The 92,758-nt window shown below is 52.1% G+C and carries 90 protein-coding genes, 2 tRNA genes and 1 other RNA gene (1 of these 93 only partly in view); 49 read left to right on the top strand and 44 right to left on the bottom strand.

Going from position 1 to position 92,758, the window contains the following annotated elements; genetic code table 11:
* The 5 genes from ftsH to ACLD4F_RS14715 form a co-directional block, all read left to right on the top strand.
* Positions 1-1,604 carry the 3' portion of an ATP-dependent zinc metalloprotease FtsH gene (gene ftsH, locus ACLD4F_RS14695; protein WP_001107481.1) on the top strand. The gene continues 331 nt to the left of window position 1, outside the view, so the window shows 1,604 of its 1,935 coding nt (coding positions 332-1,935); its start codon lies beyond the left edge, outside the window; it ends in the stop codon at positions 1,602-1,604.
* 104 nt (positions 1,605-1,708) lie between these two features.
* Complete coding sequence (gene folP / locus ACLD4F_RS14700; protein ID WP_000764710.1) at positions 1,709-2,557, top strand: dihydropteroate synthase; 849 nt, start codon at positions 1,709-1,711, stop codon at positions 2,555-2,557.
* The gene (gene glmM, locus ACLD4F_RS14705; protein WP_000071169.1) at positions 2,550-3,887 is read left to right on the top strand and encodes a phosphoglucosamine mutase; all 1,338 of its coding nucleotides are present in this window, start codon (positions 2,550-2,552) and stop codon (positions 3,885-3,887) included. Before folP ends, glmM begins: the two co-directional genes overlap by 8 nt.
* A gap of 222 nt (positions 3,888-4,109) precedes the next feature.
* Positions 4,110-4,442: a preprotein translocase subunit SecG gene (gene secG / locus ACLD4F_RS14710; protein ID WP_000272680.1), complete on the top strand. Its 333-nt coding sequence runs from the start codon at positions 4,110-4,112 to the stop codon at positions 4,440-4,442.
* A gap of 13 nt (positions 4,443-4,455) precedes the next feature.
* A tRNA-Leu gene (locus ACLD4F_RS14715) sits at positions 4,456-4,542 on the top strand.
* A gap of 196 nt (positions 4,543-4,738) precedes the next feature.
* Here the strand turns inward: ACLD4F_RS14715 and argG are convergent.
* Entirely contained in the window at positions 4,739-6,082 is a 1,344-nt protein-coding gene (gene argG, locus ACLD4F_RS14720) for an argininosuccinate synthase (RefSeq protein WP_000207653.1), read from the bottom strand.
* 343 nt (positions 6,083-6,425) lie between these two features.
* Between argG and ACLD4F_RS14725 the strand changes: the two genes are divergently transcribed.
* From ACLD4F_RS14725 to mtr, 12 genes are all read left to right on the top strand, one after another.
* A tRNA-Met gene (locus ACLD4F_RS14725) sits at positions 6,426-6,502 on the top strand.
* 207 nt (positions 6,503-6,709) lie between these two features.
* Entirely contained in the window at positions 6,710-7,162 is a 453-nt protein-coding gene (gene rimP / locus ACLD4F_RS14730; RefSeq protein WP_000105461.1) for a ribosome maturation factor RimP, read from the top strand.
* A gap of 27 nt (positions 7,163-7,189) precedes the next feature.
* Positions 7,190-8,692 (top strand): transcription termination factor NusA, encoded by a 1,503-nt coding sequence (gene nusA, locus ACLD4F_RS14735; protein WP_001031038.1) that lies wholly within the window; start codon positions 7,190-7,192, stop codon positions 8,690-8,692.
* A gap of 24 nt (positions 8,693-8,716) precedes the next feature.
* Complete coding sequence (gene infB / locus ACLD4F_RS14740) at positions 8,717-11,395, top strand: translation initiation factor IF-2 (protein ID WP_000133064.1); 2,679 nt, start codon at positions 8,717-8,719, stop codon at positions 11,393-11,395.
* Between the two features lie 220 nt (positions 11,396-11,615).
* Positions 11,616-12,017: a 30S ribosome-binding factor RbfA gene (gene rbfA, locus ACLD4F_RS14745; RefSeq protein ID WP_001040208.1), complete on the top strand. Its 402-nt coding sequence runs from the start codon at positions 11,616-11,618 to the stop codon at positions 12,015-12,017.
* The gene (truB, locus tag ACLD4F_RS14750) at positions 12,017-12,961 is read left to right on the top strand and encodes a tRNA pseudouridine(55) synthase TruB (protein WP_000089676.1); all 945 of its coding nucleotides are present in this window, start codon (positions 12,017-12,019) and stop codon (positions 12,959-12,961) included. Before rbfA ends, truB begins: the two co-directional genes overlap by 1 nt.
* A 150-nt stretch (positions 12,962-13,111) precedes the next feature.
* Positions 13,112-13,381 carry a 30S ribosomal protein S15 gene (rpsO, locus tag ACLD4F_RS14755; RefSeq protein WP_000059465.1) on the top strand — a complete coding sequence of 90 codons (270 nt, stop codon included), beginning with the start codon at positions 13,112-13,114 and terminating at the stop codon, positions 13,379-13,381.
* Between the two features lie 241 nt (positions 13,382-13,622).
* On the top strand, positions 13,623-15,758 hold the full coding sequence (gene pnp, locus ACLD4F_RS14760) for a polyribonucleotide nucleotidyltransferase (RefSeq protein WP_001670767.1): 2,136 nt from the start codon (positions 13,623-13,625) through the stop codon (positions 15,756-15,758).
* Between the two features lie 109 nt (positions 15,759-15,867).
* Positions 15,868-16,752 (top strand): lipoprotein NlpI, encoded by an 885-nt coding sequence (nlpI, locus tag ACLD4F_RS14765; protein ID WP_000802069.1) that lies wholly within the window; start codon positions 15,868-15,870, stop codon positions 16,750-16,752.
* A gap of 105 nt (positions 16,753-16,857) precedes the next feature.
* On the top strand, positions 16,858-16,938 hold the full coding sequence (yrbN, locus tag ACLD4F_RS14770; protein ID WP_010723222.1) for a protein YrbN: 81 nt from the start codon (positions 16,858-16,860) through the stop codon (positions 16,936-16,938).
* The gene (deaD, locus tag ACLD4F_RS14775) at positions 16,931-18,820 is read left to right on the top strand and encodes an ATP-dependent RNA helicase DeaD (protein WP_000807248.1); all 1,890 of its coding nucleotides are present in this window, start codon (positions 16,931-16,933) and stop codon (positions 18,818-18,820) included. The genes yrbN and deaD overlap by 8 nt, the downstream gene beginning before the upstream one ends.
* Before the next feature lie 153 nt (positions 18,821-18,973).
* Complete coding sequence (gene mtr, locus ACLD4F_RS14780) at positions 18,974-20,218, top strand: tryptophan permease (protein ID WP_017441476.1); 1,245 nt, start codon at positions 18,974-18,976, stop codon at positions 20,216-20,218.
* Between the two features lie 90 nt (positions 20,219-20,308).
* Here the strand turns inward: mtr and ACLD4F_RS14785 are convergent, their stop codons facing one another.
* The 3 genes from ACLD4F_RS14785 to ACLD4F_RS14795 all read right to left on the bottom strand — a co-directional run bounded on the left by ACLD4F_RS14785 (position 20,309) and on the right by ACLD4F_RS14795 (position 23,376).
* Positions 20,309-21,316 (bottom strand): luciferase-like monooxygenase, encoded by a 1,008-nt coding sequence (locus ACLD4F_RS14785; protein WP_079943886.1) that lies wholly within the window; start codon positions 21,314-21,316, stop codon positions 20,309-20,311.
* 177 nt (positions 21,317-21,493) lie between these two features.
* Positions 21,494-22,390, bottom strand: coding sequence for a U32 family peptidase (locus ACLD4F_RS14790; protein ID WP_014343907.1), 897 nt, complete (start codon positions 22,388-22,390; stop codon positions 21,494-21,496).
* The gene (locus ACLD4F_RS14795) at positions 22,381-23,376 is read right to left on the bottom strand and encodes a peptidase U32 family protein (protein ID WP_000421309.1); all 996 of its coding nucleotides are present in this window, start codon (positions 23,374-23,376) and stop codon (positions 22,381-22,383) included. Before ACLD4F_RS14795 ends, ACLD4F_RS14790 begins: the two co-directional genes overlap by 10 nt.
* Positions 23,377-23,592: 216 nt before the next feature.
* Between ACLD4F_RS14795 and ACLD4F_RS14800 the strand changes: the two genes are divergently transcribed.
* Positions 23,593-24,117, top strand: coding sequence for an SCP2 domain-containing protein (locus tag ACLD4F_RS14800; RefSeq protein WP_000884721.1), 525 nt, complete (start codon positions 23,593-23,595; stop codon positions 24,115-24,117).
* On the top strand, positions 24,111-24,614 hold the full coding sequence (locus ACLD4F_RS14805; protein WP_000908562.1) for a GNAT family N-acetyltransferase: 504 nt from the start codon (positions 24,111-24,113) through the stop codon (positions 24,612-24,614). The genes ACLD4F_RS14800 and ACLD4F_RS14805 overlap by 7 nt, the downstream gene beginning before the upstream one ends.
* Here ACLD4F_RS14805 and ACLD4F_RS14810 read toward each other — a convergent pair.
* Entirely contained in the window at positions 24,601-24,918 is a 318-nt protein-coding gene (locus tag ACLD4F_RS14810) for a GIY-YIG nuclease family protein (RefSeq protein WP_000928379.1), read from the bottom strand. The genes ACLD4F_RS14805 and ACLD4F_RS14810 overlap by 14 nt on opposite strands.
* A 37-nt stretch (positions 24,919-24,955) precedes the next feature.
* On the opposite strand from ACLD4F_RS14810, the gene ACLD4F_RS14815 reads away from it, so the two are divergent.
* Positions 24,956-25,399 (top strand): YhbP family protein, encoded by a 444-nt coding sequence (locus tag ACLD4F_RS14815; RefSeq protein ID WP_000380404.1) that lies wholly within the window; start codon positions 24,956-24,958, stop codon positions 25,397-25,399.
* On the opposite strand, the gene yhbO is transcribed toward ACLD4F_RS14815, so the two are convergent.
* Positions 25,379-25,897, bottom strand: coding sequence for a protein/nucleic acid deglycase (yhbO, locus tag ACLD4F_RS14820; protein WP_000037599.1), 519 nt, complete (start codon positions 25,895-25,897; stop codon positions 25,379-25,381). The two genes, ACLD4F_RS14815 and yhbO, sit on opposite strands and share 21 nt — an antisense overlap.
* 130 nt (positions 25,898-26,027) lie before the next feature.
* Between yhbO and ACLD4F_RS14825 the strand changes: the two genes are divergently transcribed.
* The gene (locus ACLD4F_RS14825) at positions 26,028-26,663 is read left to right on the top strand and encodes an NAD(P)H-binding protein (protein ID WP_001517952.1); all 636 of its coding nucleotides are present in this window, start codon (positions 26,028-26,030) and stop codon (positions 26,661-26,663) included.
* A gap of 66 nt (positions 26,664-26,729) precedes the next feature.
* On the opposite strand, the gene dolP is transcribed toward ACLD4F_RS14825, so the two are convergent.
* From dolP to ACLD4F_RS14845, 4 genes are read right to left on the bottom strand one after another with little or no spacing between them, the layout of a single operon-like run.
* Positions 26,730-27,305 carry a division/outer membrane stress-associated lipid-binding lipoprotein gene (gene dolP, locus ACLD4F_RS14830; protein WP_000643280.1) on the bottom strand — a complete coding sequence of 192 codons (576 nt, stop codon included), beginning with the start codon at positions 27,303-27,305 and terminating at the stop codon, positions 26,730-26,732.
* Positions 27,306-27,314: 9 nt separating this feature from the next.
* The gene (gene diaA, locus ACLD4F_RS14835) at positions 27,315-27,905 is read right to left on the bottom strand and encodes a DnaA initiator-associating protein DiaA (protein ID WP_000893481.1); all 591 of its coding nucleotides are present in this window, start codon (positions 27,903-27,905) and stop codon (positions 27,315-27,317) included.
* Positions 27,906-27,926: 21 nt separating this feature from the next.
* The gene (locus ACLD4F_RS14840; RefSeq protein WP_000057285.1) at positions 27,927-28,322 is read right to left on the bottom strand and encodes a YraN family protein; all 396 of its coding nucleotides are present in this window, start codon (positions 28,320-28,322) and stop codon (positions 27,927-27,929) included.
* A complete protein-coding gene (locus ACLD4F_RS14845; protein ID WP_411010908.1) occupies positions 28,280-30,322 on the bottom strand; it encodes a penicillin-binding protein activator in 2,043 nt (680 codons plus the stop codon). The genes ACLD4F_RS14840 and ACLD4F_RS14845 overlap by 43 nt, the downstream gene beginning before the upstream one ends.
* A gap of 63 nt (positions 30,323-30,385) precedes the next feature.
* On the opposite strand from ACLD4F_RS14845, the gene rsmI reads away from it, so the two are divergent.
* Positions 30,386-31,249, top strand: coding sequence for a 16S rRNA (cytidine(1402)-2'-O)-methyltransferase (rsmI, locus tag ACLD4F_RS14850; protein ID WP_076727239.1), 864 nt, complete (start codon positions 30,386-30,388; stop codon positions 31,247-31,249).
* A 157-nt stretch (positions 31,250-31,406) separates the two neighbouring features.
* Here the strand turns inward: rsmI and ACLD4F_RS14855 are convergent, their stop codons facing one another.
* The 8 genes from ACLD4F_RS14855 to garD form a co-directional block, all read right to left on the bottom strand.
* A complete protein-coding gene (locus ACLD4F_RS14855; RefSeq protein ID WP_001083899.1) occupies positions 31,407-32,180 on the bottom strand; it encodes a DeoR/GlpR family DNA-binding transcription regulator in 774 nt (257 codons plus the stop codon).
* Positions 32,181-32,290: 110 nt separating this feature from the next.
* Positions 32,291-33,334, bottom strand: coding sequence for a galactitol-1-phosphate 5-dehydrogenase (gatD, locus tag ACLD4F_RS14860; RefSeq protein ID WP_000844173.1), 1,044 nt, complete (start codon positions 33,332-33,334; stop codon positions 32,291-32,293).
* Positions 33,335-33,377: 43 nt separating this feature from the next.
* Positions 33,378-34,751: a galactitol-specific PTS transporter subunit IIC gene (locus tag ACLD4F_RS14865; RefSeq protein ID WP_000490601.1), complete on the bottom strand. Its 1,374-nt coding sequence runs from the start codon at positions 34,749-34,751 to the stop codon at positions 33,378-33,380.
* A gap of 3 nt (positions 34,752-34,754) precedes the next feature.
* A complete protein-coding gene (gene gatB, locus ACLD4F_RS14870; protein WP_000824293.1) occupies positions 34,755-35,039 on the bottom strand; it encodes a PTS galactitol transporter subunit IIB in 285 nt (94 codons plus the stop codon).
* A 30-nt stretch (positions 35,040-35,069) separates the two neighbouring features.
* Positions 35,070-35,534, bottom strand: coding sequence for a PTS galactitol transporter subunit IIA (gene gatA / locus ACLD4F_RS14875; RefSeq protein WP_411010909.1), 465 nt, complete (start codon positions 35,532-35,534; stop codon positions 35,070-35,072).
* 14 nt (positions 35,535-35,548) lie between these two features.
* A complete protein-coding gene (gene gatZ, locus ACLD4F_RS14880) occupies positions 35,549-36,820 on the bottom strand; it encodes a tagatose-bisphosphate aldolase subunit GatZ (RefSeq protein ID WP_108638407.1) in 1,272 nt (423 codons plus the stop codon).
* Between the two features lie 119 nt (positions 36,821-36,939).
* Complete coding sequence (locus tag ACLD4F_RS14885; protein ID WP_000469979.1) at positions 36,940-37,794, bottom strand: tagatose bisphosphate family class II aldolase; 855 nt, start codon at positions 37,792-37,794, stop codon at positions 36,940-36,942.
* A gap of 257 nt (positions 37,795-38,051) precedes the next feature.
* Positions 38,052-39,623 carry a galactarate dehydratase gene (garD, locus tag ACLD4F_RS14890; protein WP_001273722.1) on the bottom strand — a complete coding sequence of 524 codons (1,572 nt, stop codon included), beginning with the start codon at positions 39,621-39,623 and terminating at the stop codon, positions 38,052-38,054.
* A 529-nt stretch (positions 39,624-40,152) separates the two neighbouring features.
* Here garD and garL point away from each other — a divergent pair.
* The 12 genes from garL to ACLD4F_RS14950 all read left to right on the top strand — a co-directional run bounded on the left by garL (position 40,153) and on the right by ACLD4F_RS14950 (position 55,713).
* Positions 40,153-40,923, top strand: coding sequence for a 2-dehydro-3-deoxyglucarate aldolase (gene garL, locus ACLD4F_RS14895; RefSeq protein WP_411010910.1), 771 nt, complete (start codon positions 40,153-40,155; stop codon positions 40,921-40,923).
* A 25-nt stretch (positions 40,924-40,948) separates the two neighbouring features.
* A complete protein-coding gene (garR, locus tag ACLD4F_RS14900) occupies positions 40,949-41,839 on the top strand; it encodes a 2-hydroxy-3-oxopropionate reductase (RefSeq protein ID WP_000178106.1) in 891 nt (296 codons plus the stop codon).
* A gap of 97 nt (positions 41,840-41,936) precedes the next feature.
* Entirely contained in the window at positions 41,937-43,082 is a 1,146-nt protein-coding gene (garK, locus tag ACLD4F_RS14905) for a glycerate 2-kinase (RefSeq protein WP_080095217.1), read from the top strand.
* A 32-nt stretch (positions 43,083-43,114) separates the two neighbouring features.
* Positions 43,115-43,489: RNase P RNA component class A (rnpB, locus tag ACLD4F_RS14910), an RNA gene on the top strand.
* An 827-nt stretch (positions 43,490-44,316) separates the two neighbouring features.
* Positions 44,317-45,255 carry a transcriptional regulator TdcA gene (gene tdcA, locus ACLD4F_RS14915; protein ID WP_001094907.1) on the top strand — a complete coding sequence of 313 codons (939 nt, stop codon included), beginning with the start codon at positions 44,317-44,319 and terminating at the stop codon, positions 45,253-45,255.
* Between the two features lie 97 nt (positions 45,256-45,352).
* Positions 45,353-46,342, top strand: a complete 990-nt coding sequence (gene tdcB, locus ACLD4F_RS14920) for a bifunctional threonine ammonia-lyase/L-serine ammonia-lyase TdcB (RefSeq protein ID WP_000548368.1) — start codon at positions 45,353-45,355, stop codon at positions 46,340-46,342.
* 20 nt (positions 46,343-46,362) lie between these two features.
* On the top strand, positions 46,363-47,694 hold the full coding sequence (tdcC, locus tag ACLD4F_RS14925) for a threonine/serine transporter TdcC (RefSeq protein ID WP_080095219.1): 1,332 nt from the start codon (positions 46,363-46,365) through the stop codon (positions 47,692-47,694).
* 66 nt (positions 47,695-47,760) lie between these two features.
* Positions 47,761-48,969: a propionate kinase gene (gene tdcD, locus ACLD4F_RS14930; RefSeq protein WP_079943890.1), complete on the top strand. Its 1,209-nt coding sequence runs from the start codon at positions 47,761-47,763 to the stop codon at positions 48,967-48,969.
* Positions 48,970-49,002: 33 nt separating this feature from the next.
* Positions 49,003-51,297 (top strand): formate C-acetyltransferase, encoded by a 2,295-nt coding sequence (gene pflB, locus ACLD4F_RS14935; RefSeq protein WP_023138715.1) that lies wholly within the window; start codon positions 49,003-49,005, stop codon positions 51,295-51,297.
* A gap of 69 nt (positions 51,298-51,366) precedes the next feature.
* Positions 51,367-52,731: an L-serine ammonia-lyase gene (gene tdcG, locus ACLD4F_RS14940; RefSeq protein WP_000622071.1), complete on the top strand. Its 1,365-nt coding sequence runs from the start codon at positions 51,367-51,369 to the stop codon at positions 52,729-52,731.
* Between the two features lie 314 nt (positions 52,732-53,045).
* Positions 53,046-54,377 (top strand): amino acid permease, encoded by a 1,332-nt coding sequence (locus ACLD4F_RS14945; RefSeq protein WP_079943891.1) that lies wholly within the window; start codon positions 53,046-53,048, stop codon positions 54,375-54,377.
* Positions 54,378-54,402: 25 nt separating this feature from the next.
* Complete coding sequence (locus ACLD4F_RS14950) at positions 54,403-55,713, top strand: serine dehydratase subunit alpha family protein (RefSeq protein WP_000463070.1); 1,311 nt, start codon at positions 54,403-54,405, stop codon at positions 55,711-55,713.
* A 112-nt stretch (positions 55,714-55,825) separates the two neighbouring features.
* On the opposite strand, the gene ACLD4F_RS14955 is transcribed toward ACLD4F_RS14950, so the two are convergent.
* Positions 55,826-55,990, bottom strand: a complete 165-nt coding sequence (locus ACLD4F_RS14955; protein ID WP_000039326.1) for a hypothetical protein — start codon at positions 55,988-55,990, stop codon at positions 55,826-55,828.
* Positions 55,991-56,013: 23 nt separating this feature from the next.
* The gene (locus ACLD4F_RS14960; protein ID WP_411010911.1) at positions 56,014-56,715 is read right to left on the bottom strand and encodes a pirin family protein; all 702 of its coding nucleotides are present in this window, start codon (positions 56,713-56,715) and stop codon (positions 56,014-56,016) included.
* A 104-nt stretch (positions 56,716-56,819) separates the two neighbouring features.
* Between ACLD4F_RS14960 and yhaJ the strand changes: the two genes are divergently transcribed.
* Positions 56,820-57,716 (top strand): DNA-binding transcriptional regulator YhaJ, encoded by an 897-nt coding sequence (yhaJ, locus tag ACLD4F_RS14965; RefSeq protein ID WP_001041026.1) that lies wholly within the window; start codon positions 56,820-56,822, stop codon positions 57,714-57,716.
* Positions 57,717-57,754: 38 nt separating this feature from the next.
* Here yhaJ and ACLD4F_RS14970 read toward each other — a convergent pair whose 3' ends face one another.
* From ACLD4F_RS14970 to ACLD4F_RS15035, 14 genes are all read right to left on the bottom strand, one after another.
* Positions 57,755-58,120: a DUF805 domain-containing protein gene (locus tag ACLD4F_RS14970; RefSeq protein WP_000384139.1), complete on the bottom strand. Its 366-nt coding sequence runs from the start codon at positions 58,118-58,120 to the stop codon at positions 57,755-57,757.
* A gap of 123 nt (positions 58,121-58,243) precedes the next feature.
* A complete protein-coding gene (locus tag ACLD4F_RS14975; RefSeq protein ID WP_063809368.1) occupies positions 58,244-59,230 on the bottom strand; it encodes a glutathione S-transferase family protein in 987 nt (328 codons plus the stop codon).
* A gap of 67 nt (positions 59,231-59,297) precedes the next feature.
* Positions 59,298-59,690 carry a DoxX family protein gene (locus ACLD4F_RS14980; protein ID WP_001592732.1) on the bottom strand — a complete coding sequence of 131 codons (393 nt, stop codon included), beginning with the start codon at positions 59,688-59,690 and terminating at the stop codon, positions 59,298-59,300.
* Between the two features lie 247 nt (positions 59,691-59,937).
* A complete protein-coding gene (locus tag ACLD4F_RS14985) occupies positions 59,938-60,237 on the bottom strand; it encodes a YqjK-like family protein (protein WP_079943892.1) in 300 nt (99 codons plus the stop codon).
* Entirely contained in the window at positions 60,234-60,632 is a 399-nt protein-coding gene (locus ACLD4F_RS14990; protein WP_000785626.1) for a phage holin family protein, read from the bottom strand. Before ACLD4F_RS14990 ends, ACLD4F_RS14985 begins: the two co-directional genes overlap by 4 nt.
* A gap of 2 nt (positions 60,633-60,634) precedes the next feature.
* The gene (locus tag ACLD4F_RS14995) at positions 60,635-60,940 is read right to left on the bottom strand and encodes a YqjD family protein (RefSeq protein ID WP_000031219.1); all 306 of its coding nucleotides are present in this window, start codon (positions 60,938-60,940) and stop codon (positions 60,635-60,637) included.
* 41 nt (positions 60,941-60,981) lie between these two features.
* Complete coding sequence (locus ACLD4F_RS15000) at positions 60,982-61,350, bottom strand: DUF1090 domain-containing protein (RefSeq protein WP_000877297.1); 369 nt, start codon at positions 61,348-61,350, stop codon at positions 60,982-60,984.
* A 144-nt stretch (positions 61,351-61,494) separates the two neighbouring features.
* Entirely contained in the window at positions 61,495-61,878 is a 384-nt protein-coding gene (gene mzrA / locus ACLD4F_RS15005) for an EnvZ/OmpR regulon moderator MzrA (RefSeq protein ID WP_000917516.1), read from the bottom strand.
* A 3-nt stretch (positions 61,879-61,881) separates the two neighbouring features.
* A complete protein-coding gene (gene yqjA, locus ACLD4F_RS15010; RefSeq protein ID WP_000422141.1) occupies positions 61,882-62,544 on the bottom strand; it encodes a DedA family general envelope maintenance protein YqjA in 663 nt (220 codons plus the stop codon).
* 449 nt (positions 62,545-62,993) lie between these two features.
* On the bottom strand, positions 62,994-64,238 hold the full coding sequence (gene sstT / locus ACLD4F_RS15015; RefSeq protein WP_000235363.1) for a serine/threonine transporter SstT: 1,245 nt from the start codon (positions 64,236-64,238) through the stop codon (positions 62,994-62,996).
* Positions 64,239-64,492: 254 nt separating this feature from the next.
* Positions 64,493-65,461 carry a TerC family protein gene (locus ACLD4F_RS15020; RefSeq protein ID WP_001098833.1) on the bottom strand — a complete coding sequence of 323 codons (969 nt, stop codon included), beginning with the start codon at positions 65,459-65,461 and terminating at the stop codon, positions 64,493-64,495.
* A gap of 269 nt (positions 65,462-65,730) precedes the next feature.
* The gene (locus ACLD4F_RS15025) at positions 65,731-66,729 is read right to left on the bottom strand and encodes a Gfo/Idh/MocA family protein (protein WP_000617678.1); all 999 of its coding nucleotides are present in this window, start codon (positions 66,727-66,729) and stop codon (positions 65,731-65,733) included.
* An 88-nt stretch (positions 66,730-66,817) separates the two neighbouring features.
* Entirely contained in the window at positions 66,818-67,510 is a 693-nt protein-coding gene (locus ACLD4F_RS15030; protein ID WP_000951045.1) for a vancomycin high temperature exclusion protein, read from the bottom strand.
* A 151-nt stretch (positions 67,511-67,661) separates the two neighbouring features.
* Positions 67,662-68,159: a M48 family metallopeptidase gene (locus ACLD4F_RS15035; protein ID WP_023226132.1), complete on the bottom strand. Its 498-nt coding sequence runs from the start codon at positions 68,157-68,159 to the stop codon at positions 67,662-67,664.
* A gap of 85 nt (positions 68,160-68,244) precedes the next feature.
* Between ACLD4F_RS15035 and rlmG the strand changes: the two genes are divergently transcribed.
* Complete coding sequence (rlmG, locus tag ACLD4F_RS15040) at positions 68,245-69,381, top strand: 23S rRNA (guanine(1835)-N(2))-methyltransferase RlmG (RefSeq protein WP_000019989.1); 1,137 nt, start codon at positions 68,245-68,247, stop codon at positions 69,379-69,381.
* A gap of 80 nt (positions 69,382-69,461) precedes the next feature.
* On the opposite strand, the gene ACLD4F_RS15045 is transcribed toward rlmG, so the two are convergent.
* Positions 69,462-71,480, bottom strand: coding sequence for an NADPH-dependent 2,4-dienoyl-CoA reductase (locus ACLD4F_RS15045; protein ID WP_000121522.1), 2,019 nt, complete (start codon positions 71,478-71,480; stop codon positions 69,462-69,464).
* 170 nt (positions 71,481-71,650) lie between these two features.
* Entirely contained in the window at positions 71,651-73,030 is a 1,380-nt protein-coding gene (gene ygjG / locus ACLD4F_RS15050) for a putrescine aminotransferase (RefSeq protein ID WP_001520281.1), read from the bottom strand.
* A 429-nt stretch (positions 73,031-73,459) separates the two neighbouring features.
* Between ygjG and ACLD4F_RS15055 the strand changes: the two genes are divergently transcribed.
* Entirely contained in the window at positions 73,460-74,980 is a 1,521-nt protein-coding gene (locus ACLD4F_RS15055) for a PAS domain-containing methyl-accepting chemotaxis protein (RefSeq protein WP_001582503.1), read from the top strand.
* A 386-nt stretch (positions 74,981-75,366) separates the two neighbouring features.
* Positions 75,367-76,932 carry a methyl-accepting chemotaxis protein gene (locus tag ACLD4F_RS15060; RefSeq protein ID WP_079981385.1) on the top strand — a complete coding sequence of 522 codons (1,566 nt, stop codon included), beginning with the start codon at positions 75,367-75,369 and terminating at the stop codon, positions 76,930-76,932.
* Here ACLD4F_RS15060 and ACLD4F_RS15065 read toward each other — a convergent pair.
* Positions 76,929-77,576 (bottom strand): PadR family transcriptional regulator, encoded by a 648-nt coding sequence (locus ACLD4F_RS15065; protein ID WP_000983434.1) that lies wholly within the window; start codon positions 77,574-77,576, stop codon positions 76,929-76,931. The two genes, ACLD4F_RS15060 and ACLD4F_RS15065, sit on opposite strands and share 4 nt — an antisense overlap.
* Before the next feature lie 231 nt (positions 77,577-77,807).
* Here ACLD4F_RS15065 and ACLD4F_RS15070 point away from each other — a divergent pair, with 231 nt between their 5' ends.
* On the top strand, positions 77,808-78,575 hold the full coding sequence (locus tag ACLD4F_RS15070) for a siderophore-interacting protein (protein WP_079943894.1): 768 nt from the start codon (positions 77,808-77,810) through the stop codon (positions 78,573-78,575).
* A gap of 335 nt (positions 78,576-78,910) precedes the next feature.
* On the opposite strand, the gene ACLD4F_RS15075 is transcribed toward ACLD4F_RS15070, so the two are convergent.
* From ACLD4F_RS15075 to ACLD4F_RS15085, 3 genes are read right to left on the bottom strand one after another with little or no spacing between them, the layout of a single operon-like run.
* Positions 78,911-80,884: an AAA family ATPase gene (locus tag ACLD4F_RS15075; RefSeq protein WP_058342601.1), complete on the bottom strand. Its 1,974-nt coding sequence runs from the start codon at positions 80,882-80,884 to the stop codon at positions 78,911-78,913.
* Between the two features lie 9 nt (positions 80,885-80,893).
* The gene (locus ACLD4F_RS15080) at positions 80,894-81,922 is read right to left on the bottom strand and encodes a tyrosine-type recombinase/integrase (protein WP_001524901.1); all 1,029 of its coding nucleotides are present in this window, start codon (positions 81,920-81,922) and stop codon (positions 80,894-80,896) included.
* Complete coding sequence (locus tag ACLD4F_RS15085) at positions 81,922-82,494, bottom strand: phage repressor protein CI (RefSeq protein WP_043986448.1); 573 nt, start codon at positions 82,492-82,494, stop codon at positions 81,922-81,924. The genes ACLD4F_RS15080 and ACLD4F_RS15085 overlap by 1 nt, the downstream gene beginning before the upstream one ends.
* Before the next feature lie 130 nt (positions 82,495-82,624).
* On the opposite strand from ACLD4F_RS15085, the gene ACLD4F_RS15090 reads away from it, so the two are divergent.
* The 6 genes from ACLD4F_RS15090 (at position 82,625) to ACLD4F_RS15115 (ending at position 84,371) form a co-directional block, all read left to right on the top strand.
* Complete coding sequence (locus ACLD4F_RS15090) at positions 82,625-82,888, top strand: hypothetical protein (RefSeq protein WP_001630878.1); 264 nt, start codon at positions 82,625-82,627, stop codon at positions 82,886-82,888.
* Between the two features lie 30 nt (positions 82,889-82,918).
* Positions 82,919-83,428 carry a phage regulatory CII family protein gene (locus ACLD4F_RS15095; protein WP_058342600.1) on the top strand — a complete coding sequence of 170 codons (510 nt, stop codon included), beginning with the start codon at positions 82,919-82,921 and terminating at the stop codon, positions 83,426-83,428.
* Positions 83,429-83,435: 7 nt separating this feature from the next.
* Positions 83,436-83,663: a phage filamentation protein Fil family protein gene (locus ACLD4F_RS15100; protein WP_023172506.1), complete on the top strand. Its 228-nt coding sequence runs from the start codon at positions 83,436-83,438 to the stop codon at positions 83,661-83,663.
* Positions 83,650-83,850: a hypothetical protein gene (locus tag ACLD4F_RS15105; protein WP_000085639.1), complete on the top strand. Its 201-nt coding sequence runs from the start codon at positions 83,650-83,652 to the stop codon at positions 83,848-83,850. The genes ACLD4F_RS15100 and ACLD4F_RS15105 overlap by 14 nt, the downstream gene beginning before the upstream one ends.
* Positions 83,851-83,919: 69 nt before the next feature.
* On the top strand, positions 83,920-84,147 hold the full coding sequence (locus ACLD4F_RS15110) for a DUF2732 domain-containing protein (protein WP_058671291.1): 228 nt from the start codon (positions 83,920-83,922) through the stop codon (positions 84,145-84,147).
* Complete coding sequence (locus tag ACLD4F_RS15115; RefSeq protein WP_023172502.1) at positions 84,147-84,371, top strand: TraR/DksA family transcriptional regulator; 225 nt, start codon at positions 84,147-84,149, stop codon at positions 84,369-84,371. The genes ACLD4F_RS15110 and ACLD4F_RS15115 overlap by 1 nt, the downstream gene beginning before the upstream one ends.
* 21 nt (positions 84,372-84,392) lie before the next feature.
* Here ACLD4F_RS15115 and ACLD4F_RS15120 read toward each other — a convergent pair whose 3' ends face one another.
* Positions 84,393-84,986, bottom strand: a complete 594-nt coding sequence (locus tag ACLD4F_RS15120) for a hypothetical protein (protein ID WP_157971876.1) — start codon at positions 84,984-84,986, stop codon at positions 84,393-84,395.
* 121 nt (positions 84,987-85,107) lie between these two features.
* Between ACLD4F_RS15120 and ACLD4F_RS15125 the strand changes: the two genes are divergently transcribed.
* From ACLD4F_RS15125 to ACLD4F_RS15140, 4 genes are all read left to right on the top strand, one after another.
* Complete coding sequence (locus tag ACLD4F_RS15125; protein ID WP_259468634.1) at positions 85,108-87,231, top strand: replication endonuclease; 2,124 nt, start codon at positions 85,108-85,110, stop codon at positions 87,229-87,231.
* A 117-nt stretch (positions 87,232-87,348) separates the two neighbouring features.
* On the top strand, positions 87,349-87,789 hold the full coding sequence (locus ACLD4F_RS15130; RefSeq protein WP_023172496.1) for a DinI-like family protein: 441 nt from the start codon (positions 87,349-87,351) through the stop codon (positions 87,787-87,789).
* Positions 87,790-87,871: 82 nt separating this feature from the next.
* Positions 87,872-88,603 carry a hypothetical protein gene (locus ACLD4F_RS15135; RefSeq protein ID WP_079961387.1) on the top strand — a complete coding sequence of 244 codons (732 nt, stop codon included), beginning with the start codon at positions 87,872-87,874 and terminating at the stop codon, positions 88,601-88,603.
* A gap of 107 nt (positions 88,604-88,710) precedes the next feature.
* Positions 88,711-89,373 carry a hypothetical protein gene (locus tag ACLD4F_RS15140; protein ID WP_223156195.1) on the top strand — a complete coding sequence of 221 codons (663 nt, stop codon included), beginning with the start codon at positions 88,711-88,713 and terminating at the stop codon, positions 89,371-89,373.
* A gap of 359 nt (positions 89,374-89,732) precedes the next feature.
* Here the strand turns inward: ACLD4F_RS15140 and ACLD4F_RS15145 are convergent, their stop codons facing one another.
* The 3 genes from ACLD4F_RS15145 to ACLD4F_RS15155 form a co-directional block, all read right to left on the bottom strand.
* Positions 89,733-90,737 (bottom strand): hypothetical protein, encoded by a 1,005-nt coding sequence (locus tag ACLD4F_RS15145; RefSeq protein ID WP_058342599.1) that lies wholly within the window; start codon positions 90,735-90,737, stop codon positions 89,733-89,735.
* Positions 90,738-90,814: 77 nt separating this feature from the next.
* Entirely contained in the window at positions 90,815-91,861 is a 1,047-nt protein-coding gene (locus ACLD4F_RS15150; RefSeq protein ID WP_000517958.1) for a phage portal protein, read from the bottom strand.
* On the bottom strand, positions 91,861-92,758 hold an 898-nt coding region (locus tag ACLD4F_RS15155; protein ID WP_411010912.1), incomplete at its 5' end, for a terminase large subunit domain-containing protein. The genes ACLD4F_RS15150 and ACLD4F_RS15155, both read right to left, overlap by 1 nt.

Consider the following 92,758-nt stretch of genomic DNA (forward strand, 5'->3'; position numbering starts at 1 on the left):
TGCTGATCGGCGTCTGGATCTTCTTCATGCGTCAGATGCAGGGCGGCGGTGGCAAAGGCGCCATGTCGTTCGGTAAGAGCAAGGCGCGTATGCTGACGGAAGATCAGATCAAAACCACGTTTGCTGACGTTGCGGGTTGTGACGAAGCAAAAGAAGAAGTGGCGGAACTGGTTGAATACCTGCGTGAACCGAGCCGTTTCCAGAAGCTGGGCGGTAAAATTCCGAAAGGCGTCCTGATGGTCGGCCCGCCGGGTACCGGTAAAACCCTGCTGGCAAAAGCCATTGCGGGTGAAGCGAAGGTGCCATTCTTTACGATTTCCGGTTCTGACTTTGTGGAAATGTTCGTCGGTGTCGGCGCGTCTCGTGTGCGTGACATGTTCGAACAGGCCAAGAAAGCGGCGCCGTGCATTATCTTCATCGATGAAATCGACGCCGTCGGTCGCCAGCGTGGCGCAGGTCTTGGCGGCGGTCACGATGAACGTGAGCAGACGTTGAACCAGATGCTGGTTGAGATGGACGGCTTCGAAGGTAACGAAGGTATCATCGTTATCGCCGCAACTAACCGTCCGGACGTCCTTGACCCGGCGCTGCTGCGTCCTGGTCGTTTCGACCGTCAGGTGGTGGTAGGCCTGCCGGACGTTCGCGGTCGTGAGCAGATTCTGAAGGTGCATATGCGTCGCGTACCGTTAGCGACGGATATTGATGCGGCGATCATTGCGCGCGGTACGCCGGGCTTCTCCGGTGCTGACCTCGCGAACCTGGTGAACGAAGCGGCGCTGTTTGCGGCTCGTGGTAACAAGCGCGTTGTGTCGATGGTTGAGTTCGAGAAAGCGAAAGACAAAATCATGATGGGCGCCGAACGTCGCTCCATGGTGATGACGGAAGCGCAGAAAGAGTCGACCGCGTACCACGAAGCGGGCCACGCGATTATCGGTCGCCTGGTGCCGGAACACGATCCGGTGCACAAAGTGACGATTATCCCGCGCGGTCGTGCGCTGGGCGTGACCTTCTTCCTGCCTGAAGGCGACGCGATCAGCGCCAGCCGTCAGAAGCTGGAAAGCCAAATCAGCACGCTGTACGGTGGCCGTCTGGCGGAAGAGATTATCTACGGCGTTGAGCATGTTTCTACCGGCGCGTCGAACGACATTAAAGTCGCGACTAACCTGGCGCGTAACATGGTCACCCAGTGGGGCTTCTCGGAGAAACTTGGTCCGTTGCTGTACGCGGAAGAAGAGGGCGAAGTGTTCCTCGGCCGTAGCGTCGCAAAAGCGAAACATATGTCTGATGAAACTGCGCGTATCATCGACCAGGAAGTGAAAGCGCTGATTGAACGTAACTACAATCGCGCTCGTCAGATCCTGACTGACAATATGGATATTCTGCACGCGATGAAAGATGCGCTGATGAAATATGAAACCATCGATGCGCCGCAGATTGATGACCTGATGGCGCGTCGTGAAGTGCGTCCGCCTGCGGGCTGGGAAGATCCAAACGGCACCAATAACTCTGACAGCAATGGTACGCCTCAGGCGCCGCGTCCGGTTGATGAACCACGCACGCCGAACCCGGGCAACACGATGTCAGAGCAGCTGGGCGACAAATAAGCATTTGTTGTACAACATTATGTTTAGCGCTCACCGAAACCCTGGGGCTTGCCCCGGGGTTTTTCTTTTTTTAACTCACCATAAATAAAACAGGGATTTTGACCATGAAACTCTTCGCTCAGGGCGCCACGCTCGATCTCACTCATCCGCATGTTATGGGTATCCTGAACGTAACGCCGGATTCGTTCTCCGACGGCGGCGCGCATAACACGCTGATTGAGGCGGTGAAACATGCGAATTTAATGGTGAATGCCGGGGCGACAATTATTGATGTGGGGGGGGAATCAACGCGACCAGGCGCGGCGGAAGTGAGCGTGGAAGAAGAGCTGGATCGCGTTATTCCGGTACTGGAAGCAATCGCGCAACGTTTTGAAGTGTGGATTTCTGTGGATACCTCTAAACCCGAGGTGATCCGTGAAGCGGCAAGGGCGGGCGCGCATATTATCAATGATGTCCGTTCGCTCTCCGAGCCCGGCGCGTTGGAAGCGGCAGCGGAAACCGGCTTGCCGGTCAGTCTTATGCACATGCAGGGCAACCCCAAAACCATGCAGGAGGCGCCGAAATATGACGATGTCTTTGCCGAGGTGAATCGCTACTTTATTGAGCAAATAGCACGTTGTGAGAAGGCCGGCATCGCAAAAGAGAAATTGTTGCTCGACCCCGGATTCGGTTTCGGTAAAAATCTCTCTCACAATTATACCTTACTGGCGCGACTGGGTGAGTTTCATCATTTTAACCTGCCGCTGCTGGTGGGCATGTCACGTAAAACGATGGTTGGTCAGTTACTTAACGTGGGACCATCAGACCGTCTGAACGGCAGCCTTGCGTGCGCGGTAATTGCCGCGATGCAGGGCGCGCAGATCATTCGCGTCCATGACGTCAAAGAAACCGTAGAGGCGATGCGGGTGGTGGAAGCCACTCTGTCTGCAAAGGAAAACAAACGCTATGAGTAATCGTAAATATTTCGGTACCGATGGGATTCGCGGACGTGTAGGCAATGCCCCCATTACACCTGATTTCGTGCTTAAACTGGGTTGGGCTGCCGGAAAAGTGCTGGCGCGTCATGGCTCGCGTAAAATCATTATCGGTAAAGATACGCGTATTTCCGGCTATATGCTGGAGTCCGCGCTGGAGGCGGGCCTTGCCGCTGCGGGGCTGTCGGCCTCGTTTACCGGGCCTATGCCAACGCCAGCCGTCGCCTATCTGACGCGGACTTTCCGCGCGGAGGCGGGTATCGTTATCTCGGCTTCGCATAACCCGTTCTATGATAACGGCATTAAATTCTTCTCTATCGACGGTACGAAACTGCCTGACGATGTGGAAGAAGCCATCGAAGCCGAAATGGAAAAAGAGATCACCTGCGTAGACTCCGCCGAGCTGGGGAAAGCGAGCCGCATCGTCGATGCCGCCGGACGCTATATTGAGTTCTGTAAAGGCACCTTCCCGAACGAACTGAGCCTCAATGGCCTGAAAGTGGTTGTGGATTGCGCCAACGGCGCTACCTACCATATCGCGCCGAATGTGCTGCGCGAGCTGGGCGCGACCGTTATCGCCATCGGCTGTGAGCCAAACGGCGTCAACATTAACGAAGAAGTGGGCGCGACCGACGTGCGCGCGTTGCAGGCGCGCGTGTTGGCGGAGAAGGCGGACCTCGGCATCGCGCTTGACGGCGACGGCGACCGGGTCATCATGGTTGACCATGAAGGCAATAAAGTCGATGGCGATCAGATTATGTATATCATCGCGCGCGAAGGGCTGCGCCAGGGGCAACTGCGCGGCGGCGCGGTGGGGACGCTGATGAGCAATATGGGGCTGGAGCTGGCGCTCAAGCAGCTTGGCATTCCGTTTGCCCGGGCGAAAGTGGGCGACCGCTACGTGCTGGAAAAATTGCAGGAAAAAGGCTGGCGCATCGGCGCGGAAAACTCTGGTCACGTTATTCTGCTGGATAAAACGACCACTGGCGACGGTATTGTAGCGGGGCTACAAGTTCTGGCGGCGATGGTGCGTAATCATATGAGTCTGCACGATCTGTGTAGCGGTATGAAAATGTTCCCGCAGATTCTGGTTAACGTGCGTTACACCGCCGGTAGCGGCGATCCGCTGGAAAATGAAGCGGTGAAAGCGGTAACGGCGGACGTAGAAGCCACACTCGGCAATCGTGGGCGGGTACTGCTACGTAAATCCGGTACCGAACCGCTGATTCGCGTGATGGTGGAAGGCGAGGATGAAGCGCAGGTTACGGCATTCGCTCATCGTATCGCGGATGCGGTAAAAGCCGTTTAAGCGTTTAAGTGACTAAAAAGGCGGCGGTTGCCGCCTTACTGCCCGCAAAAAACAACGCTTTTGCTGTTTTTTTCCGCAGTTGATACAATGCGCTTAAATTGCCCTTGCGAAGGTCATTCGCTTTGGTTAGTATTCACACCCGCTTCAGTGGGAAACAGTAAAAATCCCGCTTTATTGGTAGAAGCATTGGTACGCGGCAACTCCGCAAGGAACAGGTTGATTATGTACGAAGCTCTTTTAGTTGTTTTCCTTATTGTGGCAATTGGCCTTGTAGGTCTGATCATGCTGCAGCAAGGTAAAGGCGCTGATATGGGAGCCTCCTTCGGAGCAGGCGCTTCCGCTACGCTATTTGGTTCAAGTGGTTCTGGTAACTTCATGACCCGAATGACGGCGGTATTGGCGACGCTGTTCTTCATCATCAGTCTGGTGTTGGGTAATATCAATAGCAATAAAACCAATAAAGGAAGCGAGTGGGAAAATCTGAGCGCGCCGGCGAAGACCGAGCAGACTCAACCTGCTGCACCGGCCCAGCCGACCAGCGATATCCCGCGCTAATAGCAGTATCCGTGCCGAGGTGGTGGAATTGGTAGACACGCTACCTTGAGGTGGTAGTGCCCAATAGGGCTTACGGGTTCAAGTCCCGTCCTCGGTACCAATATTCCAGAAAAGAGACGCTGAAAAGCGTCTTTTTTTTGTTTGTTATTTGTGGTTGTCTGTAGGTCGGATAAGACGTTTACGCCGCCATCCGACATTATTACAACCCATGATGGCGCTACGTTTATCAGGCCAACAGACACCTTATATTCCGCGCATAAAAAAGGCCGCTTTCGCGGCCTTAAAATGATAAATGTTTACTTCGCTTTGTTTTCCAGATTCTCAACCTGCGGCAGACCGGTCGCGGAAGAGGCGGTTAACAGACCCGCTTTCGCGTAGCCGAACAGTTTCTCGCGGGTATCGGTAATGTCCAGATTACGCATGGTCAATTGACCGATACGATCGTCCGGTGAGAACACGGACTCGCCTTTCTCCATGGTCAGACGCTCAGCCTTATAGGTCAGGTTGTCAGACACCGTGTTCAGGATGGAGTAGTCGTTGCCGCGACGCAACTCGAGTGTGACCTCACCGGTAATCTGGCTGGCGACCCAACGTTGCAGGCCGTCACGCAGCATCAGCGCCTGAGAGTCGAACCAGCGGCCCTGATACAGCAGTTTACCCAGCTGACGACCATGTGAATGATACTGTTCAATGGTGTCTTCGTTGTGAATACCGGTCAACAGACGCTCGTAAGCGATGTGCAGCAGCGCCATTCCGGGGGCTTCATAAATACCGCGGCTTTTTGCTTCAATGATGCGGTTTTCAATTTGGTCGCTCATGCCCAGGCCGTGACGGCCACCGATGCGGTTCGCTTCCAGCATCATCTCAACATCATCGCTGAAGGTTTTACCGTTCAGGGCAACAGGGTGACCCTGCTCGAAGCGGACGGTCACAACTTCTGCCGGGATCTTCACGCTTTCGTCCCAGAACTTCACGCCCATAATCGGGTTGACGATCTTGACGCTGGAGTTAAGAAACTCCAGATCTTTCGCTTCATGCGTGGCGCCGAGCATGTTGGAGTCGGTGGAGTAGGCTTTTTCGACTGACATCTTATAGTCGAAACCGCAGGCAATCATAAATTCAGACATCTCATGGCGACCACCCAGCTCATCGATAAAGTCGGTATCCAGCCACGGTTTGTAAATCTGCAGCTCGGCGTTGGTCAGCAAGCCGTAACGATAGAAACGTTCAATATCGTTGCCTTTATAGGTGCTGCCGTCGCCCCAGATATTCACGCCGTCTTCTTTCATCGCGGCGACCAGCATCGTGCCGGTCACGGCACGGCCCAGCGGCGTGGTATTGAAATAGGTCAGTCCGCCAGTCGTATTATGAAAAGCGCCGCACTGAATCGCTGCGATCCCTTCTGCAACCAACTGCTTGCGGCAATCAATCAGGCGAGCATTCTCTGCGCCATACTCCATTGCGCGACGAGGAATGGCGTCATAGTCATCCTCATCCGGTTGTCCCAGATTCGCAGTATAGGCATATGGGACAGCTCCTTTTTGTCGCATCCACAGCAGCGCGGCGCTGGTGTCCAGACCGCCGGAAAAAGCGATACCAATACGTTGACCTGCTGGAAGATGCTTAAGAATCGTCGTCATAGAATAGAACCCTGCTTGATTGACTGATAATGAGATCGGTTTCTGCGTTAGTGCATTTTTATGCAAAATAAATGAGTTTTCATTTAATCATCTTTTAGCAGAGACAGGAAGCGTTTAGTGAAGGTTTACTGAAATAACGTTGTGAAATGCGTGTATAAGCCGGAGAGATGGGATGAGTATAACGAAGAGTGATATTCATTCATCTGCATATTGGGAATAGGGTTGACATAACTCATGCCTGGTCACTATACTGTGCGCAGATTTTACGTCCCGTCCTCGGTACCAAATCCCAGCAGTATTTGCATTTTTTACCCAAAACGAGTAGAATTTGCCACGTTTCAGGCGCGGGGTGGAGCAGCCTGGTAGCTCGTCGGGCTCATAACCCGAAGGTCGTCGGTTCAAATCCGGCCCCCGCAACCACTTTCCCTTAGAGTTCTTTTTCAAATATACTGTGAAGATTATGTCCTTCGTAGCTGGATTTGAAAAAAATTCTTTCGGAAGGTACACCAGACCGCCGTTGCGGTTATAGGGTTCAGTTATCTAAAGCCCCGATTTATCGGGGTTTTTTGTTATCTGACTACAGAATAACTGGGCTTTAGGCCCTTTTTTTATGTCTTGGGGGTGGGCTTGTCCACATTAGAGCAAAAATTAACAGAGATGATTACAGCGCCAGTTGAAGCCTTAGGCTACGAGCTGGTCGGCATCGAATTTATTCGCGGTCGCACATCCACACTGCGCATCTATATTGATAGTGAAGATGGCATCAATGTTGATGATTGTGCTGATGTGAGCCACCAGGTAAGCGCGGTGCTGGACGTTGAAGATCCTATCTCCGTGGCTTACAACCTTGAAGTCTCGTCACCGGGTCTCGACCGTCCTATGTTCACTGCCGATCATTATGCGCGTTTCCAGGGTGAAGAAGTCGCGCTGGTTCTTCGCATGGCGGTACAGAACCGTCGCAAGTGGCAGGGCATTATCAAAGCGGTGGACGGTGAAATGATTACCGTCACAGTCGAAGGCAAAGATGAAGTGTTCGCGCTGAGTAATATCCAGAAGGCGAACCTGGTTCCCCACTTTTAACAGTCTGGATGAGGTGAAAAGCCCGCGATGAACAAAGAAATTTTGGCTGTTGTTGAAGCCGTCTCCAACGAAAAAGCGCTGCCACGCGAAAAAATTTTTGAAGCGCTGGAAAGTGCGCTGGCGACAGCAACAAAGAAAAAATATGAGCAGGAGATCGATGTTCGTGTAGAAATCGATCGTAAAAGCGGTGATTTTGATACTTTCCGCCGTTGGTTGATCGTTGAAGAAGTGACCATGCCGACGAAGGAAATTACGCTGGAAGCGGCGCGTTTTGAAGACGAAAGCCTGAATGTCGGCGACTATGTTGAAGATCAGATTGAATCTGTCACCTTTGACCGTATCACCACGCAGACTGCGAAACAGGTTATCGTTCAGAAAGTGCGTGAAGCCGAACGGGCGATGGTTGTCGATCAGTTCCGCGACCAGGAAGGCGAAATCGTCACTGGCGTGGTGAAGAAAGTGAACCGCGACAATATCTCTCTGGAAATTAAATCCGAAGGGATGGCCGGTAACGCTGAAGCGGTGATTCTGCGTGAAGATATGCTGCCGCGCGAAAACTTCCGCCCTGGCGACCGTATTCGCGGCGTGCTGTATGCTGTTCGCCCGGAAGCGCGTGGCGCGCAGCTGTTCGTCACCCGTTCCAAGCCGGAAATGCTGATCGAACTGTTCCGCATCGAAGTGCCGGAAATCGGCGAGGAAGTGATTGAAATTAAAGCGGCGGCTCGCGATCCGGGCTCTCGTGCGAAAATCGCAGTGAAAACCAACGATAAACGTATCGATCCGGTCGGCGCTTGCGTGGGGATGCGCGGCGCGCGCGTTCAGGCGGTCTCTACCGAACTGGGCGGTGAGCGTATTGATATCGTGCTGTGGGATGATAACCCGGCGCAGTTCGTCATTAATGCGATGGCGCCGGCAGACGTCGCGTCTATCGTGGTGGACGAAGATAAACATACCATGGATATCGCCGTTGAAGCCGGTAATCTGGCGCAGGCGATCGGACGTAATGGTCAGAACGTCCGCCTGGCTTCGCAATTGAGCGGCTGGGAACTCAACGTAATGACCGTTGATGACTTGCAGGCTAAACATCAGGCTGAAGCACATGCCGCTATCGAGATCTTTACTAAATATCTTGATATTGATGAAGAGTTCGCGACCGTTCTGGTAGAAGAAGGTTTCTCCACGCTCGAAGAACTGGCCTATGTGCCAATGAAAGAACTGCTGGAAATTGACGGCCTTGATGAGCCGACCGTTGAAGCACTGCGCGAGCGTGCTAAAAACGCACTGGCCACTCTGGCGCAGGACCAGGAAGCAAGCCTCGGTGATAACAAACCGGCTGACGATCTGCTGAATCTGGAAGGATTAGATCGCGATATGGCTTTCAAACTGGCGGCTCGTGGTGTTTGTACGCTGGAAGATCTCGCCGACCAGGGCATTGATGATCTGGCTGATATCGAAGGGTTGACCGACGAAAAAGCCGGTGAGCTGATTATGGCTGCCCGTAATATTTGCTGGTTCGGCGACGAAGCGTAATAAACTGTAGCAGGAAGGAACAGCATGACAGATGTAACCCTAAAAGCGCTGGCCGCAGAGAGACAGGTTTCCGTGGATCGCCTGGTACAGCAGTTTGCTGATGCAGGTATCCGGAAATCTGCTGACGACTCTGTGTCCGCACAAGAAAAACAGACTTTACTGGCGCACCTGAACCGCGAAGCGGTTTCTGGTCCCGATAAACTGACGCTGCAGCGTAAGACGCGCAGCACCCTGAACATTCCAGGTACCGGTGGAAAAAGTAAATCGGTACAAATCGAAGTCCGCAAGAAGCGCACCTTTGTGAAACGCGATCCGCAAGAGGCTGAACGCCTGGCCGCGGAAGAGCAGGCGCAGCGTGAAGCGGAAGAGCAAGCCCGTCGTGAGGCAGAAGAACAGGCCAAACGCGAGGCGCAACAAAAAGCTGAACGCGAGGCCGCAGAACAAGCTAAGCGTGAAGCCGCTGAAAAAGCGAAACGTGAAGCTGCGGAAAAAGACAAAGTGAGCAATCAACAGACTGACGATATGACCAAAACCGCCCAGGCCGAAAAAGCCCGCCGTGAGAATGAAGCTGCAGAGCTGAAGCGTAAAGCGGAAGAAGAAGCACGTCGCAAACTCGAAGAAGAAGCGCGTCGTGTAGCAGAAGAAGCTCGCCGCATGGCGGAAGAAAACAAATGGACCGCAACGCCTGAGCCAGTAGAAGACACCAGTGACTATCATGTCACCACTTCTCAGCACGCTCGCCAGGCCGAAGACGAAAACGATCGTGAAGTAGAAGGCGGTCGTGGTCGTGGCCGTAATGCAAAAGCGGCGCGTCCGGCGAAAAAAGGCAAACATGCCGAATCCAAAGCCGATCGCGAAGAAGCGCGTGCTGCGGTTCGCGGCGGTAAAGGCGGCAAGCGTAAAGGATCTTCTTTACAGCAAGGCTTCCAGAAGCCCGCTCAGGCCGTTAACCGCGACGTGGTGATCGGTGAAACCATCACCGTTGGCGAACTGGCGAACAAGATGGCGGTGAAAGGTTCTCAGGTCATCAAAGCGATGATGAAGCTGGGCGCCATGGCCACCATCAACCAGGTCATCGACCAGGAAACCGCACAGCTGGTTGCCGAAGAGATGGGCCACAAAGTTATCCTGCGTCGTGAAAACGAACTGGAAGAAGCGGTAATGAGCGACCGTGATACCGGCGCTGCGGCTGAACCGCGCGCCCCGGTTGTGACCATCATGGGTCACGTTGACCACGGTAAAACCTCTCTGCTGGACTACATTCGTTCCACGAAAGTGGCCTCTGGAGAAGCGGGCGGCATTACCCAGCACATCGGTGCGTACCACGTTGAAACTGACAACGGGATGATCACCTTCCTGGACACCCCGGGTCACGCCGCGTTTACCTCGATGCGTGCTCGTGGTGCGCAGGCAACGGATATCGTGGTTCTGGTGGTAGCGGCAGACGATGGCGTGATGCCGCAGACTATCGAAGCTATCCAGCACGCGAAAGCGGCAGGTGTGCCGGTCGTGGTTGCGGTGAACAAAATCGATAAGCCGGAAGCCGATCCGGATCGCGTTAAGAACGAACTGTCCCAGTACGGCATTCTGCCGGAAGAGTGGGGTGGTGAAAGCCAGTTCGTTCACGTGTCTGCGAAAGCGGGTACCGGTATTGACGAACTGCTTGATGCTATCCTGCTGCAGGCCGAAGTTCTGGAACTGAAAGCGGTACGCAAAGGTATGGCGAGCGGCGCGGTGATCGAATCCTTCCTGGATAAAGGTCGTGGTCCGGTGGCTACCGTTCTGGTACGCGAAGGTACGCTGCATAAGGGCGATATCGTGCTGTGTGGCTTCGAATACGGCCGCGTGCGTGCGATGCGTAACGAACTGGGTCAGGAAGTGCTGGAAGCGGGTCCGTCCATTCCGGTGGAAATCCTCGGCCTGTCCGGCGTTCCGGCTGCGGGTGACGAAGTGACCGTCGTTCGCGACGAGAAGAAAGCGCGTGAAGTTGCTCTGTATCGTCAGGGTAAATTCCGTGAAGTTAAACTGGCGCGTCAGCAGAAATCTAAACTCGAGAACATGTTCGCCAACATGACCGAAGGCGAAGTTCACGAAGTGAACATCGTGCTGAAGGCCGACGTACAGGGTTCTGTGGAAGCGATCTCCGACTCCTTGCTGAAACTGTCTACCGACGAAGTGAAAGTGAAGATCATCGGTTCTGGCGTAGGTGGTATCACCGAAACCGACGCGACCCTGGCTGCGGCGTCCAACGCCATTCTGGTTGGCTTCAACGTTCGTGCCGATGCCTCTGCGCGTAAAGTGATCGAATCTGAAAGCCTGGATCTGCGTTACTACTCCGTCATCTATAACCTGATCGACGAAGTGAAAGCGGCGATGAGCGGTATGCTGTCTCCGGAACTGAAACAGCAGATCATCGGTCTGGCTGAAGTGCGCGATGTGTTCAAATCGCCGAAATTCGGCGCGATCGCGGGCTGTATGGTTACCGAAGGTACGATTAAACGCCATAACCCAATCCGCGTTCTGCGTGACAACGTGGTTATCTATGAAGGCGAGCTGGAATCCCTGCGCCGCTTCAAAGATGACGTTAACGAAGTCCGTAACGGCATGGAATGTGGTATCGGCGTGAAGAACTACAACGACGTTCGCGTTGGCGATATGATTGAAGTATTCGAGATTATCGAGATCCAACGTACCATCGCTTAATCTTCGTCGTCTTTTGGGCCGCAACGGCGTTGGCTGCGCTCGCTCACCCCGGTCACATAGTTATCTATGCTCCCGGGGATTTACGAGCTTGCCGCCTTGTTGCAATCCAAAATCCTTAGAAGATGATTAGGCGTAGGCCGGGTAAGCGAAGCGCCACCCGGCAAGAAATTTAAAAAGGGGCTTATGGCCCCTTTTTTGTCTTTATTCTGGAGAATTTATTATGGCGAAAGAATTTGGTCGCCCTCAGCGCGTAGCGCAAGAGATGCAGAAAGAGATCGCGCTCATCCTGCAACGCGAAATCAAAGATCCACGTGTAGGTATGATGACCACCGTATCGGGTGTTGAAATGTCCCGCGATCTGGCATACGCCAAAGTATTCGTGACGTTCCTCAACGATCAGGACGAAGCGGCTGTGAAAAACGGCATTAAGGCCCTGCAGGAAGCGTCTGGTTTCATCCGCAGCTTGCTGGGTAAAGCGATGCGTCTGCGCATCGTACCGGAACTGACCTTCTTCTACGACAACTCGCTGGTGGAAGGGATGCGTATGTCCAACCTGGTGACTAACGTGGTGAAACATGACGAAGAACGTCGTGTGAACCCGGACGACAGCAAGGAGGACTGATGAGTCGTCCTCGTCGTCGTGGCCGCGACATTCACGGCGTTCTGCTGCTGGATAAGCCGCAGGGTATGTCCAGCAATGACGTGCTGCAGAAAGTTAAGCGCATCTACAATGCCAACCGCGCCGGGCATACCGGCGCGCTGGACCCGCTGGCGACCGGCATGTTGCCGATTTGCCTCGGCGAAGCGACAAAATTTTCGCAGTACCTGCTGGATTCTGACAAACGCTATCGTGTTATTGCCCGTCTGGGGCAGCGCACGGATACCTCTGACGCCGATGGTCAAATCGTGCAGGAGCGTCCGGTGACTTTCAGCGCTGAGCAGCTTGCGAGCGCGCTGGAGACCTTTCGTGGGGATATCGAACAGATTCCCTCGATGTATTCGGCGCTGAAGTATCAGGGCAAGAAGCTGTACGAATATGCCCGCCAGGGTATCGAAGTGCCGCGCGAAGCCCGCCCGATTACCGTCTATGAGCTGCTGTTTATTCGCCATGAAGGTAACGAGCTGGAGCTGGAAGTTCACTGCTCCAAAGGCACCTATATTCGTACCATTATTGATGATTTAGGTGAGAAACTGGGCTGTGGCGCGCACGTAACGTACCTGCGTCGTCTGACGGTCAGCAAGTATCCGGTGGATCGTATGGTGACGCTGGAGCACTTGCGCGAGCTGGTAGCACAGGCGGAACAGCAGGGCGTTCCGGCGGCGCAGTTGCTCGATCCATTATTGATGCCAATGGACAGTCCAGCTTCGGACTATCCTGTTGTTAATCTGCCGTTAACATCTTCGGTATACTTCAAAAATGGCAACCCGGTTCGTACCTCGGGCGCGCCGTTGAAGGGACTGGTTCGTGTGACGGAAGGTGAAGACGATAAATTTATCGGTATGGGCGAAATTGACGACGAAGGCCGTGTCGCGCCTCGTCGGCTGGTAGTAGAGTACCCAGCGTAATGTCGCTTCGTCTTGCGATAAGAGAGCGCTGCGAGTAGAATACCGCCGCTTAACGTCGCGTAAATTATTTAACAGTTTACGCGGCGTACACTGGGATCGCTGAATTAGAGATCGGCGTCCTCTCATTCTTAAATACTTTGGAGTTTTAAAATGTCTCTAAGTACTGAAGCTACAGCTAAAATCGTTTCTGAGTTCGGTCGTGACGCAAACGACACCGGTTCTACCGATGTTCAGGTTGCTCTGTTGACTGCACAGATTAACCACCTGCAGGGTCACTTTGCAGAGCATAAAAAAGATCACCACAGCCGTCGTGGTCTGCTGCGTATGGTTTCTCAGCGTCGTAAACTGCTCGACTACCTGAAACGTAAAGATGTTGCACGCTACACCGCGCTGATTGAGCGTCTGGGTCTGCGTCGCTAATTCTTTCGAGTTTCAGAAAGAGGGGGCCTTCATGGCCCCTTTTTTCCAGCAGATGGCAGCAATTCGCTGGAAACTAATGTATTGTTGCTATGAATGATCTTCCGTTGCAGAGGTTCGCGCGGCTAATGAGAGGCTTTACCCATATCAGGGTTAGGGTTGTCATTAGTCGCGAGGATGCGCAGAAGATCGGGTATTAACGACGGCGCGTATTATGCCGTCAAAAATTGGAAAGGATATTATTTTGCTTAATCCGATCGTTCGTAAATTCCAGTACGGTCAGCATACCGTTACGCTGGAAACTGGCATGATGGCGCGTCAGGCCACTGCCGCTGTTATGGTAAGCATGGATGACACCGCCGTATTCGTTACCGTTGTCGGCCAGAAAAAAGCCAAGCCAGGCCAGGACTTCTTCCCACTGACCGTTAACTATCAGGAGCGTACCTACGCTGCTGGTCGTATCCCGGGCAGCTTCTTCCGTCGTGAAGGCCGTCCAAGCGAAGGCGAAACCCTGATCGCGCGTCTGATTGACCGCCCGGTTCGTCCGCTGTTCCCGGAAGGCTTCGTTAACGAAGTGCAGGTTATTGCGACCGTCGTTTCCGTTAACCCGCAGGTTAACCCGGACATCGTTGCCATGATCGGCGCATCCGCTGCGCTGTCGCTGTCCGGCATTCCGTTCAACGGCCCAATCGGCGCAGCGCGCGTAGGTTACATCAATGACCAGTACGTGCTGAACCCAACCCAGGACGAGCTGAAAGAAAGCAAGCTGGACCTGGTGGTTGCCGGTACCGAAGCGGCTGTGCTGATGGTGGAATCCGAAGCTGAACTGCTGAGTGAAGACACTATGCTGGGCGCGGTGGTATTCGGTCACGAGCAGCAGCAGGTTGTTATCCAGGCGATCAACGATCTGGTGAAAGAAGCCGGTAAACCGCGTTGGGACTGGCAGCCGGAAGCCGTCAACGACGCGTTGAACGCGCGTGTTGCTGCGCTTGCTGAATCTCGTCTGAGCGACGCGTACCGCATTACCGATAAACAAGAGCGCTATGCTCAGGTTGACGTAATCAAATCCGAAACCATCGAGCAGCTTATTGCAGAAGATGAAACTCTGGATGCTAACGAGCTGGGCGAAATCCTGCACGCTATCGAGAAAAACGTGGTGCGTAGCCGCGTACTGGCAGGCGAGCCGCGTATTGATGGCCGTGAAAAAGACATGATCCGTGGTCTGGACGTGCGCACTGGCGTACTGCCGCGTACTCACGGTTCCGCTCTGTTTACCCGTGGTGAAACGCAGGCGCTGGTTACCGCAACTCTGGGTACTGCCCGTGACGCGCAGGTGCTTGATGAACTGATGGGCGAGCGTACTGACAGCTTCCTGTTCCACTACAACTTCCCTCCGTACTCCGTAGGCGAAACCGGCATGGTCGGTTCTCCGAAGCGTCGTGAAATTGGTCACGGTCGTCTGGCGAAGCGCGGCGTGCTGGCAGTGATGCCGGACATGGATAAATTCCCGTACACCGTTCGCGTGGTGTCTGAAATCACCGAATCCAACGGTTCTTCTTCTATGGCTTCCGTGTGCGGCGCTTCTCTGGCGCTGATGGACGCTGGCGTGCCAATTAAAGCCGCCGTAGCAGGTATCGCTATGGGTCTGGTGAAAGAAGGCGACAACTACGTTGTACTGTCTGACATTCTGGGCGACGAAGATCACCTGGGCGATATGGACTTCAAAGTGGCGGGTTCCCGCGACGGTATCTCTGCGCTGCAGATGGATATCAAAATTGAAGGTATCACCAAAGAGATCATGCAGGTTGCGTTGAACCAGGCTAAAGGTGCGCGTCTGCACATCCTGGGCGTGATGGAACAGGCGATCAACGCGCCGCGCGGCGATATCTCTGAATTCGCGCCGCGTATCCATACCATCAAGATCAGCACGGACAAGATCAAAGACGTGATCGGTAAAGGCGGTTCTGTGATCCGCGCGCTGACTGAAGAGACCGGCACCACCATCGAAATCGAAGATGACGGTACTGTGAAGATCGCGGCGACCGACGGTGAAAAAGCGAAATACGCTATCCGTCGTATCGAAGAGATTACTGCGGAGATCGAAGTCGGCCGTATCTACAATGGTAAAGTGACCCGTATCGTTGACTTTGGCGCGTTTGTTGCCATCGGCGGCGGTAAAGAAGGTCTGGTTCACATCTCTCAAATCGCGGATAAGCGTGTAGAGAAAGTGACCGATTATCTGCAGATGGGTCAGGAAGTCCCGGTTAAGGTTCTGGAAGTTGACCGCCAGGGCCGTGTACGTCTGAGCATTAAAGAAGCAACCGAGCAGTCTCAACCTGCGGCTGCGCCGGAAGCTCCGGCGAGCGAACAGGCCGAGTAAGGTAGCCTTTTGCCCTCCGCAGTGCGGAGGGCTTTAGACCTGGCTGGACGCCTTGTTGAGCCACCGGGGAACAGGACGTTCATTCAATCGTTGTCTTCGGGAGTGGGAAATGAAGCCTTTTTTGCGCTGGTGTTTCGTTGCGACAGCACTTACGCTTGCAGGATGCAGTAATTCCGCCTGGCGTAAAAGTGAAGTCCTCGCAGTACCATTGCAACCGACTTTACAGCAGGAAGTGATTCTGGCGCGTATGGAACAGATTCTTGCCAGTCGGGCTTTAACCGATGACGAACGCGCACAGCTTTTATATGAGCGCGGAGTGTTGTATGATAGTCTTGGTTTGAGGGCATTAGCGCGAAATGATTTTTCACAAGCGCTGGCAATCAGACCGGATATGCCTGAAGTATTCAATTACTTAGGCATTTATTTAACGCAGGCAGGCAATTTTGATGCTGCCTATGAAGCGTTTGATTCTGTACTAGAGCTTGATCCAACTTACAACTACGCGCACTTAAATCGCGGTATCGCATTGTATTACGGCGGCCGTGATAAGTTAGCGCAAGATGATCTGCTGGCGTTTTATCAAGACGATCCCAATGATCCTTACCGCAGCCTGTGGCTGTATCTTGTTGAGCAGAAGCTTAATGAGAAGCAGGCGAAAGAAGCGTTAAAAGCACGCTTCGAAAAATCGGATAAAGAGCAATGGGGATGGAACATTGTCGAGTTCTACCTGGGCGACATTAGCGAAGCAACGCTGATGGAAAGGCTCAAGGCGGACGCAACGGATAACACCTCGCTCGCTGAGCATCTCAGTGAAACCAACTTCTATTTAGGTAAGTATTACCTAAGTCTGGGGGATTTGGACAGCGCCACGGCTCTGTTCAAACTGGCGGTGGCCAACAACGTTCATAACTTTGTTGAGCACCGATACGCATTGTTGGAATTATCGCTCCTGGGCCAGGACCAAGATGACCTGGCAGAATCGGACCAGCAATAGCTGACGAACATATCAGCCCGTAATCTTTTTGATTGCCATCACCTTCGCGGGTGAGGGCGTTGTTGTTCGTTAATACACCTACTTTGAGCCGGTTCACACTTTTCAATGAAAATTGCAGATCAATTTCATGATGAGTTATGTAGACTGGCCGCCATTAATTTTGAGGCACACGTACTACATGGCTGAATTCGAAACCACTTTTGCAGATCTGGGGCTGAAGGCTCCTATCCTTGAAGCCCTTACCGATCTGGGTTACGAAAAACCATCTCCAATCCAGGCAGAGTGCATTCCGCATCTGCTGGGCGGTCGCGACGTGCTGGGCATGGCCCAGACCGGTAGCGGCAAAACCGCAGCGTTCTCTTTACCGCTGCTCAACAATCTTGATCCTGAGCTGAAGGCACCTCAGATTCTGGTGCTGGCGCCAACCCGCGAACTGGCGGTACAGGTGGCCGAAGCCATGACGGATTTCTCTAAACACATGCGCGGCGTAAACGTGGTTGCCCTGTACGGCGGTCAGCGTTATGACGTGCAGTTACGCGCCCTGCGTCAGGGGCCGCAGATCGTTGTCGGTACGCCGGGACGTCTGCTTGATCACTTAAAACGCGGCACCCTCGACCTCTCTAAACTGAGTGGTCTGGTGCTGGATGAAGCCGACGAAATGCTGCGTATGGGCTTCATCGAAGACGTTGAAACTATTATGGCGCAGATCCCGGAAGGTCATCAGACCGCTCTGTTCTCCGCCACTATGCCGGAAGCGATTCGTCGCATTACCCGCCGCTTTATGAAAGAGCCGCAGGAAGTGCGCATTCAGTCCAGCGTGACTACCCGTCCTGACATCAGCCAGAGCTACTGGACTGTCTGGGGTATGCGTAAAAACGAAGCGCTGGTGCGTTTCCTGGAAGCGGAAGACTTTGATGCGGCGATTATCTTCGTACGTACCAAAAACGCGACCCTGGAAGTAGCAGAAGCGCTGGAACGTAGCGGCTACAACAGCGCCGCGTTGAATGGCGATATGAACCAGGCGCTGCGTGAGCAGACTCTGGAACGCCTGAAAGATGGTCGTCTGGACATCCTGATCGCCACCGACGTTGCGGCACGTGGTCTGGACGTTGAACGTATCAGCCTGGTGGTGAACTACGATATCCCGATGGACTCCGAGTCCTACGTTCACCGTATCGGTCGTACCGGCCGTGCGGGTCGCGCCGGTCGCGCGCTGCTGTTCGTTGAGAACCGCGAGCGTCGTCTGCTGCGCAACATCGAACGCACCATGAAGCTGACCATTCCGGAAGTGGAACTGCCGAACGCAGAACTGCTGGGTAAACGCCGTCTGGAAAAATTCGCCGCGAAAGTTCAGCAGCAACTGGAAAGCAGCGATCTGGATCAGTACCGTGCGCTGCTGGCGAAAATCCAGCCGTCTGCTGAAGGCGAAGAGCTGGATCTCGAAACGCTGGCTGCCGCACTGCTGAAAATGGCGCAGGGCGAGCGTCCGCTGATTCTGCCGCCGGATGCGCCGATGCGTCCTAAGCGTGAATTCCGTGACCGTGATGACCGTGGTCCGCGCGATCGTAACGACCGTGGCCCGCGTGGCGACCGTGAAGAACGTCCGCGTCGTGAACGTCGTGACGTTGGCGATATGCAGTTATACCGCATTGAAGTGGGCCGTGATGACGGCGTTGAAGTTCGTCATATCGTGGGCGCTATCGCTAACGAAGGCGACATCAGCAGCCGTTACATTGGTAACATTAAGCTGTTCGCGTCTCACTCCACCATCGAGCTGCCGAAAGGTATGCCGGGCGAAGTGCTCCAGCACTTCACGCGTACCCGCATTCTGAACAAGCCGATGAATATGCAGCTGTTGGGTGATGCGGTTCCGCACGCGGGCGGCGAACGTCGCGGCGGTGGTCGTAGCTTCAGTGGCGAACGTCGTGAAGGTGGTCGTAATTTCAGCGGCGAACGTCGTGAAGGTGGTCGTGGTGATGGTCGTCGCTTCAGCGGCGAGCGTCGTGAAAGCCGTGGTCCGCGTCGTGATGACTCTACCGGTCGCCGTCGTTTCGGCGGTGATGCGTAACTCACGCTGACCTGCGCATTCACAGCGTAAAGTAAAATATACAGCCCCGATCGTCACAATCGGGGCTTTTTTTATTTCTTTTGTACTCATGTACTGGTACAGTGCAACGTATTGAGAGATAGTCACATTATAAATGACTGGAGAGAGAGCTGAATGGCAACACTTACCACTACCCAAACGTCACCTTCGCTGCTTGGCGGCGTGGTGATTATCGGCGGCACCATCATTGGCGCGGGGATGTTCTCCCTGCCGGTGGTCATGTCCGGGGCGTGGTTCTTCTGGTCGATGGCGGCGCTGGTCTTTACCTGGTTTTGTATGCTGCACTCCGGGCTGATGATCCTCGAAGCCAACCTTAACTACCGCATTGGTTCGAGTTTCGACACCATCACCAAAGATCTGTTGGGGAAAGGCTGGAACGTGGTAAATGGCATCTCTATTGCCTTTGTGCTCTACATCCTGACTTACGCCTATATCTCGGCGAGCGGCTCAATTCTGCATCATACCTTTGCTGAGATGTCGCTGAACGTTCCGGCGCGAGCGGCAGGTTTTGCCTTTGCGCTGCTGGTGGCGTTTGTCGTGTGGCTGAGTACGAAGGCGGTCAGCCGGATGACGGCGATTGTGCTGGGCGCGAAAGTGATTACTTTCTTCCTGACCTTCGGCAGCCTGTTGGGGCACGTTCAGCCTGCCACGTTGTTTAACGTGGCTGAAAGCCACGCGTCATATACGCCGTACCTGCTGATGACGCTGCCATTTTGTCTGGCGTCGTTTGGTTATCACGGTAACGTACCGAGCCTGATGAAATATTACGGCAAAGATCCGCGTACCATCGTCAAATGCCTGATTTATGGGACGTTACTGGCGCTGGCGCTCTATTCCGTCTGGCTGCTGGGGACGATGGGCAACATCCCGCGTCCGGAATTTATCGGCATTGCGCAGAAAGGCGGCAATATTGATGTGCTGGTACAGGCGTTGAGCGGCGTGCTGAACAGCCGCAGCCTGGATCTGCTGCTGGTGGTGTTCTCTAACTTTGCGGTCGCCAGTTCCTTCCTCGGCGTGACGCTGGGGCTGTTTGACTATCTGGCGGATCTGTTTGGTTTTGATGACTCGGCAATGGGGCGTTTTAAAACGGCGCTGCTGACGTTTGTGCCGCCAATTGTCGGTGGCCTGCTGTGGCCGAACGGTTTTCTGTACGCCATTGGCTATGCAGGTTTAGCTGCAACTATCTGGGCGGCCATTGTGCCTGCGCTGTTGGCGCGTAAATCTCGCGAACGTTTCGGCAGCCCGAAATTCCGCGTCTGGGGCGGCACGCCGATGATTGTACTGATTCTGGTCTTCGGTGTCGGCAACGCGGTTATCCATATTCTGTCGAGCTTTAATTTGCTGCCGGTGTACCAGTAACGTTATTGTGCCGGATGGCGGTTGCACCTTATCCGGCCTACTTGATGCTGTAGGCCCGGTAAGCGAAGCGCCACCGGGCAAAACAACGCGCTACCCCAACAATTCCTGCTTCACATCCATCGCCAAATCAAACGAATGCAGCCGCGCCTGATGATCGAAAATCTGCCCGTTGACCATAATTTCATCCGCCTGGGTTTCACGCAAGATAGCTTCCAGCCCGTGTCGCACTTTCGCCTTATCACCGACCAGCGACATGCTCAGCGCCTGCTGCACGCCATACTGCTCGGATGGCGACCAGAAGGTCTCCATATTCTCAACCGGCGGCGGCAGTTGGCCGGTTTCCCCACGGCGTAGCTTCACAAAAGCCTGCTGCATGGAGGTAAACAGGAATTCCGCGTCGCGGTTGCTGTCGGCGGCGATAATATTGATACACACCATCGCGTACGGTTTTTCCAGCCGCGCTGAAGGTTTGAACTGGGTACGGTACAGATGCAGCGCCTGGAACAACATATCCGGTGCGAAATGCGAAGCAAAGGCGAACGGCAGGCCAAGCTGGGCCGCCAGTTGCGCGCTATACAGGCTGGAGCCCAGCAGCCAGACCGGGATCTTCTCGCCGTAGCCGGGCACCGGGCGCACATGCGGATTAGGGTCGCGAGCGTCGAACCAGTCCACCAGCTCTGCGACATCGCGTGGAAAGTTATCGATATCGCCGCTCATATGGCGACGCAGCGCGCGCATCGTCGGCTGATCGCTACCCGGCGCGCGTCCCAACCCTAAGTCGATACGTCCTGGGTAGAGCGTATTCAGCGTGCCGAACTGCTCGGCAATCACCAACGGTGAATGGTTAGGCAGCATCACGCCGCCGGAGCCAAGATGTAATGTTGTGGTATTGGCCGCCAGATAACCAATCAATACCGAGGTCGCCGCGCTGGCGATACCGGTCATGTTGTGATGTTCCGCCAGCCAGTAGCGGTGATAGCCGCGCTTTTCAGCCAGCCGTGCGAGATCAAGCGAGTGCGTGAAGGCTTCTTTTGCCGAAGATCCTTCAGGGATCGGCGCCAGATCCAGCACCGAGAACGGAATAGTTTTGTCAGTCATAACGGCTCACTTTGTTACCGGTTAATCTTTTAATACTGCATTAAAGATTAGCGAATGTTGTTAACAAAGTGAGCTTTATGAGACTGACGGCAAAAACAATGCCCGATGGCGCTGCGCTTATCGGGCCTACGGGATCGCTATTTGTAGGCCGGATAAGGTATTGATGCCGCCATCCGGCTAGGCCTGCAGCTCCAGCCCGGCCAGCCGCTTCCAGTAGCCGTTACAGTCGCTATGCGCGGCAAGCGGTAATGGTGCGCCGCCGTTTTCGTTAGCGCGAAAGGCATCAAGCATGGCAAATGTCTCCGTCCCCAACGGCGACAGCCGCACGATATCGACCAATCCCTGCATCGACGTCAGTTCGTTGCCAAGGTTATAGACATAGCCGCTCATGGTCTGAATACCGTTAAGCACAAACACCTGCTGATTCTCTTGCGAGAGCACGTCACGACCGTTTGGATACTTGATACAGCAGGTTTCGCACTCATCTTTCGGGCGGTCTTCCGAACGGGCGGTAAAGCAGCGAGCGGAGTAGGCCAGCGGCAGATGGCCGTAGCTCAACACTTCCACTTCAAACTGATTGCGAATGCCCAGTTCGTCGCACTGATTAAGCAAATTCACCAGCCAGTCGCGGGACAGCTCCACCGGCATACACCAGCGTACCATGCCTTCTTTCAGCAATCGGCGCAGCGTGACCGCGTTGTAGCAATTCAGCGCATGGCCGGCGACAAACGGCAGTTTGCGCTCGGCGCACAGATTCACCACGCCAAGATCGCTGGCTTCCAGCAGAAAATCGCCGTTGTCCACATAGCGTTTCAGCTCGCTTAATTCAGATGACGCCTGTACCAGCGCCAGGGTGGAGAGCACCACCTGCTTACCGCTGGCGGCGAGGGATTTCGCCATTTCCAGCCAGTCGCCGACTTTGGTCGCGCGACGCTTGCTGCACACCGCTTCGCCCAGATAAATGACGTCAGCGCTGCTTTTTGCGGCCTGCTGATAAAAATCTTCCAGCGTCTCTTTCGGCCAGTAATAAAGCACCGGTCCTAAGGAATATTTCATAGCTCCTCTCACTGCCATTTACGGTGATATGCGCCAAGCGTGGTTTGAGTGCCTTCGGACATCGCGCCGAGCGTCTCCATCCAGTCGCGCTGTGGAACGAAGTTTTGCGGGGCGGCTTTGCAGCGATCTATCGCCTGGCGCCACACTTTCGCCACCTGGCTGACATAGGCCGGGCTGCGCTGGCGGCCTTCGATCTTCACCGAAGCGATGTTCGCCGCCATGAGCTCCGGCAGCAGTTCCAGCGTGTTCAGGCTGGTTGGCTCCTCCAGCGCGTGATAGCGCTCGCCGTCCACTAAATAGCGGCCTTTGCACAGCGTTGGGTAGCCCGCGTTTTCGCCATCCTGGTAACGGTCAATCAGGACATCATTCAGGCGCGATTCCAGCCCCTGCGGCGTTTGCTGCCAACGGACAAAGCGGGCGGGAGAGCAGGCGCCGACGGTATTGGGCGACTCCCCCGTCAGGTAGGAAGAAAGATAGCAGCGACCTTCCGCCATAATGCACAGGCTGCCAAACGCGAATACCTCCAGCGGCACCGGCGTGACGCGGGCCAGTTGTTTTACCTGGTGAATCGACAGTACACGCGGCAGTACTACACGGTGGACATCAAAGTTGCGGTGATAAAAGCGAATCGCCTCTTCGTTGGTTGCCGAGGCCTGAACGGAAACATGGCGCTCAATATGCGGGTAACGCTCTGCGGCATATTCCAGCATAGCGAGGTCGGCGAGAATCAACGCGTCGGCGCCAAGCTGCGCCGCCATATCCACGGCGCGCTGCCAGCGGGCATAGCCGTCCGGATGCGCAAAAGTATTAATGGCGATGTGTAATTTGCGGCGATGCTGGTGAACAAAACTCACCGCTTCCTGCAATTTTTTTTCGGTAAAGTTAAGGCCGGCAAAATGACGGGCATTGGTATCGTCTTTTAACCCGATATAAACGGCGTCAGCGCCGTTTTCGATGGCCGCCTTCAGCGCCGGGAGATTTCCGGCAGGGCAGAGCAGCTCCATAATTTATCCTGAGGGTTACGTCTGAGACGCAAAATTGTTAACGAACAGGGATTTTAGTTAACCTTGCTGCGACAATTTTTGATTTAAGGCAGTTAAAGGCGTATTGGTAACACCAATAATGGGGTAGAAAATCAGACCCAATTGTTGATTTACGCCGCCATGTGATTTATTGGATATGGCAAAATAACAGGACTATTGAAACAGGGAGTAAAGCTCGTGTTAGATAAACTGCGTTCACGCTTAGTCCATGCTGGCCCGTCTCTGATGAGTGTACCGGTTAAACTGACGCCCTTTGCGCTAAAGCGCCAGGTTCTGGAACAGGTTCTGAGCTGGCAGTTTCGTCAGGCGCTGGCCGATGGAGAGCTGGAATTCCTCGAAGGTCGTTGGTTAAGCATTCATGTTCGTGACATCGACTTAAAATGGTATACCACGGTTGAAAATGAAAAGCTGATCGTTAGCCAGCAGGCGGATGCTGACGTCAGTTTTAGCGCCGACGCCAGCGATCTACTAATGATAGCTGCCCGTAAACAGGACCCGGATACGCTCTTTTTCCAGCGTCGACTGGTCATTGAAGGCGATACTGAGTTAGGGTTGTATGTGAAGAATCTGATGGACGCCATCGAACTGGAGCAGATGCCGAAAGCGTTACGCGTTATGCTGCTGCAACTGGCGGATTTTGTTGAGGCGGGAATGAAAAACTCGCCGGAAACCAAACAGACCTCGGTAGGTGAACCATGCTAATTCGAGTAGAAATTCCCATTGATGCGCCTGGTATTGATGCGCTGTTACGCCGTTCATTCGAAAGCGATGCGGAAGCGAAGCTGGTTCACGATTTGCGTGAAGATGGTTTTCTGACGCTCGGACTGGTGGCCACGGATGATGAAGGTCAGGTGGTGGGCTATGTCGCCTTTAGCCCGGTTGATGTGCAGGGCGAAGATTTACAGTGGGTCGGCATGGCGCCGCTGGCGGTCGATGAAAAGTATCGCGGGCAAGGGCTGGCGCGCCAGTTAGTGTATGAAGGGCTGGATTCGCTCAACGAGTTCGGCTACGCGGCGGTCGTGACGCTGGGCGACCCGGCGTTATATAGCCGCTTCGGTTTTGAACTGGCCGCGCATTACGATCTTCACTGCCGTTGGCCCGGTACGGAAAGCGCTTTCCAGGTACACCGTTTGGCTGAGGATGCGCTGGAAGGCGTGACGGGGCTGGTGGAGTATCACGACCACTTCAATCGTTTTTAAGCACCGGCGTTTGCAGGCTGGACAGCAGCGCCTCAAACGCTTCGCGTTCCGTCACAAGGCGCTCCTTCTGGCGCTTTGTGAGCTGTTTGATGCGATACTCTATGCGCAGGGCCAGCGAGCGATCGCCGACCTGCGCCGCAAACGCCAGCGTTAACTCGCCTTTTCCCCGTAATGCTTTTGCGCCTTTTCCCGTTTGATGCTGCCTGTAACGACGCGCCACATCGGTGGTTATTCCGGTGTAAAGCGCATTGTCTGCAGTACGAATCAGATACAGATACCAGGGTGTCATTGTCGCCATCAGCATGATAATTTTCAGGTTCCCAGTATAAGCGAGAATAAAGATGGACACACTTACCGCTATTGGCCGTTGGCTGGCGAAACAACACGTGGTGACCTGGTGCGTACACCATGAGGGAGAGCTGTGGTGCGCCAATGCGTTTTATTTGTTTGATGCGCAAAACGTCGCGCTGTATCTGTTAACGGATGATAAAACCCGCCATGCGCAAATGTCCGGCGCGTGCGCGCCAGTTGCGGGAACGGTCAATGGTCAGCCGAAAACGGTGGCGCGCATTCGCGGCGTACAGTTTAAAGGGGAAATTCGCCGTCTGGAGGGGCAGGAGAGCGACGCCGCGCGTAAAGCTTACCTTCGTCGCTTCCCGGTCGCCAGGGTGCTGCCAGCGCCGGTATGGGAAATCCGGCTGGATGAAATTAAATTCACCGACAACACGCTGGGGTTTGGTAAAAAACTGCACTGGTTACGCGACTCACGCGCCCAGCAGGCGTAGCGCCTCGCGGTTAAATGCCGGCAGGTCGTCAGGCGTGCGGCTGGTCACCAGCTGATCTTTATCGACGACGACTTCCTGATCGTAAAATTCCGCGCCCGCATTCTTCACATCGATAATAATCGGTTTCACCGCCGTGAGTTTGCGGCCACGAATGACATCGGCGCTGATCAACAACTGTGGGCCGTGGCAAATGGCAAAAACCGGTTTACCGCTGTTAACGAAATCGCGGGTAAAATCCACGAAACGGCTGTCGCCGCGTAGGTAGTCCGGCGAATGGCCTCCCGGCAATAGCAAGGCGTCGAACTCGTCGGGACGAACGTCATCAATAGCCTTATCAATGGTGACGCTGGCCTCGCCTTTTTTTCCTTTCACCGTTTTACCCGCCTCTTTTTCGATGGTGATGACCTCATGGCCGGCCTGACGGAATTCTGCTGCCGGCGAGGTAAATTCTGAATCTTCAAATTCATCGGTAATCAAAACGGCAATTTTCTTACTCATGCGTTTCCTCCGCAGTGGTGGCGTCGGGTAAGGCAAATTTTCCACAATGATGGATACTTACCTCGTAGACTATTAAGCCTGGTCGATAGGGCCGAGAGTGCAAGGTGGACAAATCTGTAAAGGAGCGAGGATGAGTCAGGTACTGATTACCGGCGCGACCGGACTGGTCGGCGGACATCTGCTGAGAATGTTAATCAACACGCCGCAGGTGAGCGCTATCGCCGCGCCGACGCGTCGTCCGCTGACGGATATTGTCGGCGTTTATAACCCTCACGATCCGCAGCTTACCGACGCGTTAGCTCAGGTGACCGACCCGGTGGATATTGTTTTTTGCTGCCTGGGCACGACCCGGCGTGAAGCGGGAAGTAAAGCGGCGTTTATTCATGCGGATTATACGCTGGTGGTTGATACCGCGCTGACCGGGCGTCGACTGGGCGCGCAGCACATGTTGGTGGTCAGCGCAATGGGAGCAAACGCGCACTCTCCGTTTTTCTACAATCGGGTGAAAGGAGAAATGGAGGAGGCGTTAATCGCGCAAAATTGGCCTCGTTTGACGATTGCCCGGCCTTCTATGCTGCTCGGCGACAGAACAACGCGGCGGGTGAATGAAACGCTTTTCGCTCCGCTATTTCGGCTGTTGCCAGGAAACTGGAAATCGATTGATGCGCGGGATGTGGCGCGGGCCATGCTGGCGGAAGCGCTGGCGCCAGCACAAGAAGGCGTGACGATTCTGACCTCATCGCAACTGCGGGAAAAAGCGGGGTAGCGAAGCCGGATGATTTACCGGATGGCGACGCGGTTTACACATTCTTATCGCCACCCGGCACACCGGTTACTTAATATACGTAAAGGCGGTGGTCACGCGTTTCACGCCGCTCACCCGGCTGGCGATGTCCGCTGCCGCTTTACCTTCACGTTCAGTCACCAGGCCCAGCAGGAACACTTCGCCATTTTCGGTGGTGACTTTCACGTTTGACGATTTTACCTGATCGCTGGTCAGTAGCTGTGAGCGAACTTTCGTGGTGATCCAGGTATCGTTAGAGGCGGTCCCCAGGCCGATAGGCTGACCCTGGCGAATCTCGTTATAGACCTCGGTGGTGCCTTCAACGCCCATCGCTATCTGTTTAGCGCGTGCGGAGAGTTCGCTGTTTGGCGACTGGCCCACTAACAAAACTTTGCCCTGATAAGCCGTGACATTGATGCGCGTCTCTTTTTTGATTTGCTCATCTTTCGACAGCGCGCTGCTGACACGCAGTTCCAGCGTTCCGTCATCCACCTGGGTGCCCACGCTACGCGGGTCGGTTGCGGCTTTGGTGCCGACGGCTGCCGTACCCACTACCGCGGCGGCGACGCAACCTTGCAATAGCAACGCAGAAATAAGGACTGCGAGCGGCGAAAATGCCTTCATGTGTACTCCTTAATCATCCTGGTGAGGAAAAAGCGTGTTATCGATCAAATCGCACAGGCAGTTTACCGTCAGCATATGCATTTCCTGAATGCGCGCGCTGTGGTGTGAAGGGATACGAATTTCAACATCCTGCGGCCCTAATAGTCCGGCCAGCTCGCCCCCGTCATACCCGGTTAGCGCCACAATGGTCATGTCACGTGTGACGGCTGCTTCAACGGCTTTTACGATATCGCGACTATTACCACGCGTAGAGATCGCCAATAAAACATCGCCTGCATGTCCCAGCGCCCGGACTTGTTTTGCATAAACTTCATCGTGCAAGCGATCGTTAGCGATCGCAGTTAAGACCACATTATCGGTATTTAGTGCAATGGCGGGTAAACTGGGTCGCTCCGTTTCAAAGCGGTTAATCATGCTGGCAGCAAAATGCTGTGCGTTGGCCGCGGACGTCCCGTTTCCACAACAGAGGATTTTGTTGCCGTTAAGCAGGGAATGAACCAGCGTCATGGCGGCGCGGGAAATGGCATCCGGAAGCGCTTCCGCCGCAGCAATTTGAGTTTGAATGCTTTCTGTAAAGCAAACTTTGATTCTTTCGAGCACGCTAATCCTTAAAATCTTCAATTATGAGTGGTCGTTAAACGCATCCCGAAACCACTCAATCTCATTTCCGGTGAAGGCTAACACATCGAACCGACAATCCACAGTATCAAAACTCCCATTCTGGCGGGCGAGCCACAAGCGGGCAGTATGTAATAATTTGTGTTGCTTGCTGCGGGTCACACTAGCCGCCGCGCCGCCATAAAGCCCGGAGCGCCGATAGCGGACCTCAACAAAAACCGTCGTTTTTCCGTCGCGCATGATCAGATCGATTTCGCCGCCGCGCTCGCGCACGTTGGCGGCGATAAACCGCAGTCCTTTGCTTTCCAGCCAGCGACGCGCGGCAGCTTCCCACGCGTCGCCAGCCTGTTTACGCGTTAGCTGGCGGGAACAATCTCCCCTTGCTGGTATTTGAGCCATGATAACTTCCTGTTAATCACACAATCCGGGCTGGCGGTTAATGCGCCAGTATTGCCATTGATCTCAAACCCCTGCACCTGACGCATCTGCGAAAAGTGGTTCGCCAGCGTCCAGGCATCCACGCCCATGGCGTACATCCGCGCCAGAGAATAGTCGTTATGTACAGCGCTCAGCGCCTGCTGCATCAACGGCATATTGCCGCCTGCCAGCATAGGAATTTCACTGTATTGTAAACCCTCCATTTCCAGACGGAAGTCGGGGCCGGAGGTGCCTTGCGCGCTGCGGGAGCTGGCATACAGCGTCGCGCCGCTCTGGGTGCCGTTACGCATGGCGATCATCGGTTTGATAAAGCCAATCTCTTCCGGCGTAGCCAGAATATAGACCGCGTCTACGCGTCCGCCGCCGGTGATTTGCGCGTCGGTCGGCGGCGCAGGGATGGTCAGACCGCCAATGGTGACGCCAGGCTGCGCAGGCACGCTGGCGGCGACCGGACTGCCCGTCAACGCGATACCCGCGCCGCCGTTCACGCCCATTTTCAGCTCGGCTACGGAGCCGAATTTTTGCTGTAACACGATGCCGCCGCCCAGTTTTTGCCACTCCTGGGTGAAGGCGCTCGCCACGCGATCGCCAAGCGTGCTGCGTGGGATCAACAGCAGCGGCGACTGCTTGCCCTGGTTATAAATATGATGCGCCGCGTCACGGGCTTCATCTTCTGGAGAGAGCGCGAAATAGCAGATATTAGGGAAGCTACGTACCGTTTCCGGCTGGTTGAGCGCCAGCACGTTGAGCGGCGTGTTGCTTTTCATCAGCGCTTCCACATTGTTTTTCAACAGCGGCCCGACCACGATACTGGCGCCGTCTTGCTGAACCTGAGCAAGCACCTGATCCAACGGCTGGGAAGAGGTATCGTAGATTTTTAATTCAGCGGAGGGATCCGCCGGCGCGCTTGTTGTAGCAGGGGGAGTTTGTGGCGCGCTGACTGGCGTAGTGGACTGGGATGGAGCGTCATCAGTCAGATCGCTCACCGAGGCCTGCGACGGACTGGCGACGCCGTCGGTCATTTGTGGTTGCGTCTCCTCCACGCCAGGTTCTACCGGCGCGTCAGGCGCGGCGGCAGGCTGCATTTCCACCGCCTGGGTGCCGAGGTTTTTCGCGGCTTCGAAACCTTGCTGGATGGTACGGCCAAACACGGCAGCCTGACCGTTCAGCGGCAGCAGCAGAGCGATTTTGCTGGTGGAGGCTGGTTTAAAACGTTGTACATTGACGAGCTGCGTCGGCAGCATTTTTGCCCCCGGATTTTGCGGGTAGCGTTTTTGCCAGTCGGCGATCCCGGCTTTCAGCATGTCCGGATCGTTGCGGTTGTCAAACCAGACGCGTTGCAGATCCAGCCATCCCTGAAGCACATTTTCATCGGCGTTGATAACCAGCGTCCTGGCCTGATCTTGCGTCATGGCGGAGAGCGCCTGCCAGGTAGCGTCGATATTTTTTTGTTTATCTTTCGCCGCCAGTAGCGGTTCCTGGGCGATTAACGCCCGCAACAGGGTAAGCGACGGGCGTCCCTGGCTGGCAATGATCTGCGCCTGCCAGTAACGTGCTTGCTGATGTGGCGCAAAGTCGGCGGGTTTTAGTTTATCCAGCAAGGCCTGCGCGCCTGCGACATCTTTTTGCGCCAGTTTGATTTCTACCGCTAATAAAGACTGTTCGCGACGCTGGGTATCGTTCAGATTTTGCGGGAGTTGGTTGAACAGGTCGACGGCCTGCTGGCTTTTTCCTTCTTTCAGCAGTGCATGAATGGCGAGTAATTGCCAGTTGGTCTTGCTATCATCTGCGCTTTGCTGCATCTGATGCAGGTAAAAGGCGGAGTCAGCTTGCGCTGAACCCTGCATATAGGCTGCGCTTTGATCTGGCGCCTGGGTGCCGCACCCGGCGAAAAGTAGCGCAGCCAGGACGACAGGCAGCGCGCGTGCGGCGTTCAAACGAGAAAATGTTGAGGGTACCATACTGTATCCAGTGATATTTTTTTACGCAATGCTCAATATTAAATCGGCAATACGGACGACACAATGAAACAAAACGAATCGGCGGATAATTCTCAGGGCCAACTCTTTATTGTACCTACTCCTATCGGGAATTTGGCTGATATTACTCAACGCGCGCTGGAAGTTTTACAAGCCGTTGATTTAATTGCCGCTGAAGACACTCGTCATACCGGTTTATTACTGCAACATTTTGGGATTAATGCCCGGTTGTTTGCGCTGCACGACCATAACGAACAGCAAAAAGCGGAAACGCTGGTCGCGAAGCTAAAAGAAGGGCAGAACATTGCGCTGGTTTCCGACGCCGGTACGCCGCTAATTAATGACCCCGGCTATCACCTGGTACGTACCTGCCGTGAAGCGGGGATTCGCGTGGTGCCGCTACCGGGGCCGTGTGCGGCGATTGCCGCCCTGAGCGCCGCTGGCCTGCCATCCGACCGTTTCTGCTATGAAGGCTTTTTACCGGCGAAATCCAAAGGTCGCCGTGATGCGCTGAAGGCGGTTGAAGCGGAGCCGCGAACGCTGATTTTTTATGAGTCCACCCATCGTCTGCTGGATAGCCTGGAAGATATGGTGGACGTGTGGGGCGAATCCCGCTACGTGGTGCTGGCGCGTGAGCTGACCAAAACTTGGGAAACCATTCACGGCGCGCCGGTCGGCGAGCTGCTGGCGTGGGTCAAAGAAGATGAAAACCGCCGCAAAGGCGAAATGGTGCTGATTGTCGAAGGCCATAAAGCGCAAGAAGACGACCTGCCCGCCGACGCGCTGCGCACGCTGGCGCTGCTACAGGCAGAACTGCCGCTGAAAAAAGCGGCGGCGCTGGCAGCAGAAATTCACGGCGTGAAGAAAAATGCGCTGTATAAGTACGCGCTGGAGCAGCAGGAAGAGTAAAAGCGAGCGCCCGGGAACCGCCTTTTATCGCCATCGCGTTAATACTCAATCAGGTGATTGATGTGGGTAAATTGATGGGGGCATTGGGCGGTGATAGCGGGCCGGGCCTTTCCTTCGGGCTTACTCTCGCGATCAGCAACGCATAACCGACTCCTTTTTAGACGATCATTAGTTCCACGCCTGTTTTCGCTAATGCCGCTTTATCCTGTTTGCTGATAGTGTCATCGGTTATCACACAGTCGATCTTGTCCATCGGCAATACCTGGTTAAAGCCGCGACGGTTAAATTTGGTCGCGTCCAGTACCGCGATAACTTTGTGTGCCGCCGCCGCCATGACGCCGCTAATGGAATAACCTTCGTTAAACGTGGTAATACCGTTTGTCGCATCAATACCATCCGCCCCGACAAACATGACATCGGCGCTGATGCCGTGTAGCGATCGTTCCGCAATCGTGCCGTGCATTGAGTGGGTTTTATGCCGTACCGTACCGCCGCAAACCACCAGCGTGAGATCTTTATTTTCTGATAGCGTAAAAGCGGCAGGCAAGCTGTTAGTGATCACCGTAATATTGCTTTTTCGCGCGAGCGCTTCCGCAATCAGTAATGTTGTGCTCCCGCTATCCAGAATGATGGTCATTCCTTCTTCAACCATTGCCGCAGCCGCCTGGGCAATCCGCTTTTTCGGATCGCTGGCGAGTTGATACCGATCTTCCAGAATGACTTCCTGATTGTCGCCTTCCGCCAGATGACTTCCCGGTTTTGCCGCGCCGCCATGAAAACGGGTGACAAGGCCTTTCTCTTCCAGCAGACGCAGGTCAGCACGGATAGTCACTTCAGAAATACCAAAGGTATTTGAAAGGTCCATCACCAGCACGCTGCCTTGCGTATTAATCAGGTCGACAATTTTATTTCTTCGCTCAAATGAGTTCATATTGATTTGCCTGATAATTAACTGTAACTAGTTTAAACGAAGGATTGCGAAAGGTGAACGCTAAATTTCGAAAGGAAATGTGAGCCAGCGCAGGTTGCTGGCTCGTACCATCAGGAAAGTTGAAGTAAGATTTTGCCCTGCATGGGCGCGCCATTAAGCGCTTTGACTGCTTCTGCAAAGCTTTCCGCATCGCCGCGATGGGCAATGAGAGGGGCCAGTTGAAGACGTTTTTCAGCCAACAGGCGCGCTGCGGTTTCCCATTCCTCTCCTGGCCATGGCGCGGAGTAGTTCATCCAACTGCCGAGGAGCGTGAGCTCTTTACGCAAAATTAACCCGAATGTACGCGTTGTCAGGGTGAGATCGTGATGTAACGTCCCCACCAGCGCCAGTTGCGCGCGCGGCCCGGCGATATCGATAGCCAGCGAGACGGTCTGGGGAGTTCCTGCCGTTTCGAGAACCAGTTGATCAAACTGAATGTCGGACAACGCGGTCTGGATGTCGTCGGCGGTCATTTCCCGGCTATTACAGGTATGCGTTGCGCCGAGCGCTTTCGCCAGTTCCAGTTTCTGCGGATTGATATCAATCGCCGTTACGCTTCGCGCGCCCAGTTCCCGCGCGCACTGTAAGGCCAGCAGGCCAATTGTCCCCGCACCGACGATAATTACGTTTTTCCCCTCGCAGCCCTGCGCCAGATGAAAGGCGTGTAATCCCACGGTAATCGGTTCGATAAACGCGCCATCTTCAATCGGCATATCAGACGGCAAGCGGAAAAGATTGGCCCGTTTGACCACCACATATTCCGCATTACCGCCTTCGCTGCGCGATCCTACAAACTGATACTGTTTGCATAAAGAAAAGTAACCGCGTTCGCATTGCGGACAGTGAAAGCAGGGAAGAAGCGGGACACAAGCGACGGCATCGCCAGGCTGCATATCCGTTACGCCTGTGCCGTAGGATTCAACGTAGCCGCTGAATTCATGGCCTAACGTAATAGGATAATAATGGGCGCCCTGCGCGAAAATACGCGGGATATCCGACCCGCAAAGCCCTGAGCTAACGACTTTGACCAACACATCGTCCTCGGCTTGCAGTTGTGGTAAGGGACGTTCTTCAACGCGCACGTCTCCCTCAGCGTGAATAACCACTGATTTCATAACATTCTCCAGGAAGGTGAGGGGAGCGATTGCTCCCCTAAAATTAAGAGGCGATTTGACTTTGCTGTAGCGCCGTGGCTTTCTCAGCCGCGACAAACTGTCGGGCGCGACGCCAGGTCAGCAGTACGCCGGCCAGATAGATAATGGCAATGACGGCGAAGCCGACGATATTCTGCCAGGTAAAAAGTTGAATCAGCAGCCAGGTGATGGGAGAACCGCCCTGATCCAGCGAGGCGACTTGTCCGCCAGCTTTTAGCGCTCCGGCATTGGCAGCCAGTTGGGTATGCAGGCCAATCGTCTGGGTGGCTATCCACAGGGTGATACCCATAATAATGACACCTGAAATCAGCGTGCGGAACAGGTTGCCCTGGTGTACCGCAACCGCCATCGCAATAAAGAAACCGATGGTGGCGAGGTCGCCGAACGGCAGCACCTGGTTCCCCGGTACTAAGACGGCAATCAGGATGGTCAGCGGAATGAATATCAGGCTCGCGGAGACAACAGAGGTATGACCGAGCAGTAGCGCTGGATCAAGGCCTATCAGGAACTCCTGCCCGCCAAATTTGGCCTGTAGACGTTTACGCGCATGTTTGGCGATAGGCGTTAGGCCATCCATAATAGGTTTAATGACGCGTGGCATAAGCAGCATCACCGCTGCGGTTTTGACCGCCAGTTGCAGAACGGCTTTGGCGTCGTAGCCTGCCAGTACACCAATCACCAGCCCCATCACGAAGCCGACAGTCACCGGTTCGCCAAACGGTCCGAAGCGTTTCTGGACATCGTCTGCGCTAAAGTGAATACGATTGAGACCCGGAATTTTTTCGATAATGGTATCAACGAGCACCGCCACGGGGCCCAGGTACGCGGATGAGCCGTGTGGGATAGCAATCCCCTCAAGGCCAAAATAGTCGCGGGTATCTTTGGCAAACCAGTCCCCCAGTTTGTAGACAAAGGCGGCATGAACCACAACGCCCAGAATCCCCAGCCAGTATGAACCGGTCGCCAGATGCAGCATGGCGCCCGTGAAGGTCATGTGCCAGATATTCCAGATATCGACATTCACCACGCGGGTCATGCGGGTCACCAGCATCAGGACGTTAACCCCGATGGCGACAGGGATCGCGACCAGCGCGATTTGTGACGCCCAGGTCATGGGCGATGAACCTGGCCAGCCGACGTCAATAACGTGGAGATTGATTTGGAAATGTTCCGCCATGGCTTTCGCCGCGGGGCCGATAGAATCCAGCATCAGGCCGATGACCAGACCAATACCCACGAAGCCGATACCAATATGCAAACCCGATTTAAAACAATCCCCAAGCTTCATTCCCAGCAGTTTAGAGAACACGATGATCACCAGAGGCAACATCACCGTTGGGCCTAAGTCGAGGATATAACGCATTATTTCGCTAAACATACGTTACCCCATGAGAATGGACAGAATTTTTTGCTGTAATGCTTCAATACCCACGCCGGAAACAAAAGGCATACCGTGAACGACGGGAATATCGCCAAAGGCGCGATCGACCCTGGCAGTGGTACAGATAAGATCGGCGCCGTCCATATAGGTTTCGATTTCGGTGACCCGGCATTGCACTAAGTCGAGCTCAATATGGTTGGCATCACATAGCTCTTTAATTTCTTCCGCAGCCATCGTTGAGGTTGCAACCGCACCGCCACAGGCCACAATTACTTTACGTTTCATAGGGTATTCCTCATTATTATCAATTTATTATCAAACCTGGACGCACTGCTCAGGCTCAAGGATGGTTTCCTGAAAGCGTATCGCCAGTTCGGCATCCGGCGCGCTTAACAGGGCATCGAGGGTGCTCGGGTTCTGTAGCTCACTAAACAGGCGGCGCAGAAGTTTTAGCTGTGCCGCCGGGTTTTCAACGATTAAGGCGATGATTAACGAAACGGCAATCTCTTCGTCATCATCCGCCTGTTGAAACATGACCGGCTTATCTGGACGAATCAGATAGATAGCGGGTGATTTCGCATGAACCGCCTCGCAATGAGGGATAGCGACGGCGTGACGCTCCAGCGCAATGCCGGTAGGAAAAGACGCTTCACGTTCCACCAGCGCCTGCGGATAACTATCATGTACCACGCCTTTCGCCAGCATCTCTTTGCCAATGTGCGCCAGCGCCTGTTGGCTCGAGTCGAATGTGATTTCGGTTCGGACAAATAGTTGGCTCATAAATTCTCCATTATTCAGGCGACATCCGGCGTGCAACCGAAGCGATAAGCGCGCAGAACATCCTGAATTTTGTCAATAATCAGGTTATGCGGCGTGGGGGTGAGCACGCCCTCAGACAGGCGTTCAAACTGTACGGGCATAAACTGGCTAATTAATCCCAGCGGCAATGTGACGTTGTTCAGATTGGCGATTAACTTTTCTACGCTTTGACGAATACGCGGGTGCGGCCAGTAATAGCGAATACGGTCAGACAAACTAAAGTGGATATCGACCATCGCCTGGCTCCAGGTTGGACGGTAGTATTTTTTCCAGTAGCCCGGTTCGTTTAGCATAACTTCATCAATGACCTCCAGTACCCGACTACGTTGTTCCGGGGAGATCAGTTCGTTTTCCATTTGCGCAAGTGCGAAAATGGCTTCGCGCAGAGCGAAAGTGAGCGCCGGGCCGACCTTCAGAATGGCGTAATGATCGCGTACCAGCGCACGGTAGGCCTGTCGCGTCTGATAATCAGTCGAATGCGCTTCATAGACCATCGGCGTTTCTTTTATCCAGTCGGAGAGCGCCTGTGCCGCCTGCGGCTGATAATGAATAATCTGGGTATGATCAAATTCAACGCCCGGTTGCACCACAATGGCGATCACGCGTGACAGTGCTTCTTCCAGACCTGATTCACGAAACGCGATTTGGTGAGTTTCCAGCGTACGGGCAGCATCGGCTTCGCGGGTGACATGAACGCTGCCGATGGTACTGGCTTCACCGCCAGGAACGGGCACTTCCGTGCCGATGACATAAGTCAGATGGTATTTTTGTTCTTCGTTTGCGGTCTCTTCTGCTGCTTTACAAAGCACGGCGGCACGGCGTGCAACGACCATCGGATCCAACGGTGTCGGGTCATCTGCGCAGGACATCGACGCGTCCAGGTGAATTTTGCTAAAACCAGCGGCGACATACGCTTTTATTAACTCAACCGACTTTTCCATTGCCGCCGCTGCCGGTTCGTTCTGCCAGCAGTTAGGCCCTAAATGATCGCCACCAAGAATCAACCGCTCACGTGGAAAACCCACTTCCTGGGCGATGCCATAGACAAAATCACGAAAGTCAGCCGGTTTCATGCCGGTATAACCGCCAAACTGATTAACCTGGTTAGAGGTCGCTTCGATCAGAACTTTGTTCCCGCTATTCAGATCAAAACGTAATGCAGATTCAATCACCAGCGGGTGTGCTGAACATACGGAACAGATCCCTATCTGTTCCCCTGCTTTGTGACGAGAAATTATTTCTTTCACTTCTGGCTCCGATATCTTTTGTTTATCTTCATAATATTTTTGGTTTGAAGGCAAAGGATAATAATGGCTTTCGTGATCCAGCTATGAAAACGCCCTTTGCCGTGCTAAATCCGGGGGCTTTAGAGCTTCCCTTCACAACCGCAGTCGGCAATCACTTTACGTACAACCTCTTTCATGGCCGCTTTCGCCGGGATCATGTAATGGCGGGGATCGCTGGCCTCTGCGTGTTGCGTTAAATAGTTTTTAAGCGCGCCAGAAAAGGCGATTTTAAGCTCGGTCGCGACGTTAACTTTGCAGATGCCCAGCGAAATAGCGCGGGTAATATCGCGGGTCGGCAGGCCAGAGGCGCCGTGAAGGACTAAGGGAACATCAACCCGCTGACGAATTTCCGTCAGTCGTTCAAAATCAAGTTTTGGTTCAGCGGTGTAGAGGCCGTGAGCGGTGCCGATAGCAATGGCTAACGAGTCGATACCCGTTTTTTCTACAAATTCCCGGGCCTGTTCCGGATGGGTATAAAGCGCATCTTTACCGTCAACGATAAGATCGTCTTCCTGCCCGCCGAGACGCCCAAGTTCAGCTTCAACGCTGACATCGTAGCGATGACAGTAATCAACCACGCTTTTCACCAGCGCAATATTGTCGGCAAAGGGGAAATGCGACCCGTCGATCATGACCGAGCGTACCCCGGCGGCGACTTTCATTTTGATGTCGGCCAGTTTTTCATGATGATCGAGATGTACCGCGAGAGGATGGTTCCAGCTTTTCGCCAGTTCTGCGGCGATAGCCACGATATTACCGACGCCTGCGTAGCTAAAGGTGCCTGGCGTACCGGCGACAATCAGCGGAGAGCGCAATTCTGCGGCGGTTTCCACCACCACTTGCAATGTCTCCAGGTTGTGGATGTTAAACGCCGGCACAGCATAACCTTCCTGCTGCGCCTTCTTTAGCATTGTTCTGCCTGAAATGATAAACATCCTTCCTCCGAAATCTTTCGTTTGTTTTCTTTGAAAGAATTTATAGGCTTTCGGAATGTTTTTTTGTGATTTTGATCTGATAAATGAAAGTTTCGAAATAAAATGGAAGCTATCGAAAGTCAGGCGTAAAAAAAGCATGTCGGGCAGACATACTTCAGGCTACAGACTAAGGGCGAAAAAATACCGGGTAGCGCTGGCGCTTACCCGGTCTACAGATTATGCGGTTATACCCTGCTCGGAGAAGGGTACTGACTGGATCAGGTCACTGGCGCCGGGTTAAATATCGCCAGTTGGTTATGTAGGCCCCACTGGTCCGAGAAAGTCTTTTTCCGGCCGCTGGCGACATCGAGAATAAAGTGAAACAGCTTCCAGCCCACATCTTCGATTGTCTCTTCACCCGTGGCGATGGTGCCTGCATTGATATCCATTAAGTCATACCAGCGGTTCGCCAGCTCGGTACGCGTCGCCATTTTAATTACCGGCACCGCCATCAGCCCGTAAGGCGTGCCGCGTCCGGTGGTAAAGACCTGTACGGTAATGCCGGAAGCGACCTGCTGCGTGCCGCAGACGAAATCGCTGGCGGGCGTCGCGGCGTAAATCAGGCCGCGTTTGGTGGGGCGCTGGCCCGGCGACAATACTTCGACAATGGCGCTCTTACCCGATTTAGCGATAGAGCCCAACGCTTTTTCCACGACGTTCGCCAGGCCGCCTTTTTTGTTGCCAGGGGACGGGTTAGCGCTGCGATCGGTTTTCCCCATATCAAGATAGTTATCGTACCAGGCCATTTCATCCAGCAGGCGTTTACCCACGGCTTCGTTGATGGCGCGCGGCGTCAGAAGATGAATGGCATCGCGCACTTCGGTGACCTCCGAGAACATGACGGTCGCGCCGCAGCGTACCAACAGATCGGAAGCATAACCCACCGCCGGGTTTGCCGTGACGCCGGAAAACGCATCGCTGCCGCCACACTGCATCCCGACGACCAGCTCGGAGGCCGGGCAGGTTTCGCGCTGGCGCTGGTTCAGTTTCGTCAGATGGCGTTCGGCGACCCGCAAAATATCGTCGACCATTGATTTAAAGCCGACATGCTGCTCGTCCTGTAAACGCACAATACTGGCGCTTTCAACGGCGATAGCGGGGACATCCTCGGTGCCTTCCAGCAGTCGTTCCGGCTGCAGTTTTTCGCAACCGAGGCCAATCACCATCACTTCGCCGCCAAAATTGGGGTTGAGCGCGATATTATGAATCGTGCGAATCGGCACGACCGCCGCCGGCGCGTTGATTGCCACGCCGCAGCCGTACAGATGGTTTAGCCCTACAACGCCATCGACATTCGGGTATTTGGGCAGGAGATCGCGCTCAATCACTTTCACCACATAATCGACCACGCCCGCCACACAGTGCACGCTGGTGGTAATGCCAAGCAGATTTTTGGTGCCGACGCTGCCATCGGCGTTACGATAGCCCTCAAACGTGTAGCCTTCCAGCGGCGGCAGCGGTTCCGGTACTTTGGTCGCCAGCGGTAGCGTATTCAGCGGCGGCGCTTTTGGCAGTTCAACCAGCGACTCGTCGATCCAGCTTCCGCGCGGGATGTCGCGTACCGCATAACCGATGACTTCGCCATAACGGATGATTTCGCCGTGAGCGGGGATATCCGTCAGAGCGACTTTATGGCCTTGCGGAATATGTTCAGTCAGTTCCAGGCCATCCGGAAAACGTGTTCCGGCTTTAAGACCGTGGTCATTAACAATAATTGCGACATTATCGGTTTCATGTACTTTTATATAAAACGCCGATGGCGATTCCTGGCGAATTTCGATATTGGCCATTGTTCAACATTCTCCAGCCTGGATGATAGAAATAGGATTATCTATTTTGGTTATGGTTAAATCGTTAAATCTCAATATAAGAAATAAAGTTCATGCATAATGAAATAAGAATGACAGGAGTATAAATATAAGAATGTGATCCAGATCACCGCAAATTATGAAACTTTTTATGTAGGCCGGGTAAAGCGTAAATGTGTGCATTAGCGCCCAGTATCATGGGCGTATGCTCAAAAATAAGCGTTAAATAATCCCTTTTTAATGAGCGTTTGCACAATGATTATCCGCCATAGGCTGTTTATACTGAATGGCGAATTCAGTGTATCTGACGAGTTATTTGAAAATACCATGATAATAATAAAAGACGATAAAGATATCAGAACGGTATATTGTGCTACAGGATGTGTACTACATTAGAAATAGAATGCGGAGACCCATTCTGATTTCAGATAAGCATTTTATTGTCGTTGCTATAAGTTATGGTGGCGGCATCACATGTAGAGAATTAAAGAAATAAGCGAAGGTATAAGCGATGAATAACGCTATTTTCCCGAATAAGTTTAAAGCGGCGCTAGCGGCGCAACAGGTGCAGATTGGCTGCTGGTCTGCACTGGCAAGCCCAATCACCACCGAAGTTCTCGGTCTGGCGGGATTTGACTGGCTGGTGCTGGATGGCGAACATGCGCCGAATGATGTGACCACCTTAATTCCGCAGTTAATGGCATTGAAAGGCAGCGCCAGCGCGCCTGTGGTACGTGTGCCAACCAATGAACCGGTCATTATCAAACGGATGCTGGATATTGGGTTTTATAATTTCCTGATCCCCTTTGTTGAAACGCAAGAGGAAGCGGCTCGCGCCGTCGCCTCGACGCGTTACCCGCCGGAAGGCATTCGCGGCGTCTCCGTTTCTCACCGCGCGAATATGTTCGGCACGGTGCCTGATTACTTTGCGCAGTCGAACAAAAACATCACCATTATTGTTCAAATCGAAAGCCAGTTGGGTGTCGACAATGTTGATGCCATCGCCGCAACGGAAGGCGTTGATGGCATTTTTGTTGGCCCAAGCGATCTGGCCGCCGCGCTGGGTCATCTCGGCAATGCTTCTCACCCTGACGTGCAGCAGACGATTCAACATATTTTCGCCCGCGCTAAAGCGCACGGTAAACCGTGCGGCATTCTGGCGCCGGTAGAGGCGGATGCCCACCGTTATCTGGAATGGGGCGCGACCTTTGTCGCCGTTGGCAGCGATTTAGGCGCATTCCGCGCCAGTACGCAGAAACTTGCCGACACCTTTAAAAAATAATCCTGGTATGGAAAGAGAGAACGCTATGACGATGAAAGTTGGCTTTATTGGCTTAGGCATCATGGGTAAGCCCATGAGCAAAAACTTACTGAAAGCAGGGTATTCGCTGGTGGTGTCCGATCGTAATCCTGAAGCGATTGCCGACGTCATTGCCGCAGGCGCGGAAACGGCCTCTACGGCGAAGGCGATCGCTGAACAGTGTGACGTCATCATCACGATGCTGCCTAACTCTCCGCATGTGAAAGAGGTTGCGCTGGGCGAGAACGGTATCATCGAAGGCGCGAAGCCGGGAACCGTATTGATTGATATGAGTTCTATCGCGCCGCTGGCAAGCCGTGAAATCAGCGATGCGCTGAAGGCGAAGGGCGTTGAGATGTTGGATGCGCCGGTCAGCGGCGGCGAGCCGAAGGCGATTGATGGCACGCTGTCGGTGATGGTGGGGGGCGATAAAGCCATTTTCGACAAGTACTACGACCTGATGAAAGCGATGGCGGGTTCCGTGGTGCATACCGGCGATATCGGCGCAGGCAACGTCACAAAACTGGCTAACCAGGTGATCGTGGCGTTGAATATCGCCGCCATGTCTGAAGCGCTGACGCTGGCGACTAAAGCGGGCGTCAACCCGGATCTGGTCTATCAGGCGATTCGCGGCGGTCTGGCTGGCAGCACGGTACTGGATGCGAAAGCGCCGATGGTCATGGACAGAAACTTTAAGCCAGGTTTCCGTATCGATCTGCACATTAAAGATCTGGCGAATGCGTTGGATACCTCCCACGGCGTTGGCGCGCAGCTCCCGCTGACCGCCGCCGTTATGGAAATGATGCAGGCGTTACGCGCGGATGGACACGGTAATGACGACCATAGCGCGCTGGCGTGCTACTACGAAAAACTGGCGAAAGTGGAAGTCACTCGCTAACGACGTTGTGCCCGGATGGCGTGTAGCGATCCGGGCCTGAATTTCAGGCTGGATAAGTGAAACGCCATCCGGCGTTGTGCAGTAACAGGCTACCACTATGAAAATCGTAATTGCCCCCGACTCCTATAAAGAAAGCCTTTCTGCCGCCGAGGTAGCGCAGGCGATAGAAAAAGGATTTCGGGAAATTTTCCCCGATGCGCAATATGTCTCTGTTCCGGTTGCCGATGGCGGCGAAGGAACGGTCGAAGCCATGATTGCCGCGACGCAGGGCGTTGAACGCACCGCATGGGTGACCGGGCCGTTGGGTGAAAAAGTGAAAGCCTGCTGGGGAATGTCCGGGGATGGTAAAACCGCGTTTATTGAAATGGCGGCGGCCAGCGGACTGGCGCTGGTTCCACCAGAAAAACGCAACCCTTTGATTACTACCTCGCGGGGAACGGGGGAGCTGATATTGCAGGCGCTGGAAAGCGGCGCAAGCAATATCATTATCGGCATTGGCGGCAGCGCGACAAATGACGGCGGCGCAGGGATGATGCAGGCGTTAGGCGCAAAACTGCGCGATGCAAACGGCGCGGATATCGGTTACGGTGGCGGAAGCCTTCATTGTCTATGCGACATTGATATTTCAGAGCTCGATCCCCGTTTAAAACTCTGCGCTATTCGTGTCGCTTGCGATGTCTCTAATCCTCTGATCGGCGACAACGGCGCATCACGAATTTTTGGGCCGCAGAAAGGCGCGACCGAAGAGAACATTGTTGAGCTGGACAGAAATCTTGCTCACTATGCCGACATCATAAAAAAATCGCTGAATGTCGACGTAAAGGCGGCGCCCGGCGCAGGCGCGGCAGGCGGTATGGGGGCGGCGTTAATGGCTTTTCTCGGTGCGGAATTACGCAGCGGGATCGAAATTGTCACGGCGGCACTGAACCTGGAGGAGCATATCCACGACTGTACGCTGGTGGTGACGGGAGAAGGGCGGATTGATAGCCAAAGTATTCGCGGTAAAGTGCCGATTGGCGTCGCGAATGTGGCGAAAAAATATCATAAGCCAGTGATTGGCATTGCCGGCAGCCTGACGCACGATGTAGGGATAGTGCATCACTATGGCATCGACGCTGTCTTTAGCGTACTCACGCGCATCGTGACGCTGGAGGAGGCTTTTCGGGGCGCTTTTGACAATATTTATCGGGCATCCAGAAATGTTGCTGCCGCTCTGGCGATAGGAATGCGCAGCGCAGGGTGACAAAGTCGCGCGAACCCTCTATACTGCGCGCCGAAGCTGACCAGACAGTCGCCGCTTCGTCGTCGTCCTTTCGGGGAGACGGGCGGAGGGGAGGAAAGTCCGGGCTCCATAGGGCAGGGTGCCAGGTAACGCCTGGGGGGGAAACCCACGACCAGTGCAACAGAGAGCAAACCGCCGATGGCCCACGCAAGTGGGATCAGGTAAGGGTGAAAGGGTGCGGTAAGAGCGCACCGCGCGGCTGGTAACAGTCCGTGGCACGGTAAACTCCACCCGGAGCAAGGCCAAATAGGGGTTCATAAGGTACGGCCCGTACTGAACCCGGGTAGGCTGCTTGAGCCAGTGAGCGATTGCTGGCCTAGATGAATGACTGTCCACGACAGAACCCGGCTTATCGGTCAGTTTCACTTCTTCATAAAACCCGCTTCGGCGGGTTTTTGCTTTTACAGGGCGACAGGATGAATGACTGTCCACGACACTATACCCAAAAGAAAGCGGCTTATCGGTCAGTTTCACCTCTTCATAAAACCCGTCAGTGTAAGCTGGCGGGGTTTTGCTTATCAGGCCGGTGAAGGGTATAGAGGTTGCAGAAGACGCCAGCGTCACCATCCGGCAATTAATTGACAGCCGTGGTGACATAATATTATTCGTTTTTGTGATGAGAAACACAAAACGCTATGGATTGCGCTCTTTTTAGTTGAAGTGAAAAGCAATCGATTTCTTTCACAAAATTACATCCTGAAAAACAGCAAGAAAGCGGTGTAAATTATTTGTTGTAAATGAAAATTAAATGTATGAAATATTTTGGTTAAAATTTTATTAAATGTTTCTTTACAAACAAATAAGGTAAAAAAATGTGACGCGTAACGGTTTTTAAGCGCATTTACCTTCGGTTTATACTTAAATTTGAGAAATTACGCTTTAAATTTAACGCTGGAATTGCCGATAAAATGTCCCGTAATTGATTGAAATATCGTCTTCATAGGATGTAGAAAATAGGAGGTAAAATAGACTGGTTATCGCCATAATATATCGTTATCCCGACCCTATTTTTTGATTGAAATCAGACTAAGTTGCTGCTTTGTTTTTGTAACTTATTGAATTAATAGGTTTTATTTATTTAATAAAGACCATGTAAAAATTGCGGTAAGTTAATTTGTGAGTGGTCGCACATAACCTTTAAGATTTAATTTGCTACACTTCCTGCCGTTCACAATGTTATTTCAGAGCGGTAGATATGAATACTCTTGTTCTCCCTAAAACACAGCATTTGGTGGTCTTTCAGGAAGTCATTAGAAGTGGTTCTATCGGTTCTGCCGCAAAATCGTTAGGGTTAACCCAGCCCGCCGTCAGTAAAATCATTAGCGATGTTGAGGCCTATTTTGGCGTTGAGCTAATTGTACGTAAAAATACCGGCGTTACGTTGACCGAAGCGGGACAGGTACTGCTTTCCTGGTCTGAATCTATCACCCGCGAAATGAAAAACATGATCAACGAGATGAACAGTATGACGTGCAATACCGTTGTCGACGTCTCGTTTGGCTTTCCTTCGCTGATTGGCTTTACCTTCATGTCCGATATGATTCATAAGTTCAAAGAGGTCTTTCCAAAAGCGCAGGTATCCATGTACGAAGCCCAGCTCTCTTCATTTCTGCCGGCCCTGCGCGACGGGCGGCTGGACTTTGCTATCGGTACGCTCAGTAATGAAATGCAGCTACAGGATCTGCATGTCGAGCCGCTGTTTGAATCAGAGTTTGTCCTGGTAGCCAGCAAGTCCCGAACATGCACCGGCACCATCACACTGGAATCGTTAAAAGACGAACAGTGGGTGTTGCCGCAAACGAATATGGGCTACTACAGCGAATTACTCACCACTCTACAACGAAATGGTATCAGCATCGAAAACATTGTTAAAACAGATTCCGTTGTCACAATATATAATCTTGTTCTCAATGCTGATTTCTTAACTGTTATTCCCTGCGATATGACCACGCCTTTTGGCTCCAATCAATTTATCACGATACCCATAAAAGACACGTTACCCGTCGCACGTTATGCGGCGGTATGGTCTAAAAATTATCGTATCAAAAAAGCCGCTTCAGTATTAGTAGAATTGGCTAAACAATATTCATCATATAATGGATGCAGACGCAGGCAGTTAATAGAAATTGAATGATATGGAATAAACATATTTAGCGAAATTGACGTCACCTGTTTCTTTTGAACAGTGGGCAACGGTAACTTATTTTTAATACCCAGGTTAAGAGGTTATAATGCACATTACATACGATCTCCCGGTTGCAATTGAAGATATCCTCGAAGCGAAAAAAAGACTGGCGGGGAAGATATATAAAACGGGAATGCCTCGCTCTAACTATTTTAGTGAACGTTGCAAAGGCGAAATATTTCTCAAGTTTGAAAATATGCAGCGTACGGGTTCATTTAAAATTCGTGGCGCTTTTAACAAACTTAGCTCGTTAACGGAGGCGGAAAAACGTAAAGGCGTCGTGGCCTGTTCCGCAGGTAATCATGCACAGGGCGTTTCTCTTTCTTGCGCAATGCTGGGTATTGACGGCAAAGTCGTGATGCCGAAGGGCGCGCCAAAGTCAAAAGTGGCGGCCACCTGTGATTATTCTGCGGAAGTGGTGCTCCACGGTGACAACTTCAATGACACCATTGCTAAGGTGAGTGAAATTGTCGAAACCGAAGGCCGCATTTTTATTCCGCCTTACGACGATCCAAAAGTCATTGCCGGGCAGGGCACTATTGGTCTGGAAATTATGGAAGATCTGTACGATGTCGATAATGTCATCGTGCCTATTGGCGGCGGTGGTTTAATTGCAGGTATTGCCATTGCGATTAAATCGATTAACCCGACCATTAAAGTTATCGGCGTACAGGCCGAAAATGTTCACGGTATGGCGGCGTCTTATTACGCTGGAGAAATAACCACGCACCGAACGACCGGCACCCTGGCGGATGGTTGTGATGTCTCCCGCCCGGGTAATTTAACCTATGAAATTGTTCGTGAATTAGTCGATGACATTGTTCTGGTTAGCGAAGATGAAATTCGTAACAGCATGATCGCTTTAATTCAGCGCAATAAGGTTATTACTGAAGGCGCTGGCGCACTGGCCTGCGCCGCACTATTAAGCGGGAAATTAGATAGCCATATTCAGAACAGAAAAACGGTCAGTATTATTTCTGGCGGCAATATCGATCTTTCTCGTGTATCACAAATTACGGGTTTAGTTGACGCTTAATCTTTTCGTGAGGATAGGATATGAGTACTACTGATAGCATTGTATCCAGCCAGGCAAAACAGTCGTCATGGCGTAAATCGGACACGACGTGGACGCTGGGTTTATTTGGTACCGCCATTGGCGCCGGGGTGCTGTTTTTCCCTATCCGCGCCGGGTTTGGCGGGCTTATCCCCATTCTGCTGATGCTGGTTTTAGCTTACCCCATTGCGTTCTATTGTCACCGGGCGCTGGCGCGTCTGTGTTTATCCGGATCTAATCCGTCCGGCAATATTACGGAAACGGTCGAAGAGCACTTTGGTAAAACGGGCGGGGTAGTTATCACGTTCCTTTACTTCTTTGCGATTTGTCCGCTGCTGTGGATTTATGGCGTCACCATTACTAACACGTTCATGACGTTTTGGGAAAACCAGTTGCAGATGCCAGCGTTGAATCGCGGTTTCGTGGCGCTGTTCTTGCTGCTGCTGATGGCCTTTGTGATCTGGTTTGGTAAGGATCTGATGGTTAAGGTGATGAGTTACCTGGTATGGCCGTTTATCGCCAGTCTGGTGCTAATTTCATTATCGCTGATTCCTTACTGGAACTCGGCGGTTATCGATCAGGTTGATCTCAGTAATATCGCGCTGACCGGGCACGATGGCATACTGGTTACGGTGTGGCTGGGCATCTCTATCATGGTGTTCTCCTTTAACTTTTCGCCTATCGTCTCTTCCTTCGTGGTGTCTAAGCGTGAAGAGTATGAGAAAGAGTTTGGCCGCGAATTTACCGAGCGTAAATGTTCACAGATCATCTCGCGCGCCAGTATGCTGATGGTCGCCGTGGTGATGTTCTTCGCCTTTAGCTGCCTGTTTACGCTCTCTCCACAGAACATGGCGGATGCGAAAGCGCAGAACATTCCGGTACTTTCCTACCTGGCCAACCATTTCGCCTCTTTGTCGGGGACAAAATCCACTTTTGCAACGGTGCTGGAGTATGGCGCATCTATCATCGCGCTGGTTGCTATTTTCAAATCTTTCTTCGGCCACTACCTGGGGACGCTGGAAGGGCTGAACGGCCTGGTGCTGAAATTTGGTTATCAAGGCGATAAAACCAAAGTCTCTATGGGCAAGCTTAATACCATCAGCATGATCTTCATTATGGGGTCTACCTGGGTCGTAGCTTACGCAAACCCGAACATTCTGGACCTGATTGAAGCGATGGGCGCGCCGATTATCGCCTCGCTGTTATGCCTGCTGCCGATGTACGCCATTCGTAAAGCGCCGTCGCTGGCGAAATACCGTGGTCGTCTGGATAACGTGTTCGTCACCCTGATTGGTCTGCTGACCATCCTGAATATTGTCTACAAATTGTTTTAATCCTCACGTTTAGCCTGCGTTCCGCCCCAGGGCGCGGACGCAGGCTGACATCGACGGAGTCACTACATGAATGAATTTCCGGTCGTTCTGGTCATTAATTGCGGCTCATCTTCTATCAAATTCTCTGTACTGGATGTCGCTACCTGTGATGTTTTAATGGCGGGAATAGCAGATGGGATGAATACTGAAAACGCCTTTTTATCTATTAATGGCGATAAGCCGATACACCTCGCGCACTCTAATTATGAGAACGCGTTAAAAGCCATTGCCTTTGAGCTGGAAAAACGTGATTTAACGGATAGCGTGGCATTAATTGGCCACCGTATCGCGCACGGTGGAGAGCTATTTACGCAGTCCGTCATTATTACCGATGAGATTATCGATAATATTCGTCGGGTATCGCCTTTAGCGCCGCTGCATAATTACGCTAATTTAAGCGGCATTGACGCGGCGCGGCACCTTTTCCCGGCCGTGCGTCAGGTGGCGGTATTTGATACCAGTTTCCACCAGACGCTGGCGCCGGAAGCCTATTTATACGGATTGCCGTGGGAGTATTTTTCCAGCCTGGGTGTGCGTCGCTACGGCTTTCACGGTACGTCGCATCGCTATGTTTCGCGGCGTGCGTATGAACTGCTTGACCTCGATGAAAAAAATTCGGGTTTGATTGTCGCGCATCTGGGCAATGGGGCGTCTATCTGCGCGGTACGCAATGGTCAGAGCGTGGATACCTCAATGGGGATGACGCCGCTTGAGGGGCTGATGATGGGCACTCGCAGCGGCGATGTTGATTTCGGCGCGATGGCGTGGATAGCCAAAGAAACCGGGCAGACGTTGAGCGATCTGGAGCGAGTGGTGAATAAAGAGTCCGGTTTGCTCGGCATCTCCGGGTTGTCATCCGACCTTAGAGTCCTGGAAAAAGCCTGGCACGAAGGACATGAGCGCGCCCGGTTAGCGATAAAAACATTTGTCCACCGTATCGCCCGTCATATTGCCGGACACGCGGCATCGTTACATCGGCTGGATGGCATTATTTTTACCGGCGGTATTGGTGAAAATTCAGTATTAATTCGCCAGTTGGTGATTGAACATTTGGGCGTACTGGGGCTTACGTTAGACGTTGAAATGAATAAGCAGCTGAATTCTCACGGCGAGCGCATTATTTCCGCTAACCCTTCTCAGGTTATTTGCGCTGTTATTCCCACGAATGAAGAGAAAATGATTGCCCTTGATGCCATTCATTTAGGCAACGTGAAAGCACCAGTGGAATTTGCATAACTTAACGGCTGTTCTGTAGAGAGATTATTTTTCATGAAGGTAAATATCGATACCAGCGATATGCTGTATGCCGAAGCATGGCGTGATTTTAAAGGTACGGACTGGAAAGAAGAAATTAATGTCCGTGATTTTATTCAGCATAACTATACGCCCTATGAGGGGGATGAATCTTTTCTCGCCGACGCGACGCCAGCGACCACGGCGTTGTGGGAAAAGGTGATGGCGGGAATACGTATCGAGAACGCGACCCATGCGCCGGTGGATTTCGATACCAACATCGCGACGACGATTACCGCGCACGATGCGGGATATATTGAAAAAGAGCTGGAAAAAATCGTCGGTTTACAAACGGATAAGCCGCTTAAACGCGCTTTGCATCCGTTTGGCGGCGTTAACATGATCAAAAGTTCATTCCACGCCTATGGCCGCGAAATGGACGCCGATTTTGAATATACCTTTACCGACCTGCGGAAAACCCATAATCAGGGCGTATTCGATGTTTACTCGCCGGATATGCTGCGCTGCCGTAAATCCGGCGTATTAACCGGTTTGCCGGATGGTTATGGTCGCGGGCGCATTATTGGCGATTATCGTCGCGTCGCGCTGTATGGCATCCGTTATCTGGTGCGCGAACGCGAGCTGCAATTCGCCGATCTGCAGTCGAATCTGGAGCAGGGACAGAATCTTGAGGCGACGATTCGCCTGCGTGAGGAGTTGGCGGAGCATCGTCGCGCGCTGCTGCAAATGCAGGAGATGGCGGCGAAATACGGCTACGATATCTCCCGCCCGGCGCGGAACGCGCAGGAAGCGGTACAGTGGCTCTACTTCGCTTATCTGGCGGCGGTAAAATCGCAAAATGGCGGTGCAATGTCGCTGGGAAGAACCGCCTCGTTCCTTGATATCTACATTGAGCGCGATTTCAACGCGGGCCTTCTGACAGAGCAGCAGGCGCAGGAGCTGATCGACCATTTCATCATGAAGATCCGCATGGTGCGCTTCCTGCGCACGCCGGAATTTGATTCGCTCTTTTCCGGCGATCCGATCTGGGCCACCGAAGTTATTGGCGGGATGGGGCTCGATGGCCGCACGCTGGTGACGAAGAACTCCTTCCGTTATCTGCATACCCTGCACACGATGGGGCCAGCGCCGGAGCCGAACCTGACCATACTGTGGTCTGAAGCGTTGCCGGTGGCATTCAAAAAATATGCTGCGCAGGTCTCCATCGTGACCTCATCTTTGCAGTATGAAAACGACGATTTAATGCGTACCGACTTTAACAGCGACGATTATGCTATCGCTTGTTGCGTCAGCCCGATGGTCATCGGTAAGCAGATGCAGTTCTTCGGCGCGCGCGCCAACCTTGCCAAAACGTTGCTGTACGCTATCAATGGCGGCGTTGACGAGAAACTGAAAATCCAGGTTGGGCCGAAAACCGCGCCGTTAACGGATGAGGTGCTGGATTACGACACGGTAATGGAGAGCCTCGACCATTTTATGGACTGGCTGGCGGTGCAGTACATTAGCGCGCTGAACATCATTCACTACATGCACGATAAGTACAGCTATGAAGCTTCGCTGATGGCGCTGCACGACCGTGATGTGTATCGGACGATGGCGTGCGGCATCGCCGGACTGTCGGTGGCGGCGGATTCCCTGTCCGCCATCAGGTACGCTCAGGTGAAGCCGATCCGCGACGAAAACGGCCTTGCCATCGACTTTGCTATTGAAGGCGAGTATCCGCAGTACGGCAACAACGATGAGCGCGTGGACAGCATCGCCTGCGACCTGGTGAAACGCTTTATGCAAAAAATTAGCGTGTTGCCGACGTATCGCAATGCGGTGCCGACGCAGTCCATTTTGACCATCACCTCGAACGTCGTGTACGGGCAGAAGACCGGCAATACGCCGGATGGACGCCGCGCCGGAACGCCATTCGCGCCGGGGGCGAACCCGATGCATGGTCGTGACCGCAAAGGGGCGGTAGCCTCGCTGACGTCGGTGGCGAAACTGCCGTTTACCTACGCCAAAGACGGTATTTCATACACCTTCTCGATTGTGCCTGCGGCACTCGGGAAAGAAGATGCGGTGCGGAAAACCAATCTTGTCGGCCTGCTGGACGGCTATTTCCATCATGAAGCACAGGTAGAAGGCGGGCAGCATCTGAACGTCAATGTCATGAACCGTGAAATGTTGCTGGATGCGATTGAACATCCGGAAAACTACCCGAACCTGACGATCCGCGTTTCCGGCTATGCCGTGCGCTTCAATGCGCTGACTCGTGAGCAGCAACAGGACGTTATTTCGCGCACCTTTACTCAGGCGATGTAACGTGAACGGGGCGATCGTGTGGATCGCCCCGCGACGGATCTTCACTGAACGGTAATCTTAGGGGGAGATATGATTAGCGCATTTGATATTTTTAAGATTGGCATTGGACCTTCAAGCTCCCATACCGTTGGGCCAATGAATGCAGGAAAATGTTTTATCGATCGGCTGATCGACAGCGGCGACCTGCCGCGAACGACGCGCATCACGGTTGATCTTTACGGATCGCTATCGCTGACGGGCAAAGGCCACGCGACCGATACCGCCATCATTATGGGTCTTGCGGGCAATACGCCGCAGGATGTCAATATTGATAGCATTCCGGCGTTTATCCAGGAGGTTGCCCGCAGCAGCCGTTTATCGGTGGCGGGTGGTGCGCATGTGGTGGATTTTCCCGTCGCCGACAGTATTCTCTTTCACGCTGAAACCCTGGCGCGCCATGAAAACGGTATGCGAATTACCGCCTGGCACGGGCAAACGCCGCTTTTACACAAAACGTATTACTCTATTGGCGGCGGCTTTATTGTCGAAGAGGAACGCTTTGGTCAGTCGCACGACGTAGAAAAATCGGTGCCGTATGATTTTCATTCCGCCAGCGAACTGCTGACGCTGTGTGAAAGACAGGGGCTCTCGGTTTCCGGCCTGATGATGCAAAATGAACTGGCGTTGCGGAGCAAAGAGCAGATTGACGCTGGCTTTGCCCGCATCTGGCAGGTGATGGCGACCGGAATTGAACGTGGCATGAATACTGAGGGCGTGCTGCCGGGGCCGCTGAACGTTCCACGCCGCGCGGTAGCGTTACGGCGTCTGCTGGTCTCCAGCGATAATCTCTCCCGCGATCCGATGAACGTCATCGACTGGATTAACATGTTCGCCCTGGCCGTGAGCGAAGAGAACGCGGCGGGCGGGCGAGTGGTCACCGCGCCGACCAACGGCGCGTGCGGCATTATTCCCGCGGTGCTGGCCTATTACGACAAATTCCGTCGTCCGGTCAATGCCAACTCTATCGCCCGCTATCTGCTGTCGGCGGGGGCGATTGGCATGCTGTACAAGATGAACGCCTCGATATCCGGCGCGGAAGTGGGGTGTCAGGGCGAGGTTGGCGTCGCGTGTTCGATGGCGGCGGCGGGGCTGACAGAACTGCTGGGCGGCAGCCCGGCGCAGGTCTGTATTGCGGCGGAAATTGCGATGGAGCATAACCTTGGCCTCACCTGTGACCCGGTGGCGGGTCAGGTGCAAATCCCTTGTATTGAACGTAATGCGATTAACGCCGTTAAAGCGGTAAATGCGGCGCGAATGGCGCTACGCCGTACCTCTGAGCCGCGGGTTTCGCTCGATAAAGTGATCGAAACCATGTACGAAACGGGTAAAGACATGAACGACAAATATCGCGAGACGTCGCGCGGCGGTCTGGCGATTAAAGTCGTTTGTGGATAGGCCCGACAGGCGCAGAGTGAGCAGGCTATGGGATAACGCAGAAGACAGAAGCTGAGAAAAGGGCGCACCAACGTGCGCCCTTTTTTGTTGTGATACGCGTCAAATAGAGAAAATAACAATATTAAATAAATAGTAAATAGAAAATAATTCTTAACCCACAAGAAATGCAGGCGTTTTATTGGTAAGTTTTTCTCTTATCGTGCGCGTATGATTTTCTTATTACAAGAAAGTACCTGCACCTCACGTTCTGCATATCGCCTTGCTGCGGCACGAAAAATAAAAAAACCTCTACCTACACATTGAGCGAGAATTTTATGGAATCGGCTAGTAATACCAGCGTAATCCTCGACGCATCAGCCCCGGCGCGTCGGGCAGGGATGACAGAAAGCGAATGGCGTGAAGCCATCAAATTTGATAGTACCGACACCGGCTGGGTCATTATGAGTATCGGGATGGCGATCGGCGCAGGGATCGTTTTTCTTCCTGTCCAGGTTGGCCTGATGGGACTTTGGGTCTTTTTACTCTCTTCTATTATTGGTTATCCGGCCATGTACCTGTTCCAGCGGCTGTTTATTAATACGCTGGCGGAATCCCCGGAATGTAAAGACTACCCCAGCGTGATCAGCGGCTATCTGGGCAAAAACTGGGGTATTTTATTAGGCGCGCTGTACTTTGTAATGCTCGTCATCTGGATGTTCGTCTATTCTACGGCGATTACTAACGACAGCGCCTCTTATCTGCATACTTTCGGCGTAACGGAAGGATTACTTTCCGATAGTCCATTTTATGGTCTGGTGCTGATCTGCATCCTGGTCGCGATTTCCTCACGCGGTGAAAAATTACTGTTCAAAATCTCCACCGGCATGGTGCTGACCAAGCTACTGGTAGTGGCGGCGCTGGGCGCCTCTATGGTGGGTATGTGGCATCTGTATAACATTGGCGCGCTGCCGCCGATGGCCCTGCTGATTAAAAACGCCATTATTACCCTGCCATTTACGCTGACCTCGATTTTATTTATCCAGACGTTAAGCCCAATGGTGATCTCTTACCGTTCACGCGAAAAATCTATTGAGGTCGCACGCCATAAAGCGCTGCGTGCCATGAATATCGCGTTTGGCATCCTGTTCGTTACCGTATTTTTCTATGCGGTTTCCTTCACCCTGGCGATGGGGCATGACGAAGCGGTGAAAGCCTATGAGCAGAATATTTCCGCCCTGGCGATCGCCGCGCAATTTATTAGCGGCGATGGCGCTGGCTGGGTCAAAGTGGTTAGCGTAATTCTGAACATCTTTGCCGTCATGACCGCCTTCTTTGGCGTTTATTTAGGATTCCGCGAAGCGACGCAAGGCATTGTGATGAATATCCTGCGCCGCAAAATGCCCGCCGAGAAGATTAAGGAAAATCTGGTACAGCGCGGCATTATGATTTTCGCTATTTTGCTGGCCTGGAGCGCCATTGTGCTCAATGCGCCGGTACTGAGCTTCACCTCTATTTGTAGCCCTATCTTCGGTATGGTGGGCTGTTTAATTCCGGCATGGTTGGTCTACAAGGTTCCCGCATTGCACAAATATAAAGGCGCTTCGTTGTACCTGATTATTATTACCGGTCTGCTGCTATGCGTTTCTCCGTTCCTGGCATTCTCTTGATATACCTGAGATTAAGGTTGTTGTTATGTTTGAATCTAAAATAAATCCATTGTGGCAAAGTTTTATCCTGGCCGTACAGGAAGAAGTAAAACCGGCGCTGGGGTGTACTGAGCCAATTTCACTGGCGCTGGCGGCAGCGGCGGCGGCGGCTGAACTTGACGGCACAGTTGAACGCATTGACGCGTGGGTTTCGCCTAATCTGATGAAAAATGGTATGGGCGTTACCGTTCCAGGAACGGGAATGGTAGGGCTACCGATCGCCGCGGCGCTTGGCGCGTTGGGCGGTGATGCGAAAGCCGGGTTGGAGGTGCTAAAAGACGCTTCCGCTAAAGCCGTTGCCGATGCAAAAGCGATGCTGGCCGCCGGACATGTCGCAGTGATGTTGCAGGAGCCATGTAACGATATCCTGTTTTCACGGGCGAAAGTGTATAGCGGCGATAGCTGGGCATGTGTCACGATCGTCGGCGATCATACAAATATTGTGCGGATAGAAACCGACAAGGGCGTGGTATTTACCCAAGCCGATAATGCGCAGGAAGAAGAAAAAACCTCGCCACTGGGAGTGCTGTCTCATACCTCGCTGGAAGAGATCCTGGCGTTTGTGAATGCGGTGCCCTTTGACGCTATTCGCTTTATTCTCGATGCGGCCAGGCTAAACGGCGCGTTGTCGCAGGAGGGACTGCGTGGTTCCTGGGGGCTGCATATTGGTTCGACGCTGGCCAAACAGTGCGATCGCGGTCTGCTGGCGAAAGATCTCTCCACGGCGATTTTGATCCGTACCAGCGCGGCGTCAGACGCCAGAATGGGCGGCGCCACGTTGCCCGCGATGAGCAACTCCGGCTCCGGCAACCAGGGGATTACCGCCACGGTGCCAGTCATGGTGGTTGCTGAACATGTCGGCGCCGATGACGAACGCCTGGCGCGCGCGCTAATGTTATCGCATTTGAGCGCTATCTATATTCACCATCAGCTTCCGCGTTTGTCGGCGCTGTGCGCGGCAACTACGGCGGCGATGGGCGCGGCAGCGGGTATGGCGTGGCTGATAGATGGTCGTTACGACACTATCGCAATGGCTATCAGCAGTATGATTGGTGATGTCAGCGGGATGATTTGCGATGGCGCGTCGAATAGCTGCGCGATGAAAGTCTCTACCAGCGCGTCGGCGGCGTGGAAAGCCGTACTGATGGCGTTGGATGATACGGCGGTGACCGGAAACGAAGGGATTGTGGCGCACAATGTCGAACAATCTATTGCGAATTTGTGTTCGCTGGCGTGTCGCTCAATGCAGCAGACAGACAAGCAGATCATCGAGATTATGGCCAGTAAAGCGCATTAATAATAACGCCCCGGCATGTCGTCGGGGCAGCGTGCTGCCCGATGGCGCTGCGCTTATCGGGTCTATCTGTTATCAGCCGGATCGGGCGCTTGCGCCGCCATCCGGCATGATTTCAGGCTGCGGCCTCTTCTTCTGCCAGCCGGGCTTCGGCGTCCGCCACGATGGCTTCCAGTTCGGTTAGCATCTCTTCATAGCCCAGCGGCACAGTGGCGCTCATCGCCTCCTGTACGGCAGGTTTTACCACGGGCTGACGTTTCTTCGCCGATTTTTTGCTCATCTTGTGACTCCTTTTCTGGCTGACTACACCGGTAAATCTACCAGTAATGCGCGCAGCGGCGTATCGGCAACCAGCGTAATGTTAGGTTCATCACGAATAAATGCGCCATCTCCGCAGGTTAACGCCTCGCGTTCTTCGTTGTGCGTCAGCGCGTGGAACGTACCGTGAATCGACTGCAAATAGGCGCGCGGCTCGTGAAGCTGGAAATTAAGCGATTCGCCTTTCTCCAGCGTAATATGATGTACCCAGACCTGTTGGCGCAGTTGTAAGCTGTTTTGCTCACCGTCGGGCGAGGCAAGAAGCTGTTGTTGCGCCGCCAGGAGTGGGATTTTTTGTACCAGCGTGTTTTCCCGTTCAGGACAGGCGTCAAGCCACAGTTGCATTCGGGTTAACGGCTTAACTTTGCTGAGATTATGTTCGCTGTAGCTAATGCCCGGCTGCGCGGCGAGCAGTAACGCTTCGCCCGCTTTAGCCTGTACATGGTTGCCGTCGCTGTCGCGGTATTCCGCTTCGCCGTCCAGAATCAGGTTTAAAATATCCACCTTTGGATAAGTTCGAGGCTGAAAAGAGGCGCCCGGCGCCAGCACTTCCTGGTTCAGTACGCGCAACGACGCGTAGCCCAGCAGTGTAGGGTCGAAATAGTGTCCAAAGGAGAAGGTATAGCGGGCCTGTAGCCATCCGTAGTCTGCTTGTCCACATTGTTTGGCGGTTCGGGTCGTAATCATCGTTATTAACCTCTCTTTACTTCCTTTTATGTTAAGGGGCTGGACGCTGCATTGTTAGCCAGATATTCTGCCCGGTATGTTCAAATTTCCTGAATGAGAACGTTATGGCTAAAGAGAGAGCGCTGACGCTTGAAGCATTGCGTGTGATGGACGCCATTGACCGCCGGGGCAGTTTTGCCGCAGCGGCTGATGAGTTGGGGCGGGTGCCCTCCGCGCTGAGTTACACCATGCAGAAGCTGGAAGAAGAGTTGGACGTTGTACTGTTCGATCGCTCCGGCCATCGTACAAAATTCACCAACGTCGGACGTATGCTGCTGGAACGCGGGCGGGTATTGCTGGAAGCGGCAGACAAGTTAACGACGGATGCTGAAGCGTTGGCCCGCGGTTGGGAAACGCATCTGACGCTGGTCACTGAAGCTCTGGTACCAACGCCTGCTTTTTTTCCGCTGATCGACCGGCTGGCCGCTAAAGCCAATACGCAGCTTTCATTGATTACCGAAGTACTGGCTGGCGCATGGGAGCGGCTTGAGCAGGGACGGGCGGATATCGTTATCGCTCCGGATATGCATTTTCGATCGTCGTCGGAAATTAATTCCCGTAAGTTGTATACGTTAATGAATGTGTATGTCGCTGCGCCTGACCACCCTATTCATCAGGAGCCGGAGCCGCTTTCGGAAGTGACGCGGGTTAAATACCGCGGCGTAGCGGTAGCGGATACCGCGCGCGAGCGGCCGGTATTAACGGTGCAACTGCTGGATAAGCAGCCACGTCTGACGGTAAGCACGATTGAAGATAAACGTCAGGCGCTGCTGGCCGGGCTTGGCGTCGCGACCATGCCATATTCGATGGTGGAACAGGATATTGCCGAAGGGCGGCTACGCGTGGTCAGCCCGGAATCGACCAGCGAAATCGATATTATTATGGCCTGGCGGCGCGACAGTATGGGGGAGGCAAAAGCCTGGTGCCTGCGGGAAATACCTAAGCTATTCGCCGGAAAATAAATAGCGCGCGGCGCTTTAAAAGCGGCGCCGCGCCGCCATCAGGAAAAACGTTTCGGATCGGGGCCGAAGCGGTTGTCGCCCGGCGTACCATTCTGGCAGTTGAACGCGATGATGATAAGCCAGCCGATAATGGGGATAAGTAGCAACAGTAGCCACCATGCGGAGCGGTCAGTGTCATGCAGACGACGGAACTGCACGGCCCACCACGGTAAAAAGATCAGAACGCCGTAAATGGTGGTCAGAACGCCTTCACCCCCGGCGCGTTGCCAGCCAAGCATGGCGTCCAGCAGGCCCAACACAAAGGTAAAGATGATATTGACCAGAATAAACATCCAGTACTCTTTGCGTCGCGCGCGGCCGCCAAATCCCAGATAATTTTTTAAAACCTTTAAATACCAATCCATTTTCGCCTCAATAATGGTTCAATCACTTGTTTTTAAAGTAATCAAACTAAGAATAGCCGCGAATGAAATGTTGGTAAATATTTGTGGTATTTATTAATAAGGCGTCCCGGAGGACGCCTGAAATTAGCCAAAGCGCACGTCGCGCCCGTGAGGTTCGAGCAGATCCTGCCACGGTCCGATGGAAATGATACCCGTGGGGTTAATCGTTTTATGGCTACGGAAATAGTGGTGACGAATATGGTCAAGATTAACGGTTTCAGCAATGCCCGGTATTTGATAGATATCGCGCAGGAAACCGTACAGATTCAGGTAGTCGCTGATTCGGTATTTGTCGCATTTGAAATGAGTCACGTAAACCGGATCAAAGCGTACCAGGGTCGTCCATAAGCGGATATCCGCCTCGGTCAACTGGTCGCCCGTCAGATAGCGGTGCTGTCCGAGAATCTGCTCCAGGCGCGCCAGCGCAGTAAACACCTTTTCTACCGCTTCATCATACGCTTGCTGGCTGGTGGCGAAGCCTGCTTTATAAACGCCGTTATTAACGTTGTCATAAATCCAGCCGTTTAACTCGTCAATTTTGCTTTGCAGCGCGGGGGGATAGTAATCCCCGGCTTTAGCGCCCAGCCCATCGAAGGCGGAGTTAAACATACGAATGATTTCGGCGGACTCGTTGCTGACGATAGTATGATTTTTTTTATCCCATAAGACCGGTACGGTGACGCGGCCGCTGTAGTGTGGATCGGCGTGCAGATACAACTGGTAGAGAAATTCATGCTGATAGAGGGTATCGCCGGTGGCCGCCGGAAAAGTATCATCAAACGTCCAGCCGTTTTCCAGCATCAATGGACTCACGACGGAAACCGGAATAAACGGCTCCAGACCTTTCAGTTTACGGAAAATGAGCGTGCGATGCGCCCAGGGGCAGGCAAGGGAAACGTACAGATGGTAACGATCTTTTTCTGCGGCGAATCCGCCTTCGCCGGAAGGTCCGGGCGCGCCGTCAGCGGTAAGCCAGTTGCGGAAAGCCGACGCTGAACGCTGAAATTTCCCCCCGGAAGATTTGGTGTCATACCAGGTGTCGTGCCAGACGCCATCGATCAGTTGTCCCATGTCTCTCTCCTTCAGATGACAAAAGCGAGGCGCTATTCCCTCGCTTTTTTAATTGAGTATAGATTGCTTACCACTTTTTATTCAGCAGACGGTCAAGGCTGAACGCGCCAGGCCCGGTTAACGCCAGTAATAAGAATCCGCCGGCAATGGTCAGGTTTTTCATAAACATCAGCGAGTTTACACCTTCTGCAAAATTGCTATGGAAGATCAATGCCGTCAGCAACGTAAAACCAGCGGTAAAAAGCGCAGTGGTGCGGGTGAGGAACCCCAGCAGAATCGCCAGACCGCCGCCGAACTCAAGCAGTATGGTGAGCGGCAGCAGGAATCCTGGTACGCCCATCGCTTCCATATACTGTTGTGTGCCCGCATAGCCGCTAATTTTTCCCCATCCTGCGGTAATAAACAGAACTGGCATTAAAATACGCGCTATCAGTACACCAACATCTTCTAATTTTTTCATTTTATTCTCCAGGAGGCCGATTCGGCGGCTGCTGCTATTTTCATGAGCAATGACGCGGTTTAGCGCGTCATTGTTATCGCTGGAGAGAATCATAAACGTGGCGTACAGGAATTGTTAGCAAGGAAAATTGCCAAATTTTTTCAAAAAATTTGAGTGATTGATAAAGAGACGATATGCATAAAAGTATCGCGCCACCAGGTGTAATCGGGCGATAACCTGATGGCGCGATGCTATAAAAGAAAAGATATTAACCGCGGAGCTGTTGTTGACGGAGGGTAGTTTTTACCAGGCGCCAGGCGCTCCAGATACCCAGGCCGCGTTTCGCCCAGCGTACCAACATATTAGGATGGCGGATGGTCCAGATGGCTATTACGCTGCTACCGACCAGCGCCCAGGAGCGCAGGCTTAACACCGTATTCCAGCCGCGATCGTACGCGCCGGTGGTCTCCAGCCAGTCGCGACGGCTGGCGGACAGATCCAGCCGTTGCTGCTGGATCTGACTGAGAAGCAGCGCTTTACGTTTTTCGCGTTCGCCTTTGCTGCTCACGACTGATCGTCCTCCAGAATTTGCCGATCGTTAGCCAGTTCGTGCCGCGTATGGCGCAATAGCGTGGACTGACGCGCTTTGCGCAAAGTCCAGATGCCGCCGATTAGCGCAAGCACTAACAGCACAACTGTGGTAGCGATCATCGCGTTCAAACGGTACTGAGGATCGATAGCCCAGATGACCAGAACCATCAGGCTCATTAAGCCAAACGCCGCGAAGAGCATGGTAAGACCTACCATCAGCAAAAGCTGAAAGAGGTTCGCTTTCTCTTCTTCCAGTTCTACTACCGCCAGTCGCAGCCGGGTTTCCACCATCTCAACGATAATGGTGACAATCCGCTGCCCGATACCCAGTACGCTTTTGCCTGGTCCTTGTGCCTGTCGAGAGTCCGCCATAATTAACGACGCGTCAGCAGCACGCCCAACACCAGACCGACAGCGGCGCCAATGCCTACGCCTGTCCAGGGATTTTCGCGCACATAATCATCGGCGCGGGCGGCGGCGACGCGAGTCTGTTTGGCAATCACATCACCCGTTTCGCCCAGGCGGTAACGGCTCTCTTTCAGCGCGCGCTCGGCTTTGCTACGAATCTTACTCAACTCTTCTTTCGACTTTTCGCCCGAAGAGCTCAGCACTTCTTCAAGCGTATCGGTCAGGGATTTCAACTCAGCGCGCAGATGTTCCGTAGTGTTATCTTTCGACATAGTTTTCTCCAGGTGAGTGAGTATTTACATTCGGCGTTAATTTAGTAGTCTCTGGCCTCAAGTTTTTTTAGCTCATCCTGAGCCTCGGCCAGCTTACGTTCACGTTTGTCTATTTTATCCGCATCGCCTTTTGCTTTTGCCTCGGCTAAATCACGTTGGCGTTCGGCTACCTCTTCTTTTTGCTCAGCGATCTTTTTCTGATGCTCGGCGCGCAGCTTGCTGTCAGTACAATTGGCGCGTACTTCGCTGAGCGCCTTGTTCAGACCCTCAATACGGCGCTGATTGTTGTGCTTTTCAGCGTAGCTAATTTCCTTTTGTATATCCTGCTCTTTTTCCTGACAAAGCGAATTAGCGTAGCTACCGGCGCTAAGTGTAAAAAGCGTGATAGCCAAAGCGATGCGGTATTTCATTCCTGAACTTTCCCTTATGTTCGGACCCGTTGTCCGGGGCGGTGATCCCGATAATAACGCGGTGGGTTAAACACCGCTTTATTAATCATAGTCATTAAACAATGAAATCACCAAAGTGAGTGATATGATTCGGATTCATGGAGATTAGCCAAAGCGGTGTGAGCTTTCCCGTAAGCGGGACAGCCACTGTACCGTTTCGTTGTCATCGTCCTGCTGAGCGACGACATAACCGTGTGGTAACGTTTGATCAAGCACTGTTTTTGCTGCGGCGCTTTGCGCAGGGGAATCGAAGGTAATGAGCAACATGTCATTTTTAGGCGTAATGCTTTTAAAATGAATGCCGTTCGCATCCAGATGATGCAGAACTGAGAAGCCGTCTGGCATACTGGCGCCCTGGTTAACCGCGCGAATGGCCAGCGTCGACTCTTGCTGACGCAGCGTTGACCACGTCATCATGAGTATGGTCAGCATCAGTAGAAAAGCGCTGATCCAAATGAGTTGTCGGGCAGTTATGCGTGGTTTAAGCATAAGTTATCCCCGGCTCCCATACTTCTTTTTCCACAGCATGACCAGTGAACCCGCCAGGCCAAAAAAGAGCAGTACCACGGGCAGCAGCATCAGGCATGACATTAACTGATCTTCATATTTCATAAAGACGGGCGTTTTGCCCAGCAGATAGCCCAGCGACGTCAGGATAAGCACCCACAACAAGCCGCTCATCCAGTTGAAGAACTGAAAGCGCGCGTTATTCAGGCCGGATATGCCGGCAATGGTGGGCAGCAGTGTTCTGACAAACGCGATAAAACGGCCTATCAATAATGCCGACAGGCCGTGTTTATGGAAAAGGTGATGGGCGCGTTGATGATAATGTGCGGGGAGATGAGAGAGCCAGTTTTGCACGGTGCGGGTATTCCCCAGCCAGCGGCCCTGAATATAGCTCACCCAGCAACCCAGGCTGGCCGCGACGGTAAGCAGCAAAATGGTTTGTGGAAAACCCATCGCGCCTTTGGCGATCAGCACGCCGACCAGGATCAATAGGCTGTCGCCAGGCAAAAAGGCGGCAGGGAGCAGCCCATTTTCCAGAAACAAAATCATAAATAACACAAAATATAACATGCCAATCATGGAAGGATTGGCCAGTGTTTCAAAGTCCTGAGCCCACAGGGCATTCAGCAATTGAGTCAGTAGTTCCATTCAGTATTCCTGGAGAATCGGTTAACGTCACGCCGGTGATCTGAGGTTTGCACTGCCGCAACAGAGTTGGAGTTTTTATCAGCGTTGCGGAAACGGCAAATTCGCGGCCTGAACTATTCCTTGTTAAGTTGTGAAGTAAGCAAGCACTAACACACAAAAATTCAAAATGCATCTAATTGTAACAAAGGTCAACGAAGTCCGTTATAGAAATTACGCGTCGTTGAGCTTTGATTTTGCTTATCGCAAGGGAGGGTGGCGAGAGGATTTACACAGGCTGACACTTTATACTTTACGCTGACCGAGCGCCGCGGCAGGCGCCATCTACATATAACGTTACGCGAGGATGTTGCGTGTGGATATAAATTCGCTTTACGTCACAGCCTACGGATTGGGAGATTCAGATCTATCGTTACGCCGGATGGCATACGCCATCCGGCATCGATAATCACTTAGCTACGCAAGGCGTTATTCGCCAGACGTTCGTCCTCTGCCTGGCAGGCTGCCGCAGTGAACAGAACATCGGTAGATGAGTTCAGCGCCGTTTCACACGAATCCTGCAATACGCCGATAATAAAGCCGACCGCTACTACCTGCATCGCGATATCGTTCGGGATGCCAAACATGTTGCACGCCAGCGGGATCAGCAGCAATGAACCGCCTGCCACGCCGGAGGCGCCGCAAGCACACAGCGAGGCCACCACGCTCAGCAGCAGCGCTGTAGGCAGATCCACCGGGACGCCTAACGTATGAACTGCCGCCAACGTCAGAACCGTAATGGTAATTGCCGCGCCGGCCATATTGATAGTGGCGCCCAGCGGAATGGAAACGGAGTAAGTATCCCTGTCCAGATTCAGTTTTTCGCACAGCGCCATATTCACTGGAATATTGGCGGCAGAGCTGCGGGTAAAGAAGGCATAAACGCCGCTTTCACGCAGGCAGGCGAACACCAGCGGATAAGGGTTGCGACGAATTTTCCAGAATACCAACAGCGGGTTGACCACCAGCGCGACCAGCAGCATACAGCCAATCAAGACGACCAGCAGGTGCGCATAGCCCCACAGGGTGGAGAAGCCGGTGGTTGCAAGCGTTGATGAAACCAGACCAAAAATACCGACTGGCGCGAAACGGATCACCAGTTTCACCATAAAGGTCACGGCGTTAGACATATCGTTCACGAGGTTTTTGGTGGTTTCATTGCCATGACGCAGGGCAAATCCCAGACCGACGGCCCATACCAGAATCCCGATATAGTTAGCGTTCAGCAGCGCGTCGATGGGGTTCGACACCATACTCATCAGCAGACCGCGCAGGACTTCTACAATGCCGGACGGCGGCACGATATCCTGGGCGCTACTGGACAGATGCAGCGTTGAAGGGAAGGCGAAGCTGAACACAACGGCCGCCAGCGCGGCTGAAAAGGTGCCTAGCAGGTAAAGAAAGAGAATAGGGCGAATATTGGTTTTTTGGCCGTGCTGGTGGTTGGCGATCGAGGCCATTACCAGCATCAGCACCAGAACGGGGGCGACCGCTTTTAAGGCGCCGACGAACAGGGTGCCAAGCAAGCCAACCGCTTCCGCCGCAGGCTTAGAAATCCATGCCAGTAAAATCCCCAGTACCAGACCCACTAAAATTTGTTTAACCAGACTGCCTTGCGCTAAACGCTGCAGTAGCCCTGATGCTCGTTGCGTAGCCATTTCATGTTCCTTGTATTGTGTTGCTGGTCATCCCCTGCACGCTCTTACGGCGCATCTTTCAGGATGTAACAAAGTGTTTGCCTGGTTGAGTATAAGGAAAGTTGAAGGTTCGGGAAGCGAAATATCCTGGATTTTTTGCTGTGATCATGTTTTATAACTTTATATTAACAGTATTGTGACATGTTAAACAAAAACGCCCGACAGGTGTGCGCTGCCGGGCGTTTTTGACGGGGCAGGTTTACCCCGATAAAAGATTATTGCGCTCGTAGTTTCTTATCGCGCTGATGGTTAACCCAGGCGTTAATCACCAGCGTAATGGTCAGAATGCCAAACACTACGCCCAGCGAAATCGCGATAGGAATATGGTAGAAGTCGACGATCAGCATCTTAATGCCGATAAAGACCAGAATGACCGCCAGACCATATTTCAGCATCGAGAAGCGTTCCGCCACGCCGGACAGCAGGAAGTACATCGCGCGCAGTCCTAAGATGGCAAACAGGTTAGAGGTCAGTACGATGAACGGGTCGGTGGTGACCGCAAAGATCGCCGGAATACTGTCAACGGCGAAGATCACATCGCTGAACTCAACCATAATCAGCACCAGCAGCAGCGGCGTGGCATACAGCAGGCCGTTTTTACGTACGAAAAAGTGCTCGTTCTCGATCGTATCAGTCATGCGCAGATGCCCGCGCAGCCAACGCACCATCGGTTTTTCGCCAATGCCGGATTCGTCTTCCTTCGCCAGCGCCATTTTTACGCCGGTAAACAGCAGGAAGGCACCGAACACATACAGCAGCCATTCGAACTGAGTGATAAGCCAGGTACCGGCGAAAATCATGATAGTACGCAACACGATCGCGCCAAGAACCCCATACACCAGCACCCGGCGTTGCAGAGCCGGAGGGACGGAGAAATAGCTAAACAGCATCAGCCAGACAAAGACGTTATCTACGGCCAGCGACTTTTCAATCAGATAGCCGGTAAGGAACGCTAATGCCTGCGGGTCAGCAACTTCGCGCCCTTGCGTTTCAGCCAGATACCACCAGAAAGCGGCGTTAAACAGTAGCGAGAGCGTTACCCACAGGATTGACCATCCTGCCGCTTGTTTCATCGACATAGCATGTGCGCCACGGCGTCCCTGCAACAACAGGTCGATGGATAGCATTATCACCACAACAACCGCGAATCCACCCCATAATAATGGCGTACCAACAGTATTCATTATTTCTCCCCATGCAAAAAAAAACGGCTAACGCCGAATGGCATTAGCCGCTGCTTTTATGCATAGACCTTGCCATTCGGCAAGGTCTCACTTACAACAATAAAGGAATACGCTGACGCATTCCTTTATGGCTGCCCGGTGACCGGATGTGGTTTTGCACACATCGTAATGACGATCGACCGGCAATGAAGTTACTCCCCTTTGCGCGTAACAAAGTATGACAGGCCACGCGTAGAGTCAATGACCTGTAACATATGATTTACTTAATTTTACGCAGTAAGGGGATGGGTCAGATCGTCCGCCGGGAAGATGACCCCGGTTTGACGGCGTATTTCTGTCAGCCATTTTGCCGTGGCGCGACTTAGCGACAACCCCGGATGTTCCACGGCGTGGTTTTCAATAAGCTGGGCAAACGCCCCGGCTTCATACAGCATGGTATTAATATGCTGAGGCTGGGTCAGATCCTGCATCAGCGCGCCGCGCGGCGCAAAACACACTTTCTGGCATTCCGACAGCTTTTCAATGACCAGCGATCCCCTCTCGCCCTGAATTTCACTGGCCAGTACCGAGTCGCTGACTTTGGAATGCTGTAGCGTGACGCTAAAATCGCCGTAATCCATAACCACGACGCCGTGTGCATCTACTCCGCTTTCCAATAAATTCGCCGACGCCTGAACGCTGCGCGGCTCGCCCCATAGCGCGATCGCCGACGCCAGACAGTAATACCCGATATCCATAATCGAACCATTGGAGAAGGCCGGATTAAACGTATTCGGATTTTCACCGTTCAGATAGCGCTGATAACGTGAAGAGTACTGGCAGTAATTTAGGAATGCTTTATGCATTCTGCCGATTTTCGGCAACGATTCCCGCAGCAGCAGGAAATTGGGCAGGCAGGCGGTTTTAAAGGCTTCAAACAGTATCCGCTGATTATCGCGCGCGCAGGCGATAGCGGCATCAACCTCCGCCAGGTTAGAAGCCAGCGGCTTTTCGCACATGACATGTTTTTTATGCTGCAAAAAGCGCTGTGTCTGGGAGAAATGCAGGGAGTTCGGGCTGGCGATATAAACCGCCTCTATCGCGTCGCTTTGCGCCATCGCTTCCAGCGAGGTAAACAGATGCTCGACGGGATAATCATTTGCGAAAGACTGCGCCTGTTCAAGACTACGGGAGTAAACGGCGGCGAGCCTGAATTTGCCGGTTTCATGGGCGGCGTCGACAAACTGGCGCGTGATCCAGTTAGTCCCAATTACAGCGAAACGTATCATAAACGTCAGCGGACTCCAGAAAGGGATTTTTCGTCAATGTAGCACGCCTTTCCGCCCTTGCCAGTGCGCTGCGACGCACTCTGGCATTTTACTGGCGAGAAGGGCACCCGTGTGCGCTATCAGCCCCAATAGTGACGCCAGCGCCCAGATATTTAGGCTGACGATGCAAAATTTTGGCATCCAGCACTGCGCTAACCCGCGCCAGCTTTTCCCGAAGTCGTGTGTAGGTTCCGTGCCTTTTATTCAGATCCGGCGCGTTAACGCCGATAGCGTCAATGCCATATTGTTGCGCTAGCCAGATCGCCCGTTGATTATGAAATGCTTGCGAGATAATCGTAATGCGGCTTTCGCCAAACACTTTCCGGGCGCGAACTACGGAGTCCAGCGTGGAGAATCCGGCATAATCACAAAAAATGGCCGCTTCCGGCACACCTTTCGCTATCAGCGCCTGCTGCATCGCCGAAGGTTCATCGTACTCTTTTTTGCCATTATCGCCGCTGACTAACAGCCACTTCACTTTACCGGCGTGATACAACGCGGCGGCAGTATTAATCCGCCGGGTAAAATACCGATTGCCGGGTTTAGCGCCTAACACCAGCCCGACGTTGCGGGCGGGAACGGTCTGAATGTCATTCCATGTCAGATGCTGCGAGGCGTTGACGATAAGCCAGTTGGAATAGAAAAGCGCGACGCCTGCTGCGACAAGCAGAAAACACGCCACTGTTAACGCCCGGCGTGTAAAACAGAGGCGGCGGATAAAACGGGCACATTGTGAGAGCATGGTTGTTGCGCGGTTCCGTTGGCGGTGGATAAAAAATACCCTCTACAGATCGTCATCCTTGACGTGGCGGCAGGCAATGAGCGAAATGTGAACGCGCCGATTTTATGCCCACGCCGTTAAAAAGATACGGGGGAAGGGGCATTTTCAGAATTTATTGTGCCGACAGCGCCTGATGCGTCAGCCACAGGCGCGTATCAAACTCCAGTTGATGGTACTGCGGCTCCATATGGCAGCAGAGCTGATAAAACGCTTTGTTATGCTCTTTCTCTTTCAGGTGTGCCAGTTCGTGAACCACAATCATTCGTAAGAATGGCTCCGGGGCGTTGCGAAACACGGTGGCGACGCGGATCTCCGCCTTTGCCTTGAGCTTGCCGCCCTGAACGCGCGAGACAGCGGTATGCAGTCCCAGCGCATTTTTCAGCACATGGATCTTGCTGTCATACATCACTTTATTGATGGGCGGCGCATTGCGCAGAAACTGACTTTTCAGTTCCTGAGTATAGTGATATAGCGCTTTGTCAGTGGCGTAATCATGCGCGCCGGGATAACGTTTTTCCAGCACCGCTCCCAGGCGCTGCTCGGCGATTAAGGTGCGCACTTGGGCAAGGAGATGTTCCGGATACCCCTGAAGGTAAGTTAGTGAGGTCATCAAAGCTCCATGTTGCTGATAAAAAGTGTATACTCACGCACCCTTTTCAGGGATAACGCCGCAATTTTACCATTCAGGAGGCCTAATGAGCCACGTAGACGACGGTTTCCGTTCACTGACGCTGAAACGTTTTCCGCAAACGGATGATGTTAACCCGCTTCTGGCGTGGGAGGCGGCCGATGAGTATCTGCTGCAACAGTTGGATGAGACGGAAATTCGCGGCCCGGTGCTGATCCTGAATGATACGTTTGGCGCGCTAAGCTGTGCGCTGGCGGAGCATTCGCCATACAGTATTGGCGATTCATATTTAAGCGAACTGGGTACGCGAGAGAATTTACGCCATAACGGCATCGCGGAGTCCAGCGTAACGTTTCTCGACAGTACCGCTGACTACCCGCAGGCGCCGGGCGTGGTATTGATTAAGGTACCGAAAACGCTGGCGTTGCTGGAACAGCAGTTACGCGCTTTGCGTAAGGTCGTTACGGCGCAAACGCGTATTATCGCCGGCGCGAAAGCGCGAGATATTCATACCTCTACGCTGGAACTGTTTGAAAAAGTGCTGGGCCCAACCACGACGACGCTGGCGTGGAAGAAAGCGCGCCTGATTAACTGTACCTTCAGTCATCCGCAACTGGCCGACGCGCCGCAAACGCTAAGCTGGAAACTGGAAGATACAGGCTGGACGATTCACAACCACGCGAATGTTTTTTCTCGTACCGGATTGGATATCGGCGCGCGCTTCTTTATGCAGCATTTGCCGGAAAACCTCGACGGGGAGATTGTCGATCTCGGCTGCGGCAATGGGGTGATTGGCCTGAGCTTACTGGCGAAAAATCCGCAGGCGAACGTGGTATTTGTCGATGAATCGCCGATGGCGGTAGATTCCAGCCGTTTGAATGTAGAAACGAACCTGCCGGAAGCGTTCGAACGCTGCGAATTTATGATCAACAACGCGCTCTCCGGCGTGGAGCCGTTCCGTTTTAACGCTGTGTTCTGCAACCCGCCGTTCCACCAGAAACATGCGCTGACGGATAATATCGCCTGGGAGATGTTCCATCATGCCCGCCGCTGCCTGAAAATCAACGGCGAACTGTATATTGTGGCGAACCGCCATCTGGACTATTTCCACAAGCTGAAGAAGATTTTCGGTAATTGCGCGACGATAGCAACCAACAATAAATTTGTTATTTTGAAAGCGGTGAAGCAAGGACGCCGTCGATAAGGCGCTCAAGCGTCATACCGGCCTATAAAACCGGTATGACGGCGTAAGCCCGATAAGCGCAGCGCCATCAGGCAAAGTCGTTAAATCTCCAGCGCCAGTCGGGTGCCCTGGGCAATCGCCCGTCGGGCATCCAGCTCCATCGCGACATCGCATCCGCCGATAAGATGTACCGTTTTACCTGCGGCGCGTAACGGATCCGCCAGCTCGCGGCGAGGTTCCTGTCCGGCGCAGATCACCACATGATCCACTTCCAGCAACTGCGGTTCGCCGCCGATCAAGAGATGTAATCCGTCGTCGTCGATCTTCTGGTAACTGACCGCCGGGATCATCTTCACGCCGCGCGCCAGTAACGTCGCGCGATGGATCCAGCCGGTGGTTTTACCTAATCCTTCGCCCGGCTTGCTGGCTTTGCGTTGCAGCATGACGATTTGCCGTGGACTACGTGCCAGGCGCGGGCCTTCCGGGCGCAGACCGCCTGCCTGTTGCAGGCTGGTATCAATTCCCCATTCCGTACAAAATTCAGCAATATTTTGGCTGGTGGATTCGCCGTGCTGGCTCAGATACATGGCCGTGTCAAAACCGATCCCGCCGCAGCCGATGATCGCCACTCGTTTACCAACCGGCGCCTTATCGCGCAATACCTCCAGGTAGGTCAATGCCTTTGGATGATCGATACCGTCTATCGGCGGGCGTCGCGGTACTATTCCGCAGGCGAGGATCGCTTCGTCAAACGGCTGAAGATCCTCTGCGTTCACCCGTTGGTTCAGTTTCAGCGTAACGCCAGTAACATCGATCATTCGACGGTAGTAGCGCAGCGTTTCGTAAAACTCCTCTTTACCCGGGATCTGCCTGGCGATAGTAAACTGACCGCCAATTTCACTCTGGGCGTCAAACAGCGTGACATGATGGCCGCGCGACGCGGCGTTAATCGCGAAAGCCAGCCCCGCCGGGCCTGCGCCGACAACGGCCAGATTCTTTTTGCGTATGGCCGGCGTTATCGGCATGTGGGTTTCGTGACAGGCGCGCGGGTTCACCAGACAGGAGGTCACTTTGCCGATAAAGATCCGATCCAGACAGGCCTGATTACAGCCGATACAGGTGTTGATCTCATCTGCGCGTCCGGATTGCGCTTTAGTCAGGAATTCGGCATCGGCAAGGAAGGGACGCGCCATCGACACCATATCGGCATCGCCGCGCGTCAGGATCGTCTCGGCGACCTGCGGATCGTTAATGCGATTGGTCGCGATCAGCGGAACCGACACATGACCTTTGAGTTTCCGCGTCACCCAGCTAAAGGCGCCACGCGGTACTGGCGTGGCGATGGTCGGGATTCGCGCCTCATGCCAGCCAATGCCGGTATTAATTAGGCTTGCGCCTGCGGCTTCAATGGCTTGCGCCAGTTGTACCGTTTCGTCGAACGTGCCGCCATTTTCCACCAGATCGAGCATCGACAGGCGATAGATAATAATAAAGTCGTTCCCTACCCGCTGGCGTACCGCGCGTACTACCTCAACCGCGAAGCGCATACGGCTGGCATAGTCGCCGCCCCATTCGTCATCGCGATGGTTAGTTCGCCGGGTGAGAAATTCATTAATCAGATAGCCCTCTGATCCCATCACCTCTACGCCGTCGTAGCCTGCTTCCCGCGCCAGTTGCGCGCAATGCGCGAAGTCGTCGATTAACTGCAAGATTTCATCATGCGTCAGTTCATGCGGCATAAAGCGGTTGATTGGCGCCTGAATTGCCGACGGCGCGACCAGGTGCGGTTGATAGCTGTAACGCCCGGTGTGCAGAATTTGCAGCGCGATTTTACCGCCTTGCGCATGTACGGCATCGGTCACCACGCGGTGAGGCGTTAATTGGCTGGCATCGTTCAGCATCGCGCCGCCGGTCATCACGACCCCGGAGGGAACGGGCGCAATACCGCCGGTGACGATTAACGCTACGCCGTGTCGCGCGCGCTCGGCATAAAATGCCGCCAGGCGCTCGGCGCCATCAGGATGTTCTTCCAGACCCGTGTGCATCGATCCCATCAGCACGCGGTTTCTGAGAGTAGTAAAGCCCAGATCGAGCGGGGCGAACAGCGACGGGTAGCTCATAAGCGTATCCAGTATGTAAAATTATTGTTATGTGGTCGGATGAGTTACTACTGTAGCCGTCGCGAGGTAAAAGGGAAAAGGGGAATGTGGTGATTGTGATGGGATTCAAAAAAGAGGCCGCGACCCGGGGAAAACAGGCCGGATAAGCATAGCGCCATCCGGCATCGTCTTTAAACCTCTTCAACGCTCACCTGCATCGCCGCCAGCGCATTACGCGCTGATTTCAATACCTGTTCGCACAGTTCAATGGTTAGCGTGAGCGGTGGCTCGATACGAATTGTTTTCGCATTATTCAGCGTACCAGCGACCAGCACGCGTTGACGGAACATCTCACTGGCAAAACGGTAGCCCGTTTCGTTATCGACAAATTCAATGGCCATCAACATACCTTTGCCGCGCGCATCGTGTACCAGATTGGGATATTCACGCGCAAGTTGTCGAAAACCATCCAGGAGCGTATCGCCTTTTTGTTCCGCCTGGGCCGGGAGATTTTGCTCCAGCAGGACGTTAATGGTCGCCAGCGCGGCAGCACAAGCCAGCGGATTACCGCCAAAAGTGGTGGTATGCAGGAAGGGGTTGTCGAACAGAACCGAAAACACCTCTTCAGTCGCGATGGTGGCACCAATCGGCATCACGCCGCCGCCAAGGGCTTTCGCCAGACACAGAATATCAGGCTGCACATTTTCGTGCTCGCAGGCAAACATCTTGCCGGTACGCCCCATGCCGGTTTGTACTTCATCCAGAATCATCAGCGCGCCGAATTCATCACAGAGCTTACGTACCTCTGTCAGGTATCCCTGCGGCGGCAGGATCACGCCGCCTTCACCCTGAATAGGCTCCAGAATCACGGCTGCTATCTCGTCGCCCGTTTTTTTGCCTTCGCTAAATGCCATGCTCATCGCGTCGATATTGCCAAACGGCACATGGCGGAAGCCCGGCAGTAAAGGCATAAAGGGTCTGCGGAAGGTAGATTTGGCCGTGGCGGAGAGCGCGCCCAATGATTTGCCGTGAAATGCGCCGCTGGTGGCGATAAAGGTAAACTTGCCGCGCGGCGACTGATACGCTTTTGCCAGTTTTAGCGCCGCTTCGACGGATTCGGTGCCGCTGTTACAGAAAAAGCTGTACTTGAGTTTCCCCGGTGTCAGCGCCGCCAGCGTTTTTGCCAGCATCGCCCGCAAGGGGTCAAGTAACTCCTGGCTGTGGAGAGGTTGTTTTGCGAGTTGATTCTGGACGGCGGATACCACAACAGGATTACGGTGCCCCACGTTAAAGATGCCAAACCCCCCAAGACAGTCGATAAACTCCTGCCCCTGGGTGTCGACAAGCGTATTCAAACTACCCGCTTGCCACTCTACGGCTCCGTAATCCCCGCCAGCGGTAACAGATTTCCGGTATTCCAGAAATCCTGGATTTACATGCTCTTTAAAGTAGTCAATGACCTCTCGGTTTAGTGCTTTCATTTCCTCATGGTTTAGCGTTCGCTTCTCGATGAGATTCAGTGCGTGCGCGCTACAGGCCAAAGCCGATGCGCTGGAAGGTAACCTGTTCAAAATGAGCTCCAGAGGGCCGTGTATCACATGATACTGAATTAAGTATTGCAGGGATTAGCGGGGGTCTAAGCCCATAGTGAAAATCGGGATAAACACCAGGAATAATCACATTTACACAACATTTAATATCATGCGTTAACAATTGGATGCATTTTGAGCAGATCTTGTTTTACGGTTTACGGTGTGTTGCGGTAGCGGCGGCGTGAGAAAAAGGTGAGCCAGGGCAGATTTTAAAGAAAAAGGTTGTCCATGCTAAACAATTTCATAATGAAAATAAGGCGCAGGATGAGGTGAAAATCGTACAAATATTAAGGATTAATCGCAAATTGCGATCCAGAGCAATTTTAACAACTAAAGATAAATAGATTAGCGCCGAAATAACATCTGAGCGAAAAATTAACATCCAGATAACCTGCACAGGACGCTATCATGTCTTCTCATCCCTACGTCAGCCAGCTAAATACCCCGCTGGATGATGATACCACTCTGATGTCTACGACCGACCTGGAAAGCTATATCACTCACGCCAATGACACTTTTGTCCAGGTGAGCGGCTATCAGTTAAACGAGTTACTGGCGCAGCCACATAATCTGGTGCGTCATCCGGATATGCCGAAAGCTGCCTTCGCAGATATGTGGTATACCCTAAAACAGGGCGAACCGTGGAGCGGCATTGTGAAAAACCGGCGTAAAAACGGCGACCATTATTGGGTGCGGGCCAACGCGGTACCGATGATACGTGAAGGGCGTGTGACGGGATATATGTCGATCCGTACCCGCGCCACGGATGATGAGATTGCCGCCGTTGAGCCTTTATATCAGGCGCTAAATGAAGGGCGGTGTAGTAAACGTATTCATAAAGGCCTGGTGGTTCGTCAGGGTTTGCTGGGCAAACTGCCCGCTATGCCTGTTCGCTGGCGAGTGCGTAGCATTATGGGGCTAATGGCCGTAATGCTGGCGTTGGCGCTGTTCGGTACGGATGCCTCATGGCAGGCGTTGCTGTTGGGCGCGTTGGCGATGCTGGCAGGTACGGCGCTATTGGAATGGCAAATTGTGCGTCCCATTGAAAATGTGGCGACGCAGGCGCTGAAAGTGGCGACCGGCGAACGCAACAGCGTACAACATCTTAATCGTAGCGATGAGTTGGGGCTGACGCTGAGGGCCGTAGGGCAGCTTGGCTTGATGTGCCGCTGGCTGATCAATGACGTATCAAGTCAGGTTTCCAGCGTCAGAAACGGCAGTGAAAGGCTGGCGAAGGGTAATAATGATCTGAACGAACACACCCGTCAGACCGTGGAGAATGTTCAGGAAACGGTAACGACCATGAATCAGATGGCGGAGTCCGTGAAGCTCAACTCCGAGACGGCTTCCGCTGCGGATAAGCTTTCCATGGCGGCCAGTAGCGCGGCGACTCAGGGAGGTGAGGCGATGGATACGGTGATTAAAACGATGGATGATATCGCTCACAGTACGCAACGTATCGGGACGATCACCACGCTAATTAACGATATCGCTTTTCAGACGAATATCCTGGCGCTGAATGCGGCGGTAGAAGCGGCGAGAGCGGGCGAGCAGGGGAAAGGGTTTGCCGTGGTTGCTGGCGAGGTACGTCATCTTGCCAGCCGCAGCGCTAACGCGGCGAACGATATTCGTAAATTAATTGATGCCAGCGCAACAAAGGTGCAGTCAGGCTCCGAGCAGGTTCACGCCGCAGGCCGTACCATGGATGACATTGTAGCCCAGGTGCAAAATGTCACCCTGCTTATCGCACGGATCAGCCAGTCGACTCAGGAACAGACAGATGGGCTTTCCAGCCTGACTCGCGCCGTGGACGAGTTGAACCGCATAACCCAGAAAAATGCGGCGCTGGTGGAAGAAAGCGCACAAGTCTCCGCAATGGTAAAACACCGTGCCAGCCGGCTGGAGGATGCGGTCACGGTACTGCATTAAGTTTACTTGTAGGTAGCAACGGTAATGACATCCGCCCGGTAGCAACAAGCTTACCGGGCGGATGCGCTCTGATAGAAGGCGGTGCCTGCCATCATAGAGAGTATCAGTGGCCTGTGATGTTAAAAATAATGTGATATTTATTCCTTCTTCCTGCCTACCTATTAATAGGTATAAGCTCAGTTGATAAATAAGAAATGGTTAACCTTTTAGCGTATTTCTTTCATTATTAGTGCCAATTTATGTCACTTTTGGTTCATCTTTCTGTGAACAATAAATATTATTTACTAATAATGTTCCGAAATAAAAAGCGATCAATATCATAAAGTTAGTAACATTATTGCCGATAAATCTTCCTGTATGAGGATATGCAATCCCAGGGAGAAAATATGTTTTTGCATAACATTAAAATACGTTCAAAATTATTTATGGCCTTTGGCTTATTCATTGTTCTCATGGTGGTCAGTTCCGCTCTGTCTTTGTTTAGCCTTGATCGGGCTAATACGGGTATGCAGAACATTATTACCAATGATTATCCCACCACGGTGAAAGCCAACCTGTTAATCGATAATTTTAATGATTTCATCATCGCGCAGCAGCTCATGCTACTGGATGAGGAGGGGCGCTGGAGCCAGAGTTCGCAGAAAGAGCTGGATGAAATAAGCCACCGTATTACGGCGCTACTGGATGAGCTTTCCAGCAATCGTCACGATGCGGCTTCGCAGAAAATCATTACCGAGATCCGTGAAGCGCGCCAGCAATACCTGGAGTCCAGATTCCGTATTTTGCAAGATATTCAAAGCCATAATCGTCAGGCGGCCATTCAGGAGATGATGACCAGAACGGTGCAGGTGCAAAAGGTCTATAAGGATAAAGTTCAGGAGCTTATCGCTGTTCAGGACGCGCAAATGCACAACGCGGGCGTGCAGGTCGAAGGAGATTTTAAAACTAACCGGACGCTGTTAATTACCCTGGCGCTGATAAGCATCGCCGCCGGATGCGTAATGGGATGGTATATCGTACGTTCCATTACCCGACCGCTTGATGACGCGGTACGCTTTGCCGAGGCGATTGCCGATGGCGATCTGACTCGTCATATCACCACCGATTATAAAGATGAAACAGGCGTACTACTGCAAGCGTTAATGGCGATGAAAACGCGTCTGCTGGATATCGTACAGGAAGTGCAAAACGGTTCGGAGAGTATCTCCACGGCGGCGGCGCAAATTGTCGCCGGTAACCAGGATTTGGCCGCGCGTACGGAAGAACAGGCCAGCTCGGTTGAAGAAACGGCGGCGTCGATGGAACAGATTACCGCCACGGTTAAAAACACAGCCGATCATACCAGTGAAGCGACCAAACTCTCTGCCGGCGCCGCCAGCGTAGTGAAAAACAATGGGGAGATGATGAATCAAGTGACGCAGAAAATGCGCGTCATTAACGATACGGCAAATCGTATGTCGGATATCATCAATATCATTGATTCCATTGCCTTTCAGACCAATATTCTGGCGCTGAACGCGGCGGTTGAAGCGGCGCGTGCGGGCGAACATGGACGTGGTTTTGCCGTTGTCGCCGGAGAGGTTCGCCAGTTGGCGCAAAAGAGCGCCTCGTCAGCCAGTGAAATCCGTAATTTGATTGAAGATTCAACCAGTCAGACTCAGGAAGGGATGCACCTGGTGGAGAAAGCCAGCGCCCTGATTAATGGCATGGTGGATAACGTCGAAGAGATGGATGTGATATTACGCGAGATTGGGCAGGCCAGCCGTGAGCAAACTGACGGTATTTCGCAGATTAACAGCGCGATTGGCCTGATTGACGCCGCCACGCAACAAAACTCCTGCCTTGTGGAAGAGTCTGTTGCCGCCGCGGCGTCGCTGAACGAACAGGCGTTACATTTAAAAGAGCTGGTTAATGTGTTCCGCGTCCGCGAAGAGGACACGCAGCCCGCTTAATCCAGTTCGGCGATTTCCAGCGCCGCGCGATCAATCACGCCGATAATGCGTTTGATTTGCGCGTCGTTGATATCGCTGTGGTTTATCCGCAGATCCAGCACGGCCTTGAAGTTATCCAGCGCCCGCTTCATCTGCGGATTTTTACGTAACTCCATGCCCACACAACGGGCTTTTAGCCGCGCCTGAATATGCGTCAGGTGTTCGCGATTTTCATCAAGCCATTGCGCGCCGTTCGCGGTAATCGCGATTTTTTTCCGCCCGCCTTCTTCGTCGCTAATCGTGATAAATTGCTGATCCTGTAAAAAATCCAGCGTAGGGTAGATCACGCCAGCGCTTGGCGTATAGCCGCCCCCCGTCAGGTTTTCTATCGCTTTAATCAGTTCATAGCCGTGGCTGGCGTCCCGGGTCAGGATATCAAGAATGACCAGCCGAAGTTCCCCGTGGCCAAAAAATCGCTGACGTCGACCACCGCCCTGTCCATGACGACCACAGCCGTGTCCGTGACGGTGTTCGCCGCCGCAACTGGCGTTCTCATGCTGATGCGCGCTATGGCAGCCTTCATGCTGATGTTCTCGATCTTTACAGCAGCCGTCGTGCTTATGATCCCGGTTTTTGCAACACCCTTCATGTTGATTTTGCATCATTGCCTCCTACTTATTTAGATATATCTAATTTATATCTAAATAATGGCTTTTAGCAAGGTCAAAAGCGCTTTTTGCTATAATCTATTAATTTATAACGTTTTATTTTAAGGTTATAGTTAGCAATGCGTTGCCAGAATACTATCAAAAAACAGTTGCATTTTTACTGATTAACAATCATTATCATTTAAAAATTTAATTTAGATATATCGTATTATTTCACGAAGGCAAAAAATGACGACATCATCCGCACGCTATCCACAGCGTGTTCGTAATGAACTGCGTTTTCGCGAGCTGACCGTTCTGCGGGTAGAACGTATTAGCGCAGGATTTCAGCGGATCGTACTTGGCGGCGAGGCGCTGGACGGTTTCACCTCCCTGGGCTTTGACGATCACACGAAAGTTTTTTTCCCTGAGCCAGGCTGTCGCTTTACGCCCCCGACAGTCACTGAGGAAGGCATTATCTGGGGGGAGGGCGTTCGTCCGGTCTCCAGGGATTACACGCCGCTGTATGACGAGGCGCGTCGCGAGCTGGCGCTGGATTTCTTTATCCACGATGGCGGCGTAGCCAGCCGTTGGGCAATGGAAGCCCGTGAAGGCGATACACTGACGATTGGCGGGCCGCGCGGTTCGCTGGTGGTGCCGGAAGATTATGCTTGTCAGGTTTATGTCTGCGATGAGTCCGGTATGCCTGCGCTACGTCGTCGTCTGGAATCGCTTAGCCGTCTGCCTGCGCGCCCTGCGGTAACCGCGCTGGTGAGCATTCAGGATGCGGCATACTGCGATTATCTCGCCCATTTGACGGACATTACTGTGGAATATGTTGTTGGCGGCGATGAACAGGCAATGCAAACGCGCCTGTCGCAGCTGACAATACCAGAATCAGACTATTTCATCTGGATTACTGGCGAAGGCAAAACGGTAAAACGTTTAAGTCAGTGCTTTGAAAAGGGGTTTGATCCACACTTGGTACGTGCGGCAGCCTATTGGCATCGTAAATAGCGGTATGGGGCGAGCCCTGTCAGAAACAAAAAAGCCACTCTTTAGAGTGGCTTAATTATATGATTTTAAAGCTAAAATTTGGTGGCCCCTGCTGGACTTGAACCAGCGACCAAGCGATTATGAGTTCCTACCGTAACAACCGAAAATCAATAGGTTGTGTTATTTATCATTGACATAGATTGCCAGTGTTTGCCAATGATTATCCATGATTCGCCATTTCTACCGCCATTTTATCGCCATCAAACAAGGAGGTGCTAAATCTTGTTACATGCATGGCTGGAATGAGTAGGAGCAGTGTGACCCCCTATCCAGTTATGAATAAGGGGAGGAATATGTTATTCGAAGAAACGTTTTATCTCTTCAATCCAAGCTGGTGTAGGAGTAACGGTTCCAGTTTTTTCATTTAAATATTGATCAATATGAATGTATCTCTTTGCGAATGAGTATTTAATGCCATCAGTATTGAAAAAACGATCTAGAATGACTTCTTCACGTGGACGTAAGTCCATGGTGTAAAAAGAATTTAAGTTAGTATCATCTATCGTTTTTCCTTCCAGAAGTTCATCTAGATATTCGAACTCAGGGTATTTGTGTATGAAATCTTTTACTGTACGTACGAAAGTAAAGCCATTCAGGCAATTTTCTATTTCTGTAGGAGGAGAAACTTTATTTGAGTGAATATCAACTAAAATAGTATCATTAGTTGTTGGGTCGTTGATAATGCGTTTGCATTTTATCTTTTCAATGTTATTCACATGATAATTTACCAGTTCGCGGTCAGTATCTGACAATAAAAAAACTTTTCCATTAATGTCTTTTCTAAGATCATCATGACTGGCTTCTAATAGTTGGAAAATCTTTTTAACCTCTTTAGCCCCCCCAACAGGAACAATTCTTAATCTTTTTGTGGCTACTAAATCCCGCAAGTAATAACCGAGATAAAGTTTTTCGGTTGAACCCTCACAAATCAACCAATTATAAGGGGCTTCAGCTAAGGTGCTGGATATTATTGATTGTATCAGATCGTTTGTGCTTTTCAATCGAATGTCGTATGGGATTTTATTACTGTTTTCCTTAGTTTTCTTTTTAATTTCTTCACGATAACCAGCTAAGTCATATAAGGTGAAATGATGTGTTTGATTCTCTTTTATAATTGAAGTTGAGCAACCATCTTCAACCGTGGGAAGATACCCATACCAATGTGTGGTGAATACTAGCTGACAACAATTTTTACTTATATTATATAAATTTTCAAATTGTTCGAAACATGCCGACATATGAAGTGAGCACTCAGGTTCGTCAATTGCTATTAGTAAATGATCTCCATTTTCTCTATGATTCGTAAGAAAACCATGAGCTATATCAATAATCGCCTTTTGTTTTTCCCCTGAACTTAATGAGTTAATTTCAATCCAAGAGCTTGAATCCCTTTTATTCAGTTTTCTAATCCTGAAATAGGCATCAATGATGAGTTTATATATATCTCTTCTCTTGAGATTCTGTTGACGATCACCTGATGTTCTATAGCTATAAATTTCAAGTTCATTTTCAATTTGTGTAATAAAGGAATTTAACCCATTATTTATTTTTGTTATGGTTTCATTTGGGATTTTTTCTCTAATAATTTGCTCTAAACTCTCACCCATCAGTTTTTGAATTTCGTTTGTTTCTAGCTTGGTAAAAGTCTCTGGGTCAATATCTTTTGGTATATAGATGTATTCATACTTATCTTTTAAGTATGCAAGGAGACCTTGAAAATGATCAATTAACGAAGGATTGGATAATTTATTGTTTTCTATTTCTTCAGCTGGTGGATTTATAATTTCAGTAAGTAACTTACAGTTTAATATTGAAAGGTTAACTGTACCTGAAATGTCGCAACCTAACGGCAGAATATAATATTTATTAATATCGTTATTCCTAACGACTTTTTTTATATGCTCGATAAATGAAATGATTGGCGGCCTTGTTGTTGGTGTCATTGGAACGCCAGTACTACGCTCATCAAAACTGAGTGATAACTGAGTAAGCCACTGCGCTGCCTCTTGGTGACGCTCTGGGATTTCTTCTTTTCTAATCATGAATACAGGAACTATATTAGGTGACAATGTCCCTGTAGATGCCTTTTTAAAACCAGTATTTAAATTCCAGTTTTTGCTGTTAAAGAAAGAATCTAAAGACTCTAAAACGGAGCTTTTTCCAATACCATTGTTTCCTATCAAACCGCAGAAGTTACTTCCACTTGATAAAGGAATATAGTTATTTCCGCCGTATGTCTTAAAATATCTTAAAAACAATCCAATTATCATTTTAAACCTCTAACTTTTAAGCTTACTTTTAAAAGAGTTGATTGCATCATTCAAAGGGTTCAGTTTAACCGCATCTTCTAAATGGTCTGGCGCGAAGTGCGCATATCGCATCGTCATTTTGATGTCGGTATGGCCGAGCACGCGTTGCAAGACCAGAATATTACCGCCATTCATCATAAAGTGGCTGGCGAAGGTATGGCGCAAAACGTGGGTAAGCTGTCCTGCCGGTAGTTCAATGCCTGTTCTTTCCAGAGCTGATCGGAACGCGCCATAACAATCGCTAAACAACCGGCCTTTTTTATCATCAGGCAGAGACTCATAGAGCTCTTTGCTGATTGGGACGGTGCGGTTTTTTCTGCCTTTCGTGTTGGTGTATGTGATTTTGTATTTTGCGAGCTGGCTTTTTTTCAGGCTCTCGGCCTCAGACCACCGTGCGCCAGTGGCGAGACAGATTCTTACCACGGTTTCTAAATCAGGGTGGTCGTGCCGATTACACTCTCCGAGCAGTTGCGAAATTTGGTCGTGAGTTAGCCAGGCCATTTCCATTTCTTCTGTGCGGAATGGGCGCATATTTTTCAATGGGTTTTCACCCTTCCATTCTCCGAGGCGGTTTAGCTCATTGAACACTGCCCGGAAGTAGGCCAGCTCAAGATTAAGCGTGCGAGGTGATACCTCTTTCACTCTGTTTGAACGGGCATACTCACCTTTTAACCGTTTTTCTCGGTAGCGGGAAAACATCTGCGCATCGAAATCGCGTGCGAGTGGTTCGCCCATACACTCAAAAGCATGGTGCATGGCTAACTGGCGTTTCAAGCCGTCTTTCAGTGTAATGCCATGAGCTCTATACCATGAATCAACCAGCTCTTTTAACGTGCGCCTGTCTTCCTTTTCTTCCTGCCACGGGTTTTGAACGGTGTGCTGTTCAAACGCCAGAGCCTCGCCCTTAGTAGCGAATTTCTTTCTGATACGTTTGCCTTTTGCACCGTTTGGGTAGAGCTCACAAATCCAACCGCCAGCCGGATTTTTACGGACAGTCATCAATTAACCTCGCTGTATACACCCACTACACGGCCAATCGTTTTTATCTCATCAATCCCGCATTCAAACGGTACTTTGCCACCTGCCACATGCAACCTTTTACCGGGTAGAACCGTTAACTCACGGAGGCTGATTGCGCCCTCAACATCAACAATCCAGAAGCCGTCAGCTAAAGGTGCATCTTTCTCAGCGATGTAGCTTTTGTTCTCGCTTCTAACACAAATGGCACTTTTCAAAGGCTTTTCGAAAAGCTCGGGATCGATATTCAAAATTCCAGTTTTAGTGAGTCTACCTTCACTTAATGTGAATGACTGGAGTTCGTAAGACGATTTTGAGTTTTCATCTGATTTTTGTGGGCCTTTCCCTGTCAGGATCCATTGGATATTTACGCCCGTCTCAAGGGCGCAGAATGCAGCGAAATCATAGGAGACGTTGTCCCGCGTATAGCGGTTTTGCAGCGTGCTGGCTGCGATATTGAAATGATTAGCGAGCTGGATTTTCTGCGTGAATCCGTAGACCTGACAGATTCTGTCTAAAACTTCCTCGTTTGATATTTGGCTTTCAAAGTCCATAAATCGCATTCTCATGTTGACCAATGCTAATAATCGCATTAGGATTCGATTGTTGGTGGCAGTTGATGGCAAGCGTCGACAAAACTTTGGCAATCACTGTCAGAAATTTTCAAATAAGGAATCATGCAATATGGCTTCTGAAATCGCAATCATCAAAGTGCCTGCACCTATCGTTACTCTGCAACAATTCGCAGAGCTTGAGGGTGTTTCTGAACGCACCGCCTACCGCTGGACAACCGGCGACAACCCTTGTGTACCAATCGAACCACGTACCATCCGGAAAGGTTGTAAGAAAGCAGGTGGCCCGATTCGCATTTATTATGCACGCTGGAAAGAAGAGCAGTTGCGTAAGGCGTTGGGTCATTCCCGTTTTCAACTCGTCATCGGCGCTTAATTCACTTTATGTGAATTGGAAGGATGCAACATGTTTGATTTTCAGGTTTCCAAACATCCCCACTATGACGAAGCGTGCCGGGCTTTTGCGCAGCGTCACAACATGGCGAAGCTGGCCGAGCGTGCAGGTATGAACGTTCAAACGTTACGTAACAAGCTCAACCCGGAACAGCCTCACCAGTTTACGCCGCCTGAATTGTGGCTGCTGACTGACCTGACCGAAGACTCAACCCTTGTTGATGGTTTTCTGGCGCAGATTCATTGCCTGCCATGCGTGCCGGTTAATGAGCTGGCTAAAGATAAATTGCAGTCTTATGTCATGCGCGCAATGCGTGAACTCGGCGAACTGGCAAGCGGTGCGGTATCTGATGAACGTCTGACCTCTGCCCGTAAGCACAACATGATTGAAAGCGTTAATGCTGGCATTCGCATGTTGTCATTATCGGCCCTGACGCTGCATGCGCGTCTGCAGACTAATCCCGCTATGTCGAGCGTGGTCGATACCATGAGCGGTATTGGCGCATCGTTCGGGCTTATTTGAGGTGCGTATGCTGAAAGGTGAACCGTCATTCGCGTCTCTGCTCGTCAAGCAAAGCCCCGGCATGCACTACGGCCACGGCTGGATCACAGGTAAGGACGGCAAGCGCTGGCACCCGAGCCACTCACAGTCCGAATTATTAAAAGGGCTGAAAACAAAGCCGCCGAAATCGTCAGGTTTTTTAATTATTCGTATTGTCCACTTTATTATTAAAGGGGTTAAACATGTCACGCGATGAATTAAGGATTGTTTTAGGTGCCATGATTCCGAACATGGAAGACGGTTTTGAAATTAAAACCCGCGATGGGATAATTTTACGAGTTGACCCGGAATGGGAGTGCTGCAAGCAGTTTAAAGATAGCCTGAAAGCTGAAATTATCAGCCAATTGAAAAGTAAACCAGCCGTCGTATTTGGTTATAGCTAATTAAACAAAAGAAATTATCTGGCGTAAACCCGCCGGGCTTCTTATTGCCCGAAATCAGGAGAATCAATTATGCGTAATACCGAAATCCGTAGTTTTAACACTGATAGTGATGCGCTGGCCGTATTGCTGACCGATGCAAAAAAAGAAGAGCGTAAAGACCGCGCGCTCGCTGTTTCCATCCGCCTTGAGGCGCTGGCTATCCATATCACCAAAGAGGGTATGAGCTGCACCGAAGCTGCCGAACTGCTGCGTCGTGAAGCAACCCGCTTTGAGAATGAATCACAGGAGCTGCACTAATGGCCGACGCAATGGATTTAGCACAAAAGCGCGAGCAGGAAGACCGCGAGCGCTACATCAGCAACGCGCGCAGCCGTATCGCTGCGCCTTCCCGTTTTCTTTGCGAAGAATGTGATGCACCAATCCCGGAAGCTCGCCGCGCTGCGATTCCGGGCGTGGCTTTTTGCGTGACCTGCCAGCAAATCGCCGAACTTAAATTAAAACACTATCGGGGTGCGATATGACTACCAGACCACTAAGCCAGCTCAAGAAAGCGGCGCGTATTTGGGATAAAGCCCATCGAGGCATCGCGGCGTTTTGGCTGCGTCAGCATGCCACATCCAAACAGGGTGAATATCACCCGAAAGAATCGAAGCTACAAATTTTGAAAAAACTTCGGGAACAGCAAAAAGCTCAGTCGACATCGGTAAATGCTGGGGATTGCCAGAGCGATAAAACTCAACAGTCCGCCGAGTACAGCGAGCCGACACATGAATATCTGTCGATAGTTCTTCCCAGGTCTGCCAGTCATCCAGTTGAGATACTGGGGTATCCAAATAACGTCGATTTAAAATTTGTAAGGCGTGCCGAACATGTATTGACCATTCTTCGCGTGGTTTCCAGCTATGTGGACAATTCCACTCAATTTTCCGACCTAGCTCATGCCGACCAGCTATTGAAAGAGGTAGCCGGTCTGCTATGTGGCATTGAGTCTCAGAAAGAAAAGCATCGCAAATGCCCAGCATGTCGGATGCGGAAATGATCTTCATTGGTTCTTTCGTAGCTTCGAAAGCTGTCACCTCTGTAATCAAATCAACATAGCGGCGTTGGGTGGGATCTTCTTCAGTGAATAAAGTCATAGACACTCCTGTCTCAGCAAAGGCTACGGGTGAGATTGATTATGCCTTTGTATGGAATTTTCCAAAACAGGCAATAGCCAGCCCATATCTTACCTATGACCAACAGTATCGCCGCGACCGTATGTTCGCGGCTTTGCTGCATGCGAGAAAGGTGCTTTCTCTCCAGCCAGAGTGCGTGCGATTTGATGTTTATCGCACCGCTGCAGTGCTGGAACAAAATCAGGGCAGTCAACGAGCCAATGACTTTTTAATCAGCTTCTGCAAAAAGGCATTGCCACGTCTTGAACTGGTAGCAAAAAAATACGAGTGCGTTGGCATCAACAGCAATGTATCAACCGCTGTTTTCGGTGGCCATTTTGATACCAAGCTTATGCAATATCTGGCATCACGCATGGTCAATATGGTAGCCAGATATAACCGCCTCCCGGATATGTCGCGCGCCGATATTGACCTACTGGCTGCTGATATCGCTAATTTCATTCGTGCTGAACTGGCTGACATTGATGACACCGGATTTAGCGAGCTTAAAACGCTGTACACCTGGTACATGCGCGCCGGTTTTATTTCTCTGCAATTCAATGTTACCCCTCCGCATTGGGAGCGAGTGACAAAGAAATATGTCGGAGAAGATGAAATCGCCCCGGCCATCGCTCGCATGTTTAACGATGTGTGGTGGCGTGGTCGTCTGCGTCGCATTGCGGCTGCATGGCGCGAACATCTGCAAATTACTGTCGGTAACGTCAGTAAGAAAAAGCATGCCTATGCGAGTAAAAACTGCGTGACTGACTGGCGTGAACAAAAGCGCCGCACTCGTGAATTTCTCAAAGGTCTGGATCTCGAAGACGAAGACGGCAACCGTATCAGCCTGATTGAAAAATTTGACGGCTCGGTCGCTAACCCTGCGATACGCCGCTGCGAGCTGATGACCCGCATCCGTGGGTTTGAAAATATCTGCAATGAACTCGGATACGTCGGGGAGTTTTACACCCTGACCGCACCGTCTAAATATCATGCCACGACTAAAGCGGGATACCGTAACAGCAAATGGAACGGCGCCAGCCCGTCGGACACGCAGAGCTACCTAGCCGGCCTTTGGGCGCGCATTCGTGCCAAGCTACATCGGGAAGAAATTCGCATTTTCGGCATACGTGTTGCCGAGCCTCATCACGACGGAACGCCGCATTGGCACATGCTTATGTTCATGTTGCCAGAAGACGTCGAGCGCGTGCGCCTCATCATCCGCGATTATGCATGGGAGGAAGACCGCCACGAACTTAAAAGTGATAAGGCTAAAAAAGCCCGCTTTTATGCTGAGGCTATCGACCCGGAGAAAGGCAGTGCTACCGGCTATGTCGCGAAATACATTTCTAAAAACATCGACGGTTATGCTCTCGATGGTGAAATCGATGACGAAAGCGGTGAGCTGCTGAAAGAGACAGCCCCCGCTGTATCAGCATGGGCGGCGCGCTGGCACATCCGTCAGTTTCAGTTTATCGGCGGTGCGCCGGTGACGGTCTACCGTGAATTGCGTCGTCTCGCTGATACCGAGGCCGCGCACGGTCTGAGCGTTGAGTTTGCCGCCGTCCATGATGCCGCTGACGCCGGTGACTGGGCTGGTTACGTTAATGCGCAGGGTGGGCCGTTTGTCCGTCGCGATGATTTGCAGGTGCGCACACTGTATGAACCGCGCACCGAGTTTAATCAGTATGGTGAGGAAACCGTCTGCATTCGTGGCGTATACGATTCCGCTATTGGTGCTGGCACTCCGATTTTAACCCGGCTAACGCAGTGGAAAATTGTGCCGAAGCGTGCCGTTGATTTGGCCGTTGACGTTAAGGGCGCTCCTGCGCCCTCTCGGAGTTCTGTCAATAACTGTACGGGAAGCGAAAGCGATCCACCGGAACTCGATTTATCTAAACCCCTAAGTCGACGTGAAAAACGAGAGCTGACAAACCGACTCAGGAAGCAAAAGCCAGCAATACGGCGAAAATTTATCCACGGAACGGATGAGCAAAACGCAGCTATAGCGAAAACTATCGACGAGATACATCTGACTACCGGCATCACAATCAGTCGGGGCGAAGCCCTGCACCTGATGGCCGGTGGTAAAAGTTGCTTTAACGGTAAATGGTTGAGAGGAACGGCCAAGGGAGAAATATTTACCGCAGCACCATCGTATCAGGCTAAGGCTAGGATAATCCTCAATCGTGTTGCGGCTTTAGCTGAACTAGCAACGAAAATATAATCGTTAATATTCATCCATATCATGTACATACAGTGTGTTTAACTGTGATTTTTTCTTCACACTTTTTGTTATTACGTGTTACTGTATGCATATACAGTATCTCGTAATGGAGGTTGTGTGGATAGAGAGCTAAATGAGCACGTTATGATTGAGCGGGTCGAAATGATTGCGCGTCTGACTGCTGAAGGTACTTGTAAGGAAAGAGATCGTGAAATTGCATTGAATTTAATCGCGGAGATAGCAAGAGGCAACCTAATGAAAAATAATAATTTTTCTGTTGTTTTTTCCGCGCCACCTGTTGATGGAACCTTTGCAAATGAGGGCAAGGTGAAAGTAAATATCACATTGGACAAAGACCAAAAAATAGGCCAGCCGGTGATTGATGCTTTTCAATGCGAATTGACCAAGCGAATACAGTCTGTTTTCCCCTCAACGCGCGTTACTGTTAAAAAGGGAGCCATGACCGGTGTCGAGCTGATGGGATTCGATAAAGATTCAGACCGCGAAGCGCTGGATAGCATCCTTAAGGAAGTGTGGGAAGATGAGAGTTGGCGTTAATCCCTGAAAAATGTGCAACCCTCGACCCCATGTTTGATAGCATGGGGTTGTTTTGTATGGGGATTACACACAAAGGAAAATCATGGATACCGTAATAGCATTTTTATCTCTGGCTCTCTTTATTGCTTTTATTGTGGGGTTAATCAAGCCGTCGCTGGTTCGAATGCCGAACCGTAAGCGCTCCAGTGCGGTTTATCTCGGTGGCTGTCTGGCGCTGGGTGTTATTGGCTCAATCTTATGGCCGTCTGAAAAAAGTCAGACTGTGGCAAAAGCTGACGTGCCGGAGGTTAAAGCGGAACCGACTACGCCAACCTTTGAGTACGCAGATAAGACCCTCAAAGAATATCGCAATGAGCCAAAAGAAACCCGGCACGATATCGTTAAAGGTTATGTTGGCTTCAAAGGTGTACCGGTAAGCTCTGCTGATGCTTTTTATGCCTGTATGAGTGAGTACACTTTTACGAAAGATGATGCGTTAAAGCTCGGTGATGTGTTGGAGTGGTGTTTTAACGACTTCGAGAAGGATCCACAGTCCCTAAATAATAAAATCAACCTTGACGCATTTCAGGGTAATTTTAGTGGTTGGGATGGCTCTTATCGCCCGTTAGAGAAGCTGATAAAAGCCAGCATGAATGATGATTCCTCTTATAAGCATGTTTCAACGGTCTACCATCTGATTTTGAATAAAGACCCGCATGCCGTTGTAAAAACAACGTTTCGCGGCACTAATGCTTATGGTGGCGTGGTCAAGCAGACCGTAGCGGCGCGCGTTGATGTGCGAACGGGCGAGGTCGTTTCGATACTCGACAATTAACCAGTATTGTGACAAACGCCGCCGGTGCTGAAACTTGCTTTCAGGGCTGGCGGGGTTGAACAACGAGCTACGCGAGGCGTTAGACTAAATTAAACTGAGGTCAAAAAATGCTTTGGAAAGTGATTACATTTGTACTTGTCGGTGTTTGTATTTTTGTTCTAGGGTTATGGCTAGGTTCTATTCAGGCTGAATGGTCGAAACCAGAGCATAAAGATGCTGTTGCTTATTTAACTATGTTAGGCGGATGGGTTTCAGGAATTGCAACATCATTCGCAGTAATCATTTCACTGTATGCGACATATCAATCATCACAAAATAATATTGAAAAATTAACCTTATCCTATAAATCTTACCCGAGCGATAATAATGAAAATCATTGTGCAGTTGTAGAAGTGAAAAATATGCGGAGTATTCCGGCGCATATACAAGAGTTTTGCTTAGAGATTAGTGGGGTGGATGGTTACTTAAATATAAATAAACTAAAGGCCAATGGGCTACCAATCCCGTATTCTTTATACCAAATAGGTGAGATATGGAAATTTGCCTTTTATCCTGATGCACAACAGGCAAATATGAAGTTCTATCATGAACTGAGCACCAAAGGGAGTCCAACTTTCCGGAGTGGTTTCTTTGTGGTTAAAACATCAATGAAGCAATACAAACTAAGGATACCTGAAGGGTTGTTGAGAGTGATGAAAGCTAGCTATGAAAAACAAATAAAAATACGGGAGAAATATAAGGAAATGTCTGGTAAAGATATGGATATATAAAACGCATTAAATAGCATCAAATTGCATGTTTTTTCCTGTCATGTCGTGAGTGAACGACGCCAGCGCTGGCGCGGCTTCAGAGTGTTGATGCAACTGCATTAAAACCGCCCCATAAAGCGGGCAGGCGTGGCGGGGAAAGCATTGCGCGCCAGCGGTGGTGCGTAATATTAAAAATTATCGTCTGAGCGCGTCGTGATGGCGCTTTCGTGGTCGCTGTCGGTTCGTTGGTGGTCGGGGGTGGTTGTGCGCGCGTGGCGCGTCTGAGGCGTGACGGTGGTGTGCATGGAAAAGCCGCCTAGAGACAGCGGCTTAACAGGAATGGCGAGATTCAAACTGCTAATGTTTTTACAATGATTAAACTAATTTACATGTATGTAGAGTTCACAGTCACTAGACCAATCGGGACACTCTAAAACAAGCCCAAACTGCTTGAATATTTCACTAATGACTATTGTTATTTCCCGATAATCATCAAAACCTGTAATGTGCTGGTCATTAAACTTGCCATAAAGATTCTGAAAAGCAATGCCTAATTCTGATAATTGATATCTTATCTTTGAGTTGGATAGTGTAAGGGATAGCTTTGGATCGTATTCTTTAATATTGATATTTAGAGAGTGGACATAACCCATCGCATAAGCATAAGAGTTGATGATAAGCCTGATGCGTTTTTTTACTTCGAGATACATTTCACTCAGAGGCGTATTATAGCATTTATAGTCCCAGATGAGTTTTCCAATCTCGTCAGATACTTCATTTACAACGGTATCAAGATTCTCTAGAAATAAATCGATAGTCTCTTGAGGGGCTGACCCTGAAGACATGTAATTAGCGAGATATTCAGACCATGCACGCGTGGCTGAGATAAGAAGCGCGCTGCCATACTCGTTGACCGTAAAGTTTTGGGCTAAGCATGTTAGTAAGTTTTTTTCATGTACGTGCACTAATTCATGGTGAATACGATGGATGACTGCGCGGTATCCTTCTTCGTTCAATTTTAAGAAGCTTCCATCATTGAAAAGCTCAGCAAAAAATTCAATAGATAGTACAAGGGTATATTCTTCACATAGCCCATCATTGCCAATTTTTGATACTAATTGTCCGACGGCTGCACCCTGTTTGCTATTGGTGTATGAACTAGGAGATTTGTGTTGGTAAGTGGATGTTATCTTTTGAAGGGCTTCGCTAAAGTTATAGGAAATAACAATGCATTTTAATTTTGAGATTTCAAGGTTGAGATTGTTATTTAAAGCCCGGATGGCTTCTAGCGTGAACCTACCGATATTATTTGCTTCTTCTTCAGTAGCGAAACCTTCCAGGGTTATTTCAAAATTAGTTTCCAAAATATTAATCTCCGCATCCATTATTTTGATATCTGATGCACTATAGCTTTCGCAGATTGTATCTTCAATGATGAGCGCAGAGATTAAGCTGACCTAAGTTATTCCGGGTTGTCGAGGGTGTACTCTTTGAACCTGATGACCTCCATGCCGAGCCAGTCGTTTACCTCCCTGAATCTGTCCTGTAAGGGTGATAACTCGTTACGCACAAAGACCTTTGCCACCTTCTCAACATCACCCATTGAGCCGATATTCTCAGGCTTGCCGCCCATGAGCTGGAACGGTACGCGGTGCGCATCCATGAGGTCAGCGGCGCTGGCTTTCTTGATGTTGAAAAAGTCATCCTTTGTGGCGACTTCGCTCAATGGCACGATTTTTATGCCGTCCGGTTTCCCGTTCGGTGAGTAGAAAAACAGGTTTTTAAAGTTGCCGAGCCCTTTAGAGTTACGCATTGCATCGCGCAGCGATTCGACGTCAGTCGCGCTTTGCGCCGGGTCAGTCACATACATGATGTAACCTGCGTGCGCGCCGTTCTGGTAATACTTGCGGCGGAACAGCGTTGCGGATTCATTCAGCCAGGCGGAATTAAGTGCGCTGAGATATTCAGGCAGGCCGTAAATCTCCTGATTAATATCAGGCTCCAGCAGGTGGAACACGGTATCGGGTGCGAATTCATGCGGCTGAGTGAAGTTTTCCACAAACCAGAAAACCGAGTCATCGACCCCGCGTCGGGTGTATTTTGCCGGTGAAGTCAGCAGTTTTATTAACTGTCCGGTGACGCTGTGGCGCTGCTCAAGAAAGGCGTTACCGAATACCAGATAGTCGAGCGCAAAGCGGCTGAAATCCTGACGGGACAGCAGCGGGTGCGGAATGTAGGTGCTCGCGAGCACGTTGCGTTTAACGTAAATCGGTGAGCTGTGATGCACTGCAGAGCGCAGGCTTTTTGCCAGCCCGGAGAAGCTGACCGGCGGCTCGTACCATTTGCCGTTACTGATGCACTCGACGTAATCCAGAATGTCGCGCTTATCGAGTACCGGCACCGGCTCACCGAAGGTGAACGCTTCCATTTTTTGCGGTGCGCTGGCTTTTAGTTGCTGTGGTGCGCGGGCTTTCTGCGCGGCGGCTTTACGGGATTTTTGCTTACCCATTAGTTGAACTCCAGAATAGATTTAGGCTGCATGCCGCTACCGGCAGAAAGCGGTTCGTTTAACAGGGCGTGCATGGTAGCCCATGCGATATCAGCGTGACTGGCTTCCTCGGTGCGGCTGGCCTCATAGGTGGCGCTGCGCCCGCTGCTGGTCATGGTTTTGCGGATGGACATAAACGACTGTGTGACATCAGTTGCTCCGGCGTCGTACTCCAGACAGCCACGGCGAATCGTGTCTTTCGCCTTGAGCACCATTGCGGTTTTCATTTCTGGCGTGTAACGGATACCGCGTGCCGCCGGGTAGAATGAGCGCACCAACTGGAATACGCCGAGACCGAGGCCTGTTGCGTCAATGCCGATGTATTCGACGTTGTATTTCTCAGTGAGCCTGCGGATGCCTTCTGCCTGCGCGGCAAAGTCCATGCCTTTCCACTGGTGACGCTCCAGCATGCGAAACTTGCCACCCGAAACCACCGGCGGCGCGAGTACGACACATCCGGCACTGTCGCCGGTGTGGGACGGGTCGTAGCCAATCCAGACCGGTCGCGAGCCGAATGGATGGTCGGCGAACGGGGCGAAGTCCTCCCATGTTTCCATCACGTCGACCATGCAGCGCTGCAGCTCCTCGAACGGGAATACCGATGCCTTATCGTCGACAAACTCGCACATAAACAGGTTCTTAAAGTCCTCATCACTGTTTTCGCGTCTGAGCTGGTCGAGGTCGAACAGGGTGCAGCCACCGGCAAGGGCGTCCTCAATAGTGACAATCTGCCGCCACTGTCCGTCAGCGCAAAGAAGCCCACCGGCGAGCGCGCTGTGACTGATGTCGATTTCGATGCGGTCAGCGGCACTGGCGCGCCCCTTGTTGAACAGCTCGCCAGACCAGAAGGGGTAAGCG

This window comes from Salmonella sp. 741265050_HSA, from assembly GCF_046569445.1.
GTDB lineage: Bacteria > Pseudomonadota > Gammaproteobacteria > Enterobacterales > Enterobacteriaceae > Salmonella > Salmonella enterica.

Excerpts from the sequence above, each read along its gene's own strand:
- folP (WP_000764710.1), top strand. The coding sequence starts at position 1,709 with ATGAAACTCTTCGCTCAGGGCGCCACGCTCGATCTCACTCATCCGCAT.
- glmM (WP_000071169.1), top strand. The coding sequence starts at position 2,550 with ATGAGTAATCGTAAATATTTCGGTACCGATGGGATTCGCGGACGTGTA.
- secG (WP_000272680.1), top strand. The coding sequence starts at position 4,110 with ATGTACGAAGCTCTTTTAGTTGTTTTCCTTATTGTGGCAATTGGCCTT.
- argG (WP_000207653.1), bottom strand. The coding sequence starts at position 6,082 with ATGACGACGATTCTTAAGCATCTTCCAGCAGGTCAACGTATTGGTATC.
- nusA (WP_001031038.1), top strand. The coding sequence starts at position 7,190 with ATGAACAAAGAAATTTTGGCTGTTGTTGAAGCCGTCTCCAACGAAAAA.
- infB (WP_000133064.1), top strand. The coding sequence starts at position 8,717 with ATGACAGATGTAACCCTAAAAGCGCTGGCCGCAGAGAGACAGGTTTCC.
- rbfA (WP_001040208.1), top strand. The coding sequence starts at position 11,616 with ATGGCGAAAGAATTTGGTCGCCCTCAGCGCGTAGCGCAAGAGATGCAG.
- truB (WP_000089676.1), top strand. The coding sequence starts at position 12,017 with ATGAGTCGTCCTCGTCGTCGTGGCCGCGACATTCACGGCGTTCTGCTG.
- rpsO (WP_000059465.1), top strand. The coding sequence starts at position 13,112 with ATGTCTCTAAGTACTGAAGCTACAGCTAAAATCGTTTCTGAGTTCGGT.
- nlpI (WP_000802069.1), top strand. The coding sequence starts at position 15,868 with ATGAAGCCTTTTTTGCGCTGGTGTTTCGTTGCGACAGCACTTACGCTT.
- yrbN (WP_010723222.1), top strand. The coding sequence starts at position 16,858 with ATGAAAATTGCAGATCAATTTCATGATGAGTTATGTAGACTGGCCGCC.
- deaD (WP_000807248.1), top strand. The coding sequence starts at position 16,931 with ATGGCTGAATTCGAAACCACTTTTGCAGATCTGGGGCTGAAGGCTCCT.
- mtr (WP_017441476.1), top strand. The coding sequence starts at position 18,974 with ATGGCAACACTTACCACTACCCAAACGTCACCTTCGCTGCTTGGCGGC.
- ACLD4F_RS14785 (WP_079943886.1), bottom strand. The coding sequence starts at position 21,316 with ATGACTGACAAAACTATTCCGTTCTCGGTGCTGGATCTGGCGCCGATC.
- ACLD4F_RS14790 (WP_014343907.1), bottom strand. The coding sequence starts at position 22,390 with ATGGCAGTGAGAGGAGCTATGAAATATTCCTTAGGACCGGTGCTTTAT.
- ACLD4F_RS14795 (WP_000421309.1), bottom strand. The coding sequence starts at position 23,376 with ATGGAGCTGCTCTGCCCTGCCGGAAATCTCCCGGCGCTGAAGGCGGCC.
- ACLD4F_RS14805 (WP_000908562.1), top strand. The coding sequence starts at position 24,111 with ATGCTAATTCGAGTAGAAATTCCCATTGATGCGCCTGGTATTGATGCG.
- ACLD4F_RS14810 (WP_000928379.1), bottom strand. The coding sequence starts at position 24,918 with ATGCTGATGGCGACAATGACACCCTGGTATCTGTATCTGATTCGTACT.
- ACLD4F_RS14815 (WP_000380404.1), top strand. The coding sequence starts at position 24,956 with ATGGACACACTTACCGCTATTGGCCGTTGGCTGGCGAAACAACACGTG.
- yhbO (WP_000037599.1), bottom strand. The coding sequence starts at position 25,897 with ATGAGTAAGAAAATTGCCGTTTTGATTACCGATGAATTTGAAGATTCA.
- ACLD4F_RS14825 (WP_001517952.1), top strand. The coding sequence starts at position 26,028 with ATGAGTCAGGTACTGATTACCGGCGCGACCGGACTGGTCGGCGGACAT.
- dolP (WP_000643280.1), bottom strand. The coding sequence starts at position 27,305 with ATGAAGGCATTTTCGCCGCTCGCAGTCCTTATTTCTGCGTTGCTATTG.
- ACLD4F_RS14840 (WP_000057285.1), bottom strand. The coding sequence starts at position 28,322 with ATGGCTCAAATACCAGCAAGGGGAGATTGTTCCCGCCAGCTAACGCGT.
- ACLD4F_RS14845 (WP_411010908.1), bottom strand. The coding sequence starts at position 30,322 with ATGGTACCCTCAACATTTTCTCGTTTGAACGCCGCACGCGCGCTGCCT.
- rsmI (WP_076727239.1), top strand. The coding sequence starts at position 30,386 with ATGAAACAAAACGAATCGGCGGATAATTCTCAGGGCCAACTCTTTATT.
- ACLD4F_RS14855 (WP_001083899.1), bottom strand. The coding sequence starts at position 32,180 with ATGAACTCATTTGAGCGAAGAAATAAAATTGTCGACCTGATTAATACG.
- gatD (WP_000844173.1), bottom strand. The coding sequence starts at position 33,334 with ATGAAATCAGTGGTTATTCACGCTGAGGGAGACGTGCGCGTTGAAGAA.
- ACLD4F_RS14865 (WP_000490601.1), bottom strand. The coding sequence starts at position 34,751 with ATGTTTAGCGAAATAATGCGTTATATCCTCGACTTAGGCCCAACGGTG.
- gatB (WP_000824293.1), bottom strand. The coding sequence starts at position 35,039 with ATGAAACGTAAAGTAATTGTGGCCTGTGGCGGTGCGGTTGCAACCTCA.
- gatA (WP_411010909.1), bottom strand. The coding sequence starts at position 35,534 with ATGAGCCAACTATTTGTCCGAACCGAAATCACATTCGACTCGAGCCAA.
- ACLD4F_RS14885 (WP_000469979.1), bottom strand. The coding sequence starts at position 37,794 with ATGTTTATCATTTCAGGCAGAACAATGCTAAAGAAGGCGCAGCAGGAA.
- garD (WP_001273722.1), bottom strand. The coding sequence starts at position 39,623 with ATGGCCAATATCGAAATTCGCCAGGAATCGCCATCGGCGTTTTATATA.
- garL (WP_411010910.1), top strand. The coding sequence starts at position 40,153 with ATGAATAACGCTATTTTCCCGAATAAGTTTAAAGCGGCGCTAGCGGCG.
- garR (WP_000178106.1), top strand. The coding sequence starts at position 40,949 with ATGACGATGAAAGTTGGCTTTATTGGCTTAGGCATCATGGGTAAGCCC.
- garK (WP_080095217.1), top strand. The coding sequence starts at position 41,937 with ATGAAAATCGTAATTGCCCCCGACTCCTATAAAGAAAGCCTTTCTGCC.
- tdcA (WP_001094907.1), top strand. The coding sequence starts at position 44,317 with ATGAATACTCTTGTTCTCCCTAAAACACAGCATTTGGTGGTCTTTCAG.
- tdcB (WP_000548368.1), top strand. The coding sequence starts at position 45,353 with ATGCACATTACATACGATCTCCCGGTTGCAATTGAAGATATCCTCGAA.
- tdcC (WP_080095219.1), top strand. The coding sequence starts at position 46,363 with ATGAGTACTACTGATAGCATTGTATCCAGCCAGGCAAAACAGTCGTCA.
- tdcD (WP_079943890.1), top strand. The coding sequence starts at position 47,761 with ATGAATGAATTTCCGGTCGTTCTGGTCATTAATTGCGGCTCATCTTCT.
- pflB (WP_023138715.1), top strand. The coding sequence starts at position 49,003 with ATGAAGGTAAATATCGATACCAGCGATATGCTGTATGCCGAAGCATGG.
- tdcG (WP_000622071.1), top strand. The coding sequence starts at position 51,367 with ATGATTAGCGCATTTGATATTTTTAAGATTGGCATTGGACCTTCAAGC.
- ACLD4F_RS14945 (WP_079943891.1), top strand. The coding sequence starts at position 53,046 with ATGGAATCGGCTAGTAATACCAGCGTAATCCTCGACGCATCAGCCCCG.
- ACLD4F_RS14950 (WP_000463070.1), top strand. The coding sequence starts at position 54,403 with ATGTTTGAATCTAAAATAAATCCATTGTGGCAAAGTTTTATCCTGGCC.
- ACLD4F_RS14955 (WP_000039326.1), bottom strand. The coding sequence starts at position 55,990 with ATGAGCAAAAAATCGGCGAAGAAACGTCAGCCCGTGGTAAAACCTGCC.
- ACLD4F_RS14960 (WP_411010911.1), bottom strand. The coding sequence starts at position 56,715 with ATGATTACGACCCGAACCGCCAAACAATGTGGACAAGCAGACTACGGA.
- yhaJ (WP_001041026.1), top strand. The coding sequence starts at position 56,820 with ATGGCTAAAGAGAGAGCGCTGACGCTTGAAGCATTGCGTGTGATGGAC.
- ACLD4F_RS14970 (WP_000384139.1), bottom strand. The coding sequence starts at position 58,120 with ATGGATTGGTATTTAAAGGTTTTAAAAAATTATCTGGGATTTGGCGGC.
- ACLD4F_RS14975 (WP_063809368.1), bottom strand. The coding sequence starts at position 59,230 with ATGGGACAACTGATCGATGGCGTCTGGCACGACACCTGGTATGACACC.
- ACLD4F_RS14980 (WP_001592732.1), bottom strand. The coding sequence starts at position 59,690 with ATGAAAAAATTAGAAGATGTTGGTGTACTGATAGCGCGTATTTTAATG.
- ACLD4F_RS14990 (WP_000785626.1), bottom strand. The coding sequence starts at position 60,632 with ATGGCGGACTCTCGACAGGCACAAGGACCAGGCAAAAGCGTACTGGGT.
- ACLD4F_RS14995 (WP_000031219.1), bottom strand. The coding sequence starts at position 60,940 with ATGTCGAAAGATAACACTACGGAACATCTGCGCGCTGAGTTGAAATCC.
- ACLD4F_RS15000 (WP_000877297.1), bottom strand. The coding sequence starts at position 61,350 with ATGAAATACCGCATCGCTTTGGCTATCACGCTTTTTACACTTAGCGCC.
- mzrA (WP_000917516.1), bottom strand. The coding sequence starts at position 61,878 with ATGCTTAAACCACGCATAACTGCCCGACAACTCATTTGGATCAGCGCT.
- yqjA (WP_000422141.1), bottom strand. The coding sequence starts at position 62,544 with ATGGAACTACTGACTCAATTGCTGAATGCCCTGTGGGCTCAGGACTTT.
- sstT (WP_000235363.1), bottom strand. The coding sequence starts at position 64,238 with ATGGCTACGCAACGAGCATCAGGGCTACTGCAGCGTTTAGCGCAAGGC.
- ACLD4F_RS15020 (WP_001098833.1), bottom strand. The coding sequence starts at position 65,461 with ATGAATACTGTTGGTACGCCATTATTATGGGGTGGATTCGCGGTTGTT.
- ACLD4F_RS15025 (WP_000617678.1), bottom strand. The coding sequence starts at position 66,729 with ATGATACGTTTCGCTGTAATTGGGACTAACTGGATCACGCGCCAGTTT.
- ACLD4F_RS15030 (WP_000951045.1), bottom strand. The coding sequence starts at position 67,510 with ATGCTCTCACAATGTGCCCGTTTTATCCGCCGCCTCTGTTTTACACGC.
- ACLD4F_RS15035 (WP_023226132.1), bottom strand. The coding sequence starts at position 68,159 with ATGACCTCACTAACTTACCTTCAGGGGTATCCGGAACATCTCCTTGCC.
- rlmG (WP_000019989.1), top strand. The coding sequence starts at position 68,245 with ATGAGCCACGTAGACGACGGTTTCCGTTCACTGACGCTGAAACGTTTT.
- ACLD4F_RS15045 (WP_000121522.1), bottom strand. The coding sequence starts at position 71,480 with ATGAGCTACCCGTCGCTGTTCGCCCCGCTCGATCTGGGCTTTACTACT.
- ACLD4F_RS15055 (WP_001582503.1), top strand. The coding sequence starts at position 73,460 with ATGTCTTCTCATCCCTACGTCAGCCAGCTAAATACCCCGCTGGATGAT.
- ACLD4F_RS15060 (WP_079981385.1), top strand. The coding sequence starts at position 75,367 with ATGTTTTTGCATAACATTAAAATACGTTCAAAATTATTTATGGCCTTT.
- ACLD4F_RS15065 (WP_000983434.1), bottom strand. The coding sequence starts at position 77,576 with ATGATGCAAAATCAACATGAAGGGTGTTGCAAAAACCGGGATCATAAG.
- ACLD4F_RS15070 (WP_079943894.1), top strand. The coding sequence starts at position 77,808 with ATGACGACATCATCCGCACGCTATCCACAGCGTGTTCGTAATGAACTG.
- ACLD4F_RS15075 (WP_058342601.1), bottom strand. The coding sequence starts at position 80,884 with ATGATAATTGGATTGTTTTTAAGATATTTTAAGACATACGGCGGAAAT.
- ACLD4F_RS15080 (WP_001524901.1), bottom strand. The coding sequence starts at position 81,922 with ATGACTGTCCGTAAAAATCCGGCTGGCGGTTGGATTTGTGAGCTCTAC.
- ACLD4F_RS15085 (WP_043986448.1), bottom strand. The coding sequence starts at position 82,494 with ATGGACTTTGAAAGCCAAATATCAAACGAGGAAGTTTTAGACAGAATC.
- ACLD4F_RS15090 (WP_001630878.1), top strand. The coding sequence starts at position 82,625 with ATGGCTTCTGAAATCGCAATCATCAAAGTGCCTGCACCTATCGTTACT.
- ACLD4F_RS15095 (WP_058342600.1), top strand. The coding sequence starts at position 82,919 with ATGTTTGATTTTCAGGTTTCCAAACATCCCCACTATGACGAAGCGTGC.
- ACLD4F_RS15100 (WP_023172506.1), top strand. The coding sequence starts at position 83,436 with ATGCTGAAAGGTGAACCGTCATTCGCGTCTCTGCTCGTCAAGCAAAGC.
- ACLD4F_RS15105 (WP_000085639.1), top strand. The coding sequence starts at position 83,650 with ATGTCACGCGATGAATTAAGGATTGTTTTAGGTGCCATGATTCCGAAC.
- ACLD4F_RS15110 (WP_058671291.1), top strand. The coding sequence starts at position 83,920 with ATGCGTAATACCGAAATCCGTAGTTTTAACACTGATAGTGATGCGCTG.
- ACLD4F_RS15115 (WP_023172502.1), top strand. The coding sequence starts at position 84,147 with ATGGCCGACGCAATGGATTTAGCACAAAAGCGCGAGCAGGAAGACCGC.
- ACLD4F_RS15120 (WP_157971876.1), bottom strand. The coding sequence starts at position 84,986 with ATGACTTTATTCACTGAAGAAGATCCCACCCAACGCCGCTATGTTGAT.
- ACLD4F_RS15125 (WP_259468634.1), top strand. The coding sequence starts at position 85,108 with ATGTTCGCGGCTTTGCTGCATGCGAGAAAGGTGCTTTCTCTCCAGCCA.
- ACLD4F_RS15135 (WP_079961387.1), top strand. The coding sequence starts at position 87,872 with ATGGATACCGTAATAGCATTTTTATCTCTGGCTCTCTTTATTGCTTTT.
- ACLD4F_RS15140 (WP_223156195.1), top strand. The coding sequence starts at position 88,711 with ATGCTTTGGAAAGTGATTACATTTGTACTTGTCGGTGTTTGTATTTTT.
- ACLD4F_RS15145 (WP_058342599.1), bottom strand. The coding sequence starts at position 90,737 with ATGGATGCGGAGATTAATATTTTGGAAACTAATTTTGAAATAACCCTG.
- ACLD4F_RS15150 (WP_000517958.1), bottom strand. The coding sequence starts at position 91,861 with ATGGGTAAGCAAAAATCCCGTAAAGCCGCCGCGCAGAAAGCCCGCGCA.